Raw genomic sequence first — 112035 nt, forward strand, 5'->3', positions numbered from 1 at the left:
CTTGTTGATCGATGACATTCAATTCTTCGCCCGCAAGGAACGTTCCCAGGAAGAGTTTTTCCACACGTTCAACGCCTTGCTCGAAGGTGGTCAGCAGGTCATCTTGACCAGCGACCGTTATCCGAAAGAGATCGAAGGCCTGGAAGAGCGCTTGAAGTCGCGCTTTGGCTGGGGTCTGACCGTTGCAGTAGAACCGCCGGAACTGGAAACCCGCGTCGCGATTCTGATGAAGAAGGCCGACCAGGCGAAAGTCGATCTGCCCCACGACGCCGCGTTCTTCATCGCCCAGCGTATTCGTTCCAACGTGCGTGAACTGGAAGGCGCGCTCAAGCGTGTCATCGCTCACTCGCACTTCATGGGCCGCGATATCACCATTGAGCTGATTCGTGAATCGCTGAAAGACCTGTTGGCCTTGCAAGACAAACTGGTCAGTGTGGATAACATCCAACGCACAGTGGCCGAGTACTACAAGATCAAGATTTCCGACCTGCTGTCCAAGCGCCGTTCGCGCTCGGTAGCACGTCCACGTCAGGTGGCGATGGCGCTCTCCAAGGAGTTGACCAACCATAGCCTGCCGGAAATTGGTGATGTGTTTGGCGGTCGCGACCACACCACGGTCTTGCATGCGTGCCGCAAGATCAACGAACTTAAGGAATCCGACGCGGATATTCGCGAGGACTACAAGAACCTGCTGCGTACACTGACAACTTGATGAACACCAGCGCAGCTTATTAAGGCAAGGGACTAGACCATGCATTTCACCATTCAACGCGAAGCCCTGTTGAAACCCCTGCAACTGGTCGCAGGCGTCGTCGAGCGCCGACAGACCTTGCCGGTGCTCTCCAACGTATTGCTGGTTGTCGAAGGCCAGCAACTGTCGTTGACCGGTACCGACCTGGAAGTCGAACTGGTTGGTCGCGTTCAGCTGGAAGAACCCGCCGAACCCGGCGAGATCACCGTGCCAGCGCGCAAGCTGATGGATATCTGCAAGAGCCTGCCTAACGACGCGCTGATCGACATCAAGGTCGATGAGCAGAAGTTGGTAGTCAAGGCCGGCCGCAGCCGTTTCACCCTGTCCACCCTGCCGGCGAACGATTTCCCAACCGTGGAAGAAGGTCCTGGTTCGCTGACTTGCAGCCTGGGGCAAAGCAAGCTGCGCCGTCTGATCGAGCGCACCAGCTTCGCCATGGCCCAACAGGACGTGCGTTACTACCTCAACGGCATGCTGCTGGAGGTCTCGGAAGGCATCATCCGCGCTGTGGCCACTGACGGTCACCGTCTGGCCATGTGCTCTATGAAGGCCGATATTGGTCAGCCGGATCGCCATCAGGTGATCGTGCCGCGTAAGGGTATCCTTGAGCTGGCGCGTCTGCTGACTGAGCCGGATGGCAATGTCAGCATCGTGCTGGGCCAGCACCACATCCGCGCAACCACCGGTGAGTTCACCTTCACTTCCAAACTGGTTGACGGCAAGTTCCCGGATTACGAGCGTGTGCTGCCTAAAGGCGGCGACAAGCTGGTGATCGGCGATCGCCAGGCCCTGCGTGAAGCGTTCAGCCGTACGGCGATTCTGTCCAACGAGAAATACCGGGGTATTCGTCTGCAACTGGCCAACGGTCAGCTGAAGATCCAGGCCAACAACCCGGAGCAGGAAGAGGCGGAAGAAGAAGTAGGCGTCGACTACAACGGTGGTTCGTTGGAAATCGGTTTCAACGTCAGCTACCTGCTGGACGTGCTGGGCGTGATGACTACCGAACAGGTTCGCCTGATTCTGTCCGACTCCAACAGCAGCGCACTGGTGCAAGAATCCGACAACGACGACTCGGCTTACGTTGTTATGCCGATGCGCCTGTAATCATGTTCAGCAGAAGCTAGATGTCCCTCAGTCGCGTCTCGGTCACCGCGGTGCGCAATTTGCACCCGGTGACCCTCTCCCCCTCTCCCCGCATCAATATTCTCCATGGCGCCAACGGCAGTGGCAAAACCAGCGTTCTGGAAGCCATTCACTTGCTGGGGCTTGCCCGTTCCTTTCGCAGTGCGCGCCTGTTGCCGGTGATTCAGTACGAGCAGTTGGCGTGTACCGTATTTGGCCAGGTCGAATTGGCGGAAGGCGGTCACAGCAGCCTGGGGATATCCCGTGATCGTCAGGGGGAATTTCAGATCCGCATTGATGGGCAAAATGCTCGCAGTGCGGCGCAACTGGCGGAAATACTGCCCCTACAATTGATCAACCCCGACAGCTTCCGGTTACTGGAAGGTGCACCAAAAATCCGCAGGCAGTTCCTCGACTGGGGAGTGTTCCACGTGGAACCGCGCTTCATGGCCACTTGGCAGCGCCTGCAGAAGGCCTTGCGGCAGCGGAACTCGTGGCTGCGGCATGGTACACTTGACGCCGCTTCGCAAGCGGCCTGGGACCGGGAACTGTGCCTGGCCAGCGCTGAAATAGATGAATACCGCCGCGCCTATATCAAAGCCTTGAAACCAGTCTTTGAACAAACCTTGAGTGAGTTGCTAGAGCTCGAAGGTTTAACGCTGAGCTATTACCGTGGTTGGGACAAAGAGCGGGAACTGAGTGCAGTGCTTGCCACCTCTCTACAGCGGGATCAGCAAATTGGTCACACCCAGGCCGGACCACAACGGGCTGATTTGCGCCTTAGATTAGGTGCACATAACGCCGCAGATATTTTGTCTCGCGGTCAGCAGAAGTTGGTGGTCTGTGCGCTGCGTATTGCCCAAGGGCATCTGGTCAGCCAGGCTCGGCGAGGCCAGTGCATTTATCTGGTGGATGACTTGCCGTCCGAACTGGACGAGCAGCACCGCCGTGCGCTATGCCGCTTGTTGGAAGACTTACGCTGCCAGGTGTTTATCACCTGTGTAGACCATGAATTATTGAGGGAAGGCTGGCAGACGGAAACGCCAGTTGCTTTGTTCCACGTGGAACAAGGCCGTATCACCCAGACCCACGACCATCGGGAGTAAGGCATGAGCGAAGAACATACGTACGACTCGACCAGCATTAAAGTGCTTAAAGGTTTGGATGCCGTACGCAAACGTCCCGGTATGTACATCGGTGACACCGATGATGGCAGCGGTCTGCACCACATGGTGTTCGAGGTGGTCGACAACTCGATCGACGAAGCTTTGGCCGGTCACTGCGACGACATCAGCATCATCATCCACCCGGACGAATCCATCACCGTGCGCGACAACGGTCGCGGCATTCCGGTAGATGTGCATAAAGAAGAAGGCGTTTCGGCAGCAGAGGTCATCATGACCGTGCTCCACGCCGGCGGTAAGTTCGATGACAACTCCTACAAAGTATCTGGCGGTTTGCACGGTGTAGGTGTTTCCGTGGTGAACGCCCTCTCCGAACTGCTGGTGCTGACCGTGCGTCGTAGCGGCAAGATCTGGGAACAGACCTACGTTCACGGCGTTCCGCAGGAGCCGATGAAAATCGTTGGCGAAAGCGAAACCACCGGTACCCAGATCCACTTCCGTCCTTCTGACCTAACCTTCAAGAACATCCACTTCAGCTGGGACATCCTGGCCAAGCGGATTCGTGAATTGTCCTTCCTCAACTCCGGTGTCGGCATCGTCCTCAAGGACGAGCGCAGCGGCAAGGAAGAGCTGTTCAAGTACGAAGGTGGTTTGCGTGCGTTCGTTGAATACCTGAACACCAACAAGACTCCGGTCAACGAAGTGTTCCACTTCAACGTACAGCGTGAAGACGGCATCGGCGTGGAAATCGCTCTGCAGTGGAACGACAGCTTCAACGAGAACCTGTTGTGCTTCACCAACAACATTCCACAGCGCGATGGCGGTACTCACCTAGTGGGTTTCCGTTCCGCACTGACGCGTAACCTGAACACCTATATCGAAGCGGAAGGTCTGGCGAAGAAACATAAAGTCGCCACCACCGGCGACGATGCCCGTGAAGGCCTGACTGCGATTATCTCGGTCAAGGTTCCTGATCCTAAGTTCAGCTCGCAGACCAAAGACAAGCTGGTGTCCTCAGAAGTGAAGACGGCAGTGGAACAGGAAATGGGCAAGTACTTCTCCGACTTCCTGTTGGAAAATCCGAACGAAGCCAGGCTGGTTGTCGGCAAGATGATTGACGCGGCGCGGGCTCGTGAAGCGGCGCGTAAAGCCCGTGAAATGACCCGTCGTAAAGGCGCGTTGGATATTGCTGGCCTGCCGGGCAAACTGGCGGACTGCCAAGAGAAGGACCCTGCCCTCTCCGAACTGTACCTGGTGGAAGGTGACTCTGCTGGCGGCTCTGCCAAGCAAGGTCGTAACCGTCGCACCCAGGCCATCCTGCCGTTGAAGGGCAAGATCCTTAACGTCGAGAAAGCCCGCTTCGACAAGATGATTTCCTCTCAGGAAGTCGGCACCTTGATCACCGCTCTGGGCTGTGGCATTGGCCGCGATGAGTACAACATCGCGAAGTTGCGTTATCACAACATCATCATCATGACCGATGCTGACGTCGACGGTTCGCACATCCGTACCCTGCTACTGACCTTCTTCTTCCGTCAGTTGCCGGAGCTGATCGAGCGTGGCTACATCTATATCGCCCAGCCGCCGTTGTACAAAGTGAAAAAAGGCAAGCAAGAGCAATACATCAAAGATGACGACGCCATGGAAGAGTACATGACGCAGTCGGCCCTGGAAGATGCCAGCTTGCACTTGAACGACGAAGCTCCGGGAATCTCCGGGCCGGCGCTGGAGCGCCTGGTAAACGACTTCCGCATGGTGATGAAGACCCTCAAGCGTTTGTCGCGCCTGTACCCTCAGGAGCTTACCGAGCACTTCATCTATCTGCCAGCAGTCAGCCTCGAACAGTTGGGCGATCATGCAGCAATGCAGGAGTGGTTGGCTCAGTACGAAGTCCGTCTGCGCACCGTGGAAAAATCCGGCCTGGTTTACAAAGCCAGTCTGCGTGAAGACCGTGAGCGTAACGTATGGCTGCCAGAGGTCGAACTGATCTCCCATGGTCTGTCGAACTACGTCACCTTCAACCGCGACTTCTTCGGCAGCAATGACTACAAGACGGTTGTCACACTCGGCGCGCAACTGAGCACCTTGCTGGACGACGGCGCTTATATTCAGCGTGGCGAACGCAAGAAAGCGGTCAAGGAGTTCAAGGAAGCCCTGGACTGGTTGATGGCGGAAAGTACCAAGCGTCACACCATTCAGCGTTATAAAGGTTTGGGCGAAATGAACCCGGATCAGCTCTGGGAAACCACCATGGACCCTAGCCAGCGCCGGATGCTACGCGTGACCATCGAAGATGCCATTGGCGCGGACCAGATTTTCAACACCCTGATGGGTGATGCGGTTGAACCACGTCGTGACTTCATCGAGAGCAATGCCTTGGCGGTGTCTAACCTGGACTTCTAATCAGGCTGCGAAGCAAAACAAAAAAAGGCCAACGCTTAGCGTTGGCCTTTTTTATTGAGCAAAGAATCGAAAATTTTCTAAATGCTCCACGTGGAACATCTGAGAAGGTGCCTTCTTCTTAAGCGCTAGCGGCTGCCACACTCTCCAGCCGATAGCCATATCCGTAGATAGTCAGCAACTGCCATCCCCGATCAGCCGTCAATCCCAGCTTGTTACGCAGCCGATAGATATGAGTATCAAGCGGCCGTGAAGACACCATTTCCTCATGGGTCCAAAACCGCTCATAGAGGTATTCACGAGACAGTGGCCGCGCCAGGTTAGCGAAAAGGCAGCGTGCCAGTCGGTATTCACGCTCGGTCAAGTTGATAGGATTCCCGCCCCGTGTGACCGTCAACTCTGCGTCATCAAACGTCAGGTCATTGAAGGTTAATACTTCGCTTGCTGCGGATTTCTGTAAACCGTGGCGCCGCAGGACCGCTGTGACCCGTGCCTTGAGTTCATTGGGACGAAAGGGTTTGCTGACGTAATCATCCGCTCCGCTGTTCAACGCTTGGACGATGTCGCTTTCGGCATCGCGGCTGGTGAGCATGATGGCTGGCGGTGGTGCGTCCAGGTGTTCGCGGGTCCAGCGCAGGATCGCCAGGCCGCTGAGATCAGGCAGCTGCCAATCGAGCACCAGCAAGTCAAAGGTTTCTCGGCGCAGTTGGCGTAGCAAGTCTTCACCGCGCTCGAAGCAATGCAGCGTCCATGGCTGCTCCGAAGCGCTTGGGATTTGTCGCAGTGTCTGTTCCACCCGCCGTAATTCGGCAGGTTCGTCATCCAGTATAGCGACACGCATGGGAGGGTCCTTTCTTCTTGAAGAGTACTGCAGAGGCGTCGGCTCGATTTCATGAGGGGCACTACTGCGCAGATGCCGACCATTGAATCTGAACAATTATGGCCAAATTCTCTGATCCCTGGATCTCTCGGTACGCTGATATCAAATAGCCGTTAGGCCGTTGAATATCGCGAGTACCCAGCTGGAAAGATACCGGCTCAAGACCTTCAGGAAAAGGATCAATGGCAATCAGGTTTTATGCTATGTCGGGACGAGAGGTCGTCATGCAGAAGGTCAGTGTGTGGGGAACGATGTTGATGATGGCCACCGCGGCAAGCCTCGGCCCGGAAACGGTTGATGCCTGCAATCCGGTACAACCCATTCCATTCGATGAGTTGCACATGCCCAGTGAGTCAGGTGACTCTCTGGGATACGCAGGGTTGCGTAACGTAGAGGCGCCCCCGCAGTTTCAACAAGCCAGCGTACGTCTGCAAAACCAACGGTGGATATTCTAAATCTGAACAAATGTTGCAAATCCCCCTATGCGCCGTCGCTGTAGGTAAATTCTCTATTGCTGTGTGACAAAAGCAGGCGTGCGGGATGCACCTGCGACACTTGGACGTGTCAACCGCAGTGCATGGTTCGCCGTGAACTGTCGTCGCAGGGATATGAGGGACAGTATCTCTTCGATGTACACCCCGGATCGACACTGTTGATCTGGTCGACACATGGACGTGTCATCCTCTTCAATGGATCACCGGCCAGCCGACGATCACTTCCAATGCGCCAGACATTACGGCTATCGAGTGCGATGCGTCATCGGGTATCGTAGGCAGCATTCAAGGCCCCTGCCGCCGCAAGACGCTTTCTAAACGTGCTTTCTGATGAACCATTAGAATTAGAATCTTGATGAGCACCATGACCTTCTTTCCCTGCCGATATCGTTCTGCCCTCTTCTCGTTGTTGGGCTCAGGCCTGATTTTTACGCTCTGTGTCAGCAGCCTGTCTGTCATGGCGCGGCCCGCCCCTGTCCGTGCGCCGTACATCGATGACAATCATTTATGTCGGGCACAGCCCTTGCCTGCGGTTGTCCAGCACCTTACAGGCGAAGCCTGGAAGCTGGATGCCAAAGGGCGGTCGAGCGTGCTGGAGGAAGGCATGCTGATTGATGAGCAGGAAAGCGTGAAAACCTCCCCATCGGCGTTTGTGAGTCTGCTGCTGGGGGATGGTTCGCGAGTCGTGTTGCCATCCAGCTCTCAAGTTCGATTGCACCTGGTGCAAGAGCAGGCAATTCCCCAGGTGTTCCTGGAGCAGGGTCAGGTTGAGGCGTATGTGCTCAAGCGCGCCAGCGACTATGATCGTTTTCAGATCGTGACTCCGGTGGGTGTGCTTGGGGTGCGTGGCACCCACTTTCGCGTGCGTAACGATGACGAGCAATCAGTTGTCGAGGTGCTCAATGGTCAAGTGGCGGTTAATCGCACAGAACCGCCGACGGCCGGGCGAACAGCGAAAAAGCAGCTGCCGGTAGGTCCTGTGGAAGGCGAAGTGAAGGTTGGTGCCCGCCAAGGTGTACTGCTCAAAAAACAGGGCGAGCTCAAGACTGTAGAGTTGCTGGATGCGCCCAGGCTGATCGGCCAGGACGGCCAGAAGGGCAATGCGCCGGTCTGGACCCTGTACCTGCGCCCGCAACCGGGTGCCCAGCGTTATCGTGCCCAAGTGGCCACTGATAAAGCGTTTATGAACATAAAGCAGGAAAACTTTTCCAGCGAGCCGCACTTGAGCTTCACTGGATTGAAAGCATCGTTTTATCACGTTCGCGTATCTGCTTTTGATGAACAGGGACTGGAGGGGGAAGCCGGGGTCTATGACATTTTCTATTACCCGCCCGCTACCCGTGTGCAGTAGCGTTGTGGCGACCGGCCGGTGAGGTTTTGGCGCAGGGCTGAAAAGCGCCAGCCGACTCAAGCTCAGCGGCTGTTTTACGGCCTGGTACGGGAGTGGTTGTGTATCAGCCTGCTGCTGCTGCCAATGACAGCATTCCTGTCTCTGAGCCCTGGCCTTGCGCTCAATAATCTGTTGTATGACAGCCTGCGCCGCTTGGCTCCCTTACCGGTTGATCCGCGTATTCTGCTAGTGACCATCGATGACCTCAGCCTCAAGCAACTGGGTCAGTGGCCTTGGTCACGCCGCCTGCATGCCGACCTGATTGATCAGATGAGCGCCGCTAAACCTGCCGGTATTTTGTTCGATGTGATTTTCAGCGAAGCGGCCCGTGATCCCGCCAGCGATCAACGGCTGGGCCAGGCGCTCTGCAATGCCGGCAATGTGTTGCTGCCGCTGATCCGCGAAGGCACGCCGCGCTACGGTCAACCGGTGGCGCAAATCCTGCCCGTACTGCCCCTTCGCGATTGCGCCAGAGGCGTCGGCCATATCAATGTTGAAGCGGACAGCGACGGCATTGTCCGCAGCCTTTATCTGCGTGAAGGCCCGCCGGGACGAATGACACCTCAATTGGCATGGCTGGCGCTCGAACTGACCGGGCGGCAGGCGGTAATGCCCGGGTTGTCTGCCCCGTCAGACAGGGCCGATTGGCAGCGGGAAAATGCCATTCGGATTCCTTACATCGACACCGACGATGGCTTTCCCAGTGTGCCCTACGTCAGCGTCTTGCGCGGTGAAGTCCCGCCTGAGTTGTTGCGTGATCGCCTGATTCTGGTGGGTGCCACCGCCCCAGGCATGGGGGATCGATACGTCACGCCATTGTCGGCCAGCGTGGGTACCACATCAGGTGTCGAGATCCAGGCCAATATCCTTAATGGCCTGTTGCAAGGGCGCAGCATCACCGTCTTGCCCGTTTGGCTGGCTACGTTGATGGGCACCTCGATGGTTGCGCTGCTATTGGGCCTGCTGCTGTTTCGCCCGCGTTATGCATTGTGGTTGACCCTGGGGTGCATGAGCGCCGCGCTCCTTGGTTCCTGGGGGCTGTTGCGCCTTGGTGGCTGGTGGTCGCCGGGGGCATGCCTGATCGGTTTGCTGCTTGGCTACCTGATCTGGAATTGGCGTCGCCTGAGCGTAATCCTGGCCTATTTCGGCTGGGAGCTGGCACGCCTGGACAGCGAGCCCAACGTGCTGCCGGAACGTCGTCGTGCGCCCGCTAGTAACGGCGATGTGTTGCAGGGGCGGATCTTCGCTCTGGAGCAAGCTGTCAGCCGTACTCGCGACACCCGGCGTTTTATGGCCGATGGCCTGGAGTGTTTGCCGGTGGCCACGCTGATCACAGACCCGAGGGGCGGGATCCTGCTGGCCAACCGCATCGCCCGTGATGTGTTTGGTAGTGAACTGGTTACCGAGAACCTGCTGGAACAGCTCGCCGCGCTGGGCTATCCGCCTTTACTGGATGGCACTCGCCCGCCCCTGTCTGCCCTGGAAATTCTCGAATTTCGTGACACACAGCAACGCAGCCTGCGCCTGGACCTTGCCCCGCTTCTGCCGGCGGATGGTGATGTGGCCCTGGGCTGGCTGCTGAGCCTGACAGACTTGAGCATTGAGCGTGATGCCCAGCTGCAGCGGGAAACCCTGTTGCGCTTCCTGTCTCACGACCTGCGGGCGCCTCATTCGGCGATTCTTGCGTTGCTGGATGTCCAACGCCATGAGTCCCCAGAGGTAGCGCCTGTATTTGTGCAGATAGAACAACAAGTGCGCCGCGCCTTGAACCTGACCGAGTCGTTTGTCCAACTGGCCAAAGCCGAATCCGACGGCTATCAGTTCCAGTCCAGTCTGTTCGCCATGCTGGTGCTCGATGCGTTTGACCAGGTTGCGCTACTGGCCCAGTTGAAAGGCATCCAGTTGGTTCATGACCTGGATGAGGCCGGTGAGGAAATGGTTTGGGCTGATCAATCGCTGCTGACTCGCGCCTTGTTCAATCTGTTGGAGAACGCGATTAAATACAGCCCGTCCGGTACGACCGTCACCTTGAGCCTCGAAAGCACAGGAGAATGCTTGGAGTGCCACATCAAGGATCAGGGCCCAGGCATCGCGGCTGAGAATTTACCTGATCTGTTCAGCCAATACCGACGCTTCGCCTCTGCTCAGGGCAGCGAAGGATTGGGGCTGGGCCTGACCATGGTCAAGGCGGTGGTGGATCGTCATGCTGGCCGTATCGGGTGTGAGAGCGTCGTGGGCGAAGGTACTGTGTTCAGGCTGCAACTGCCTCTCTGGAAAGACTAAATAGCAGGCTTTTTACCTGTGCATAAAAAACCGGCCTTAAGGGCCGGTTTTTTACTGCTGAAAAAACTTATGCACTATTTCAGTTGTTTTATGAGCTTGAGAAATATGTAGGTAAATCATCGACCTACAATCAAAAAACTACAATTTTTCAACAAACCGTACACAGCTTATCCACAGAAACTCAAATCACCGTCTGATCTTCTGCAACCGGTAAAGGCGGCAGCGAACCCATGGCTCTTTGTTGTGCTTCATTCCAGGCCGCAGCACGGTCATTGAGCGCGGCAATGGCACGCGGGCCGCTGCCATCGGCGTACATCGGTTCGCCGATCACCACGGTAATGGTGCCCGCGAATTTAGCCCAACCCGTCTTCGGCCAGAACTTGCCGGCATTGTGGGCAATCGGCAGGACCGGCAGGTCAGCGTTGACCGCCAACGCCGTACCACCGCGTGAAAATTTGCCGACCGTACCGAACGGCACGCGAGTGCCTTCGGGGAAGATCAGTACCCAAACCCCGTCCTTGAGCAGCTCGTTACCCTTCTTCGCCACGTGTTTGAGCGCTGCCTTGGGGTTGTCGCGGTCGATGGCGATCGGCCGCAGCATAGCCATGGCCCAGCCAAAGAATGGCACGTACAACAGTTCACGCTTGAGCACTTGGCTCAATGGCGAAAAATACGCCGACAGAAAGAAGGTTTCCCAGGTGCTTTGGTGGTTCGACAGAATCACGCAGGGTGTGTCCGGGACATTTTCGGCGCCCTTGATCTCGAAACGAATGTCCAGGAACACCTTGGTCAGCCACAACGCGCAGCGGCACCAAAAAACATTAATGAAACGATAGCGCGCCTTGAATGGCAAAAAAGGCGCGATAAAAAAGCTCAGGGTGCACCAGAGCAAGGAACTGGTGCCCAGCAGCAGGTAAAAGAAGAAGGTTCTGATGGCCTGCAAGATCGACATGGCGGCATTTACCGTTGCGGGCCGAGGCCCGCCTGTTAAAAGCGCGCTCCCGAACAGTCCTTGATCAGGAAGTCAGAAGTGCTGCTAGTTGTTGATAAGTTCTGTGGCAACCGCCGCCAGATCGTCAAAAATCAAGGTGCCTACCGGCAGGTTTTTACCCTGGGTCTTTTCGCCTTTTCCGGTTTTTACCAAAACTGGTTGTGAGTCGACGGCTTTGGCCGCCTCCAAGTCACCGAGACTGTCCCCGACGAACCATAGGCCCGTCAACGGCACATTGTAATATTCTGCAATGGTTTTCAGCATGCCCGGTTTTGGCTTGCGACAAGCGCAGCCCTCATCCGGCCCGTGTGGGCAGTAAACCACCAGCCCCACTTCACCGCCCTGCTCAGCTACCAATGTGCGCAAACGCACGTGCATGGCATCGAGGGTGGCAACATCGTAGTAGCCACGGGCGATGCCGGACTGGTTGGTAGCGATTGCCACCGTCCAGCCCGCCTTGCTCAACTGCGCGATGGCCTCGATCGAGCCGGGCAATGGAATCCACTCCTCCACCGACTTGATGTAAGCGTCGGAGTCGTAGTTGATCACCCCGTCACGATCGAGAATCAGCAGTTTCAACATGATCAGCCCAGTACGGAAATGTCAGCGATATTGATAAACAACCCACGCAGACGCGCCAGCATGGCGTAGCGGTTTTTCCGCACGCCCGCATCTTCGGCATTGATCATCACCGCTTCGAAGAACGCATCGACCGGCTCACGCAAGGTGGCCAGGCGCGCCAATGCTTCGGCGTAGTTGCGTTCAGCGATCAGCGGCTTCACCGCGTTTTCCGCCTTGGCGATGGCTGAGTTCAGCGAGAACTCCTTGGCATCGGCGAACAGGCCCGGGTCAACCTCAGCATTGCCGAGGTTGTCGGCCTTGCTCAGCAGGTTCGACACGCGCTTGTTCACGGCGGCCAGTGCATCGGCTTCCGGCAACTTGCGGAAGGCCTGTACGGCTTGCACACGCTGATCGAAGTCCAGCGCCGAACCCGGTTGCAGGGCACGTACCGACAGGTACACCGAAACGTCCACACCTTCGTCTTCGTAACGAGCACGCAAACGATCGAAGACGAACTCCAGCACTTGCTCGGCCAGGCCGGCTTGCTTGACCTTGGCGCCGAACTGGCCGACGGCAAACACCACGGCCTGGGTCAGGTCGAGGTCGAGCTTCTTGTCGATCAGAATCCGCAGCACGCCCAGAGCCGCACGGCGCAGGGCGTACGGGTCTTTGCTGCCGGTAGGCAACATGCCGATGCCAAAGATACCCACCAGGGTATCCAGCTTGTCGGCGATGGCCACGGCCGCACCGGTCAGGGTGGTCGGCAGTTCAGCACCGGCACCGCGCGGCATGTACTGCTCGTTCAGGGCCAGGGCGACATCTTGCGGCTCGCCGTCATTGAGGGCGTAGTAGTAACCGGCAACACCTTGCATCTCCGGGAACTCGCCGACCATTTCGGTGGCCAGGTCGCACTTGGACAGCAGGCCGGCTCGGGCGGCGAGAGTGGCGTCGCCGCCAACGCGCGGGGCGATGTAGGCCGCCAGCTTGGAAACCCGCACAGCCTTGTCGTAGACGCTGCCCAGTTTTTCCTGAAACACCACGTTTTGCAGGCGCAGGTTGAAGTCTTCCAGCTTCTGCTTCTTGTCTTGTTTGAAGAAGAACTCGGCATCGGTCAGGCGCGGGCGAACGACTTTCTCGTTACCTTCGATGATCTGCTGCGGGTCCTTGCTCTCGATGTTGGCCACGGTAATGAAACGCGGCAGCAACTTGCCGTCGACGTCCAGCAGGCAGAAATACTTCTGGTTGTCCTGCATGGTGGTGATCAGCGCTTCTTGCGGCACGTCGAGGAAACGTTCTTCGAACGAGCACACCAGCGGCACTGGCCACTCAACCAGGGCGGTCACTTCGTCCAGCAGGCTTGGCGGCACAATGGCAGTGCCTTCCTGCAAACGGGCCAGCTCTTCAGTGCGCTTGCTGATCAGCTCGCGGCGCTCATTGGCATCCGCCAGCACATAGGCCGCGCGAAGGTCATTGAGGTAGTTGGCCGGCGCGGTGATGCGCACGCTTTGCGGGTGATGGAAGCGGTGACCACGCGAATCTCGGCCGGCCTTCTGGGCGAGGATGGTGCAATCGACGACCTGGTCACCGAGCAGCATTACCAGCCATTGGGTCGGACGCACGAACTCTTCCTTGCGGGCACCCCAGCGCATGCGCTTGGGAATCGGCAGGTCGTTCAGGGAGTCTTCAACGATGGTCGGCAAGAGGCTTGCGGTCGGCTTGCCCTTGATGACCTGGCTGAAGCGCAGTTTCGGACCGCTCTGGTCGATTTCGCTCAGCTCGACGCCGCACTTCTTGGCAAAACCCAAGGCTGCTTGCGTCGGGTTGCCTTCAGCATCGAAGGCGGCCTGGCGTGGCGGGCCGTCGAGGTTGATGCTGCGATCAGGTTGCTGAGTGGCCAAAGCGGTGATCAGGACGGCCAGGCGGCGTGGTGCGGCGTAGACCTTCTTGGCTTCATAACCCAGGCCAGCGGCTTGCAGGCCCTTGTCGATACCGGCCAGGAACGCGTCGGCCAGGGTATTGAGTGCCTTGGGCGGCAGCTCTTCGGTGCCCAGTTCAACCAGGAAATCTTGAGCACTCATTGTGCAGCCTCCAGCTTAGCCAACACTTCATCACGCAGGTCTGGGTGCGCCATCGGGAAGCCGAGCTTGGCGCGAGCCAGCAGGTAGGCTTGGGCGACGGAACGCGCCAGGGCGCGTACACGCAGAATGTATTGCTGGCGCGCGGTAACCGAGATGGCTCGGCGGGCATCCAGCAGGTTGAAGGTGTGGGATGCCTTCAAGACCATCTCATAGCTTGGCAACGGCAGCGGCTGATCCAGTTCGATCAGGCGCTTGGCTTCGCTTTCGTAGAAGTCGAACAGCTCGAACAGTTTCTCGACGTTGGCGTGTTCGAAGTTGTAGGTCGACTGCTCCACTTCGTTCTGGTGGAACACATCGCCATAAGTGACCTTGCCGAAAGGACCGTCAGCCCAGACCAGGTCGTAGACCGAATCCACGCCCTGCAGGTACATGGCCAGGCGCTCAAGACCGTAAGTGATCTCGCCGGTCACCGGGTAGCACTCGATGCCGCCCGCTTGCTGGAAGTAGGTGAACTGGGTGACTTCCATGCCGTTGAGCCAGACTTCCCAGCCCAAACCCCAGGCGCCCAGGGTCGGCGATTCCCAGTTGTCTTCGACGAAACGAATGTCGTGGACCAGCGGGTCCAGGCCGACATGTTTCAATGAGCCCAGGTACAACTCCTGGAAATTGTCCGGGTTAGGCTTCAAGACCACCTGGAACTGATAGTAGTGCTGCAGGCGGTTTGGGTTTTCGCCGTAGCGGCCGTCAGTCGGGCGACGACTGGGCTGCACGTAAGCGGCGTTCCAGGTTTCCGGGCCGATGGCCCGCAGGAAGGTAGCGGTGTGGAAAGTGCCGGCGCCTACTTCCATATCATAGGGCTGAAGTACCACACAACCTTGCTCGGCCCAGTATTGCTGGAGGGCGAGGATCAAGTCTTGGAAGGTACGCACGGCTGGCGTAGGCTGGCTCACGAAATTCACCTGTTACTTGGGCTGCGATTTAAAGAGCGGGAGTATACCCGATTCGGCCGCGCCACCATCCCCTGGAGCCTTATGCCACGCTGCTTTTGGTGTTCTGAAGATCCGCTGTACATGGCTTATCACGATCAGGAGTGGGGAACGCCGCTACGCGATGCGCAGGGTTTGTTCGAGTTGCTTTTACTCGAAGGGTTCCAGGCGGGCCTGTCCTGGATCACCGTTTTACGCAAACGCGAGCACTATCGAAAGGTGTTGTTCGCTTTTGATGTACAGCGGGTGGCGCAGATGAGCGATGCAGAAATCGAAGCATTGATGCTTGATCCGGGGATTATCCGCAATCGTCTGAAACTCAATGCCGCCCGGCGCAATGCTGTTGCCTGGCTGGCTTTGGAGGACCCGGTAGGGTTTCTCTGGTCGTTTGTCGGCGGTGTGCCGAGCATCAATCATTTCAAGGATCGCAGCGAAGTGCCGGCCGTCACGCCCATCGCAGAAGCCATGAGTAAAGGCCTGAAAAAAGCCGGCTTCACGTTCGTCGGGCCGACCATCTGTTACGCGTTTATGCAGGCCTCGGGTATGGTCATGGACCACACCCTGGACTGTGATCGTTACGCTACCCTCGCCAACGGCGGTTAGAATGGTCGCTTTGCGCACTGCACAACATCAGGAGTGACCTGTGGAAAAGATTAAAGGCGCCTTGCTGGTAGGCGCTCTGAGGGTGTTTGCCTTGCTGCCTTGGCGCGCTGTGCAAACCGTGGGGACGGCCATTGGCTGGATCATGTGGAAAACCCCCAATCGCTCCCGTGACACGGTGCGGATCAACCTGTCCAAATGCTTCCCGGACATGGACCCGGCCGAGCGAGAGCGCCTGGTGGGGCAAAGCCTGATGGACATCGGCAAGTCCCTGACCGAAAGCGCTTGTGCCTGGATCTGGCCGGCCCAGCGCTCCATCGACCTGGTGCGCGAAGTCGAAGGCCTGGAAGTGCTGCACGAAGCGTTGGCTTCCGGCAAAGGCGTGGTGGGCATCACCAGCCACCTGGGCAACTGGGAAGTGTTGAACCACTTCTATTGCAACCAGTGCAAGCCGATCATTTTCTACCGTCCGCCCAAGCTCAAGGCGGTGGATGACTTGCTGCGCAAACAGCGGGTGCAGTTGGGCAACCGGGTGGCGGCGTCCACCAAGGAAGGCATCCTCAGCGTCATCAAGGAAGTGCGCAAAGGTGGCCAGGTGGGTATTCCTGCCGACCCGGAGCCGGCAGAGTCTGCCGGGATCTTCGTGCCGTTCTTCGCCACTCAGGCGCTGACCAGCAAGTTTGTGCCGAACATGCTGGCGGGCGGTAAAGCCGTTGGCGTGTTCCTGCATGCGCTACGGCTGCCGGACGGTTCAGGGTACAAAGTGATTCTCGAAGCGGCGCCAGACGACATGTACAGCACCGACACCGCAACTTCCTGCGCAGCGATGAGCAAGGTGGTGGAGCGGTATGTGAGGGCGTATCCGAGCCAGTACATGTGGAGCATGAAACGCTTCAAGAAACGCCCGCCGGGTGAGGCGCGGTGGTACTGATGTACGGCTGACTCAAGGTTGGCACAAAACAATGTGGGAGCGGGCTTGCTCGCGAAAGCGCAGTGTCAGTCACTGAATGTGTACCTGATACACCGTCTTCGCGAGCAAGCCCGCTCCCACATTGGGTTCCGCTTAAGCCTGGCGATCGAGTTTCTTCAGAAACACAGTCATCTCTTTCTCTGCCTGTTTGTCGCCATGGGCCTGCGCGGCTGCAATCCCCTGCTCCCAGGCCAGTCGCGCAGCTGCGCGATCATCCAGTCCCAACTGCGCCTTACCCAACAGCTTCCACGCCGCCGAATACTTTGGATCAAACGCCACGCACTGCTGTAAATGCTCGGCCGCCTTGGCATTGTCTTTCAGGTCCAGATAACCCTTGCCCAACCCAAAGCGCAGCAGCGAGTTATCCACACCCTTGGCGAGCATTTTTTCCAGGGATTCGAGCATATCGGTCACTCCGGTTGATCAGAAAAAGCTCAGTCCCACGTGGAACAGCTTCTCCACATCGCGGATATGTTTTTTATCCACAAGGAACAGAATCACGTGGTCGCCGGTAGCGATCACCGTGTCGTCGTGAGCGATGATCACCTCTTCATCACGGATGATCGCGCCGATGGTGGTCCCAGGCGGCAAGCCAATGTCGCGGATCGCCTTACCGATCACCTTGCTCGACTTCGAGTCGCCGTGGGCAATCGCCTCGATGGCTTCCGCTGCGCCCCGGCGCAACGAGTGAACGCTGACGATATCGCCGCGCCGCACGTGGGCCAACAAGGTGCCGATGGTTGCCAGTTGCGGGCTGATGGCAATGTCGATATCGCCGCCCTGGATCAGATCGACATAGGCCGGGTTGTTGATGATGGTCATCACCTTCTTCGCCCCCAGCCGTTTAGCCAGCAAGGACGACATGATGTTTGCTTCATCATCGTTGGTCAGGGCCAGGAAGAGGTCGGCGTCGGCGATGTTTTCTTCCAGCAGCAGGTCGCGGTCCGATGCACTGCCTTGCAGTACCACGGTGCTGTCGAGGGTGTCGGACAAGTACCGGCAGCGCGCCGGGTTCGTCTCGATGATCTTCACCTGGTAGCGGCTTTCGATGGCCTCGGCCAAACGTTCGCCGATCTGCCCGCCACCGGCGATGACGATGCGTTTGTAGCTCTCATCAAGCCGGCGCATTTCGCTCATTACCGCGCGAATATTTGCCTTGGCGGCGATGAAGAACACTTCGTCGTCAGCCTCGATCACCGTGTCGCCCTGGGGCAGAATCGGCCGGTCGCGCCGGAAAATTGCCGCCACCCGCGTCTCGACATTTGGCATGTGCTCGCGCAGCTGGCGCAGTTGCTGACCCACCAGCGGCCCGCCGTAGTAGGCCTTGACCGCCACCAGCTGCGCCTTGCCTTCGGCAAAGTCGATCACTTGCAGGGCGCCGGGATGTTCGATCAGGCGCTTGATGTAATGGGTGACCACCTGTTCCGGGCTGATCAGTACGTCTACCGGAATCGCGTCGTTGTCGAACAGGCCGGCGCGGGTCAGGTAGGCCGCTTCCCGCACCCGGGCGATTTTGGTCGGGGTGTGGAACAGGGTGTGGGCGACCTGGCAGGCGACCATATTGGTTTCGTCGCTGTTGGTCACGGCCACCAGCATGTCGGCGTCGTCGGCGCCGGCCTGGCGTAGCACCGTCGGGAACGAGGCGCGGCCCTGCACGGTGCGGATATCGAGGCGGTCGCCCAGATCACGCAGGCGCTCGCCGTCGGTGTCGACCACGGTAATGTCGTTGGCTTCACTGGCCAAATGCTCGGCCAGCGTGCCGCCGACCTGCCCTGCGCCGAGGATGATGATTTTCATCCGGTCACTCCTTTAAAACTATTTCAGCCGCGTGCGGCGGCAATCTTGATCAGTTTGGCGTAGTAGAAGCCGTCGTGGCCGCCCTCTTGGGCCAGCAGCTGTCGGCCATGAGGCTGCTTGATCCCAGCCTGGATGTCGAGGTCCAACTCCCGCGCGCCGCTGGTGCGAGCGAGGAAGGCTTCGATCACTTCGGTGTTCTCGGTGGGCAGGGTGGAGCAGGTGGCGTAGAGCAAGATGCCGCCCACTTCCAGGGTCGGCCACAGGGCATCGAGCAACTCACCTTGCAATACGGCCAGGGCGGCGATGTCTTCGGGCTGGCGGGTCAGCTTGATATCCGGGTGGCGGCGAATCACCCCGGTGGCCGAACACGGTGCATCCAGCAGGATGCGCTGGAACGGCTTGCCGTCCCACCAAGTGGCGGTGTCGCGGCCGTCGGCGGCGATCAGTTCGGCGCTCAGGCCAAGGCGCGCAAGGTTTTCCCGCACCCGTACCAGGCGCTTGGCTTCCAGGTCCACCGCCACTACGCCGGCCAGGCCAGGCTCGACTTCCATGATGTGGCAAGTCTTGCCGCCCGGTGCGCAGCAGGCGTCCAGAACCCGTTGACCAGGCGCCAGGTCCAGGAGGCCTGCGGCCAGTTGTGCGGCTTCGTCTTGCACGCTGATCCAGCCCTCGGCGAAGCCTGGCAGATTACGCACATCGCCAGGTTCAGTAAGGACGATACCGTCCTGGCTGTAGACGCAGGCGGTGGCGGCAATGCCTGCCTCGCTCAGTAATGCAAGGTAAGCGTCGCGGCTTTTATGGCGCCGATTGACCCGCAAAATCATCGGAGGATGAGCATTGTTGGCGGCGCAGATGGCCTCCCATTGCTCAGGCCAGAAGGCTTTCAGGGATTTTTGCAGCCAGCGCGGGTGGGCGGTGCGCACCACCGGGTCATGTTCCAGCTCGGCCAGCAGCGCTTCGCTTTCCCGTTGGGCGCGGCGCAGCACGGCGTTGAGCAGGGCCTTGGCCCAGGTTTTTTTCAGTTTGTCGGCGCAACCGACGGTTTCACCGATGGCGGCGTGGGGTGGCACTCGGGTGTAAAGCAGTTGATAGAGGCCAACCAGCAGCAGTGCCTCGACATCGGCATCCGCAGCCTTGAACGGCTTTTGCAGCAACTTGGCCGCTAACGCCGACAATCGCGGCTGCCAGCGAGCGGTACCGAAGGCCAGGTCCTGGGTGAAGCCGCGATCACGGTCTTCGACTTTATCCAGCTGAATCGGCAACGAACTGTTGAGGGAAGCCTTGCCGTTGAGCACGGCGGCCAGGGCCTTGGCGGCGGCCAGACGCGGGTTCATTGGGCGTCCACCGCAAGGCCCAGGACGATGCCGGCTGCAAATTTCTCACGACGGCTGTTGAACAAATCGCTGAAGTTCAGCGCCTTGCCACCGGGCAATTGCAGACGGGTCAGACACAGCGCCTGCTCGCCGCAGGCCACCAGCAGGCCGTCCTTGCTGGCGCCAATGATTTCGCCCGGCGTGCCCTTGCCTTCGGCCAGGGTAGAGGCGAGGACTTTCAAGGCTTCGCCATTGAGGGTGCTGTGGCAAACCGGCCATGGGTTGAAGGCGCGAACCAGGCGCTCCAACTCCACTGCCGGGAGGCTCCAGTCGATGCGGGCTTCGTCCTTGTTCAGTTTGTGGGCGTAGGTGGCGAGGCTGTCGTCCTGCACTTGGCCCTCCAACATGCCCGCTGCCAAACCGGCGATGGCCTGGACGACGGCCGCAGGGCCCATCTCGGCCAGGCGGTCGTGGAGGCTGCCACCGGTGTCTTCATTGCTGATCGGCGTGGTGACTTTCAGCAGCATCGGCCCAGTGTCCAGGCCCGCTTCCATGCGCATCACGGTCACGCCGCTCTCGGCATCACCGGCTTGCACCGCGCGCTGGATGGGCGCCGCTCCACGCCAGCGCGGCAGCAGCGAAGCATGGCTGTTGATGCAACCCAAGCGAGGGATATCCAGCACCACTTGCGGCAGGATCAAACCGTAGGCCACCACCACCAGCAAATCCGGTTTCAGTGCCGCCAATTCGGCCTGGGCGTCGGCGTTACGCAGGGTTGGCGGTTGCAGCACGACGATGTTGTTCTCAAGTGCCAGTTGCTTGACCGGGCTGGGCATCAGTTTTTGCCCGCGACCGGCCGGGCGATCCGGTTGGGTGTACACCGCCACGATCTCATAGGGGCTGGCGAGCAGGGCCTTGAGGTGTTCGGCGGCGAATTCGGGGGTGCCGGCAAAAACGATGCGCAGTGGCTCGGTCATGGGAAACATCTCACAAAAGAAAAAGGCTTGCCGCAGCAAGCCTTTGAAAGAGGGGAATCAAGCTTGCTGGCGATGCTTCTTTTCCAGCTTCTTCTTGATCCGGTCGCGTTTAAGCGTGGACAGGTAATCGACGAACAGTTTGCCGTTGAGGTGATCGCACTCATGCTGGATACACACCGCCAGCAGGCCTTCGGCAATCAGCTCGAACGGCTTGCCGTTAGGGTCCAGGGCCTTGATCTTGACGCGCTGCGGACGATCGACGTTCTCGTAGAAGTCAGGCACCGACAGGCAGCCTTCCTGGTACTGGCCCATTTCGTCGGTCAGGGTTTCGAACTCTGGGTTGATAAACACCATCGGTTCGCTGCGATCTTCGGACAGGTCCATAACCACGACGCGCAGGTGCACGTTGACCTGGGTCGCGGCGAGGCCGATGCCCGGAGCTTCATACATTGTTTCAAACATGTCATCGACCAACTGACGAACTTCGTCGTCCACTACGGCCACCGGTTTGGCGATAGTGCGCAGGCGCGAGTCCGGGAATTCGAGGATGTTCAAAATAGCCATAAGCGTAATTGCTGCACATGTGAGGTAAAGGCAAGTCGGCACCGGGATGGACCCAGGTTGCCGGTGTAAACGCTGCAAAGCCGCGAAGGCCCTAGCGTTTCACGCGAACGTACATAATAAAGGAGATTCACCCCATGAGGAAATCGCTACTCGTCTTGCTGGTGTGGGCACAGGCCGTCACGGCCAATATACAGGCCCCGTCCATCGGTAATTACCCACAACACCCTCAACCGCTGGGCAGCGAGACGCTGAAAGCTATCCAGCGTTTTTTACTGCATGACCGCATCCTCGATACGTCGCAGGACCTGGACAGCGCGCCTTACATTGTCGGGGCGCAGGCCGGGCGTGTGCTGGGCGCCAACGGCGAACGCATTTATGCCCGGGGCGCCCTGGACCCTGCGCAGCCCAGCTATGGCATCTTCCGCCAGGGCAAGGTCTTTACCGATCCCGACAGCCAGGAGCTGCTGGGGATCAACGCTGACGATATCGGCACTGCCCGCGTGGTGATGGTGGGTGATGTCACCACCCTGGCTGTGCAACGGGTCACCCAGGAGGTACGACCGGGGGATCGTCTGCTCAGCACTCAACTACCCGAAGTTATGTCTAATTTGCTGGCTTACGCGCCTACTCACGCCATTGCAGGACAAATTATCGATGTTCCCCGTGGCGTCACGCAGATTGGGGTGTTTGATACGGTCATTCTGAACAAGGGGCGTCGCGACGGTCTGGCGCAAGGTCATTTGCTGGCCGTGACGAAAACCGGAGAAACCGTCCGTGACAGGGTTACAGGCACACCGGTGAAAATTCCCGACGAGCGCGTCGGGACTCTTCTGGTGTTTCGCACCTATGAAAAGCTCAGTTACGGCTTGGTCCTCAGCGCGTCGCGCTCACTGGCTGTGATGGACCGATTTCAGAGTCCTGGCGCGGTGCAATAATTAGTCTGCTAAATAAGTTACCAACAGAGTTATCCACAGCTTGTTCATGATCAAGGATGATCAAATGTTACCGACGAATAACCGCGAAATTTCACCGGCAGAACTGGAAGCTCGACTACGCTTGCACAGGCTGCCGGAACTGGGCCCCAGGGGTTTTCGAAAACTCATCGAGGCGTTTGGTTCGGCATCAAAAGCCATCAGTGCACCGGCCAGTGCCTGGCGCTCCCTGGGCCTCAAGGCGGCTAGCGCCGATGCTCGGCGCAGCGAGGAAGTGCGTGACGGCGCCAGCGCGGCATTGACCTGGCTAGAGCGTCCGGCCCAGCATTTGCTGATGTGGGACCACCCCGACTACCCGGCGCTGCTCGCAGAATTGGATGACGCACCACCGCTATTATTCGTCGCCGGCGACCCGGGCATTCTGGAAAAGCCACAGCTGGCGATGGTCGGCAGCCGCCGTGCCTCCAGGCCAGGAATGGACACCGCCGCCGCGTTTTCCCGCAGCCTGGCGAGTGCCGGTTTTGTCATTACCAGTGGCCTTGCCCTGGGCATCGACGGCGCCGCTCACCAGGCGGCTTTGGATGTTGGGGGGCATACAATCGGCGTGCTGGGCACCGGGCTGGAAAATTTTTATCCACAGCGCCACCGACGCTTGGCCGAGGCGATGATTGCCCAAGGCAGTGCCGTGGTTTCCGAATTTCCGTTGGACGCTCCGCCCCAGGCCGGTAACTTTCCACGGCGCAACCGGATTATCAGTGGCCTGTCCCTTGGTGTGCTGGTGGTGGAGGCCGGGATGGCCAGCGGTTCGCTGATCACCGCACGGTTGGCGGCGGAGCAAGGGCGCGAAGTGTATGCGATTCCCGGTTCTATCCATCATCCGGGGGCCAAGGGCTGCCATCAGTTGATTCGTGATGGTGCAACACTGGTGGAAACCGTCGAACATATCCTTGAAGGCCTGCGCGGCTGGCAAGCACTGTCACGCCCGGCGCCGATCCCAGTTGCTCACCCGCTGGTGGCGCTGCTGCACGCCGCGCCCCACACCAGCGAAGCCTTGGCGATTGCCAGCGGCCTGGCCTTGTCCCGGGTGCTGGCAACCCTTACGGAACTGGAGCTGGAAGGCCGGGTGATCTGCGAAAGCGGTCGCTGGCTTGCGCGCAGTTAGGTTTTGTAACGAAGATCGGTAAACTGCGCAGAGCTTTAGTCCGGAGAGTGAGCAATGGTCAACAGGTGGCGTGTGCAAGAAGCCGCACGAGAAATTCGCGCAGGCGCGGTGATTGCCTATCCAACCGAGGCGGTGTGGGGCCTGGGCTGCGACCCATGGAACGAGGAGGCTGTGGATCGTTTGCTGGCGATCAAGGGCCGGTCTGTGGATAAGGGCCTGATCCTGATTGCCGACAATATCCGGCAGTTCGATTTTCTCTTCGAGGACTTCCCGGACCTGTGGATAGACCGCATGGCCAGCACCTGGCCGGGGCCCAATACCTGGTTGGTGCCTCATCAGGACTTGTTGCCCGAGTGGATTACCGGTGTGCATGACACGGTGGCGTTGCGGGTTAGCGATCATCCGCTGGTGCGGGATTTGTGTTCGCTGGTGGGGCCGTTGATCTCCACCTCGGCCAACCCTCAGGGCCGCCCGGCGGCGCGCACGCGGATTCGCGTGGAGCAGTATTTCCGTGGGCAGGTGGATGTGGTGTTGGGCGGTAACTTGGGAGGGCGCAAGAATCCGAGCCTGATCCGCGACCTGGCGAGTGGTGAGGTGGTGCGGCCTTCGTAAGACCGAGTCGGCCATCGCGGGTAAGCCCGCGCTGGCCGCAATGAGGCCCTCATAGGCCCCAGAGACCTAAATCCTTACGGCAACAAAATCGTCGACCCCGTAGTACGCCGCGCCGATAACTCCGTCTGGGCCTTCGCCGCTTCGGCCAGCGAATAGCGCTGGTTGATATCAATGCGCACCTTGCCGCTCTTGATCATCGAAAACAGATCATCGGCCATGGCCTGCAAATCCTTGGGATTGCTGGCGTAGGTCGCCAGGGTCGGCCGGGTTACGTACAGCGAGCCCTTGGCTGCGAGAATCCCCAGGTTGACCCCGTCTACCGCGCCCGATGCATTGCCGAAACTCACCACCAAACCCCGTGGCGCCACACTGTCCAGGGACGTCAGCCAGGTGTCTTTGCCGACACCGTCGTACACCACTGGGCATTTCTTGCCGTCGGTTAACTCCAGCACGCGCTGTGCGACGTTTTCCTTGCTGTAGTCGATGGTTTCCCAGGCACCGAGGGATTTGGCCAGGGCGGCTTTTTCCGGCGAACTGACGGTTCCGATCAGCTTCACGCCCAGGGCTTTGGCCCATTGGCAGGCCAGGGAGCCGACGCCACCAGCAGCGGCGTGGAACAGAATGGTTTCGCCACCTTTCAAGTCATAGGTCTGGCGCAGCAGGTACTGCACGGTCAGGCCCTTGAGCATGGCGCCGGCGGCCTGTTCGAAGCTGATGTCGTCCGGCAGATGAATAAGGTTGGCGGCAGGCAGCACGTGCAATTCGCTATAGGCGCCCAACGGACCGCTGCCATAGGCCACACGATCGCCGACCTTGAACTGAGTGACTTCGCTGCCGACCGCATCGACCACCCCGGCGCCTTCCGCGCCCAGGCCCGATGGCAAGGCTGGTGGCACATAGAGGCCGCTGCGCAAATACGTGTCGATAAAGTTCAGGCCAATGGCCTTGTTGCTCACACGAACTTGCAGCGGGCCGGGTTCTGCCGGGGTGTAGTCGACATACTCAAGTACTTCGGGGCCGCCATGGGCACTGAACTGGATACGTTTGGCCATCTGCACTGTCCTCTAGTCGGTTTCGCGAAGGCCTATCGGACTCCTAAGCTTGAACTTCGTCAACTGTGGCTGTTCCCGGTGGGGTGGTATCCTGTGTGCCCATTTGCCGCCGACGCCCCACGGCTTCGAGTAGCTTTGCCCGATTCAAGGTGATGCCATGACTACCCGCACCGAGGCTGTTAAAGCCTACCTGCTCGACCTGCAAGACCGCATTTGCAGCGCCCTGGAAACCTTCGAGGCCGACACTCGCTTTATCGAAGACACCTGGACCCGGCCTGCCGGTGGCGGCGGTCGCACGCGAGTGATCGAGAACGGTTCGGTGATCGAAAAAGGCGGCGTAAACTTTTCCCACGTATTTGGCGCCAACCTCCCACCGTCCGCCAGCGCCCATCGCCCGGAACTGGCCGGTCGTGGATTTGAAGCCCTGGGCGTGTCCCTGGTGATCCATCCTCACAACCCTCATGTGCCGACGTCCCACGCCAATGTGCGGTTTTTTATCGCCGAAAAAGAAGGTGAAGACGCCGTGTGGTGGTTCGGTGGCGGCTTCGACCTGACGCCTTACTACGGCAACGAAGAAGATTGCATCCACTGGCACCGGGTTGCTGAACAGGCCTGTGCGCCATTCGGGCCGCACGTGTATTCGCGCTACAAGGCCTGGTGCGACAGCTATTTCCACATCAAGCACCGCAACGAACCCCGAGGCATCGGTGGTTTGTTCTTCGATGATTTGAACGAGTGGGACTTCGACACCAGCTTCGCCTTCATGCGCGCCATCGGCGATGCCTACATCGACGCTTACCTGCCCATCGTCCAGCGTCGCCAGGCCCTGGCCTATACCGAGCAGCAGCGTGAATTCCAGGAGTTTCGCCGCGGGCGCTACGTTGAATTCAATCTGGTGTATGACCGTGGCACCCTGTTTGGCCTGCAATCAGGCGGGCGTACCGAGTCGATCCTGATGTCCCTGCCGCCGCAAGTGCGCTGGAGCTATGACTGGAAAGCCGCGCCGGGCAGCATCGAGGCGCGTTTGACCGATTACTTCCTGCAAGACCGCGATTGGTTGGGCATTGCTGCGCCCAAGGCAGCGATCTGATGGATCGCTACGTTGTGTTTGGTAACCCCATCGGCCACAGCAAGTCGCCGCTGATCCATCGTCTGTTTGCCCAACAGACCGGCGAGCAACTGGACTACAGCACCTTGCTGGCGCCGCTGGACGACTTTACCGGCAGCGCCAAGGCATTTTTTCTTGAGGGCCGTGGCGCCAACGTCACTGTGCCGTTCAAGGAACAAGCCTATCGCCTGGCCAACACCCTGACCGAACGTGCCCAGCGTGCCGGAGCGGTGAATACCCTGAGCAAGTTGGCCGATGGCAGCCTGCTGGGAGACAACACCGATGGCGCCGGGCTGGTGCGAGACCTGACAGTCAATGCCGGGTTCAGCCTGCAAGGCAAACGCATACTGCTGCTTGGCGCGGGCGGAGCGGTGCGCGGAGCGCTGGAGCCATTGTTGGCGCAGCAGCCAGCGTCGCTGATCATCGCCAACCGCACTGTGGAAAAGGCCGAATTGCTGGCTGGACTGTTCGACGACCTTGGTCCGGTTTCCGCGAGTGGTTTTGACTGGTTGCGCGAATCCGTGGACCTGATCATCAACGCCACGTCCGCCAGTCTGTCAGGGGATGTGCCGCCGATTGCCAGCAGCTTGATCGACCCTGGCAAGACTTTTTGCTACGACATGATGTACGCCAAGGAACCTACCGCGTTCTGCCGCTGGGCCAGTGAAAACGGCGCAGCGGTAGCGATGGATGGTTTAGGCATGCTGGTGGAACAGGCGGCGGAAGCCTTCTTGCTGTGGCGCGGCGTGCGGCCGGATTCGGCACCGGTGCTGGCTGAGTTGCGCCGGCAGTTGGCCCTTTTGTAGGAACTAGGCGTCCCCTCGCTCCTACAGTGGGCGGTATTCAATCTTCAAAGTTGATGGGGCACTTATCCGCCCCTTCCAGCTTTTTCAATTCTTCCACCACCTGCGGCCTGGCCCGGCGCAACGTCAGGCTACGCCCCAAATCCCTCAATCGCCGTGCTTCCTGGTGCAGCATTTCCACCCCGGAATAGTCGATAAAGTTGATCTGCTGCGCCTCGATCACCACCCGTTCGCCGTGCAAGCGTTGCAGTCGAACCTGCAGGTAATGGCTAGCGCCAAAAAAGATCGACCCGCCGACCCGCAGTACATCGTCGTCACCGTCACGCCACTGTTGCACCCGTGGCTGCGAAGTCCGCTTGAGGTAGAAAAACAGCGACGCCAGCACCCCGGCGTAGATCGCCGTTTGCAACTCCAGCAACAGCGTGGCAACGCACGTCAGGCTCATCACCAAAAACTCGGCACGACTGACCCGGAACAACGCACGAATGCCCCGATGATCCACCAGCCCCCAGGAAATCAGCAGGATGCTGGCGGCCATGCTCGGGATCGGGATATGCGCGATAAGCGCCGCGCCGAACATGGCGAACAGCGCCACCCACAGCGCCGAAAATACTCCCGCCAGCGGTGAGCGTGCGCCCGCCTCGTAACTAAGCCCCGACCGGGTGAAGGAACCGGCCGACAAATAGCCTGAGAAAAATCCTCCCGCGATGTTCGACAGTCCCTGGGCGCGTACTTCCTGATTGGCATCGAGCAATTGCTGCGAACGGGCCGACAACGAGCGGGCAATCGACAGGCTCGTCACCAGCCCCAGCATGCCCACCGCCACGGCACTGGGCAGCAGGCGCAGGATCGTGTCCAGATCCAGTGGCAACGGGCTAAACGGCGGCAGTTGGCCAATAAACGAACTGACCCGCGCGACATGACCGAACAGCGCCGGCCACAGCCACGCCACCAGCGTGCCCAGTGCCAAGGTGATCAACAGCGTCGGCCAACGCGGCAGCAGGTATTTGAGCAGTACGCCCACCACTAGGGTGCCCAACCCCAAGAGCAGCGACGAATGATCCCAGTCCCCGGCGTGGTTGATCAGCGACAGCAGGCTGTTCATTGCGGTGGCTTGGCTCGGCAGGTCCAGGCCCAGCAGGTTGGGCAACTGGCCGAGGGCGATTACCACTGCGGCGCCCAGGGTGAAACCGAGCACCACCGAATGGGAAACGAAATTGACGAGGGCGCCAAAGCGCAACATGCCGAGCAACCACTGGAACACGCCAGCCAGAAACGTCAGCAGCAGAATCAGGGTGATGTAGTCCTGGGAACCGGGCACGGCCAGCGGGCTGACACTGGCATACAGCACGATGGAAATCGCTGCTGTCGGGCCGCAGATCAAATGCCAGGATGAGCCCCAGAGGCAGGCGATCAGCACCGGAATGATCGCGGCGTAAAGCCCGTATTCCGGTGGGAGGCCGGCGATCAGCGCGTAGGCAATGGATTGCGGCAATGCCAGAACCGCGCCACTCAAGCCGACGATAGCGTCCCGCCCGACGCTGGCGCGGGTTTGGCGGGGGAGCCAGCTCAGGAAGGGAAAGAGTTTATGGCGGTTGGGCCAAGGCATGGCGGGCTCGGGTTAAAAGGTTTGGGTCAGGGTATCAGTTGGCTATGCGTAGCAGCAGTCGAGCCCAGGCGAGGCTGCGTTTGCGGTGTATCTGACACACCGTAGACGCAGCCTGGGTCGTTAGAGCTTGGCTTTAATGGCGGCCAGCGCGTCCTGGCCATCCAAGGTCTTGACCCCTTCCAGCCACTTATCCAAAACCGCCGGATTGGCCTTGATCCACGCCTTCGCCGCATCAGCATTACTGACTTTGTTGTTCACCACCTCAGCCATGATGCTGTTCTCCATCTCTTGGGTAAAACTCAGGTTGGTCAACAGCTTGCCGACGTTGGGGCAGGCCTGCGCATACCCCTTGCGGGTCAGCGTATAGACGCTGCCCGTATCGCCAAAGTACTTTTCGCCGCCCTTGAGGTAATGCATTTTCAACTGCACATTCATCGGGTGCGGGGTCCAGCCGAGGAAGGTAACGAAGCGCTGTTTTTTTACCGCCCGAGATACTTCGGCAAGCATCGCCTGTTCGCTGGATTCGATCAGTTTCCACTGGCCGAGGTTGAAGTCATCCTTCTTGATGATCTCTTGCAGCGAAATGTTCGCTGGCGCACCCGAACCGATGCCGTAGATTTTCTTGTCGAACTTTTCTGAAAATTTATTCAAATCGGCAAAATCATGCACCCCGGCGTCCCACACATAATCCGGCACGGCGAGGGTGAACTCGGTGCCGGCGAGGTTCTTCGCCAGTTGCACCACATCGCCATTGGCGACGAACTTGTCATAGAAACCCTGCTGCGCCGGCATCCAGTTACCCAGGAACATATCCACCTGGCCGTCCTTGAGCCCGCCAAAGGTGATCGGCACCGCCAGGGTATCGACCTTGGCCTTGTAGCCCATGCCGGTCAGCAAAAAACCGGTAATGGCATTGGTGGCCGCAATATCGCTCCAGCCCGGATCGGCCATCTTCACTGTCTCGCAACTTTGCTCGGCATACGCGCTGGCACTGCTCAACGCCAGTAGCCCGACGCCCAATGCTTTTGATAACCGGAGTGTGGATAACTTTTGCATGGCTTCCCCTATGTTTTATTGGTTTTGGCAGGGTTGTGGATAACGTGCCTTGCGCTCCAGATCGTCCAGGTCGATGTGGTTGCGCATGTATTGCTGACTGGCGTCCACCAGTGGCTGGTGATCCCAGCTCTTCAGCTTGCCCTGTGCCAGCGCCTCGCTCACCAGGCGGCGACGGCGTTGACTGGCGAGCACCTGCTGGTGGATCGCCGGGATATCCCATTTAGCCCGTGCTTCGGCCAGGAAAGCGTCGAACAGCGGCCGATGCACTGGTGAGTGGCTGAGTTCTTCCTGTTCGCGCGGGTCGTTGTGCACATCGAACAATAGGCAGGGATCGTCTTCGCTGTAGATGAATTTGTAGGCACCACGGCGGATCATCATCAATGGGCTGATGGTGCCTTCGGCCATATATTCGCCGAACACTTCGTCATGCCCGCCCTGCCCTAGCAAGTGCGAGACCAGTGAGCGACCGTCCAGTGGCAGACGTGCGTCAAGCTCGCCGCCAGCCAGTTCCACCAGGGTCGGCAACAGGTCGGCGGTCGATACCGCCGCACTCACACGGCCAGCCTTGAATTGCCCCGGCGCACTGACCAGCAGTGGCACCCGGGCGGCCATTTCAAACCAGTGCATTTTGTACCAGAGCCCACGCTCGCCGAGCATATCGCCGTGGTCGCCGGAGAAGATGATGATGGTGTCGTCGGCAAGGCCGGTGTCTTCCAGAGTTTGCAGCAGCTTGCCGACGTTGCTGTCGATGTAGCTGCAGGCGCCGAAGTAAGCTCGGCGCGCATCGCGGATCTTGTCCACCGGCAGTGGCTTGTCCCACAGGTCGTAAACCTTGAGCAGACGCTGGGAGTGAGGGTCGAGATCGCCCTGGGGTGGCGTTGTGGGCAACGCAATGTCGTTGTCGTCGTACAGGTCCCAGAACGGCTTGGGAATGGTGTACGGGTCGTGCGGGTGCGTCATGGAAACAGTGAGGCAGAACGGCTGGTCGCCATCCTCGCGGATATGGTCGAACAGATACTGCTGGGCCTTGAACACCACCTCTTCATCGAAATCCAGCTGATTGGTGCGCACGCAAGGCCCGGCTTGCAGTACCGAGGCCATATTGTGGTACCAGGTCGGCCGCACGTCTGGCTCATCCCAGTTCACCGCCCAGCCATAGTCGGCCGGGTAGATGTCGCTGGTCAGGCGTTCTTCATAGCCGTGCAGTTGGTCGGGGCCGCAAAAATGCATCTTGCCGGACAGGGCCGTGCGGTAGCCGAGGCGGCGCAGGTAGTGGGCATAAGTCGGCACGTCAGCTGGGAAATCCGCCGCGTTGTCGTAGGCGCCGATCTTGCTCGGCAGTTGGCCGCTGACCAAGGTAAAACGCGACGGCGCGCAGAGCGGGCTATTGCAGTAAGCAGCGTCAAACACCACGCCCTGTGCGGCGAGGCGGCTCAGATTCGGCAATTTGATAGGCGAAGAACCGTAGAACGGAAGCAGCGGTGCGGCCATTTGATCAGCCATGATGAAAAGAATGTTCTTGCGCTTCATGGTTTCGCGGCATTCCATAGTCGATGTTTATGCGAATGAGCATGCAGGCCATGGAAAACGTGGTAAAGCCCATGTAAAGCAATGTCTAGGATAAGCACCGCTTATGTATGAATCCCTTGGTAGCCTGTCGCTGGACCTGCTGCGTGCCTTTGAAGCGGCGGCGCGCCAACGCAGCTTTACGGCAGCGGCGATGGAGCTGGGCACCACCCAGCCGGCCATCAGCCAGCAGATCAAGCGCCTGGAAGAACAACTGGCGGTTCGCTTGTTTGATCGCATCTACCGGGGTATCGAACTCACCGATGCTGGCGCTCTGCTGTTCGAGCAAGTGCAGGCGGGCTTGCAGAATATCAACCAGGGCCTGAGTGCCATCGCCCAGCAGGACCAGCACGAAGTACTGCAAGTGGCGACGGACTTTGCCTTCGCTGCCTACTGGCTGATGCCGCGCCTGCACCGTTTCCATGAAGCCAACCCGCAAGTGGATGTCAGCCTGGTCACCAGCGAACGCAATCACGCCACCTTGCGTAGCGATATCGATGTGGCCGTGCTGTTTGGCGACGGTCGCTTCAAGCAAGGCGATAGCCTGTGGCTGTTCAATGAACAAGTGTTTCCGGTGTGCAGCCCGCAGCTGCTCAAGGACCGCGCCTTACCGCTGCCCGCCCAAAGCCTGCTGGAATTCCCATTGCTGCACCTGCGCCAGGAAAACAACAGCCAGTGGTTTGACTGGAGTGGCGTGTTCCGCGAGTTGGGCATCACCACCGCGCCGACACCGGGGCAATTGCGTTTTGATAATTACACCCTGCTGATTCAGGCGGCAATTGCCGGCCAGGGCGTGGCCATCGGTTGGCGACACCTTGTGGATAACTTGCTGGAGCAGAAGTGGTTGTGTCGGCCGATTGGCAACACGGTGATTTCGCGTTTTGGTTATTACGTGGTGCTGCCCCAGCGCAAACGCCGTGGCCAGTTGATCGAGCGTTTCGTCGACTGGCTAATGGCGGAACAGGCCAGCAGTGCGCAATCGCTGACCGGTCTGGCCCTGCCGTCCATTGCGGTCTAGGATCTGCCGATCATTGAGTTCGGAATTCGTCATGCAACGTATCAAGGGCTACCACGCCCACATTTATTTCGACGCCAGTACCCTCTCACAGGCGCGCAAGCTCTGTGAGGAAGCGGCGCAATTGTTTCCGCTGCGCATGGGCCGCGTGCATGAGCACCCGGTGGGCCCGCACCCGGACTGGAGCTGCCAGCTGGCATTCGATCCGGAATATATTGGCGTAGTCCTGCCATGGCTGGCGCTTAATCGCAAAGGCTTGGTGGTGTTCTTGCACCCCGAGACCGGCGATGACTTGAAAGACCACACCGAGTACGCGATCTGGATGGGCGCGATGCGTACTTTGGATCTGTCTATTTTTTAACCACCTTCTTGTCACGTGAATCCCCTTTTTGCTCGCGGTAAAAGCGCAAAGAGTTGTAGGACTTCGCTTGTCGCCTCCCAATATATGGGACTGTTATTTATATATTGAGATTTTGCCGCCCCTAGGTTTATATTCGCTCATCTGCTTTTTCAGCACCCACACACTTCAGGTGAAGCGATGCCGGCGCAATTGATCGCGCTCGATTGGGGAACAAGCTCCCTTCGTGCTTACAAACTCGGCCCAGGGGGCCTGGTCCTCGAACGACGCGCCCTGGCGTCGGGGATCATGCATTTGCCCAGCGAGCCTCGGGTCATCGCCGGCATTCGCTGTACCGATGGTTTCGAGCTGGCATTTGATGCGGCCTGCGGCGACTGGCTCGATGCCCAGCCCGGTCTTCCCGTCATTGCTTGCGGCATGGTCGGCAGCGCCCAGGGCTGGAGCGAAGCGGCCTACCGCGACACACCCGCCGATGTCGCCACCCTTGGCCAGGCACTGCAGGTGGTGCGCAGCCTGCGGGGTGTCGATGTGCATATCGTGCCTGGTGTGATTCAGCGCTCGAGTTTGCCCAATGTCATGCGCGGCGAAGAAACCCAGGTGCTTGGCGTGCTGCAAAGCCTGTCCGCCGGCCTCGACAGCCAACTGTTGATCGGCCTGCCCGGCAGTCATTCCAAATGGGTCGAGGTGGCGGGTGGCTGTATTACCCACTTTGACACCTTCATGACTGGCGAACTGTTCGCCGTGCTCAGCGAGCACAGCATCCTGGGCCGCACCCAACAACCGTCAAAACACTTCCAGACGGCCGCCTTTGATCGAGGCGTACAGGTGGCGTTGTCGGCCGCCGGCCAGATGGGCTTGCTGTCGACCTTGTTCAGCGCCCGTACCCTAGGGTTGACCGGTGAACTGGCGCCGGACGAGCAACCGGACTATCTGTCCGGGCTGCTGATCGGCCACGAATTGTCCGGGCTACGCGTTCGGTGGCCGGACATCGTTCTGGTGGGCAACTCTCAACTGTGCGCCCGCTATCAGCGTGCCCTCGAACTCTGCGGCTTCCCCCGCGTGACGCTGGCACAGGAGGCCACCGAGCGTGGCCTTTGGCAGTTGGCAGTCGCCGCAGGGCTGCTGCCTGCATCCGTTCAACCTGTACTGGAGGCCTGACATGCTCAAGCAAGCACTGACACACAACGGTTTGATCGCGATCCTGCGGGGCCTGCGCCCGGATGAGGCAGCAGCTATCGGTCAGGTGCTGTACCAGGCCGGTTTTCGGGTCATTGAAGTGCCGCTTAACTCGCCAGATCCCTACACCAGCATCCGCACCCTGCGCGACACCCTGCCGGCCGACTGCCTGATCGGCGCCGGTACGGTGCTGACCCCTGAGCAGGTGGAGCAGGTCAAGGCCGCTGGCGGCCAGGTGATCGTCATGCCCCACAGCGATGCGAAGGTACTGCGCGCAGCGAAAGCCGCGGGCCTTTATCTGTCGCCCGGCGTCGCCACGCCGACCGAGGCCTTTGCGGCGTTGGCCGAAGGCGCGGATGTGTTGAAGCTGTTCCCTGCCGAGCAAATGGGCCCGGCGGTGATCAAGGCCTGGCTTGCAGTATTGCCGGCGGGCACGGTGTTGTTGCCCGTGGGTGGGATCACGCCGGACAACATGCAGGTGTTTGTCGAGGCCGGGGTCAAAGGCTTTGGCCTGGGCTCGGGGTTGTTCAAACCGGGTATGACCGTCGATCAGGTAGCGAGCCGCGCCCAGGCTTATGTCGCCGCCTGGAACGCCTTGAACTGAATGTGTTTGGCGCCCCGGCGCTGCATCTGACAAGAGAGATAAAAAGATGAAAATCACCAAACTGACCACCTTCATCGTGCCGCCGCGCTGGTGCTTCCTCAAGGTTGAAACCGACCAGGGCGTGACCGGTTGGGGCGAGCCCGTGGTTGAAGGCCGCGCCCATACCGTAGCGGCCGCCGTCGAAGAACTTTCCGACTACTTGATCGGCAAAGACCCACGCAACATCGAAGATATCTGGACCGTACTCTATCGCGGTGGCTTCTACCGTGGTGGCGCGATCCACATGAGCGCTCTGGCCGGCATCGACCAAGCGTTGTGGGACATCAAGGGCAAGGCGTTGGGCGTGTCGGTCAGCGACCTGCTGGGCGGCCAGGTGCGTGACAAGATCCGCGTGTATTCGTGGATTGGCGGCGACCGTCCGGCGGACACAGCCCGCGCTGCCAAAGAGGCCGTCGCCCGTGGTTTCACCGCAGTGAAAATGAACGGCACCGAAGAGCTGCAGTTTCTCGACAGTTTCGAAAAAGTCGACCTGGCCCTGGCCAATGTCGCTGCCGTGCGCGATGCGGTGGGGCCGAACGTTGGCATCGGTGTCGACTTCCATGGTCGAGTGCACAAGCCCATGGCCAAGGTGCTGATGAAGGAGCTGGACCCCTACAAACTGATGTTTATCGAAGAGCCGGTGCTTAGCGAAAACTACGAAGCGCTCAAAGAGTTGGCGCCGCTGACCAGTACCCCGATTGCCTTGGGCGAGCGGCTGTTCTCGCGCTGGGATTTCAAGCGGGTGCTCAGCGAAGGCTACGTCGACATCATCCAGCCGGATGCTTCCCACGCTGGCGGCATCACCGAAACCCGCAAGATCGCCAACATGGCCGAAGCCTACGACGTGGCCCTGGCGCTGCACTGCCCGCTGGGTCCGATTGCCCTGGCGGCGTGCCTGCAATTGGATGCGGTTTGCTACAACGCGTTTATCCAGGAGCAAAGCCTGGGCATCCACTACAACGAGAGCAACGACCTGCTCGATTACGTCCGTGATCCGGGCGTCTTCGACTACGACCAGGGCTTTGTGAAAATTCCTAATGGGCCAGGCCTGGGCATTGAGATCAACGAGGAATATGTGATCGAGCGTGCGGCCATTGGGCACCGCTGGCGCAACCCGATCTGGCGTCATGCCGATGGCAGCTTTGCGGAGTGGTAAGCACACCATTCAGTTGCTGAAAAAGTGCGGTCAATGTGGGAGCAGGCAAGCCAGCTCCCACATTCAATCCGGTTTATTCAGTAAGTCCGGCATCAGCCCTCAATAACCATAAGAAGAGGCACCCCATGCAACCTGAATCCTTCACCGGGAAGGCTTCTTTAGTCACGCCTACCCGCAAGCGCTATTTCATCATGGTCCTGCTGTTTATCACCGTGGTGATCAACTACCTGGACCGTAGCAACCTGTCGATTGCTGCCCCGGCCCTGACCTCTGAACTGGGCATCGACCCGGTACATGTCGGGTTGATCTTCTCGGCATTCGGCTGGACCTACGCCGCCATGCAAATTCCTGGCGGCTGGCTGGTGGACCGAGTGCCGCCACGCATTCTGTACACCGTCGCCTTGCTGCTGTGGTCCATTGCTACCGTGATGCTCGGTTTTGCCGCCAGTTTCATCGCCCTGTTTGTGCTGCGCATGGCCGTCGGCGCCCTGGAAGCGCCGGCCTACCCTATCAACAGCCGCGTGGTCACCACCTGGTTTCCCGAGCGCGAACGGGCCACTGCTATCGGCTTCTACACCTCCGGGCAGTTTGTCGGCCTGGCGTTCCTGACGCCGGTGCTGGCGTGGTTGCAGCATCACTATGGCTGGCACATGGTGTTTATCAGCACCGGTGTCGTTGGCATTCTGTGGGCGGTGATCTGGTACGCGGTATACCGCGAGCCTCGGGATTTCAAAGGGGTCAACGCTGCCGAGATCGAGCTGATCCGCGAGGGCGGCGGGCTGGTGGATATCCAGGAGCAAACCGCCAAACGCAAGGCACCTTTCAGTTGGGTCGACCTGGGTATCGTGCTGAGTAAGCGCAAGCTTTGGGGGATTTACCTGGGGCAGTTCTGCCTGAACTCGACCCTGTGGTTCTTCCTGACTTGGTTCCCGACCTATCTGGTGAAGTATCGCGGCATGGACTTCATCAAGTCTGGCTTGCTGGCCTCGCTGCCGTTCCTGGCGGCATTTGTCGGCGTGCTGTGCTCCGGGCTGTTTTCCGACTGGCTGATTCGCCGTGGCGCATCGGTGGGTTTTGCTCGCAAGTTGCCGATCATTGGTGGGCTGCTGATCTCCACGGCGATCATCGGCGCCAACTTTGTTGATTCGACGGCATGGGTTATCGCCTTCCTGGCCGTGGCGTTCTTCGGTAATGGCCTGGCTTCGATCACTTGGTCGCTGGTGTCGACCCTGGCGCCAGCACGGTTGCTGGGGCTGACGGGGGGTGTGTTCAACTTCATCGGTAACCTGTCGGCGATCACCACGCCTATCGTCATCGGCTTTTTGGCCAGCGGCGATTCGTTTGCTCCGGCGATTACCTACATCGCGGTGTTGGCGTTGCTTGGGGCGTTGTCCTACATCCTGCTGGTGGGCAAGGTCGAGCGGATTGAGCTGTAGTGGTGGTTGGGTATTTCTCATTGCGCAAACAACAAAAAGGGATTTCGAACGAGGTTCGAAATCCCTTGGTCTTGCTGTTTAGGCCGTAATTGTGCGGCTTGATTCCTGTGTCTCAGGAACTTTACCTACAGCTTACGAGACGCTTACTTGCGCGCGTTACGTACACCTTCTGACAGCGCCGCGCACAGGGTCAACACGCCATCAATCGCTTGTTGGTCGTTGCTGGCGTTGGCGATGTGATCGATCAGCGCCGAACCCACTACCACACCGTCCGCCAGGCGGGCGATGGCGGCGGCTTGATCCGGGGTACGGATGCCAAAACCGATACTGATGGGCAGGTCGGTATGGCGACGCAGGCGAGTGACCGCTTCTTCGACGTGTTCCAGGGTGGCGGCACCGGCACCGGTTACCCCGGCGACCGACACGTAGTACACAAACCCCGAGCTTCCGTTAAGTACCGTTGGCAGGCGCACATCGTCGGTGGTCGGCGTGGTCAAGCGGATAAAGTCGATACCGGCGGCCTGGGCGGGGTCGCACAGCTCGCTGTTATGTTCCGGTGGCAGGTCGACCACGATCAGCCCGTCGACACCGGCTTCCTTGGCGTCGCTAATAAAGCTCGGTACGCCGTACATGTGGATCGGGTTGAAGTAGCCCATCAATACCAGCGGCGTATCGCTGTTGCCCTCGCGGAACTCGCGGACCATCTGCAGGGTTTTTGTCAGGTTCTGCTTGGCCGTCAGCGCACGGATGTTGGCCAGTTGGATGGCTGGGCCGTCGGCCATCGGGTCGGTGAAGGGCATGCCCAGCTCGATCACGTCGGCGCCGGCACCCGGCAAGCCCTTGAGGATTGCCAGAGAGGTGTCATAACCCGGGTCGCCGGCGGTGACGAAGGTCACCAGGGCGGCGCGGTTTTGTTCCTTGAGTTGGGCAAAACGCGTTTGCAGGCGGCTCATCAGTGTTTCTCCTGCTGGGAGTGCTCTTGTTGAGAATGTTCCATGTGGTGCATCACGGTTTGCATGTCTTTGTCGCCACGGCCGGACAGGTTGACCACCATCAGGTGATCCTTGGGCAGGGTCGGTGCGCGCTTGAACACTTCGGCCAGGGCGTGGGCACTTTCCAGTGCAGGAATAATCCCTTCCAGGCGGCAGCATTTGTGAAAGGCGTCGAGGGCTTCGTTGTCGGTGACCGAGGTGTACTGGACACGGCCGATGTCATGCAACCAGGCGTGTTCAGGACCAATACCAGGGTAATCAAGACCGGCAGAAATCGAGTGGGCGTCGATGATCTGGCCGTCGTCGTCCTGTAGCAGGAAGGTGCGGTTGCCGTGCAGTACGCCTGGTACGCCGCCGTTGAGGCTGGCCGCGTGCTTGCCGGTTTCGATGCCGTAACCGGCGGCTTCGACGCCGATGATTTCGACGCTGGTGTCATCGAGGAACGGGTGGAACAGGCCCATGGCGTTTGAGCCGCCGCCGATGCACGCTACCAGGCTGTCGGGCAGACGGCCTTCCTGGGCTTGCAGCTGAGTACGGGTTTCCTTGCCGATCACGGACTGGAAATCGCGGACCATTGCCGGGTATGGATGTGGGCCCGCTACGGTGCCGATCAGGTAGAAGGTGCTGTCGACGTTGGTTACCCAGTCACGCAGGGCCTCGTTCATCGCGTCTTTGAGGGTGCCGGTGCCGGCGACCACCGGGATCACTTCGGCGCCCAACAACTTCATGCGAAACACGTTGGCCTGCTGGCGCTCGATGTCGGTGGTGCCCATGTAGATCACGCATTGCAGGCCAAACCGTGCGGCGACGGTGGCAGTGGCCACACCGTGCATGCCGGCGCCAGTCTCGGCGATGATGCGTTTTTTACCCATGCGCCGCGCCAGCAAGATCTGGCCGATGCAGTTGTTGATCTTGTGGGCGCCGGTGTGGTTCAGCTCTTCGCGCTTGAGGTAAATCTTGGCGCCGCCGCAGAATTCGGTCAGGCGTTCGGCGAAGTACAGCGGGCTTGGGCGTCCGACGTAGTCGCGCTGAAAGTAGGTCAGTTCTTCGTTGAAGGCCGGGTCGATCTTCGCGGCTTCGTATTCGCGGGCCAGGTCGAGGATCAACGGCATCAAGGTTTCCGCCACGTAGCGGCCGCCGAACGAGCCAAACAGGCCATTGGCGTCAGGGCCGTTGCGTAGATCGGTCTGGGACTGAGTCATGGGGCGCTCCAGGAAGAATTCGTGTGAGAGGCAATGACGGTCACTCTACCCCTGACGCTAGGCTGTGAAAACCGATAAGATCGCCACAACATGTCAGGAAAACTCACAGGTATCATGAGCCGAGACCTTCCCCCGCTGAACGCCTTGCGCGCGTTCGAAGCCACCGCCCGGCTCAACAGCGTCAGCCAGGCCGCCGAGCAATTGCACGTTACCCATGGCGCGGTCAGCCGACAGTTAAAGGTGCTGGAAGAACACTTGGGCGTGAGTCTTTTCATCAAGGACGGGCGCGGCATCAAACTCACAGATGCCGGCATCAGGCTGCGGGATGCCAGCTTTGAGGCGTTCGAGCGGTTAAGGGATACCTGCGCAGAACTCACACAAAGCAGCGCCGATGCACCGTTTGTCCTCGGTTGTTCAGGCAGTTTGCTGGCGCGTTGGTTTATTCCACGTCTGGGCCGTTTGAACGCTGAGTTGCCGGACTTGCGACTGCACCTGTCGGCGGGCGAAGGCGATCTCGACCCACGGCGCCCCGGGCTGGACGCCCTGCTGGTGTTTGCCGAGCCACCGTGGCCGGCGGATATGCAGGTTTATGAATTGACCAGCGAACGCATCGGCCCGGTCATGAGCCCGCGTTTTGCTCACTACGAGCGTTTGCGTCAGGCGCCTGCCGAGGCATTGCGTAACGAAACTTTGTTGCACACCACTTCCCGTCCTCAAGCCTGGCCCAGTTGGGCGCAACGTCACGGGATTGAGCCTGGCGCATTGAAGTACGGGCAAGGTTTCGAGCATTTGTATTATTTGCTGGAAGCGGCCGTGGCAGGTCTTGGGGTGGCGATTGCGCCCGAACCGCTGGTTGCAGAGGATCTGCGGGCGGGGCGCCTGGTTGCGCCGTGGGGCTTCAGTGAAACCCCGGCGCAACTGGCGTTGTGGCTACCCAAGCGCGCCGCAGACGGGCGCGCCCGGCAACTGGCGCAGTGGCTCAAGGCTGAGCTGGCGCGCCAGGACGTTTAGTCGCCGCGTTTGCACAGCAAGTAGGCTGCCAGCAGACCCAGCGCGCCAACGGCGACGCCAGCGGTAGTCCATGGGTGCTCTTGTGCGTAGTCCCGCGTTGCAACACCGGTTTCACGGGTTTTGACTTTGACTTCTTCGTAGGCATCGCTGATCAGGTGGCGAGAATGTCTCAGGGCGTTCTCGGCATTGCTTTTAAGGGCCTTCAGGGTTTTTAGCGACTCATCCGATGCATCGTCCTTGAGGCTTTCAAGGGATTTGAGCAGGCTCGAAATCTCGGCTTCCATGCTTTCCAATGACGCTTTGCGTAAAGAGGTGTTGGCCATGTGGGCTCTCCTGGAGTGATTGAGTGGCGTGTGTTGATTCCGACTGCGGGGGTTTCAGAAAGTGCAGTAAATCTGAACTTTCGAGTGGGGATAGTCGCCAGAAGCAGTACGAGAATTCACTGCTAGGCTTCATTTACGCCCCTTAGGAGAAGCACCATGACTGATCATCACACTTACAAGAAAGTCGAATTGGTGGGCTCGTCGCCAACCAGCATCGAGGACGCCATCAACAATGCCTTGGCCGAGGCCAGCAAGAGCATCAAGCATCTGGAGTGGTTTGAAGTGAGCGAAACCCGTGGGCACATCAAGGATGGCAAGGCTGCGCACTTCCAGGTCACGCTCAAGGTGGGTTTTCGTATTGCCAACAGTTGATCGAACCAGTTGAACTTGCGCGCTGGCCGATTGCCATAAACTTCGTTACAACCTTTTAGATGCGCCGGCTCGACGAGGGCCGGCGTACTTTTTTCGATCAGCGCAAGGAATGTGACGGATGAAGAACTTTTTGTTGGCGGTAGGTTTGTTGAGCATCGCGGGTACAGCCCTGGCGGCGGGCAAGCCTTGTGAAGAACTGAAAAACGAAATTGACGCGAAGATCCAAGGTAATGGCGCTTCGGGGTATACCCTTGAAGTGGTGGACAAAGGTGCAGCGGCTAATGGCGAGGTCGTCGGCAGCTGTGAAGGTGGCACCAAGGAAATCGTCTACAACCGCGGGTGATTCCGTGTGCTTGCAGACATAAAAACCGACGCAAGTGCGTCGGTTTTTTTACGCCTGGGGGTTTAGCCCTTCATGACCTGCGCCAGCAGTTCGTAGGAATGAATCCGGTCGGCGTGCTCGTATAGGTCGCAGGTAAAGATCAGCTCATCAGCACCGGTCTGCTCCACCAGCACTTGCAGCTTGGCGCGGATCTTTTCCGGGCTGCCAACCATGGCCAGGCCGAGGAAACTGCCGACGGCGTCTTTTTCATGGGGCAGCCACAGGCCGTCCATGGTTTTAACCGGCGGGCGCTGCACCAGGCTTTGCCCACGCATCAGCGCGAGGATTCGCTGGTACACCGAGGTTGCCAGGTAGTCGGCTTGCTCATCGGTGTCGGCGGCCACCAGCGGAATGCCGAGCATCACGTAGGGCTTGTCCAGCACCGCCGAAGGCTTGAAGTGGTTGCGGTAGACGCGAATCGCCTCATGCATCAGGCGCGGTGCGAAATGTGAGGCAAAGGCGTAAGGCAAACCGCGCTCGCCTGCCAGCTGTGCGCTGAACAAGCTGGAACCCAGCAACCAAACAGGCACGTTGGTACCGGTGCCGGGTACGGCGATCACCCGTTGGTCGGGCGTGCGTGGGCCGAGATACGCCATCAACTCGGCGACATCGCTGGGGAAGTCGTCGGCACTGCCCGAGCGTTCGCGGCGCAGGGCGCGGGCGGTCATCTGGTCGGAACCGGGGGCGCGGCCCAGGCCCAGGTCGATCCGGCCGGGGTACAGGCTTTCCAGGGTGCCGAACTGCTCGGCGATCACCAATGGCGCGTGGTTGGGTAGCATCACGCCGCCAGAGCCGACGCGAATGGTCGAAGTGCCGCCGGCCAGGTAGCCCAGCAACACCGAGGTCGCCGAGCTGGCGATGCCATCCATATTGTGGTGTTCGGCCACCCAGAAGCGGTGGTAGCCGAGTTTTTCCACGTGCTGGGCCAGGTCCAGGGAGTTGCGCAATGATTGCGCCGGGCTGCCGTTGGCGCGCACGGGTACCAGGTCGAGGGTCGAAAACTTCACGTCAGACAGGGAGGTCATAAGCCTGCTTCTCCAGTTGGGGGGCGCAGGCTTTTTTGGACGAGCCAAAACCTGCTGCTTCAGATGCGTGTTCTATGCAATGAGGGCATATACCCGAGATTCAATAGCTGACGTAAATTTGCCTACCCGATAAATGGCTTTGTCCGACAGGGTGAACTTTGCCAGAGCTTCTATCCTCAGAACCCTAAGCAACCGAAAACCACAGGCACGAGGAGACTGCTATGAGCATCAAAAAGAAAGCATCGGCGCATTGGGAAGGTGATCTGAAAACCGGCATTGGCTCCATCTCCACCGAAACCGGGGTCCTGCGCGAAGCACCCTACGGCTTCAAGGCCCGTTTTGAGGGTGGCAAAGGCACCAACCCTGAAGAACTGATCGGCGCGGCCCATGCCGGTTGTTTCTCCATGGCTTTTTCCATGATCCTCGGCGACGCCGGGCTCAAGGCCGACAGCATCGACACCCAGGCCGAAGTGACCCTGGACCAAGTGGACGGTGGGTTTGCGATCACGGCGGTACACCTGATCCTCAAGGCGAAGATTCCGGGCGCCAGCCAGGCGCAGTTCGATGAGCTGAGCAAAAAGGCCAAGGAAGGGTGCCCAGTGTCCAAGGTGCTGAATGCCACGATCACCCTGGATGGCACCCTCGTAAGCTGATCAACTCCCCCGACCCTGGGAGCGACCTCCCAGGGTCTTTTGTCTGCGTTAAATCAGAACTCGCGTTTCATAACTGTGGTCGAATACTCGACTGCAGCTTTGGCGCACACCCGTGCGCAATGCATTTAGGGAGCTTCACTCATGAAACGTTTTGCCCTGGCGATTATTTGCGGTGTGCTGGCCACTTCGGCGCTGGCAGCCCCGAAAGACTGTGAAGAGCTCAGGAAAGAGATTGAAGTCAAGATCCAGGCCAATGCGGTTCCGTCCTACACCCTGGAGATCGTGACCAAGGAAGAAGCCGACAAGCACGACATCGCCATGGTCGTCGGCAGCTGTGAGAACGGTACCAAGGCCATCATCTACCAAAAAAACAACGACTGATCAGGGAATGCAGTTGACGCTGCGTTCTTCGGCCAGCAATTGCCGTGCGGCGTTGTACAGCCGAATATTGGGGGTGAAGGCCAACGAGCGCCCTTCCAGGCGATAGCGTTGGCCCGCCTCGAAATGGTCGTACTGCAAGGTGATGAAGCAGGTTCGGTCTTGAGGTTGGCTCAGTCCTCCACCCAGGCCGCCACCGGAATACACCTCGAAATCAAAGCGCACCATCAACTCGTGGCTGCCGGGTGGTACCTGGAAGTAGCGCCCGTCGTTCAGGGACTTACCGTCCAAGCGTTGGGCCATTACCAGTTTGGCACCCGGAGTCGGGGTAGCGAAGTCGACCCAGGCTTGCTGCGGGTTAACAGGAGGGATGGGGGTCGAGGCGCAGGCGCTGAGTAAAATCGCGGCGATGGGTAACAAAAGCTGACGCATGGCGGGTACTCGACTGTAGAAAGGAGTCCAGCATACCGCTGATCAACTTCGCTGGCAGCCAGCGGGCTGTGCCTGGGCAATGACTCTGTGATTACGGTCATACAGTTTGGCCCAGGGCCTGAAACCGGTGCTCCCAGCCTGTATCTGGTAACGCTCTGCAGCGCTGAAATCCTTGAATGTCAGGTTGAGTTGGCAATCTCGCCATAACGGCTGGGCGTCCGGGCCGATATTAGTGGTGTCTACGGCGAACTGATAGCGAACAGTCAGTTGGTGGCGACCAGGCGGCACTTCAAAAAAGCGTTTATCTACCGCCGCCTTGTCGTCGACTTCCAGCGCATGCAGCGCCGTGTTGTGACCACTATCGAGGTCAATCCAGGCCTGGGCCGGGTCGGGCTCGGGCAATCCGGCGCAGCCTGTCAGGATCAGCAGGCCCCCCGTAAGCATGAACATGCGCATGGCGAAACTCCGTACAAGCGAGATAGTCTGGCGGGCAGACTCTGCGAGGAAGGGCGGTAATGGTTGGACGTTGGTGTTCACGTCATGGGGTACTTGATCGTCATTTCCGGCTTTTGTTTCCGGGGCTGATATTTTTGTTGCTCAACGGTTGTTCAAGCGTCGGCTATTACACCCAATTGGCCAGTGGCCAATGGCAACTGCTTCGGGCCCGTGAGGCGGTGGCTGAGGTGATCGCCGACCCTTCCCGGCCCCAGGTGTTGCGCGAACACCTGGTCCAGTCGCAAAAAGCCCGCACCTTTGCCAGCCAGCAGCTGCACCTGCCGGACAACCAAAGCTATCGCCTGTACGCCGATATCGGTCGGCCTTACGTGGTCTGGAATGTCTTCGCCACGTCGCAATTTTCCCTGTCACCGCAGAACCATTGTTTCCCGATTGCCGGCTGCGTGGCCTATCGCGGCTACTACAGCCAGGGCGCTGCGCGGGGTGAAGCAGCGTTGTTGCAGCAGCAAGGCATGGACGTGTCGATTGGCGGCGTCGAGGCCTATTCCACCTTGGGCTGGTTCAATGACCCGATCATGAGTTCGATGATGGGCTGGGGCGATGAGCGCCTGGCCACGCTGATTTTTCATGAATTGGCCCATCAGCGGTTTTATGTGAAGGACGACACCGAATTCAACGAGTCGTTTGCCACCTTTGTCGAGCAGGAGGGCACTCGCCAATGGCGTGCGGCCCGTGATTTGCCGCCGACCAGCAGCGCTGCGCTGAAGCAGCGTGATCAGTTTATCCAACTGATTCTCGACACTCGCAAGCGCCTGGAACGTGTATATGCGCAGCCGTTGGCTGCGGACACGATGCGTCAGGCCAAAGCTGCCGAATTTGAGCGGTTGCGCAGTGATTACCGGCAGGTGCGCGACAGCCAATGGCAGGGCGACAAGCGCTATGACGCCTGGATCAATGCGCCGATGAACAACGCCCGGTTATTGCCGTTTGGCTTGTATGACCAATGGGTGCCGGCGTTTGCAGCGTTGTTCCGGCAGACGGGTGGGGATTGGCTGAAGTTCTACGGGGCGGTGGAGACGTTGGGTGGGTTGCCGATGGATGAGCGCAAGGCGGCGCTGAGGGCACTGGAAGGTCCGTAGTTGTCGAGCACCAGCGAGGCTACGTCGGCCGCACCGCAGCTCTCAAACCTGGGGGCCGAGGTGCTCCCGCCGCAGCCTCGCTGGGGCTCGACAGCTTGCTACGAGATTACTTCAAGAGCGAGGCAAAAACGCCTGATGCATCTCAGCCAAGGTTTCAAAATGCCAGGCCGGCGCCTCGGCACTCAGCTCCTCATGACTGCCAAACCCATAACCCACCGCCGCCGCATCCAGTCCATTACTGCGGGCGCCGATCAGGTCGTGCTTGCGGTCGCCAATCATCAGGGTGCTGGCCGGGTCCAGGCCTTCTTCGGCCATCAGGTGGGCGATCAGCTCGACCTTGTTGGTGCGCGAGCCGTCCAACTCGCTGCCGTAGATCACCTTGAAGTGTTTGGCGAAATCAAAGTGCCGGGCGATCTCGCGGGCAAACACCCAGGGCTTGGAGGTGGCGACATATAGCTGCCGGCCTTGGCCATTAAGGTCCTCAAGCAGCGGCATGACCCCGTCGAACACGCGGTTCTCATACAGCCCGGTGACCTTGAATCGCTCGCGGTAAAAATTCACGGCCTCCCACGCCTTGGCCTCATCGAAGCTGTAGAACTGCATGAAGGCCTGGAGCAGCGGTGGGCCGATAAAATGTTCCAGCTTGGTCAGGTCAGGCTCATCGATCCCCAGTTTGGCGAGGGCGTATTGGATCGAGCGGGTGATCCCTTCCCGAGGGTCGGTGAGGGTGCCGTCCAGGTCGAACAAAACAGTTTTGTAGTGCATGGGTGTCCTTAACATTCGTTGAAACCTTCGGCCAGATGCAGGTCCTTGAGCTTCACGTAGTTCGCGGCGCTGTAGGTGAAAAACGCCCGCTCCTTGTCAGTCAGCGGACGGATTTGCTTTACCGGGCTGCCGACATACAAAAAGCCGCTCTCAAGCTTTTTCCCTGGTGGCACCAGGCTGCCGGCACCAATGATTACCTCGTCTTCCACCACCGCCCCGTCCATCACGATGCTACCCATGCCGATCAGAATCCGGCTACCCACCGTGCAGCCATGGAGCATGACCTTGTGGGCAATGGTCACATCGTCGCCGATAAGCAGTGGGAAACCGTCAGGATTGAAGGGCCCGGCATGGGTAATGTGCAGCACGCAGCCGTCTTGCACGCTGGTGCGCGCCCCGATGCGGATGCGGTGCATGTCGCCGCGAATGACCGTTAGTGGCCAGACCGAGCTGTCGGCGCCAATTTCGACATCGCCGATCACCACCGCCGATGCATCGACAAAAGCCCCGGCGGCCAAGGCCGGCGTGTGATTCTGGTAGGTGCGAAGGGTCACGATAGGCTCTCTCTCTTCTGCTGATAGCTGCGGTGGGCGTTGATTGTAATTAAGATGGCCCCATCTTTGTTCTTACATGTTTCTTCAGCCAAGGTGCCAACCGTGAGCGCGAACAACCCTCTTCTGCAGTCCTACGACCTGCCGCCGTTCTCGGCGATCCGTGCCGAGCACGTGCAACCGGCCATCGAACAGATCCTGGCCGACAACCGTGTCGCCATCGAAGGCATCCTGCAAAGCCAGGGCAAAAATCCGACCTGGGCCGGCCTGATCCTGGCCATGGACGAACTCAATGACCGCCTGGGCGCCGCCTGGAGCCCGGTCAGCCACCTCAATGCCGTGTGCAACAGCGCCGAGTTGCGGGAAGCCTACGAGGCTTGCCTGCCGGCGTTGAGCGCTTATTCCACCGAGATGGGCCAGAACCGTGAGTTGTTCCAGGCTTTCGAAGCCTTGGCCAACAGCCCGCAAGCGGCTGGTTTCGATGTGGCGCAAAAAACCATTCTTGAGCACTCGCTGCGCGACTTCCGCCTGTCGGGTATCGACTTGCCGCCAGAGCAGCAAAAACGCTACGCCGAAGTGCAGAGCAAGCTGTCGGAGCTGGGCAGCCGCTTCTCCAACCAGTTGTTGGACGCTACCCAGGCCTGGACCAAGCACGTCACCGATGAAGCCACCCTCGCCGGCCTGACCGATTCTGCCAAGGCGCAGATGGCTGCCGCCGCCCAGGCCAAGGGCCAGGACGGCTGGCTGATCACCCTGGAATTCCCCAGCTACTACGCGGTGATGACCTACGCCCACGACCGCGCCCTGCGCGAGGAAATCTACGCCGCCTACTGCACCCGTGCATCAGACCAAGGCCCGAATGCCGGTCAGAACGATAACGGCCCGGTGATGGAACAAATCCTCGACCTGCGTCAGGAGCTTGCTCAACTGCTGGGTTTCGCCTCGTTCTCCGAACTCAGCCTGGCCACCAAAATGGCTGAGTCCAGCGATCAGGTACTGAGCTTCCTGCGCGACCTGGCCAAGCGCAGCAAGCCGTTTGCTACCCAGGACCTGCAACAGCTCAAGGCCTACGCCGCCGAACAAGGCTGCCCGGACCTGCAAAGCTGGGACAGCGGTTTCTACGGTGAAAAGCTGCGTGAACAGCGTTACAGCGTGGCCCAGGAAGCCCTGCGCGCCTACTTCCCTATCGACAAGGTCCTTGGCGGCCTGTTCGCCATTGTCCAGCGTCTGTATGGCATTGAGATCGCCGAGCAGAAAGGCTTCGACACCTGGCACCCGGATGTTCGCCTGTTCGAAATCAAGGAAAACGGTCAGCACGTCGGCCGCTTCTTCTTCGACCTGTATGCCCGCGCCAATAAGCGTGGCGGTGCCTGGATGGATGGCGCCCGTGATCGCCGCCGCACTATTGATGGCGTGCTGCAGAGCCCGGTGGCCAACCTGGTGTGTAACTTCACCCCGGCCGACAGCGGCAAGCCTGCGCTGCTGACCCATGATGAAGTGACGACGCTGTTCCACGAGTTTGGCCACGGCCTGCATCACCTGCTGACCCGCGTCGAACATGCTGGCGTGTCCGGTATTAACGGCGTGGCCTGGGATGCGGTAGAACTGCCGAGCCAGTTCATGGAGAACTGGTGCTGGGAGCCAGAAGGTTTGGCGCTGATTTCCGGTCACTACGAAACCGGTGAGCCGCTGCCTCAGGACCTGCTGGAAAAAATGCTCGCGGCGAAGAATTTCCAGTCCGGCCTGATGATGGTGCGCCAACTGGAGTTCTCCCTGTTCGACTTCGAACTGCACGCCACCCACGGTGATGGCCGCAGTGTGTTGCAAGTGCTCGAAGGCGTGCGCGACGAAGTCTCGGTGATGCGCCCGCCCGCCTACAACCGCTTCCCTAACAGCTTTGCTCACATCTTTGCTGGCGGTTACGCGGCGGGTTATTACAGCTACAAGTGGGCAGAAGTACTGTCCGCCGATGCCTTCTCCAAGTTTGAAGAAGACGGCGTGCTCAATGCCGAGACTGGCCGGGCATTTCGCGAAGCGATCCTGGCTCGTGGCGGTTCACAGGCGCCGATGGTGCTGTTCGTCGACTTCCGCGGACGTGCGCCCTCGATTGACGCACTCTTGCGCCACAGCGGCCTGAGTGAGGGCGCGGCAGCATGAGTGACGGACCTGTGAAAACCAAAAAACGCTTTATCGCCGGGGCGGTCTGCCCGGCGTGCAGCGAGCCAGACAAGTTGATGATGTGGAGCGAAGACGACGTACCGCACCGCGAGTGCGTGGCCTGCGGTTACTCCGACACGCTCAATGAACAAGGCCTGTCGGTGCCCAAGGAATTGGGTACGCGGGTGAACACATCGGCGTTGAAAGTGCCGGATGCCAAGGTGCAAGCGGTGCAGTTTTTCCCCAATCCGAAACTGAAAAAACACTGATCCTCCAAGGAGCGAGCGAGCTCGCTCCTGCAAGGGGAATTACGAACCCGTCCCCCCCGTATTAATCCAACTCTTCATCGAGCACAGCGCAAACGCGCTGGTGCTGCAATCACCATTGGCCAGCGCTGTACGCAGTTTGTCGACATCGGCCTGCATCATGTAGCGAACGCCGTCCTTGAAGCCTGTGCTGCTGCCAAACCCTCCTTGGGTCATTTCGCTCAGTGCCTCCTCCTTGCTCCAGCCTTGCACCACTACCCGATACATCGCGGCCATCAAACCGGTGCGGTCCGAGCCGTGCTTGCAGTGGATCAATACCGGGCCGCTGGCCTCGGCGGCCCGTATGGCGCGCAGGGTAGCCAATACGTCGGCATCGTCGACATGATTGGTGCGATAAGGCAATTGCACCTGGTTGATGTCGGACTTTTTCAGCCAGTCGGCGTCGGACTCGGGCAGGAAGTTGATCACGGTGCCGATCTTGAGCGTTTCCAATAGGGCTATAGCACCGCTGTCGGGCAGCGCGCTGCGGTAGAGCGTGGGCGACATTTGATAGAAGTTGTAGCGCGTTTCCAGCGGTTGCGCCCATTCCGGTGGCCGGGTCGGCGATGTGTCCGCGGCTTGGGCGTGGGCGATCACCAGCGATGCCATGAAGGACAGGCAGAGTGCAGAGAGGTGGCTGATTTTCAACATGCGAATGGCGACCGGGGAGGAGTTGGCTGATGCGCACAGCTTTGCAGCAGTGGGGTCAAAAGGCTGTGAGGGCACTGTCAAAGATTTGTAAATCGCTGCTTCTTGATTTGGGCTCTCGATATTTCGCTGCTGAATCGGTTCGCCTTAATGCTTAGCCTGCTATCATTTGTAACTATTGATTGCCGCTGCGTTCTATCCCCTTGGGTCCTTTGGATCCCCATTTGCTGCCAAAACGACAAGTCGCTCCTTAGAAGCGGCTGACAAACCCGTGACCACATGATGAGGTGCCACCATGTCTGATCAAGATCGAGACAACCCCCGGCGTGAGTTTTTGCGCAAATCCTTGACCTTGATCCCGGTGGTCACTGTTGCCAGCACGGGCCTGGGCGGTTCGGTGCTGATGGCTACGTCCGAGCCTGCTCAAGCCAGTCCGGCCAAGGCCTCTGTCAGTAGCAAGGCTTACGAGCCGAGCTATTTCACTGCCGAAGAATGGGCCTTTATCAATGCCGCTGTCGCTCGCTTGATCCCGGCTGATGCACAAGGCCCTGGTGCGCTGGAAGCCGGTGCGCCGGAATACATCGACCGCCAGATGAACACCCCATACGCCAGCGGCGCCCTGTGGTTTATGCAAGGTCCGTTCAACGCCGACGCGCCGCCGGAGATGGGTTGGCAGAGCAAATTGGTGCCCAAGGAAATCTATCGGCTAGGCATTGCTGCCACGGATGCGTGGTCGAAAGCGTTCAACGGTAAAGCTTTTGCTGCGCAAGACAGCGCTACCCAGGACGATATGCTCAAGCGCCTGGAAGCCGGCGGCGGTGAATCCGCTGTGCATTTTGACGCCGTGCCGTCGAAGATTTTCTTCAACTTGTTGCTGCAAAACACCAAGGAAGGGTTCTTCTGCGACCCGATCCACGGTGGCAACAAAGGCATGGTCGGCTGGACCATGATCGGCTTCCCCGGCGCCCGCGCCGATTTTATGGATTGGGTTGAACGCAACGAGCAATACCCCTTCCCGGCTGTTTCCATCCGTGGCGAGAGGGCATAAGCGTGGCGACCATCATGAAGAAAGTGGATGCGGTCATCGTCGGCTTCGGCTGGACCGGCGCGATCATGGCCAAGGAACTGACTGAAGCGGGCTTGCACGTTGTTGCGCTTGAGCGTGGGCCGATGCAGGACACCTACCCGGACGGCAACTACCCGCAAGTTATTGACGAACTGACCTACAGCGTTCGCAAAAAACTCTTCCAGGATATCTCCAAGGAGACGGTGACTATTCGCCATAGCGTGAATGACGTCGCCTTGCCTAATCGTCAGTTGGGCGCCTTCCTGCCGGGTAATGGTGTCGGCGGTGCGGGGTTGCACTGGTCGGGCGTGCACTTTCGTGTCGACCCCATCGAGTTGCGCATGCGCAGCCACTACGAAGAGCGCTACGGGAAAAGCTTCATTCCCAAGGACATGACCATCCAGGATTTCGGCGTCAGCTATGAAGAGCTGGAACCGTTCTTTGACTACGCCGAGAAAGTCTTTGGCACCTCTGGCCAGGCCTGGACGGTGCAAGGTCAGTTGGTGGGCGAAGGCCGTGGCGGCAACCCCTATGCGCCAGACCGTTCGAACCATTTCCCCCTGGAGTCGCAGAAAAATACCTACTCCGCGCAGCTGTTCCAGCAAGCGGCCAATGCCGTGGGCTACAAACCCTACAACCTGCCATCAGCCAATACCTCTGGGCCCTACACCAACCCCTATGGCGCGCAGATGGGCCCGTGCAACTTCTGCGGCTTCTGCAGTGGCTACGTTTGCTACATGTACTCCAAGGCCTCGCCGAACGTGAACATCCTGCCGGCCCTCAAGCAGGTGCCGAACTTTGAACTGCGGCCCAACTCCCACGTGTTGAAGGTCAATCTCGACAGCACCAAGAGCAAAGCCACCGGTGTGACCTACATCGACGCCCAAGGCCGGGAAATCGAGCAACCAGCGGACTTGGTGATCCTCGGCGCGTTCCAGTTCCACAATGTGCGCTTGATGCTGCTCTCGGGTATCGGCAAGCCCTACGACCCGATTTCCGGGGAAGGCGTGGTGGGCAAGAACTTCGCCTACCAGAACATGGCCACCATCAAGGCCTTCTTCGATAAAGACGTGCACACCAACAACTTTATCGGCGCCGGCGGCAACGGCGTGGCGGTGGATGATTTCAACGCCGACAACTTCGACCACGGGCCTCACGGCTTTGTCGGTGGTTCGCCGATGTGGGTCAATCAGGCCGGGAGCCGACCGATTGCCGGCACCTCCAACCCACCCGGCACCCCGGCTTGGGGCAGTGCCTGGAAACGGGCTACCGCCGATTACTACACCCACCAGGTGTCGATGGACGCCCACGGCGCCCATCAATCCTACCGAGGCAACTACCTCGATCTGGACCCGGTTTACCGCGATGCCTACGGCCTGCCTCTGCTGCGTATGACCTTCGACTGGCAGGAAAACGACATCAAGATGAACCGCTTCATGGTCGAGAAAATGGGCAAGATCGCCGAGGCGATGAACCCCAAGGCCATCGCGTTGCTGGGTAAAAAGGTGGGTGATCACTTCAACACTGCGTCCTACCAGACCACCCACCTCAACGGTGGCGCAATCATGGGCACCGACCCGAAAACCAGTGCCTTGAACCGTTACCTGCAGTGTTGGGATGTGCACAACGTGTTCGTCCCTGGCGCGTCTGCGTTCCCACAAGGCTTGGGTTACAACCCTACGGGCCTGGTAGCGGCGCTGACCTACTGGTCGGCACGGGCGATTCGCGAGCAGTACCTGAAAAACCCCGGCCCGCTGGTTCAGGCATAAGGAGCGATGACCATGAAAGCATTCGTTATCGCCTCCCTGGCCTTGTTCAGCAGTTGCTCGGTAAGCGCCGCCCAGGATGATTTGATCAAACAGGGCGAATACCTGGCCCGCGCCGGTGACTGCGTGGCCTGCCATACCGCCCAGGGCGGAAAACCCTTCGCCGGTGGCCTGCCGATGGAAACCCCCATTGGCATCATCTATTCCACCAACATCACCCCGGACAAGGCTGGCCTGGGCGACTACAGCTTTGAAGACTTCGACAAGGCCGTGCGCCACGGCATCGCCAAAAGCGGTAGTACTCTTTACCCGGCGATGCCCTACCCATCTTATTCACGGGTCAGCGAAACCGACATGCAGGCGTTGTATGCCTACTTCATGAAGGGTGTTGAACCGGTCGCCCAAGAGAACAAGGACAGCGACATTCCCTGGCCGCTCAGCATGCGTTGGCCGCTGGCAGCCTGGCGCTGGATGTTTGCGCCCGATGCTTTGGATTACCAGGCGCAGGCCGGGGCAGATCCAGTGATCAGCCGAGGCGCCTATCTGGTGGAAGGCCTCGGCCATTGCGGCGCGTGCCATACGCCACGCGCCCTGACCATGCAGGAAAAAGCCCTGAGTGCTTCTGAAGGGGCTGAGTTTTTGTCCGGCAGTGCGCCGCTGGAAGGCTGGATTGCCAAGAGCCTGCGGGGCGATCACAAGGACGGTCTGGGCAGTTGGAGCGAGGATCAACTGGTGCAGTTTCTCAAGACCGGTCGCAGTGACCGCAGTGCAGTATTTGGCGGCATGAGCGATGTTGTCGTCCATAGCATGCAATACATGTCAGAAGACGACCTGACCGCGATCGCCCGTTACCTCAAGAGCCTGCCGGCTGTTGATCCAAAAGATCAACCTCATCAGTACGACAAACAGGTCGCCGAGGCTTTGTTGAAAGGTGACGACAGCCAGCGCGGAGCGTCGGTCTACATCGACAACTGCGCGGCGTGCCACCGTACCGACGGTCATGGCTATACGCGGGTATTCCCGGCGCTGGCGGGCAACCCGGTCGTGCAGACGGCGGATGCCACCTCGTTGATCAACATCGTATTGAATGGCGGCACCTTGCCGGCCACTCATGCGGCGCCGTCGACCTTCACCATGCCGGCTTTTGCCTGGCGCTTGTCGGATGAGGAAGTGGCGGATGTGGTTAGTTTCATTCGCGGTAGCTGGGGGAATAAAGGTGCACCGGTGAAGGCCGGCGAAGTGGCGGACTTGCGCAAGAGCGACATGCAGACCACCTCGGGTGACGACCTTGGCCAGGTGACGCAAAAACACTGATTGGTGCTTGCCGCTCAACGGCACTGGTCAGATACCTTGCGCCTCTGTACTGTATAAAAAAACAGTATATAGGCGCTTTCATGTTCACTCCTCTGCCGCCACGCGGGCGGGGCACCGCCACTAACCTGCACAATCGTTTCGCACCCACCGTCAGCGTGGCCGAGGATGACGGCTGGTACCAGGAAGTGCCACCGACCCAGGGCACCGAAGTCCGTATCGAGATGGCGAAAACCATCATCACCCGCAACAACTCCCCAGACTTGCCGTTCGACCGCTCCATCAACCCCTACCGAGGCTGCGAGCATGGTTGTATCTACTGCTATGCGCGGCCCAGCCACGCCTATTGGGACATGTCCCCTGGGCTGGATTTTGAAACCAAATTGATTGCCAAGACCAACGCCGCCGACGTGCTGGAGCAGCAACTGTCGAAACCGGGCTATACCTGCGCGCCGATCAACCTGGGGTCCAATACCGACCCGTACCAGCCTATCGAACGCGAGTACAAGATCACCCGGCAAACGCTGCAAGTGCTGCTGCGCTATCGCCATCCGGTGACGATCATCACCAAGGGCTCGCTGATTCTGCGGGACCTCGACCTGCTCACCGAGTTGGCGCAACAACGGTTGGTGGCAGTGATGATCAGCCTCACCAGCCTGGACGACGAACTCAAGCGCATTCTGGAACCGCGCACGGCGGCGCCCAAGGCGCGGTTGCGGGCCATTCGGGTGATGCGTGAGGCGGGAATTCCGGTGGGGGTACTGTGTTCGCCGATGATCCCGATGATCAACGACAGCGAACTGGAAAGCCTGCTGGCCGAAGCCCATGCGGCTGGCGCACAGAGCGCGGCCTACATGATGTTGCGCCTGCCCCTGGAGGTGGCGCCGTTGTTTGAGGAATGGCTGGCGGCCCATTATCCGCAGCGGGCAGCCCATGTGATGAGTCTGGTGCGTCAGGTACGGGGCGGTGAGGTCTACGACAGTCGCTTCGGCGTGCGCATGCGCGGTGAAGGGCCATTTGCGGATCTATTGGCGCAGCGGTTTGCCAAGGCGATCAAACGACTTGGGCTCAATCGTCGGGAAGGGTTTAATCTGGACTGCACAGCGTTTTGTCCGCCCGGCAGGCAAATGGCATTGTTGTAGACTCATGCAGGTACGCGGACTATTTACGGTTGAGTAGTCGCGCTTTGACATCACTGAGGCCCGCGAGATAGAGCGGTTGATTCAGTTTGAGTTAAGTTTCGGTAGTTAACGTGTTCATCGAGTGACTAATGAGTCGGCGCCTCTGGTTTTGCAGCTTTCCAACTATTGCACTGGTTGCGCGCCGAACAGAACTGGAAAGCTCCCCTGCTCCAACCAAGAGGATGAATCATGAGTGACAAGGATAAACAGCCGTTGGCTGCGTCGGCTTCAGCCCCTCACGAGGCGGAGTCCGCCGATGCAGCGCTGCAACACATTGTTGAAGGTTTTTTGCATTTTCATCACGAGATCTTTCCGCAGCAGGAAGAACTCTTCAAGAAGCTCGCCACGGCCCAGAGCCCTAGGGCGATGTTTATTGCCTGCGCCGATTCGCGCATCGTTCCGGAACTGATCACCCAAAGTGCCCCTGGCGATTTGTTTGTGACCCGTAACGTCGGCAACGTCGTGCCGCCTTATGGGCAGATGAACGGCGGTGTTTCCACCGCCATCGAATACGCGGTACTGGCTTTGGGCGTGCAGCACATTATCATTTGTGGCCATTCCGATTGCGGCGCCATGCGTGCGGTGCTCAACCCGCTGAGCCTGGAAAAAATGCCCACGGTCGCAGCCTGGCTGCGTCATGCCGAGGTTGCCAAGACCATGGTCCAGGACAACTGTCATTGCACCAGCGAAGTCGAAAGCATGCATGTGCTGACTGAAGAAAACGTGATCGCCCAGTTGCAGCATTTGCGCACTCACCCGTCCGTGGCCTCACGCATTGCCAACGGTCAGTTGTTTATCCATGGCTGGGTCTACAACATCGAAACCAGCGAAATCAAAGCCTACGATGCGGAAAAAGGGGCGTTCCTGCCGTTGAACGGTACCCAACCGATCCCTTCGGCGACGCCTAAAGCGCGCTTCTAAAACATTCCCAATGTCGGGTAACGCGATGGCTGCCGTTGAAGCAGCCAGGCCTTTCCATGCCCGGCGAATGCCTCGGGAGAGTCATCATGCGTGCTGCTCAATTAAAAGCTGTACTGCCACGGGAGCTGTTGGCCTCCGTGGTTGTGTTTTTGGTCGCCCTGCCCTTGTGCATGGGGATTGCCATTGCGTCGGGGATGCCACCGGCCAAAGGTCTGATCACCGGTATTATCGGTGGTTTGGTGGTGGGTTGGATGGCTGGCTCGCCACTGCAAGTCAGCGGCCCGGCGGCGGGCCTGGCGGTGCTGGTATTCGAAGTGGTGCGCCAGCATGGCATGGTCATGCTCGGGCCGATCCTGCTGTTGGCGGGCTTTCTGCAACTGGTGGCCGGGCGTTTGCGCCTGGGTTGCTGGTTCCGTGTTACCGCGCCAGCGGTGGTGTACGGGATGCTGGCGGGGATTGGGGTGTTGATCGTGCTGTCGCAGGTCCATGTGATGCTCGACGGCGTACCGAAACCCTCTGGGCTGGATAATCTCGCCGGCTTCCCGGCAGCGTTGATCCAGGCTATCCCGACGCTGGGCGGCGGGTTGGGCTGGCAGGCCGGTCTGCTCGGATTATCGACGATCCTGGTGATGTGGCTATGGGACAAGTTTCGTCCGCAAAAGCTGCGCTTCGTGCCAGGCGCCTTGCTCGGTGTGGGATTGGCGACGGTGACCAGCCTGGTGCTGGCATTACAGGTAAAGCGGGTGGAAGTGCCGGAAAACCTGGCGGACGCCATTGACTGGCTGCGCCCCAGCGACCTGCTGAACCTGGCCGATCCCAATCTGTTGATCGCAGCCTTCGCGGTGGCCTTTATCGCCAGCGCTGAAACCCTTCTGTCGGCTGCCGCTGTCGACCGTATGCACAATGGCCAGCGTTCCGACTTCGACAAGGAACTATCGGCCCAAGGTGTGGGCAACATGCTCTGTGGCTTGGTCGGTGCGTTGCCGATGACCGGCGTGATCGTGCGCAGCTCGGCCAACGTCCAGGCCGGTGCCACTACGCGCTTGTCGGCGATGTTCCATGGCCTGTGGCTGCTGGCGTTCGTCTTGCTGCTGTCCAGTGTGCTGCAAAGCATTCCGGTGGCGAGCCTGGCGGGTGTGTTGGTGTACACCGGTATCAAGTTGGTGGACATCAAGGCTTTCCGTGGCCTGGCCCGTTACGGTCGGATGCCGATGTTCACTTATGCGGCCACTGCGCTGGTGATCGTTTTCACTGACTTGTTGACCGGCGTACTGGTGGGCTTCGGGCTGACCCTGGCCAAACTGGCGTGGAAGGCTTCACGGCTGAAAATCAGCCTGATCGATCTGCCCAAGGACGGCGAAATGGAGTTGCGACTGACCGGTGCGGCAACCTTTCTCAAGGTGCCAGCGTTGACCCAGGTGTTGTCGACGGTGCCGGCGGGAACCACCGTGCATGTACCGCTCAATAACTTGAGTTACGTGGACCACTCCTGCCTTGAGTTGCTGGAAGAATGGGGGCGGGCCAATGCGGCCAAGGGTTCGACGCTGGTGATCGAGGCGCGAGGGTTGAAGCGGCGGCTGGAAGGCCGGGTGCGGACGACTACCGGAATCGGTTCTGCCGCAGTCTAAAAGTGGCGAGGGGGACAAGCCCCCTCGCCACAAACGCTGGCGTTATACAGGGATTCAGGCCGGCTGATCCAGATCTAACCCAACACCCAACTGCCGCGACAGGCACGGCCAGCGCTTCCAGGCTGCCTCAGTGTCCGGGCTCTTGAGCTTGTCGCGGTAGGCTTCGACAGACTCCAGGGCAAAGCTGTCTTCATTGAGCATCTCATCCACCGCGTGGTGCACTGCCTCGTCCAGTTGATTGGCGAAGGTCTCACCGATCAATTGATGAGCAATCACATTGGCCACCGTGGTATCCAGCGGAATCAACGGCTGGCCAAAATGCTTGATGTACAGGTCATTGACCTCTTCCACCAGGCGATGGGCCAGGTAGGCCTCGTCCAGCAAACTATCCAGGCCTTCATGGCCGGCCAGGATCGCTGGCGGCTGGAGAAAGAAATGCTCGGCGATTTTCAGCACCGGTTTGATCTGGCTTTCGATACCGGCTTCACGGGCCACATCGTTGGCGGCATCCAGCAAGTCCGGTACCTGGTCGATGTAGGCGGCAACAAAGCGGGTCATCACGCCCTTGGCGTCGACGTCAGGCAGAGAAATCGCCGGGTGCAGGTGCGGTAACTGAACTTCCAATTGACGGGTCAACTGGCCAGTGCTGGATTCATGTTGATGGGCACGGGAAATCTGCTCGCGCAATGCGGCGGTGTTCATGAAAGCTCCAGGAAAATAGGCGTAGGAAAAGGGAAAACACAAGGTAACTCGTTTATACGAGCCCCTCAGACGCATTTGTCATAATTATTTCATGGTTATGCACCGACGTTATATCGAATTGCCATCGTTCGTCGGATAACCCACGCCGTCAGCTATTTTGCCGGCCCCGTTCGTCCATTTCCGTTCATTTGCTCGATCACATTGCGGGGTGGCGGTCGCTGTCTATACTCGGTTTTGTACGCAATTAGCTGATGACGCCCGACTGCATGAGCAGGCAAGGCTTGGCGGTGTGTTTGCAATATGGAAGCCGCTCCCTTGGCCGCAGGTGCAAACCGGCGGGATAACAAGAACGATAAGGGGAACCCGCATGACGCGACATCCACACGTTTGGATGGGCCTACTCTTGTGGTCAGTATTCAGCCAGGCGCAAGCCGCCTGGACAGTGAATATGACACCAGGGGCCACAGAGGTAAGTAACGCGGTGTTCGATCTGCACATGACCATTTTCTGGATATGTGTGGTGATCGGCATTGTGGTGTTTGGCGCGATGTTCTGGTCGATGATCGTCCATCGTCGCTCAACCGGGCAGGTGGCGGCCAAGTTCCACGAGAGTACGACGGTGGAGATCCTCTGGACCGTGGTGCCCTTGCTGATTCTCGTGGCCATGGCCATTCCGGCGACCAAGACCCTGATCAACATCTACGACAGCAGTGAATCGGATATCGATATCCAGGTCACCGGCTACCAGTGGAAGTGGCATTACAAATACCTGGGTCAGGACGTCGAATTCTTCAGCAACCTGGCCACTCCCGCCGAGCAGATCCATAACCAGGCCGTCAAGGGCGAGCATTACCTACTGGAAGTTGACCAGCCGCTGGTGATTCCCGTGGGCGCCAAAGTGCGCTTTCTGGTGACTGCCGCCGATGTAATCCATTCCTGGTGGGTGCCGGCCTTTGCGGTCAAGCGCGACGCCATCCCTGGTTTCGTCAACGAGGCCTGGACCCGGGTCGAGAAGCCCGGCATCTATCGTGGCCAGTGCGCCGAGTTGTGTGGCAAGGACCATGGCTTCATGCCGATCGTAGTCGAGGTCAAGTCCAAGGCCGACTACGACACCTGGCTCGGTGAGCGCAAGGAAGAGGCTGCCAAGCTCAAGGAACTGACCTCCAAGGAGTGGACCCTCGAAGAGCTCGTGGCCCGTGGCGACAAGGTCTACCACACCACCTGTGTGGCCTGTCACCAGGCCGAAGGCCAGGGCTTGCCACCAATGTTCCCGGCCCTCAAGGGTTCGAAAATCGCCATGGGACCGAAGGAAGCTCACCTGGGTATCGTCTATCACGGCAAGCCAGGTACTGCGATGGCAGCCTTCGGCAAGCAGCTTTCGGAAGTCGATATCGCCGCCGTCGTGACCTACGAACGCAATGCCTGGGGCAACAACAAAGGCGACATGGTCACCCCCAAAGACGTGCTGGCCATCAAACAGGCGGAAAGCAAATGACTTCCTTCATTGCATCTTTCCTGAACCGGTCTGCTGACCGTCCCGCCCACTCGTTTGCAGGAGAAAGGCCATGAGCACTGTGATCGATGACCACGGCCATGCCGGTGACCACGCTCATGGGCCCGCCAAAGGCTTGATGCGTTGGGTGCTGACCACCAACCATAAAGACATCGGGACCATGTACCTGTGGTTCAGCTTCGCCATGTTCCTGCTGGGCGGCTCGTTCGCCATGGTGATCCGTGCTGAGCTATTCCAGCCGGGCTTGCAGATCGTCGAGCCGGCGTTTTTCAACCAGATGACCACCATGCACGGCCTGATCATGGTCTTCGGTGCGGTGATGCCGGCGTTCGTGGGCCTGGCCAACTGGATGATCCCGTTGATGATCGGCGCGCCGGACATGGCTCTGCCGCGTATGAATAACTTCAGTTTCTGGCTGTTACCGGCGGCGTTCCTGCTGCTGGTGTCCACGCTGTTCTCTCCGGGCGGAGGGCCGAACTTCGGCTGGACCTTCTACGCCCCACTCTCCACCACCTATGCGCCCGAAAGCGTGACCTTCTTCATCTTTGCCATCCACCTGATGGGCATCAGTTCGATCATGGGCGCGATCAACGTGGTCGCCACTATCCTCAACCTGCGCGCCCCCGGCATGACCCTGATGAAAATGCCGTTATTCGTCTGGACCTGGCTGATCACCGCCTTCCTGCTGATCGCGGTGATGCCGGTGTTGGCGGGTTGCGTGACCATGATGCTGATGGACATCCACTTTGGCACCAGCTTCTTCAGCGCTGCTGGTGGCGGTGACCCGGTCTTGTTCCAGCATGTGTTCTGGTTCTTCGGCCATCCCGAGGTGTACATCATGATCCTGCCGGCCTTCGGCGCCGTCAGCTCGATCATCCCAACCTTCTCGCGCAAGCCGTTGTTCGGCTACACCTCGATGGTCTACGCCACGGCGAGCATCGCCTTCCTGTCGTTTATCGTTTGGGCGCACCACATGTTCGTGGTGGGCATTCCGCTGGTGGGCGAGTTGTTCTTCATGTACGCGACACTGCTGATTGCGGTGCCTACTGGGGTCAAGGTGTTCAACTGGGTCAGCACCATGTGGCAAGGCTCGCTGACTTTCGAGACGCCGATGTTGTTTGCCGTGGCTTTCGTGATCCTGTTCACCATCGGCGGCTTCTCTGGGCTGATGCTGGCCATCGCCCCGGCGGACTTCCAGTACCACGACACCTACTTCGTGGTGGCGCACTTCCATTACGTATTGGTGCCAGGGGCTATCTTCGGGATCTTCGCCTCGGCCTACTACTGGCTGCCGAAATGGACCGGCCACATGTACGACGAAACCCTGGGGAAACTGCACTTTTGGCTGTCGTTCGTGGGGATGAACATGGCGTTCTTTCCGATGCACTTCGTCGGGCTGGCCGGCATGCCGCGCCGGGTGCCGGATTACAACCTGCAGTTCGCTGACTTCAATATGGTGTCTTCCATCGGCGCCTTCACCTTTGGCGCAACGCAGATCTTCTTCCTGTTCATCGTCATCAAGTGCATTCGCGGCGGCAAGCCTGCGCCGGCCAAACCATGGGATGGAGCTGAGGGGCTGGAGTGGAGCGTGCCTTCACCAGCGCCGTATCACACCTTCACCACGCCGCCGGAGGTCAAGTGAACACCGTGATGGGTGCAGGGGGTGGTCATGTCTGACTCCATACCCCTCAATCGGCTGGTCACGCGTCTGCTGATCCTGGTGCTGGCGATGTTCGCCTTTGGCTTTGCCCTGGTGCCGATCTACGACGTGATGTGCAAGGCGTTCGGCATCAACGGCAAGACCGCGGGGCAGTACGAGGGCTCGCAGGTTGTCGACCCGTCGCGCCAGGTGCGGGTGCAGTTTCTCTCCACCAATGCCATCGACATGGTCTGGGAGTTTCATTCCAAGGCCGACGAAATCGTGGTCAACCCCGGCGCGGTCAACGAGATGATTTTTGTCGCCTTCAACCCCAGCGACAAGCCGATGACTGCGCAGGCGATCCCGAGCATTTCCCCGGCCGAAGCGGCGATGTACTTCCACAAGACCGAGTGTTTTTGCTTCACCCAGCAAGTGCTGCAGCCAGGCGAGCGCATCGAGATGCCGGTGCGTTTCATTGTCGATCGCGACATGCCCAAGGATGTGAAGCATTTGACCCTGGCGTACACGCTGTTCGATATCACCGCGCGCCAACCGCCCGTGGCTGTCCATACCGGCGGCTAGGCGTGCCTGCGGGCTCGATTAGGAGAACGAATACATGTCAACTCATGATACGTACTACGTACCAGCGCAAAGCAAATGGCCGATAATTGCCACGATTGGCATGCTGGTCACAGTGTACGGCCTGGGCGTGTGGTTCAACGACCTCAAGGCGGCACGTCCGGAATCCCATGGCCCGCTGATCTTTTTCGTCGGTGGCCTGTTACTGGCCTACATGATGTTTGGCTGGTTTGGTGCGGTGATCAAGGAAAGCCGTGCCGGGTTGTACAGCGCGCAGATGGACCGTTCCTTTCGCTGGGGCATGACCTGGTTCATTTTTTCCGAGGTGATGTTTTTTATCGCCTTCTTCGGTGCGCTGTTTTACGTGCGCCACATGTCTGGCCCATGGTTGGGGGGGGAGGGCTCCAAGGGTGTGGCGCACATGCTCTGGCCAAACTTCGAGTTCGCCTGGCCGCTGCTCAATAACCCCGACCCGAAACTCTTCCCTGCACCCGAAGGCACCATCAGCCCGTGGGGCCTGCCGCTGGTCAATACCATCCTGCTGGTCAGCTCCAGCGTGACCATCACCATCGCCCACCATGCCCTGCGCAAGGGTCATCGTGGCGCGTTGAAAATCTGGCTGGCGATCACCGTGCTGCTGGGGCTGGCATTCCTCGGGTTTCAGGCCGAGGAATACATCCACGCCTACAAGGAGTTGGGCCTGACGTTGGGTTCCGGCGTGTACGGTGCGACCTTCTTCATGCTGACGGGTTTTCACGGCGCCCACGTGACCATCGGCACCATCATTCTGTTTGTGATGCTGATGCGCGTTCTGCGGGGGCATTTCAATGCTGAGCACCAGTTCGGCTTCGAGGCGGCCAGCTGGTATTGGCACTTTGTAGACGTGGTGTGGATTGGGTTGTTTTTCTTCGTTTACGTGCTCTGAGGCGCCTTACCACGGCGCGTGGGACACCAACTGGCCGCTGTAGAAGCCCCAGGTAATCAGCAACACGGTGATCACGGCCAGCACGACACGTACGGTCAAGGCAGTGACGAGGCGGTTGGAGTTTCCCTCGTCCTTGACCAAAAAGAACAAGCCACTGAACAGGCTCACAACGGTAGCGATCAGCATCAGGGCAATAGCTGCTTTGAGCATGGTCTGGCTCCAGGACTCTTTATTTGGAGGGGCGGGCAATGAGATTCAGTATAGCCAGCGCAGTGTCGACCTTTGCGGCAACGCCATGAAACGTTTTCGCCCCGGGATTGCGCCGACGCTGGTGGTGTTTGTGCTGCTGCCTCTGATGGTGTGGCTCGGCTTCTGGCAATTGTCCCGTGGGCAGGAAAAACAGGTACTGCTGGAAAACTACGCCGAGCGCCGTGCTGGCGAGCCGATGAGCAGTGATCAATTGAGCGCCAGTGCTGATCCGGCCTTTCGCCGTGTACATCTGCGCGGACAGTTCGACGCCGCCCACAGCGTGCTGCTGGATAACCGCATGCGCGACGGCAAGGTCGGCGTCGAGTTGCTGCAACCCTTTCATGACCAGGCGAGCGGTCTTTGGCTGCTGCTCAATCGCGGCTGGCTGCCTTGGCCGGATCGCCGCACGCCGCCAGCCTTCACCACGCCCGAACAACCGTTGAATGTCGATGCCTGGGTCTATGTCGCTCCTGGCGCGACCTTCCAGCTGCACGCGGACCCGGCGGGTGCGCAATGGCCGCGACTGCTGACAGCGCTGCATCCCGACACGCTGTGGGCGGAGTTGGGGCGTAGCGGGTTTGCCTATGAATTGCGGGCTGAAGCGGGTCCTGCGACCTACGAAACCCACTGGCCTGTTGTCGCCATGGGGCCGGAAAAACACCTGGGATATGCCGTGCAGTGGTTCGCCATGGCGGTGGCGCTGTTCGGTCTTTACCTCTACCTCGGATGGCACAACGCAAGGGAGAAGCACCATGGGAGCGGCCATGAATCCACTCAACATGTCTGACGCGTCGCAGTTGCCCGGTCGTAGCAAGGGGCGCTGGCAACTGATCCTGATCGTGCTGATGGTGATCGGCCCGATGGTGCTGGCCACCTTCATGTACAAACTGCAGTTCTGGGTACCGGAAAACCGCAGCTATCACGGCGAACTGATCGGCAATGGCCAGACCCGCGCCGACATCGGTGTGCAGGCAAACGAGGAGCGCTGGCAGTTGCTGGTCACCGCGCCTGCGGCTTGCGCTACCGATTGCCAGCAACTGGTGTACCTGGCGCGCCAACTGCAAATCGGCCTGGGTCGCGATGCCTCCCGCGCCAGTCATGCCTTGGCCGTCGCGCAACCGGTGAGTACCGAGTACGAGGCAAAGCTCAAGGTTGAGTACCCACAATTGCAGCGCTACCCCCTGGACCTGCCGACCTTCAACAAGGACGCCGCGGCCCAGGGCAACGGTGACGCCCAACTGTGGATCGTTGATCCCCACGGCAACCTGGTGTTGCGCTATGACGCTCGGGTCAAGGGCAAGGATTTACTGAACGACCTGCGCCTGTTGTTGAAACTGTCGAATATCGGATAAGGGCATCGTCATGGCCAAACCTGGATTTCGCCTCGCGTTGTTTGCCACCTTGCTCGCACTGATTGTGGTGCTGCTGGGTGCCTATACCCGGCTGACCCATGCTGGCCTCGGTTGCCCGGATTGGCCGGGCTGCTACGGCTTTATCAGCGTGCCGAACAGCGAAGCCCAACTGGCCCATGCCGAGCTGCATTTCCCGGACGCTCCAGTGGAGGCCGACAAGGGCTGGAACGAGATGCTCCACCGCTACTTTGCCGGCACGCTGGGGTTGTTGATCGCCCTGCTGGCCGCACGCGCCTGGACCCATCGGCGTCATCCGGGGCAGCCATTGAAGTTGCCGTTGTTTCTGCTGGCGGTGGTGATCGCCCAGGCGGCGTTTGGTATGTGGACGGTGACCCTCAAGCTTTGGCCGCAAGTGGTCACCGGGCACCTGTTGGGCGGATTTGCGACGTTGAGCCTGCTGTTTTTGCTGACCTTGCGATTGTCTGGTGTGTTGCCGGCGCTGATTGTGCCTAGGCGCCTGCAATATTGGGCCACCGCCGGGTTGGTGCTGGTGGTCGGTCAGATTGCCTTGGGCGGTTGGGTCAGCTCCAACTATGCGGCGGTGGCTTGTATCGACCTGCCCACCTGTCATGGGGAGTGGTGGCCGGCCGCTGATTTCGCCAATGGCTTTCACCTGACCCAGCACATCGGCCCCAATTACCTGGGCGGGCAACTGGACAGCGATGCGCGCACCGCGATTCACCTGACTCACCGGATTGGCGCCGTGATAGTCACGGTCGTGTTGCTGGGCCTGGCCTGGCAGCTCAGGGCGGTCGGCATGACGCGCTTGGCCGGTCTGCTGCTGGTGGCGTTGACGGCACAGATCAGCCTTGGCCTGAGCAACGTCTATTTCCACTTGCCGCTGCCGGTGGCAGTCGCTCATAACGCCGGCGGCGCAGCTTTATTACTGACGCTGGTATTGGTCAATTATCACGCACGAACCAGTCTGGTTCGGGTCAGGCATCAACTGCCGTGGGGCTGGCGCTTCAGCCCGCGTCGACAGGTTTCGGGCCTCATAACTATTAAAGGAGAGATGCCATGGCGACCTTGATCGGCGAGCGCCACAGTCAGGCGATCTGGCGTGATTACCTGGAGCTGACCAAGCCTAAGGTGGTGGTGCTAATGCTCATCACCTCGCTGGTGGGCATGTTCCTCGCCACTCGCGCCGGCGTGCCGTGGACGGTACTGATCTTTGGCAATCTGGGGATCGCCCTGTGTGCCGGCGGCGCGGCCGCGGTCAATCATGTGGTGGACCGGCGCATTGATGCGGTGATGGCGCGTACTCACAAGCGTCCGCTGGCCGAAGGTCGGGTATCACCGGCCGCTGCCCTGACCTTCGCCATGGCACTGGCGGTGGGAGGGCTTGCGCTGCTGCTGGCATTTACCAATCCGCTGGCGGCCTGGCTGACTTTGGCCTCGCTGCTGGGTTATGCGGTGATCTACACCGGCTTTCTCAAGCGGGCGACGCCGCAGAATATCGTCATCGGCGGCCTTGCTGGCGCCGCGCCGCCGCTGTTGGGTTGGGTGGCGGTCACCGGCCACGTCAGCGCCGAACCGTTGCTGCTGGTGCTGATCATCTTCGCCTGGACTCCGCCGCACTTCTGGGCCCTGGCGATTCATCGCAAGGAGGAGTACGCCAAGGCCGATATCCCGATGCTGCCGGTGACTCACGGCGAGCACTACACCAAGGTGCATATCCTGCTGTACACCTTCGCGTTGCTGGCGGTCAGCCTGATGCCCTATGTCATCCACATGAGTGGGTTGCTGTACCTGGGATGTGCACTGGTTCTGGGCGGTCGCTTTCTGCAATGGGCCTGGGTGCTGTACCGTGGCAGTCGGCCGCACGCGGCGATCAACACCTTCAAGTACTCTATCTGGTACCTGTTTTTACTGTTTATCGCCCTGCTCGTAGACCACTACTTATTGTTGAACCTATGACTCGAACTCAAAAAACTGTCTTTATCCTGGTGGCCCTGGTGGCGTTGATCTTGGGCCTGACCGTTAACAAAGTACTGTCTGGCAAGGGCCAGGGTGATCCGACGGCGTTGATCGACGCAGGGATTATCCTGTTGCCGCAAAGTCGTCAATTGCCGCCCGTGACCATGACCAACCAGGACGGCCAGCCGGTGGTGATCAACGAGTTGAAGGACAAGTGGAGCCTGCTGTTCTTCGGCTACACCTTCTGCCCTGACATCTGCCCCACCACCCTCGCCCAGTTGCGGCAGATCAAGAGTGAGCTGCCCAAGGATGTGGTGGATAAGCTGCAGATCGTCTTGGTCAGCATCGATCCCCACCGCGACACTCCGGCGCAGCTCAAGCAGTACCTGGGTTACTTCGACCCGCAGTTCCTGGGTCTGACGGGCGCCAGTGTGGACGATGTGCAGAAGGTGTCTAACGCCGTGAGCATCCCGTTTATTCCTGCTGATACCAGCAAGCCCAACTACACCGTCGACCACAGTGGCAACCTGGCGCTGATCGGCCCGGATGGTACTCAGCGTGGCTTTATACGGGCGCCGCTGAACAACCAGAAGCTGGTGGCGCAGTTGCCAGGGTTGTTGCAGCGTAAATAAACAAAACCCCATCCGACGTAAGTAGGATGGGGTTTTTGTTGTTTCAGCTTCGGATCAGAACGCTGGCAATACCGCGCCTTTGTACTTCTCAAGAATGAACGCTTTCACTTCTGGACTGTGCAGGGCCGCGACCAGCTTCTTCATGGCGTCCGAGTCCTTGTCGTCCGGGCGGGCTACCAGGATGTTGACGTAAGGCGAGTCGCTGCCTTCGATCACCAGGGCGTCCTTGGACGGGTCCAGCTTGGCTTCCAGGGCGTAGTTGGTGTTGATCAGCGCCAGGTCGACCTGGGTCAGCACGCGCGGGATGGTGGCGGCTTCCAGTTCGCGGAACTTCAGTCCTTTCGAATTTTCGGTGATGTCCTTGATGGTCGACAGGATGTTGGTCGAGTCCTTCAATTTGATCAGGCCGGCCTTCTCCAGCAGCAACAGCGCACGGCCGCCGTTGGTGGCGTCGTTGGGGATCACCACACTGGCGCCGTCTGGCAGCTCGGCCAGGGTCTTGTATTTGCTGGAGTAGACGCCCAATGGCTCCAGGTGCACACCGGCAACGCTCACCAGGTTTGTGCCCTTGGCCTTGTTGAACTCATTCAGGTATGGCTGGTGCTGGAAGAAGTTGGCGTCCAGGCGTTTTTCGGCCACTTGCACGTTCGGTTGAACGTAGTCGGTGAAGACTTTGACCTTCAGATCAACGCCTTCCTTGGCCAGTGCTGGCTTGATGAATTCGAGGATTTCGGCGTGAGGCACAGGCGTCGCGGCGACTGTCAGGGTCTCGGCGGCGTGGGCGGAAAACGCGGCAACGGCGGCAAAAGCAACCAGTAGTTTTTTCATCCAGCAAGCTCCTTGTTCGGACATTGGCCAACTTTTGGCCGGGAATGGCCGTTATTTTCGAGAAAAGTGCGTCACCAGCTTGTCGCCGATGGTTTGTAGAATTTGCACCAGCACGATCAGCATCACCACGGTGACAACCATTACGTCGTCCTGAAAGCGCTGATAACCATAGCGGATTGCCAGGTCGCCCAGGCCGCCGGCACCCACCACGCCCGCCATGGCGGTATAACCCACCAACGCGATGGCTGTGACGGTGATGGCCGCGATGATGCCGGGACGCGCCTCGGGTAGCAGGGCGTTCATGATGATCTGCCGGGTAGTCGCGCCCATGGCCTGCGTCGCCTCAATGATGCCGCGATCCACTTCGCGCAGGGCGGTTTCCACCAGCCGGGCGAAGAACGTCGACGCGCCGACCACCAGCGGTGGAATCGCGCCGGCCACGCCCAGGGAGGTGCCCGTAAGGAAGACGGTGGTGGGAATCATCACAATCAACAGGATGATAAATGGCAGGGAGCGTATCGCGTTAACCACGAAGGCCAGTACCGAGTAGGTAGTTTTCTGCTCCAGCAATTGCCGTGGGCTGCACAGGAACAGCAAAATGCCCAGCGGCAGGCCTACCAGCACGGTGAAGAGCAGGGAGGTACTGAGCATGAGCATGGTGTCGCCGGTGGCGACCCAGATGTCCGTCCAGTCAACCTGGTCGAAGTAATGCAGTAAATCGTCCATTAACGCAGGATCTCCATGTGGACATCGGCCGCGGTGAAGCGGGTGAACGCTGCATCCATGTCGCCGCCGGTGATGGCCAGGGTCAGTTGCCCGTAGGGAGTGTCTTTGATGTGGTCTATACGGCCGGCGAGGATGCTGTAGTCCACGCCCGTTTCGCGAGCGACAGTACCGAGCAGCGGCGCGTAGGTTGCTTCGCCCTGGAACGTCAGGCGCACGATGCGGCCAGGAACGTGGGCGAAGTCATCACGCTGCTCACCTTCGTCGATCTGTTCGGACTCTTGCACGAAGCGTTTGGTGGTCGGGTGCTTGGGGTGCAGGAATACGTCAGCCACGGTGCCTTGCTCGACGATGACGCCGGCGTCCATCACAGCCACCTGATCGCAAACCCGACGGATCACGTCCATTTCATGGGTGATCAGCACGATGGTCAGCTTCAACTCGCGGTTGATCTCGGCCAGCAGTTGCAGGACTGAGGCGGTGGTCTGCGGGTCGAGGGCGCTGGTGGCCTCATCGCACAGCAGGATTTTCGGCTTGGTGGCCAGGGCGCGGGCGATGCCGACGCGCTGCTTCTGGCCGCCTGACAACTGGGCCGGGTACTTCTTGGCGTGGTCCGACAGGCCGACACGCTCCAGCAATTCAGCAACACGCTGGTTGATCTCGCGGCGCGACAATTCGCCCGCCAGGATCAGTGGCAACGCCACGTTGTCGGCGACAGTCTTGGAGGCCAGCAGGTTGAAGTGCTGGAAGATCATTCCGACCTGCTGCCGGAAACGGCGCAAACCGTTGGCATCCAAGGCGGTGACTTCTTCGTCATCTACCTTGATCTGGCCACCACTTGGCTCTTCCAGGCGATTGATCAGGCGCAGCAGCGTGCTTTTTCCCGCGCCAGAGTGGCCAATCAGGCCGAACACCTGGCCATTCTCGACCCGCAGGCTGGTGGGGTGCAGCGCGGGGATATCCTTACCGGCGACCCGGTAGGTTTTGTGGACGTTATGAAACTCGATCACGTAGCGAACCTTGTGGGGCGCATTAAAAAGGGATCAGCGGTTAGCCGGGCGCGCATTTTAGCCTGTCCGTATAGAGGCTCTTAGCATTTATTTCGCATCCGACCAGCGATTTGGCAATAACACGATCAAAGGTCATAAAAAAGGAACGGTCCAAAACAGTTTCAGTCACTACTTAAGCAACTCGAAATACCCAGGTGCCGTGCCTGGGGTTTTGCTCAAAAAGAGCCGGGGATTGCTCTGGCCTACGCAAACGAGGAGTTTTTGTCTGATGAGCACTAAAAAACCAGTGACCCCGCCCAAGAGCGAACTGGCGGGTACCGACACCCTGGACCGTGGCAACACCAATGAGAAGCTGCGCAGCCTGGAAAAATTCCGCTCCGACGCAACAGGCCAGGCGCTGCGTACCAATCAAGGCGTAAAAGTCTCCGACAACCAGAACAGCTTGAAGGTCGGCCCCCGAGGCCCTTCGCTGCTGGAAGACTTCATCATGCGTGAAAAAATCACGCACTTTGACCATGAGCGCATCCCGGAGCGCATTGTTCATGCCCGTGGCACCGGTGCTCATGGTTATTTTCAGACCTATGAAAACCATTCGGCGCTGACCAAGGCTGGTTTTCTGCGGGACCCTGGCCATAAAACCCCGGTCTTCACCCGCTTTTCCACTGTGCAGGGCCCTCGGGGCTCTGGTGATACCGTGCGCGACGTGCGCGGTTTTGCGGTGAAGTTCTTTACCGACGAAGGCAACTTCGATCTGGTGGGCAACAATATGCCGGTGTTTTTTATTCAGGACGCGATCAAGTTTCCCGACTTCGTCCATGCGGTAAAGCCTGAGCCGCATAACGAGATGCCTACCGGCGGTTCGGCCCACGATACCTTTTGGGACTTTGTTTCGCTGCAGCCGGAATCGGCCCATATGGTGATTTGGGCGATGTCTGACCGGGCGATTCCCAAAAACCTGCGAAGCATGCAAGGTTTTGGCGTTCACACCTTTCGTTTGATCAACGCTGAAGGTAAGTCCAACTTCGTAAAATTCCACTGGCGGCCGACCGTTGGCACCTGCTCGCTGGTGTGGGATGAGGCGCAAAAGCTTGCAGGTAAAGATGCCGACTACCATCGTCGTGACCTGTGGGAATCCATCGAAGGCGGCGACTACCCGGAATGGGAGTTGGGCGTGCAGATCATTGCCGAGGAAGACGAGCACACGTTCGACTTCGACATTCTCGACCCAACCAAGTTGATTCCTGAAGAGCTGGTGCCGATCACGCCGCTGGGCAAGATGGTGCTTAACCGCAACCCGGACAATTTCTTTGCCGAAGTCGAGCAAGTGGCGTTCTGTCCTGGGCATATCGTGCCGGGCATCGACTTCTCCAACGATCCGCTGCTGCAAGGCCGGCTATTTTCCTATACCGACACGCAGATCAGCCGACTGGGCGGGCCGAACTTTCATGAGCTGCCGATCAATCGCCCGGTATCGCCGTTCCATAACGGCCAGCGCGATGCCATGCACCGCACCACCATCGACAAGGGACGCGCCTCCTACGAGCCTAACTCGATTGATGGCGGGTGGCCGAAGGAAACCCCGCCGGCTGCGCAAGACGGCGGGTTTGAAACCTATCCAGAGCGCGTCGATGCCCACAAGATCCGCGAGCGCAGTGAATCGTTTAGCGATCACTTCTCCCAGGCTCGGTTGTTTTTCCGCAGCATGAGCAAACCCGAGCAGGAGCACATCATCGCCGCCTACAGCTTTGAGTTGGGCAAGGTTGCGCGCGAGTTTATCCGCGCCCGTCAGGTCAACGAGATCCTGGCCAATATTGACCTGGAACTGGCCAAGCGTGTTGCGCAGAACCTCGGCTTGCCAGTGCCGAAAAAAGGCACGCTGCCTGAGCGCAAGACGGCTCCAGAGCGTTCGCCGGCGTTGAGCCAGGCCAACTTGCTTTCGGGTGATATCAAGACCCGCAAAGTGGCGATTCTGGCGGCCAACGGAGTTGATGGCGCAGCAATTGATGCGTTGAAGAAGGCGCTGATGGCGCTAGGTGCGCACGCCAAGCTACTGGGGCCGACGTCGGCACCGGTGACCACCGCCGATGGCAAGAGCCTGCCGGTGGATGCGTCGAGGGAAGGCTCGCCGTCTGTGGCGTTCGATGCCGTGTTTGTACCGGGCGGAGCGAAGTCGGTGCAGGCGTTGAGCGGCGATGGCGTGGCTCTGCACTACCTGCTGGAGGCGTACAAGCATTTGAAGGCGATTGCGTTGGCCGGCGAGGCGAAGCAATTGTTGGATGTGTTGAAGCTGGAGGCGGATGCGGGGTTGATTGTCGGCGGGGATGCCAAGGCGTTTAAGGCGTTTTTTGCGGCGATTGCCCAGCATCGGGTTTGGGATCGGGAGCCTAAGGCCAAGGCTATTCCGGCCTAAACTGCGATTAAAACTGTAGGAGCGAGCAAGCTCGCTCCTACAGTGATTGGCGTCAGTCCGGCTTGCGCGGAATCAGCACAACCTGAGCAGGGATATTTTTCAGAATTTGCCGGTGAATCTTCAGGTCATACCCCGAGTCAATCCGTTTCACCCGTTTGGTCAGCAAGGTGGCCAGCCACGGGTAATCCTCGGTGCGCGGCGCCTGGATGCTGACATCGCACTGGTAATTCACCACATCGGTGGCAATCGCATCCAGTTGATGGCGCAATTTCTCAATGTCGGTGAGGTTCAGCGCCACGGTAGTGCTTTCAGCGGCCGGGTCGATGACCTTGGCCGGTGGCTTGGCTTCGGCAGCCTTCAGCGCGGCTTCGGCTTTATCCAGCTCCGCTTTACGGGCGTGGGCGATGGCGCTGTTGACGCCACCGGTCAGCGCCGGTGCCTTGGGCATTAACGCCCGGGCACGGCTCAGGGCCGTGGCTGCGGCGTTGACATCACCTTTTTGCAGGACGATCTGGCTGCGCTGCAAGTAGGCTTCTGCCAATTGACGCTGATAGGGTTCCAGCGTCGGATCGTTAGGCGATTGGGCCTGCAACGTGGCGAGTTGGTCTTCGGCGGTAGCCAATTCGCTGCTGGCGAGGTTTTGTTCCAGTTGTGCGATGGCCGTAGCCCGCGCATCCGGAACCTGGGGGGCGACGGGCGGTGTGTTTTGGCAGGCGCCCAGCAGCAGGGAAAATGCGGCAAGGAGCAGATAACGGGAGGTGAACGGCTTCATTCCTGCGACTCTCTAATTGCGCAAAAAGCGAGCAAGTCTACACCCCTCGACGGGGCAGGACAAAACTCAGCAGAAACAGCGCGGCTGCCGTGACCACAATCGATGGCCCGGCCGGTGTGTCCTTGAACCAGGACAGCGCCAGGCCACCACACACGGCAATCATCCCCAGCACGCTGGCGCCGACCGCCATTTGCTCCGGAGAGCGGGCATGGCGTTGGGCAGCTGCCGCGGGAATGATCAGCAGCGAGGTGATCAACAATACGCCGACAATCTTCATCGCGACAGCAATCACCACGGCGATCAGCAACATCAGGGTCATGCGTAGCGCTGCGACGGGCAATCCTTCGACGGTGGCCAGCTCTTCATGGACAGTGATCGCCAGCAATGGGCGCCACAGGGTCACCAGCAAAATAAGCACCGCGGCGCTGCCGCCGAGGATCCAGGCCAGGTCGGTAGGGCTGATCGCCAGCAGGTCGCCGAACAGATAGGCCATCAGGTCGATCCGTACTTCATGCATGAAGCTTAGTACTACCAGACCCAACGACAGGGTGCTCGGTGCAAGAATCCCCAAAAGCGTGTCGGACGCCAGTGGCTGGCGCTTTTGCAAGGTCACCAGCAGCACCGCCAGCAGCAGGCAGCCGACGGTCACGGCGATGGAGGGGCTGACGTCCAGCAAAAAGCCCATGGCCACGCCCAGCAGAGCGGCGTGGGACAAGGTATCGCCAAAATAGGCCATGCGTCGCCAGACCACAAACGAGCCCAGGGGGCCCGCCACCAGTGCCAGAGCCAAGCCTGCCAGCAGGGCGTAGAGCAGAAAATCAGCCATGCTTGCAGCTATCTCCGTGAACGTGGGTGTGGGGTGCCGGGGTTTCGTCGACCACTGCGCCATTCAGGTCATGGGCGTGATCGTGGCGATGGTGGTAGATGGCGAGGCTCTGGGCGTTCTTGCCGAACAGCTCGACAAAGGCCGGGTCGCCGCTGACTTGTTCCGGGTGGCCGGAGCAGCAAACGTGACGATTGAGGCACACCACTTGGTCAGTAGTGCTCATGACCAGATGCAAATCGTGGGAAACCATCAGCACGCCGCAGCCATGGCGGTCTCGCAGACGGGTGATCAGGCTGTACAGCTCGGCCTGGCCGGCGACGTCGACGCCCTGCACAGGCTCATCGAGTACCAGCAATTGGGGTTCGCGCAACAGGGCGCGGGCCAGCAGCACGCGTTGCATTTCACCGCCGGAGATACTTTGCACCGGGCTGTCGATCACTTGTTCGGCGCCGACTTCCTTCAGGGCAGACTGGACGCGGGCGCGGTCCACGCCAGGCACCAAACGCAGGAACCGCAATACCGATAGCGGCAAGGTCGGGTCGACATGCAGCTTTTGCGGCATATAGCCCACACGCAGCTTCGGTTTGCGCCAGACGCTGCCACGGTCGGGCTTGAGCAAGCCGAGTACGGCGCGCACCAGGGTGGTCTTGCCGGCACCGTTGGGGCCGATCAGCGTAACGATCTGGCCTGGCTCGACGCTCAAGTGAATGTTGTCCAGCACGTTTTGCCCGGCGAACGTGACCCCGACCTGCTCCAGGCGGATTAGCGCAGTGCTCATCAAACCCCCTGGCAACCCGAGCAGATGCCGACCACTTCGACGGTTTGCCCTTCGACGTTGAAGCCGACATCACTGGCGCTTTTGATGATGGCGTCACTGATGATTTTTTGCTCAAGCTCGATGGCGGCGTGGCATTCGCGGCAGATCAGGAACTGGCCCTGGTGGGCGTGTTCCGGGTGATTGCAGCCGACAAAGGCGTTCAGTGAGGAGATGCGATGCACCAGGCCGTTTTCCAACAGGAAATCCAGCGCCCGGTAGACCGTCGGCGGTGCGGCACGGCGGCCGTCCTGTTCGCTGAGTACCCCAAGAATGTCGTAGGCACCCAGCGGCTTGTGGCTTTGCCAGACCAGTTCCAGCACCCGGCGCCGCAAGGCGGTCAGGCGCAGGCCTTGACGCGCGCACAGGGCGTCGGCCTCTGACAGCGCGCTGTGGACGCAGTGAGAGTGGTCATGGGGACGGCTGGCAAGCGGTGTTTTGGGCATGAGCGGCGACAGATATTTGTGAGAGACGTTATTATGTTACCTGTTCCTACGCCTTTGAGTGGTCATCGTGTCCCGACTTTTTCCCATTTTTGTCGTTTTCGTCACCAGTTTATTCATTACTGGCACCGCTCAGGCCGAGGTTCGGGTGCTTACCAGTATCAAACCCCTGCAACTGATTGCGGCCGCTGTGCAGGACGGTGTGGCGGTCCCAGAGGTGTTGCTGCCACCGGGAGCATCGCCTCATAACTACGCGCTGCGTCCTTCCGACGTACGGCGTGTGCAATCGGTGGATCTGATTTATTGGATCGGTCCGGACCTGGAAGGCTTTCTGCCGCGAGTCCTGAAAGGTCGCAGCTTGCCGACCGTGGCCATTCAGGACCTCCCAGGGCTTAAACTGCGGCACTTCGCCGACGATGGCCACTCCCACGCCGAAGATGGCGACGATCATGATCACGATCATCGCCCTGGCAGCCTTGATGCCCATTTGTGGCTGTCACCGATCAATGCCCGGGTGATCGCAACGCGCATGGCGGCGGACCTCAGCGCTGCCGATCCGGCCAATGCCGAACGTTATCAGAGCAACCTGCAAGTCTTTGACGGCCGTCTGGATGCCTTGGATGTGCGTTTGAAGGCGCGCTTGTCTGGCGTTGCCGGCAAGCCGTACTTCGTGTTCCATGAAGCGTTTGACTACTTTGAAGATGCTTACGGCCTCAAGCACACCGGCGTGTTCAGCGTGGCCGCTGAAGTGCAGCCAGGCGCACAGCATGTCGCGGCGATGCGTACCCGCTTGCAGGAAGTTGGCAAGACGTGTGTGTTCAGCGAGCCACCATTGCGTCCGCGCCTGGCGCAAACGTTGGTGGCCGGTTTGCCGGTGAAGCTGGCAGAGCTGGATGCATTGGGTGGGTACACGCCGGCTACCGCTCAGGGTTATGAGCAGGTGCTGGAGAAATTGGGGAATGCTCTGGCGGGGTGCCTGGAGTCGTTGTAGGGGCCAGGCGGGCCCCTGCAAAATCGGTTTGTTACAGGGCGAACGGCAGCGGTGTATTGACCTGCTGGCGTTGCGCCAGGTGCTGCTGAAGCTCTCGCGGGTCATGAATCAGCACGTCCTGGCCGGCAAACGTCTTGGCAGCGATCAGGCGTGACAGCCAGAAGCGTACGCAAGCCACTCGCAACATCGTTGGCCACAACTCGGCTTCCTTGGCGGTAAACGGCCGCAAGCCTGCATAGGCTCCCAGCATCGCCCGTGCCCGTTGGCCATCAATCACGCCATCGGCATCCGAGCACCAGTCATTCAGGGCAATTGCCACGTCGTACAGCATCGGCCCCGAGCAGGCGTTGTAAAAGTCGATCAGACCGGTCAGGTGCGTACCTTCGAACATCGCGTTGTCGCGAAACAGGTCGGCGTGGATATTGGCCTGCGGCAGCGCCAGGATCTGCGCTTTGCGCTGCTGGATTTCGTCCAGTGCGTCCTGCAGCAGGCGGCGTTGTTCCTCATCGAGGTGCGAGATCAGCTGTGCACCTTCGTCGAGCATCCAGTCCAGCCCGCGATCAGTCTTGCGCTCCAGCACCTTGGCCTGGGTTGCTTGGTGCAGATGACCCAGCAGTTCACCCACTTGCGCGCAGTGCTGGGCGTTGGCGTCCTTGATGTGCTTGCCTGCCAGGCGCGGTTGCAGAAGTGCCGGTTTGCCGGCCAACTCCCGCAAGGCCACGCCGTCGGTGGTGCGCAGGGCATAAGGCACCGGAAGGCCGGCCTTGTGGAGCACGTCCAGCAGTTCGATGAAAAACGGCATTTCCTGGACGGGACCGCGTTCAACCAGGGTCAGGACAAACTCGCCCTTTTCCAGGCTGATGAAGAAGTTGGTGTTTTCGCTACCAGCGGCAATCCCCTGGAAGTCAAGCAGGCGGCCGAGCCCGTAAGGGGCCAGAAAGGTTTCCAGCTCGGGCCGAGCCAGGGGGGTGAACACAGACATGGTTAAAACTGCCAGTACGGGCGCCGCAGTGCGCAGCGCCGATTAAAGTTAAGAAATCATTTCCATTCGAAGATCTTCCATGACGGGATCAGCATATCCGGCTGGTCCGAGCGGATGAAGTTCGCATCGGTTCCGTCCGCGCGCACCAGAAAATAGGGTGGGGCACCCTTGACGGTGACCTTGATCGCATACAGGAAACCGTTTTGGCGGTACTCCCGAATCTCCCTGTCGCCTTCGGTGCGGATGGTAACGTCCGGGTCTCCCGAGGGGGCGGTGTCGGCCGCGATGGCAGCCATCGGAGCGATTGTAATCAAGCCGGTCAACAACAGGCGATTCAGTGTGCGCATGATAACCTTGTCCCTTTGTTGTCATTGGTCCGGCTATTCTAGCGCCTGACCCGCCGAAAAGGTTGATCCTGCTCATGAGCCAAGCCCCCCTCGTCCTGGTGGACGGTTCTTCTTACCTGTACCGCGCCTTCCATGCGCTGCCACCGCTGACCACCTCCAAAGGCCTGCCGACCGGTGCGGTCAAGGGCGTGTTGAACATGCTCAAAAGCCTGCGCAAGCAGTACCCGGATAGCCCGTTCGCGGTAGTGTTTGACGCCAAGGGCGGGACATTTCGCGATGACATGTATGCCGAATACAAGGCCAATCGCCCGAGCATGCCCGACGACATGCGCGTGCAGATCGAGCCGCTGCATGCCAGCGTGATCGCCCTGGGTTTTCCCCTGCTGTGTGTCGAAGGGGTAGAAGCGGACGATGTGATCGGCACTCTGGCCCGCAGTAGCGCGGCCGCCGACCGGCCAGTGGTGATCTCCACCGGTGACAAGGACATGGCGCAACTGGTCGACGGGCACATTACCTTGGTCAATACCATGACTGGTAGTGCCATGGACGTTGAGGGCGTGAAGGAGAAATTCGGTGTCGCTCCCGAGCAGATCATCGACTATCTGGCGCTGATGGGCGACTCGTCCGACAACATTCCAGGCGTCCCGGGTATTGGCCCCAAGACGGCTTCCGGTTTGCTGGTGGGGGTCAACGGTGGCTTGAAGGAACTCTACGAGCAGCTCGATATTGTCCCGACACTGCCGATTCGTGGTGCCAAGACCTTGCCCGCCAAGCTTGAAGAGCATAAGGAGATGGCGTTCCTGTCCTACCAGTTGGCGACGATCAAGGTCGATGTGCCGCTGGATGTTGGCCTGGAAGACTTGCACCTGATCGAGCCGGATCGCGAGAAGCTGCTTGAGTTGTACACCTTGCTGGAATTCAAGAGCTGGTACGAAGATGTTCAGCGCGATGCCAAGCGTGCCGGTCAGGACGTAGTGGCACCAGTAGCTGACACAGTCGTTGTCGATACTGAGATCAAGTACGAAACCATCCTTGACCAGGCGCGTTTCGACGTCTGGCTGAAGAAGCTCGGCAGCGCCAAGTTGTTCGCCTTCGACACCGAAACCACGGGTATTGATGCGCAGCAGGCGCAACTGGTAGGCCTGTCTTTTGCAGTCGAGGCCTATGAAGCGGCCTACATCCCGTTGACCCACTCCTACATGGGCGTGCCTGATCAGCTGGATCGCGACACCGTGCTGCGCGCCTTGAAGCCCATTCTGGAAGACCCGGCCAAGCTCAAGGTCGGCCAGCACGCCAAGTTCGACATGAATATTCTGGCCAACTGCGCCATTGGCGGCGATCAGAGTTGCGGTATCACGGTGCAGGGCATTGCCTACGACACTATGTTGGAGTCCTACGTTCTCGACTCCACCGCGACCCGCCACGATATGGACAGCCTGGCCCTGAAATACCTGGGCCACAGCACTGTCAGTTTCCAGGACATTGCTGGCAAGGGGGCCAAACAGTTGACCTTTGACCAGATTTCCCTGGAGCAGGCCGGCCCCTACGCTGCCGAAGATGCCGATGTGACCTTGCGCCTGCATCAGACCCTGCATGCGCAACTGGCGGCGATCCCGAGTCTGGCAAGCGTGTTGTCGGACATCGAAATGCCGTTGGTGCCGGTGCTGGCGCGTATCGAGCGCCAGGGCGCGCTGGTGGATGCCAAGTTGCTGGGTGTTCAAAGTGTCGAGCTGGGCGAGAAAATGGTCGCCCTGGAGCGCGAAGCCTTTGAAATCGCCGGTGAGGAATTCAACCTCGGCTCACCTAAACAGCTGGGAGCGATTCTGTACGAGAAGCTCGGCTATCCGGTTCTCAGCAAGACCGCCAAGGGCCAGGCTTCCACCGCTGAAGCGGTGCTCGCCGAGTTGGCAGACCAGGATTTCCTGCTGCCCAAAGTGCTGATGCAATACCGCTCCATGAGTAAGCTGAAAAGCACCTACACCGACCGCCTTCCGGAGCAGATCAACCCGCGCACCGGGCGAATTCACACCTCTTATCATCAAGCGGTGGCGGCTACCGGACGCTTGTCTTCCAGCGATCCGAATTTGCAGAATATTCCCATCCGCACTGCCGAGGGCCGACGGATTCGTCAAGCCTTCGTCGCGCCCAAGGGCTACAAGCTACTGGCGGCGGACTACTCGCAAATCGAGCTGCGGATCATGGCTCACCTGGCCAAGGACGAAGGGCTGCTGCACGCCTTCCGCAATGACCTAGACGTGCACAAGGCGACAGCGGCGGAAGTGTTTGGCGTGGAGCTGGACGCTGTTACCACTGATCAGCGTCGTAGTGCCAAGGCGATCAACTTCGGGCTTATCTATGGCATGAGCGCCTTTGGCCTGGCCAAGCAGATCGGCGTCGACCGCAAGCAATCGCAGGCTTATATCGACCGCTACTTCGCCCGTTACCCTGGTGTGCTGGCGTACATGGAGCGCACCCGCGCCCAGGCGGCCGAACAGGGTTATGTGGAAACCATTTTCGGTCGTCGCCTGTACTTGCCGGAAATCAACGCAAAAAACGCGGCCTTGCGCAAAGGCGCCGAGCGCACGGCGATTAACGCGCCAATGCAGGGCACGGCCGCTGACATCATCAAGAAAGCCATGGTGGCGGTGGATAACTGGCTGGCTGAGTCTGGCTTGGACGCCAAAGTCATCCTGCAAGTGCACGATGAACTGGTGCTGGAGGTTCGCGAGGATCAGGTGGACAAGGTTCGCGAGGAAATTCGCTTGCACATGAGCAGCGCAGCGAAGCTGGATGTGCCGTTGTTGGTTGAAGTCGGGGTGGGCAATAACTGGGACGAGGCGCACTGATCAGTCGCCACGAAGGGCGTTTGCTGCGGCGCGCTGTCGCGCAAACGCGCCCTTTTGAGCTTTTTAGATCGGAAACAGCCGAAGGTTATTTCCAATAGTTTCCCGGAGCGCCGGAACTTAACCGATGAAAAGTCACTCAGAGTTACTGAATGGGTGGTGAAGCCCTTCAATGCTCCTATGTTGTGTTAAGTGTTGGCAGATATCTGGATCCCGCCCTAGCGGTCCGGAACTTGGACCCCGAACTTCCCCTCCCCATGCGAAGTCCGGGGTTTTTTTTGCCTGTAGCTTTTACTCGGCAGCAGCTTCCGAACCCTTGTCCGCCAGTTCCATCCAGCCTGCCAGCACGGTGTAGGCATCTTCCAGGCCCAGGCGTTTCGGCGCCGAGAATAGCTGGATCGTCACCGCATCACCCCAGCCTTTACGAATGTCCGCCTGCACTTTGAGCAGGGTGTTTTTTGCTGCGCCATAGGTCAGCTTGTCGGCCTTGGTCAGCAGAATGTGCATCGGCATGCCGCTGGCGACTGCCCAATCGAGCATCAGCAGGTCGAAATCGGTCATTGGATGACGGATGTCCATCATCAGAATCAGCCCCTTCAAACTCTCCCGACCACCCAGATAGGCTTCCAGGTGACGCTGCCAGTGCAGCTTCAGCGGGATAGGTACTTTCGCGTAACCGTAGCCCGGCAGGTCGACCAGACGCCGATCATCGTCTAGCTTGAAGAAGTTGAGCAGCTGTGTGCGCCCAGGGGTTTTCGAGGTGCGAGCCAGGCTGGCATGGGTCAAGGTGTTCAGAGCGCTGGATTTGCCGGCATTGGAACGGCCCGCGAAGGCGACTTCAAAGCCTTCGTCGTCGGGGCATTGGTCGACTTTGGCGGCGCTGAGCATGAAGGTGGACTGTTGGCACAGGCCGAGGATGGGGTTCTTGAGTTGCATGAGATTTCCGATGTGGGCGGTGCCGGGAATGGGTGCGGCAAGCGGTGTCGTTTCCGTTTCAGTAGCGCCAGTATATAATGCCGCAGATTTTGTGTGTGCTTTGTCCCAGCGAAGGATGAAGTTCGCGGGAGCGAAAGACCTATATTGCGCATTAGAACGCAAAACGCTCTCAAACCCTGTAAAGGTCGTCGTATGACGAAATGGCTGCTAGCTGCCGGTGTCTTGATGCCGCTTTACAGCGCTCAGGCTACACAGGATCCGGAAGCCATGTACAACCGCGCTTGCGTAGCCTGTCATGCCGGACAGTTGCCGACCGCCCCCAAACGGGGTGATCAGGCCGCTTGGGCGCCGAGACTGGCGCAAGGCATGGATACGCTGGTGCAGCACGTGACCCAGGGTTTCAAGGCGATGCCGCCGCGTGGTTTGTGCATGGACTGCAGTACCGAGGATTACCAGGCCATCATCCGTTGGATGAGCGAGTAAACCCGGTCCATAACTCTTTAACCCTTAGCCGTAGTTGGATTAGCTGATGAACAAACTGATCGTGAGTCTGCTGTTGACCTTGGGCATCACCGGTGTTGCCCATGCTGCAGGCGACGCCACTGCTGGCAAGGCGAAAGCCGCCGTATGTGGTGCTTGCCATGGACCGGATGGCAACAGCCCGGCGCCCAATTTTCCGAAGCTCGCAGGCCAGGGTGAAAAATACCTGACCAAGCAAATGCACGACATCAAGGACGGCAAGCGTACTGTCCTGGAAATGACCGGCTTGCTGACTAATCTCAGTGATCAGGATCTGGCGGATATCGCGGCTTATTACGCCAGTCAGGCAGGCAGTGTGGGTGCGGCCGATCCAAAACTTGTAAAACGCGGTGAGGCCTTGTTCCGTGGTGGTGATCTGGCAAAAGGCCTGCCAGCCTGCACCGGCTGCCATTCGCCGGACGGTTCCGGCAACGCTGCAGCAGGCTTCCCGCATCTGGGTGGGCAGCATGCTACGTACATTGCCAAGCAGTTGACCGATTTCCGCAAGGAAGACGGCGGCCGTGCCAACGATGGTGATGCTCAAACCATGCGCACTATCGCCCGTAAGCTGAGCGACGAAGACATCGCTGCGGTATCGAGCTACATCCAAGGCCTGCACAAGTAAGGCCGGGATGACCAAACGTTGCGGGGCTATACATCTCTTGCAACGTTAACGCTCGATTAATCTATCGATGCGAGCATAAAAAGGGTGGCTTAGGCCGCCCTTTTTTGTGGCTGCTACCGTTACACTAACGAACTCATGCCCGTGTAGACCTGTCTGAATAAAGGTCGCGCGAGGCGACTTTATTTGTCCAGGAGTAAAGCATGCGTAATCTGATCCTCAGCGCCGCTCTCGTCACTGCCAGCCTCTTCGGCATGACCGCGCAAGCCGCCGATGTGCCGCTTGAAGCGGGTAAAACCTATATTGAGTTAAGCAACCCAGTACCGGTTTCCGTGCCAGGTAAGATCGAAGTGGTGGAGCTGTTCTGGTATGGCTGCCCGCATTGCTACTCGTTTGAGCCGATCATCAATCCGTGGGTCGAAAAGCTGCCATCGGACGTGAACTTCGTACGTATTCCAGCCATGTTCGGTGGCGCATGGGATGCCCATGGCCAGTTGTTCCTGACCCTGGAAGCCATGGGTGTCGAGCATAAGGTCCACAACGCGGTGTTCGAGGCCATCCAGAAAGATCGCAAGCCACTGACCAAGGTTGACGATATGGCTAACTTTGTTGCCACCCAGGGTGTCGACAAGGACAAGTTTATTGCGACCTTTAACTCCTTTGCCATCAAGGGTCAGATCGCCAAAGCCAAGGAGCTTGCGCAAAAGTACGGCGTGCAAGGCGTTCCAACCATGATTGTCAACGGCAAATACCGCTTTGACCTGGGCACTTCCGGTGGTCCGGAGCAGACCCTGAATATTGCCGACCAACTGATCGGCAAAGAGCGCGCAGCCAAGTAAGGGGCTCGCCATGCGGCGTTGGGGTACCGAACGCGTCGTAGGCCTGCATGATCCGCAGGTCAACGAACACCATCTGGAATCCACGGGCCTGCCGGCAGACAGCCGGCTGCGCCTGCTCAGCTTCAATATCCAGGTGGGGATCAGTACCGAGAAATATCGGCATTACCTGACCCGTGGCTGGCAGCACTTGCTGCCCCACAACGGGCGGGCCGGCAATCTGCAAAAGATTGGCGATCTATTGGGTGACTTCGACCTGGTAGCCCTGCAGGAGGCCGACGGCGGCAGCCTGCGCTCCGGCTATGTCAATCAGGTCGAGCACCTGGCCCAGTTGGGCGCCTTTCCCTACTGGTATCAACAACTCAATCGCAACCTCGGAAAACTCGGCCAGCACAGTAATGGTGTGCTCAGCCGTTTGAAACCGTGGGCGATCGAGGATCACCCGTTGCCAGGCCCCAAGGGGCGCGGTGCGATTCTCGTGCGTTTCGGCGAAGGGCCGGAGGCGCTGGTGGTGGTGATGATGCACCTGGCGCTAGGGGCTCGAGCCCGGACCATGCAATTGGCCTACATCCGTGAGCTGATTGGCGACTACAAACATCAGGTGCTGATGGGTGACATGAATACCCATGCCAGTGACCTGCTACAGAATTCCCCGTTGCGCGACCTTGGGTTGCTGGCTCCGCAAGTTGAAGCCACGTTCCCCAGTTGGCGCCCGCAACGTTGCCTTGATCACATCCTGCTGAGCCCGACCCTGACACTCGAAAGCGTACAGGTATTGGCGCAGCCCATCTCCGATCACCTGCCGGTCGCGGTAGAAATTCGTCTGCCGGGTTCGCTCACGGCTGATGCATTGCCCGCGTTGAGCCCTGGCCCTCGCGGACCCCTTGCATGAGCGACGACGCCCAGCGCTGGAAAGAAAAGTACCTGTTAAACATCGAGCAACAAGAAAAGCTCGAACGCCGTTGGGCCGCTCGTCTCGACCTGTTGCGTCGTGGCCTGGTGCGCAGCACGTTGGCGGCCGAGGGAACTGATCGGGCGGTTGACCAGTGCATGAAGGAGATGCGTGACGTCGTTCGCACCGACGACATGGACGCAGCATTGGCTGCTTTGTTGCCGCGCCTGGAAAAAGCCGTGCTGGATTCCGAGCAGCGCCGCGAAACCCGTGTTGATCAGATCGGTACGGCATTGACGGCGTTGGTGACCCAGTTGCAGGCGTTGCCCTTGCCCCGCGAAGTGAGCCGCCCGCTGAAGAGCTTCGCCAAGCAGTTGGACAGTCGCGTTGGCCAGGCTCGGGAGATTCCGCTGCTGCTCAGTGAGCTGAGTGGCCTTCAAGGCCAAGCCTTGAATAATCTGGAGGTGGATGGCGAACCCGATCGCCCTGGGCTGTTGCAACGCCTGTTTGGCGCGAAAGAGGCCGCAGGAGAGGCGCCGCAGGTGGCAACGGTGGCTTTGCCGCGGCCTCTTGCTGCCCAGCCACAGCCTGCCGCCGAGGTAAGCCGCCCGCCCAAGCCGGCCCTGGCGCCTGAACCTGCAACGCCAACACCTGAACTGACACAGGCGTTGCGGGCCTTTGCCCCGCTACCGCTGGCAGTTGCGACGCCTGTGGTCGTTGAGTCGGAGCCTGATGCTGCGCGTGTATCGATGATAGACACGGTCAAGGTCGCCAGCGATGCGCCGCAAACTCCCCGACTCATTGCCGCCGTGCCCCAGGCACCGCTCATCGATGTGCCGGTGCACGGCGCCGAAGTTTCAGAACAGCAGCAACCTGTCGATGTGGCGCCTGATCTGCCATCGGAGAGTGCCCTCGCCGCCATGGCGCCACCGCTGCAGGCCCAGGCCAGCGTGCCGGAACTGACGGTGATCGGTAGCCTGTCCTTGCCGCCGGTAATGGCTGAAGAGCCGATCGAGATAGACCCTGAAGGGCCGCAGCCAGAGGTGATTTACGCCCTGCCGGACTCCCCTGAGCCTTCCTACAGCTCAGTGGCCAAGCACATTGAAGATACCCTGCTGGGCCTGCTGGAAGACCTGGCCTTGCCTGAACGTTACCGTCCCCAGGCCGAAGCCATGCGCGAGCGCCTCGCCCATGGACTGAATTGGTACGAATTGCTGCCGATCCTCGATGATTTGGCCGTATTGATGCTGGCTATCACCGACAGCGGTCAGCACGAGTTCGAGACCTACCTCAAGCAGCTTAACGAGCGTCTTGAAGCGTTTCAGGGCAACCTGCAGGCCGCCAGTGACGGGCACGCCGACAGCCGCACGGCGGCACGGGAACTGGATACGCAAATTCGCGAGCAGGTAGATGGCCTGCAAAGCAGCGTCCAGGAAGCTGCTGACCTGGACAGCCTCAAGCATGTGCTGGAAAGCCACCTTGAAGGGTTGCTGGGCACCATGGACCAGCACCAGCAGCAGCGTGACCAGCGCGAGCACGAAGTCGCCGCGCGATTGCAGGGTTTGGCAGAACGAGTCGCCAACATGGAGCAGGAGGCCTTGGGTTATCGTGAGCACCTTGAGGTGCAGCGCCAGAAAGCCTTGATCGATCCGCTTACCGGATTGCCCAACCGCGCTGCCTGGAGCGAACGTCTGGAATATGAAGTCAACGCTTGGCATCAGTGCGGCAATAGTCTGTCACTGGCGATGCTGGACCTGGATCACTTCAAACGCATCAATGACAGCTACGGCCACCTGGCCGGCGACAAGGTGCTGAAAATCATTGCCAACGTGCTGAGCAAGCGCTTGAGGCCAACTGACTTTATCGCGCGTTTTGGCGGTGAGGAGTTTGTCCTGTTGATGCCTGATTCAACCGTGGTCGAGGCGTTGGCGTTGGGTGAAACTCTGCGTGCTGCCATCGAAGCCTGCCCGTTTCACTTCAAGGGCGAGCGAGTGACAATCACGCTGTCTATCGGCATGGCGCAGTTTCAGTCTGGAGAGCGCAGTGACTTGGCGCTCAAGCGTGCCGACGAGGCGCTATACCGGGCCAAGGCCGCAGGGCGCAATCAGGTGCAGATGGCCTGAAAAATGTTCCATTTTGTATAAAAGCTGGCTTTTGGCTTCTTGGCGGCAAGCGGTACGTTACACTGTTGCATTATCGTCTTTAGTGTACTGTCTGCTGCCATGAAATTTCTGTGTTCTGCCTTTCTGTTTTTGATGCTCGCCGGCTGCGCGAGCGGTCCTCGCCTGGATACCAGCCATCCTTCGGCGAATTACGACAACCGTGTGCAGTTCGTCATCGTGCACTATACGTCGACTTCCTTGGAGCGTTCGCTGGCGCTATTGACTCATGGCCAGGTCAGCAGCCATTACCTGATTGGCGACGATGCGTCTGCCACCATTTATAAGTTGGTGGATGAGAGTCAGCGTGCCTGGCACGCCGGAGAAAGCGAATGGCTGGGCCGCACTTGGCTCAACTCCAGCTCCATCGGAATCGAGATCGTCAATCAGGGTTATCGCGATACGCCGACGGGCCGTGTCTGGTATCCCTATTCCGAGGCGCAGGTCCAGTCGTTGGTGATTTTGCTCAAGGACATCAGCAAGCGGAACAAGATTGACCCGCGCTACATCATTGGCCATAGCGATATCGCGCCACTGCGCAAACTGGATCCTGGCCCGTTGTTCCCCTGGAAGCGCCTGGCCGATGAAGGGCTTGGGATTTGGCCGGACGCCCAGGTAGTCGCGGGCTTTCAGGCGCAGTATGCCAACGAGCTGCCGAGTATTACCTGGTTTCAGGAGGAGTTGGCGCGACTGGGCTACGCGACGCCGCAAACGGGCGAGCTGGATGTGGCGACGCGGCACGTGCTGGCGGCGTTCCAGATGCATTTCCGAGCGTCGCTGTTTGACGGGACACCGGACGCCGAAAGCGCGGCGATTTTGCAGGCGTTGAACGGGCGTCAGCTGCACGCCTCAAGCTTGAGCCCTGCCGTTCAAGCTTATAGCGGCAACGCCATGTAAAATTGCGTCCCCTGCCCTGGCCGCGAGTACACCCCCATGCGGCCGCCGTGCAGTTGCACGATCTCCTTGCACAGCGCCAGGCCAAGGCCGGCGCCGCCTTTCTTGCGTCCCACCTGGACAAAGGGTTCGAAGATTCGCCCCTGCTGCCCATAGGCGATGCCTTCGCCATTGTCTTCGACGCTGACAATCACCCGCTCGCCATGGCGGCGTGCCTGCAAGCGGATTTGTCCGCCTTCGGCGGTGTGCCGCAAGGCATTGCCCAGAAGGTTGTCGAGCACTCGTTCCAACTGCGCTTGATCGGCGTGCAACCTGGGGAGTTGGGATTGCTCTTCGACTAGTAACTCAATGTTTTGCACATTGGCCTGCTCGGTAAACCGGGCGCGGGCATGTTCAAGCAGATCGGTGATGTCGCAGGGCGCCAGGGTGAGTTTTTGCAGGCCATTCTGGTAGCGGGAGAAGTTCAGCAAGTCGTTGATCAACTGCATCAGACGCTGCATTTCTTCATTCACCGTGCTCAGCAGGTCGGCTTCGCGAGACTCGGGAGGGAACTTCGCCCGCTCCTGGAACAGCCCGAACGCCATGTGCATGCCGGTGACCGGTGTGCGCAACTCATGGGAGGCGCGCAACACGAATTCGCTGCGCACCCGCTCGAAGGCCCGTTGCTCGGTTACGTCATGCAGCACCATCACCGCTCCCAGAATATGCCCCTGGGTATGGCTGACGGGCGTCAGGCTGTAGGTCAGCAGACGCAGTTCACCTTCAACCTCTACTTCCAAGTCTTCAGGCGCCCGTTCCAGGTTGCCGCCGCGAAGTACCAAGTGCAGTTGTTCATCCAGTTCCGGACGCCCGAGAGCTTCGCCAAGGCCCTGCCCCAAGCGGTCTGTGTCCCAACCCAGCTGGCGCTGTGCCACTGGGTTAAGGTGCTCCAGGCGCCCCTGGCGGTCAATCATCAATAAACCGTCGTCGATGCTGTCGAGAACCGCCTGCAGGCGTTGCTGACCGGCGAGCAGTTCATCGATGTTGGTTGCCTGATGCTGGCGCAAGGCTTCGGCCATGATGCCGAAACGCCGGGTCAGCAGGTTCATCTCTGCCGCCGAGGAGATGGGCAGCGTTACCTCGAAATTGCCTTGGCCTATCTTGTCGGCGGCTTTGGCTAACGCCTCGATAGGGCCGCCAAAACGTTGGGCGATGCCGTGGGCGGTGATGAAACCGATGATCAGCACGGCCAGCCCTACCAGCCCCAGTAGGCCAGCAATCAATAGCGCCCGTTCCCTTGACTGTTGTTCAGTATCGTTGATGTTTTCCAGGGCTTTCTTGTGTTCACTGATCAGGCCGTTGCGCAACACGTTGAAGCTTGCGGTGAGCTTGTCGTTGTTACGCAGCAATGGCGACGTGTTTTCACTTTCGTCGAGGGCTTGCAGGAAGTTCAGATAATCGGTTTTAGCCTGGGTAAAGCTGTTGTTCTTGGCATCCTTGCGCTCGTGTTCGATGCCTTGCTCCAGCAGGGTGAAATACTGCTGCTTGGACGCTTGCAGTGTGGCCTGGTCCGGCCGCTCGTTGAGCATGATCATTAACTGGTCACCCAGGGTCTGGCGCAGCTTTAGCCCCAGGTCCAGGGTAATGAAGTTGCTACGGATCAGTGATTCCTGGGTCTTGGCCATTTGCATGACACTCACCAGACCCAGCAGCAACCCGAGCAGGGCAACGGTGATCAGCGCTGAAATACTCAAGAACAACCGAGTGCGCAGTTTCATCGCAAGCTTCATAGGGTACAGCTCACAGGTTGTATTGTTTGCGTTTGCGGTACAGCGTCGACGCATCAATGCCGAGGGTTCTGGCCGCCTGGTCAAGGGTGTCGCTGGTGGCTAGCACTGCGCCGATGTGGGCTTTCTCCAGTTCATCCAGGCTCAGTGCTGCGCCGATGCGCGGTGAGTTGTTGGTCGGTTGTTCGGCCATCCCCAAGTGGCTGATCTCAACTTTTTCCTGGGGACAGATGATGCTGGCGCGTTCGACCACGTTGCGCAGTTCGCGGATATTGCCTGGCCAACGGTAGTTGAGCAGCGCCTCACGTGCTTCATCGCTGAAAGCCCGTGCCGGCCTTGCGTATTCCTTGACGAAACGCGCGAGGAAACGATCGGCGAGCGTGAGGATATCTTCACTGCGTTCGCGCAGGGGCGGCAGATGCAACGTGATGACGTTCAGGCGATACAACAAGTCTTCACGGAAACGACCGTCGCGAACCATGTCTTCCAGGTTCAGGTTGGTAGCGGCCAGGATCCGCACGTCGGCGCGACGGGTCACCGGATCACCGACCCGCTCATACTCCTTGTCCTGGATGAAACGCAGTAATTTTGGTTGCAACGTTAGTGGAAAGTCGCCGATCTCGTCGAGAAACAGCGTGCCGCCATCGGCCTGGTTCACACGGCCCAAGGTACTTTCGCTGGCCCCTGTAAACGCGCCACGGCTGTGACCGAATAATTCGCTTTCCATCAACTCGGCCGTCAGCGACGGGCAGTTGATGGTGACGCAGGATTTCTTCGCCCGTTTGCTCCAGCCGTGGATCGCTCGGGCCAGTTCACCTTTACCGGTGCCGGATTCGCCGAGGATCAGGATGTTGGCGTCGGTACCGGCCACCTGACGAGCAGTCTCCAGCACCACCATCATCGCCGGGCTATGGGAGTCGAGGCCGTCCTTGGGCTGGCGCACTTCGCCTTCCAGGGCCTCCAGGCGTGCCGAGAGTTGGCGCACTTCCAGTTGTTTAGCCGTGGCCAGGCGCAGTTGATCGGGGCTGCAGGGTTTGACGAGGTAATCGGCAGCCCCGGCTTGAATGGCGTCCACTGCGGTGTCGACAGCAGAATGGGCGGTGACGATGACCACGCGCATCCACGGCGCCTGGATACGCATTTGCGCCAGCACATCGAGGCCGTTGTCTTCACCCAGGCGCAGGTCCAGGAAGCACAGGTCGAAAACTTGACGCTGCAGCAAGGCATCGGCCTGGGCCGCGCTGTTGGCGGTAGCTACGGTGTAGCCTTCATCTTCCAGGCAGTAACGGAAGGTGCGAAGGATCGCGGACTCGTCATCCACTAAAAGAATGCGGCCTTGAAGTTCCTTGGCTGATTCCATCTGTCCTGCGCTCCTTTAAGAATGAGTGATCTTGTTTAGTCCCAGAATAATCGGGCAAGTTGCATGGTTTATTCTGATTGATTAAAAGCATTGCCGTGCAGCTATCTGCACCCTTTCCTACAGAGACGCCCGTTGATGGCGTTTTCAGTCTTTTTAGCCACTTCGGCAGCCAAATGTTCGTTTCCGACCCGCTGATCCGACCACTGACCATCGTGCATTTCGCACGACGCAGGTAGGGGTATCGTGCAGGATGCTGGTGAGATGAAATCTGTACTGTTATTAACTATTTGATTTTATTGATTATTTTCCAATAAAAAAACTGGCATGCACCCTGCACTATTTCTCACATAACCGTCATAAATGAATAATCAGAATGCGGGAGAGATTCAGGATGACTCGCCAACGCCTCACCCAATTGCGCGTATCGCCACTGCGCTTGCAGCAGGGCCTGTTTGCAAGCCTGGCCTTGATGGTCACCTTGATCGGTGGGCAGCAATTGCAGCGTTGGGAGCCGGGTCAGCAGCAAGTCCGGCATTTCGAGCGCCCGACGACGACACAGACCCATTTCCGCTCCGTCGGCAGCAGTACCGCCGACGTGACAGTCCCGCAGTTGATGGCGGTTGAACAGGACATTGCCCTGAGCGATCAACCTCATCAAGAACGCTGGGTGTTCTAGGCATGACCCCGTGGCTCGATTGGGGCAACGGGGAAGTTTCACAGCAGTCACTCATATAGAAGAGTAAGGAGAGTTACCATGTTGAGCTGGGCAATCACATTCCTGATCATTGCCATTGTGGCTGCAGTCCTGGGCTTCGGTGGTATCGCGGGCACCGCCACGGGTATCGCCAAGATTCTCTTTGTGGTCTTCCTGGTGATGTTCATCGTTTCCTTCTTCTTTGGCCGTCGCGGCCGAGGCTGAACATGTTCAATTCGTCCCTTAACGCCATTGCTGCTGCCCTGTTGTTGGGCGGCAGTGGCCTGGTCATGGCGGCCAATGATGGTCAGTCCAGGGCCAACGAACTGCTGAGCGCGGACCCGCAGTACCGCGAAACCTGGCAGGGCGTGGTCAAGAAGGAAGAGCGCTTGCCAGATTGGGTAATTAACCTCTCGGGCACCTCTGAACAAATGAATGCCGTTACCGAAGATGGCGACCAGTACCTTGTAGGACCGCTCTGTGAAACCGCAGAGACGTGCCTGAATAAGCGCCTGATCGTTGCTTTCAGTTTGGACAAGGAAGATGCCTACGCGATGTTAGTGGAAGTCCCGGCCGGCCTGCCGGCGGACAAGTCGCCGACCCGGCACGCCGATTACCGCTTCCTCGGCAAGCCGGACGAAGGCATGCAGAAGTTGTTGATGGAACAGCTCAAGAAAGACCCTAACTGGTACTAGGCCTGTTTGGCGGATCTAACGCCCATAGAAAGAAGCCAAACGCTTCTTTCTGTTTGCACTCCTGCCGGACAGTGGTGCATGACCAAGGGGCTGGATTGCTCTGATCAAGGGCCGGGTCAGGAGAAAAGCTGCGCCGCAAGTTCGCAAGCCGTGATGGCTTGACGAACTTGCGGTGGGCTTGTTGCGGTCACATCCCTCTTATGCCGCGTATAGCGGAAATTTTCCTTTTTTCCCTCTCTTACCGTTTCGCGGTGTTTCCACACGACCATCTATCGAGAAAGTTCGCTGGCAGCAAGACGACTTTTTCAATGGTATCCGTAGGAATCTTCAAGAGTTTTTACGCACGGGTACAAATCCCCCTAAAACCCTGAGCGACGCTAAAATGGCCGGTTCACGGTATGTACGTGTGCCGAAATGTCGCATTTAATTTGACCATACGGACAGATTTCCTCCTATAAACTCATGCCGATTCGGCATAGGGTAGTCGTTTACGGCATTAGACGTCGCCCCCTGGCATCGGAATAGTTGCGCCTTTTTTCGCCTGCCAGTGAGCCATATCGGCCATCTAGCGGTGACCTTCTACGGAGGCTGATGCACACACTTTTTCGCTTCCGGGCGTTCCAGCTGGCGCATCTGCCTGAGTCCACTTGACGTAAGGGTAATAACATGAAGAAGGCAAAGCTAAGCCTCGCCTGGCAGATCCTCATCGGTCTGGTACTAGGGATTGCAATCGGTGCGTTGCTCAACCATTTCAGTGCCGAAAAGGCCTGGTGGATCAGCAACGTGTTGCAACCAGCCGGCGATATCTTTATTCGCCTGATCAAGATGATCGTGATTCCGATTGTGATTTCGTCGCTGATTGTCGGAATCGCGGGTGTTGGGGACGCGAAGAAATTAGGTCGGATCGGTGTGAAAACCATCCTTTATTTCGAAGTGGTCACCACCATTGCGATCGTCGTCGGTCTGTTGCTGGCCAACCTGTTCCATCCGGGTGCCGGCATCGACATGAGTACCCTGGGTACCGTCGATATTTCCAAGTACCAGGCGACAGCCGCCGAGGTTCAGCATGAGCATGCGTTTGTCCAGACCATCCTCAACCTGATCCCCTCGAACATCTTTGCCGCTGTGGCCCGTGGCGACATGCTGCCGATCATATTCTTCTCGGTGTTGTTCGGCCTTGGCTTGTCGAGCCTCAAGCCTGAGCTGCGCGAGCCGCTGGTGACGATGTTCCAGGGCGTGTCCGAGAGCATGTTCAAAGTCACCCACATGATCATGAAGTACGCCCCTATCGGTGTATTCGCCCTGATCGCTGTGACTGTTGCCAACTTCGGCTTCGCATCCTTGTTACCGCTGGCCAAGTTGGTGATCCTGGTTTACGTCGCCATCCTGTTCTTTGCCTTTGTAATATTGGGCCTGATCGCTCGCATGTTCGGTTTCTCGGTGATCAAGCTGATGCGCATCTTCAAGGATGAGCTGGTGCTGGCTTACTCCACCGCCAGTTCCGAAACCGTATTGCCGCGCGTGATCGAGAAGATGGAAGCCTACGGCGCACCGAAGGCCATTTGCAGCTTCGTGGTGCCCACCGGCTACTCGTTCAACCTCGACGGTTCGACCCTGTACCAGAGCATCGCGGCGATCTTTATCGCCCAGCTGTATGGCATCGACCTGTCGGTTGGCCAGCAACTGATGCTGGTGCTGACCCTGATGGTGACTTCCAAAGGCATCGCCGGCGTTCCTGGTGTTTCCTTCGTGGTGCTGCTGGCGACCCTGGGCAGTGTCGGTATTCCGCTGGAAGGCCTGGCGTTCATCGCCGGTGTCGACCGGATCATGGACATGGCCCGTACCGCACTGAACGTGATCGGCAACGCCCTGGCCGTACTGGTCATCGCTCGCTGGGAAGGCATGTACGACGATGCCAAGGGCGAGCGCTACTGGAATTCCCTGCCGCACTGGCGCACCAAGCAAGTGCTGCCGGCTGGCGAGGCCACCCAAGGCTGATAATGCCTGCGTCAACGTGACCTGAACAAACCCCGGGAAATCCGGGGTTTGTCGTTTCTGCCAGCCCCGCTATCATTCGCCACATCTTCCGGGGGATTTAACTGATGCTCAATGGCCTGTGGCTTGGCTTCTTTATCGTTGCAATGGTTTCAGCACTGGCGCAGTGGCTGATTGGCGGTAACGCCGGGATCTTCGCGGCGATGGTCGAAAGCATTTTCGCCATGGCCAAGTTGTCAGTGGAAGTGATGGTGCTCCTGTTCGGCACCCTGACCCTGTGGCTGGGTTTCCTGCGCATCGCCGAGAAGGCCGGGATCGTCGAATGGTTGGCCAAGGCCCTCGGTCCGCTATTCCTGCGGCTGATGCCAGAAGTGCCTGCTGGTCACCCTGCCATCGGCTTGATCACCCTGAACTTTGCCGCCAACGGCCTGGGTCTCGATAACGCGGCCACGCCCATCGGCCTGAAAGCCATGAAGTCGCTGCAAGAACTCAACCCCATCCCCAACACTGCCAGTAACGCGCAGATCCTGTTCCTGGTGCTCAACGCGTCCTCCCTGACCCTGCTGCCGGTGACTATCTTTATGTACCGCGCGCAGCAAGGCGCGCCTGATCCGACGTTGGTATTCCTGCCGATCCTGCTGGCCACCAGTGCTTCGACCCTGGTGGGGCTGTTGTCGGTGGCTGTCATGCAGCGCCTGCGCTTGTGGGACCCGGTGGTACTGGCCTATCTGATTCCGGGCGCCCTGATACTGGGCGGCTTCATGGCGTTGCTGGCGACCTTGTCGGCCACGGCGTTGGCCGGTTTGTCATCGATTCTCGGCAACCTGACGTTGTTCGGCCTGATCATGTTGTTTCTGCTGATCGGCGCCCTGCGCAAGGTTAAGGTCTATGAAGCGTTTGTCGAAGGCGCCAAAGAGGGCTTCGACGTCGCCAAAAATTTGCTGCCGTACCTGGTGGCGATGCTCTGTGCAGTGGGCGTATTGCGGGCCTCCGGGGCGCTGGATTTTGGCCTGGAGGGCATTCGTCATCTAGTGGCCTGGACCGGGATGGATACCCGCTTTGTCGACGCGTTGCCGACGGCGATGGTCAAGCCGTTCTCCGGCAGCGCGGCGCGGGCGATGCTGATTGAAACCATGCAGACCCAAGGTGTCGATAGCTTCCCGGCACTGGTGGCGGCGACGGTTCAGGGCAGTACCGAGACCACCTTTTATGTGTTGGCGGTGTACTTTGGCTCGGTGGGCATCCAGCGGGCGCGGCATGCGGTGGGGTGTGCGTTGTTGGCGGAGTTGGCCGGTGTCATAGCGGCGATTTCGGTGTGCTACTGGTTTTTTGGCTAATCGCTGTTCCTGTAGGAGCGAGCTCCTACAGAGAAAGGGCTATCTTTTCGCGGCTGTATTGCCCTGCCCCACCACCCAATCCACCACCTGCTTGTTCAACACATCCCCTGCCTGGCCAAACCCCGCCACCACAGCCGGAACCTTGGTGTCACTGACCGGCTGGCGTACTTCAAAGCGCCGGCTGGCAATGATCCGCTGATCACTACCGCGCACCAGCCGTGCATCCAGGCGAATCACCACTTCAACGGCGCTGCCGCGATATTCGCTTTGAAACGCCTGCAACTGCCCGCCCAGCTCAAAGTCCGCCTGCAGGTTGGTGTCATCGGTACTGAGCAACGTCACCCGTCCATCCCGCTGGAAACCATCCAGCAGCCGATTACGCAACAGCACCGGTGCCGGATCGCTCCAGCGTGAGTTCGCATAGCTGCTGATCAGGTCACCCTGAGGCACCACGGCGATGCGCGGGCTGTCGAGGAACTCGCTGGTCTGTGGCTTTGCCAGGCGCAACGACCAGGCTACAGCGCTGGCTTGAGAAGTGGCCTGGGCCGAAGGCAGCCGATAAACGTCGGACGGATCGGCCTTGGGCAAGATCGAACAGGCGCTGACTAATGCCAGAGCGACGGGGACGATAACGCGGTAAGCACGCTTCATGGCGTGAACTCCTTGTTCTTGTCGCTGCCCAGCAGATACCCGCTGGGGTTGGCTTCCAGACGGCGGGAAATGGCCCGCAATGAACCGAGGGTGTCGCGCAGTTCGCGCACGGCCGGGGCCAGTTCATTGAGGCCTTGCATACCGCTGTTCAGGGAATCCTTGTTGTCGGTCAGCAGGCTGTTGATGGTCGCGGTGCTCTGTTCAAGCGAGTGCATGGCCTGTTCGGCACTGCCAAACATCTGCTTGCCCTGGTCATTGAGCAGGCCATTGGCGTTACGCATAAGCGCGGTGGTTTGCTCCAGGGTGGCGCCGGCCTGCTTGCTGACCTGCATCAGCTGCTGCATGACCTGCTTGATATCTCCGCGCTGATCGGCGATGGCGCCGGTGGTCTGCTCCAGGTGTTCCAGGGTGCTGCTGAGGCGGTCGACGTTATCCGGGGAGAACATGCGGTTGGCGTTGTGCAGCAGCAGGTTGATGCTGGTCATCAAGTCGTTGCTGTTGTTCAGCAGGCGGGCGATAGGCGATGGTGAAGCGGTGATTTGCGGCAGCTCGCCATTCTTGCCCTTGAGTCCGGGGCTTTGCGGCGTGCCGCCACTGAGCTGGATGATCGAGGTGCCGGTGATGCCGGTCAGGGCCAGCTTGGCTTGGGTGTCTTCCTTGATCGGTGTCTGGCTGGCCAGGCGGATGCGTGCCAATACCCGGCGCGGGTCCTTGGGGTCCAGGCGCAGACTGGTGACATCGCCGACCTTGATCCCGCTGTACTGCACCGAGCTGCCCTGGGACAGGCCGCTGACCGCCTCGTTGAAGATCACTTCGTAATCCTGAAAGGCGCTGTCAACGCTGGATTTGGCCAGCCACAGGCCGAACAGCATGGCGCCGACCACCACGATCACGCTGAACAGGCCGATCATCACATGATGGGCTCGGGTTTCCATGTCATACCTCGTTGAACTGTTGAGCGGCATCCAATGCCGCGCGGCCTCGTGGGCCATGAAAATATTCGTGAATCCAGGCATCGTCCGTTTCCGAGACGATGTCGATGGCATCGGCCACCAGTACTTTTTTCTGCGCCAGCACCGCCACCCGGTCGGTGATGGTGTACAGCGTGTCGAGGTCATGGGTGACCAGGAACACACTCAGGCCCAACGCATCGCGCAGGGTCAGGATCAATTGATCGAAGGCGGCCGCACCAATCGGGTCAAGGCCGGCGGTTGGTTCATCGAGAAACAGGATGTCCGGGTCCAGCGCCAGGGCGCGTGCCAGGGCGGCGCGTTTGATCATGCCGCCGGAGAGCGAGGCTGGGTATTTGTCGGCAGCCGACAGTGGCAACCCGGCCAGGGCCAGTTTCACTGCAGCAAGGTGTTCAGCGTCGGGACGACTGAGGCCCGCGTGTTCGATCAACGGCAAGGCGACGTTTTCCGTCACCGTCAGCGAAGAAAACAGCGCGCCCTTCTGGAACAGTACGCCGAAGCGCCGTTCCACCATCGACCGTTCATGTTCCGACAGGCTCGGCAGGTCCTGGCCGAATACCCGCACCGCGCCCTCACTGGGTTGGCGCAGGCCAATGATGCTGCGCAACAGCACCGACTTGCCGCTGCCGGAGCCGCCGACCACGGCAAGGATCTCGCCTTTGTACAAATCCAGGTCGAGATTTTCGTGCACGCTCTGCTTGCCGAAGCGATTGCACAGGCCACGCACTTCGATCACCGCCTCGGCGGGCGCACGGGGTAAACGACTCACCAGCCCATCTCCATGAAGAACAAGGCGGCCACCGCATCCAGCACGATCACCACAAAAATCGACTGCACCACGCTGGAGGTGGTGTGGGCGCCGACGGACTCGGCGCTGCCGCTGACCTTGAAGCCCTCCAGGCAACCAATGGCGGCGATCAGGAAGGCGAAAATCGGTGCCTTCACCATGCCCACCAAAAAGTGCTGCACGCCGATGTCCGACTGCAGCAGCGAGAGGAACATCGCCGGCGAGATGCCCAGTGATACGGCACACACCACGCCACCGCCGATAATCCCCGAGATCATCGCCAGGAATGTCAGCATCGGCAGCGCCACCAGCAACGCCAGCACCCGGGGTAGAACTAACAACTCCATCGGGTCCAGGCCCAGGGTGCGGATGGCGTCGATTTCTTCGTTGGCCTTCATCGAGCCGATTTGCGCGGTGAAGGCACTGGCGGTACGGCCGGCCATCAGGATTGCGGTGAGGAGTACTCCGAATTCGCGCAGGAACGAAAAGGCCACCAGATCCACGGTGAAAATACTCGCGCCGAAGCTGGCCAGCACCGTGGCACCGAGAAACGCCACCACTGCGCCCACCAGAAAGGTCAGCAAGGCGACGATGGGTGCGGCGTCGAGGCCGGTTTGTTCGATATGGGCGACCATCGGGGTCAGCCGCCAGCGCTTGGGGCGGAACACGCCGCGGGCAAAGGTTTCGAGGATCAGGCCGATAAAACCCAGCAACTTCATGCCGTCTTGCCAGACGGTGTCCACCGCGCTGCCTATGCGTGCCAGCAGTTGAATGCCGGCGCTCTCTTCCGGTTCTTTGACCGGCACACAGAAGTCGTTCAGGGAGCGATAGACTGTTTTGAGCAGAGCCCGGTCGGCGGTGGACAGGCTGCAATCGGAATGTTCGGCGGATTGCTCAATGCGCTCGGGGCCGAGCAACTCGACCAGCAGTGAGGCGCCGGCGGTATCCAGGGCGCCCAGGCCGTTAAGGTCGATGTGGGTACCGGCGTCGTATTGGCCGTCGAGCTTTTGCGAAAGCTTTTTCAGGGAGGTGTAGTGGGCCAGCGTCCAGTCCCCTGTAACCCTGAGTTGTGGTGGGGTGGTGGACGTGTCCAGGTGAGCGGCTCCAGCCGTTGTGCTACTGGTCATAAGCTCCGAGCTTGTTTGGCAACTACACAGTTCCTACGTAATAGCACGATCCTGCCTACTTTGGCGCGTTCGCCGTCGCGGCGTCCTGACTGGCGTCAGTTACGTTGAAGCGCAACACGCCGATCACCTGCCCGTCTTCGGTCAGCACCCGCACCTGCCAGTGCCCCACCGCGTCCGGCGGGAAATTTTGTTTGTGGGTCCAGGCTCGGTAGCCTTCCTTGCGCCCGCCGTGAATATCCAGGGCAATACGGTCGACCTCTTTGCCGTTGAATTTCCAGACATGGTAGATCCGCTCATCCAGCCCGCGCGGCGCGTTGATCGCGGTATAGGCATACAGCCCGCTGCTGCGCAGTTGGCTGGAGCTGACTTCCTTGAGGTCATCGCCGGGGGTGCGGTCTTGCAACTGGGTGCTGATGGCGACTTCGCTCATCCACAACGTGGCTGGCGGTACCCAACTGCGCAGGAACCAGCCGGCGGCGCCAATGGCGGCGGTTACCCCCAGCAACATGACCCAGCCCCGCACACTGCGTAGCGGCAGGCTGACTGCCAGGCTCGGAATCGACAGTGCCATTGCCACCCCGAGTGCCAGCTTGTAACTCTCGGCGGTGGTCAGGTGCAGGATGATCGGCAGCGCGGTCAGCAGGGCGGCGAACAGGGTTAAGGTGTGCAGCGCCAAGAACAGCGAGCGCTTGGGTGCCAGCCACTTGTAGTACAGCGGGTCGGTGATCGAGACCAGCGCCGCCGCGCCCAGCAGGCCGGTGAAGACCGATTGGCCGCTGTTCCAGGTGGTGGTGACAAAAAAGAACGGCAGGACGAAGAACAGGCTTTCCTGGTGGATCATCTGCGTGGCGTAGCGCAGCAGCGGTTCGGGGATTTCCCGCTTGAAAACTTTGCTGAACAACTGGGTGAAGCTGTTTTCCAGCATCAGCCATAACCAGCTCACGAGCATGATGATGGCGATCCAGCTGGCCATACCTTGCTGACGATCCACCAGGATGAAGCTGCTCACTCCCGAGATAAAACCGCCGAGTGCAATCACACCTGGGTAGCGCTTCATCAGTTCAATGACGCGCTGTATGTAATGGGTCAGGTTAGGCATTCGGCAGTTCACAGTCTTTGTCGGGGAAAATCCCAGACAGAATAACGCCTTAGCTGTTTCATTGGGGTGTCATTGCGCAATCGCTTTGCGATAACGCCGCAGACCCAGCAACACAATCGCGATCAGCCCCAGAACGCCTGCGCCGACCCAGTTGAGAGCGTCGTAGCTAAGCAGTGGTTTTTCGATGCGCCAGTAGCCGGTCTGGTTAAGGACCTGGCGCATGGCCTGGTTGGTCTGCTCCAGGCTGACCGCCTTGATGCGCTTGACCGGGTCACTGAAGCGCCCGTCGATGTAGTCGCCCGAGGCGCTCCAGTAATAGTCGGCCAGCGCGCTGTTGCCCTGCACGGCCCAGGCCTGGCGGGCGATGGCAGCCTGTTTCAGGCGAGCGAAGGTGGTCGGGTCGAGGCCGTCCTTGAGCAGTGTGATCTTGAGGGTTTCCAGCACCTGCTCGGCTTCGGGCAGGTTGTCGCGTTCAAGGTCGGCGTTGAGGCTCAGGAAGCCAACGCCGCCGAGCACCTCCCGCTCGCTCCACGGGCCGTAGGACAAACCGTGCTTGAGCCGCAGTTGGCGATACAGCGCCCAGTCCATGTAGTCCTTGAGCAGGTCGTAGGTTTCGTCGTGTTGATCGTCCTGCACCGGTTCCGGGAACAGCCAGTGCAGCTTGGCGCCATCGCCGACCCAGCCGTGGATCAGATCGCGGTGAGTGGCTGCGGCGTGCTGAATCTGCAGCAGGGGCCGATGTTCGCTGGGGTCTACCGGGTCGAGCTGTCCGTAGGTGCGTTCCAGGTAGGCCGGCAGCAACTTGTCCAGGTCGCCGACGATGATCAGGGTCATGTTGTTGGGTGCGTACCAATCCTTTCGTACCTTCTCCAGTTGGTCGCGGGTCAAGTCGTGGACTTCTGCCCGTTCGGCGCACTTGATGCCTAACTCTACCGCCAGTTGATTGCTGGCGTTGTGGCCCAGGTCCTGGCGATCCAGTAGGCGTTGCAAGTGGGAGTAATGGCCGCCATCTTCGCGCTCGACCACTTGCTTGGCGGCAGTGATGGCGGTGTCGTTCAGCTCGGTTCGGGTCAGGATCGCCAGCAACAGGTCCAGCACCTTGCGCTGGTTGTGCGCCGGTGCCTCGATGACGAAGGTGGTGTCGGCGTTGCTGGTGAAGGCGTTCCATTCGCCGCCCAGGGCTTGCATCTGCTCTTCCAGAGCCCCTTCGCCGCCGCCGTCGATACCGCTGAACAGCAGGTGCTCCAGCAGATGCGGCAGCTCCTTGTCTTGGCAACTGAAGTCGTCCAGACCAACGCCGACCACCAAACGAATGGCCACGTGCCCACGCGCGGTGCCCGGCTTGAGCAGCAATTGCAGGCCGTTGGGTAACATATAGCCTTCTACCTGCAAGCGATCAAAGGCAAAGGTATGTGCCGAGCCCATGAGCAGGCAGGCGAATAACAGGCGACGCATAACAAGCTTCCTGGCGTGAGGTCCGTTTTAACTGACTTCACGCACCGCCGTACGTTCAGGGCGAATGGGTGATGTCGGCGATATTGTCCGTCGCCAGTGCGCCGGTTTCGGAGGTTTCCAGAACCACATAGGCGCTGCTGCAGAACAACGAGTTCAGGCGCTTCATGTCGGCAATCAACTCCAGATGCAGGGAACTGGTCTCGATGCTCTGTACGATCTTTCGTTGCAGGCGGCTGACGTGGGCGTGGGCCAGGCGCCGTTCCTGGGCGCGGAAGCGGCGTTTTTCACGCAGTAATTGCCGGGCGCTTTCCGGGTCGGCACTGAGAAACACCGAAAGGCCCAGGCGCAGGTTGGCGATTAATTGGCTGTGCAGGCCGGCCAGTTCTTCCAGGCCAACTTCGGAAAACGAGCGGCGCTGGGAGGTTTTTTGCTGCTGGACCTTGCGCAGCATGCGCTCGATCAAGTCGCCGGCCAGTTTCAGATTGATCGCAAGTTCAATGATCTCGGCCCAGCGGCGGCTGTCCTGTTCGCTGAGGTCTTCGCGAGGCATCTGCGCCAGGTAGAGCTTGATGGCGCTGTAGAGGGCTTCGACATCGTCGCTGATGCTGCGCATTTCCTGGGTGATTGCGGTTTGATTGCCCCGCAGCACTTCCAGCATTGAGGTCAGCATATTGTCGATCAAGTCCCCCAGGCGCAGGGTTTCCCGCGCGGCATTGGCCAGCGCCAGACTTGGGGTGGCCAGTGCCGTCAGGTCGAGGTGACGGGGTTTGGCCAGGCCGTTGACCTCCGGCCGCTCCGGCAGCAGCCAGGCACACAAACGCGCCATCGGGCCGATAGTGGGCAACAGGATCAGGCAACGGGTGACGTTGTAGAGCAGGTGAAAGGTGATGACCATGCCTTGGGTGCTGTAGTCCAGGGTGTCCATCCACTGCACCAGCGGATCGAGGACCGGAATAATCAGCAGCAAGCCGATCAGCTTGTACAGCAAGCTGCCCAGCGCGACCTGGCGCCCGGCGGCGTTCTGCATGCTGGTGCTGAGAAAGGCCAGCACGCCGGAGCCGATGTTGGCGCCGATTACCAAACCTATGGCCACGTGCAGGCCGATCACGCCGGCGCCGGCCAGTGTGGCGGTCAGCAGCACGGCAGCCAGGCTGGAGTAGGAAATCATCGCGAACAATGCGCCTATCAGGGCATCGAGCAGAATGTCGCCGGTCAGCGAGGCGAACAGCACCTTGACGCCCTGGGCATGGGTAATGGGCCCTGCGGCTTCGACGATCAATTGCAGCGCGAGGATGATCAGGCCCAGGCCGATGCCGACGCGGCCCATTTGTCCGATTCGCGTTTGTTTGCGGGACAGGAAGAAAATCACGCCAAGAAAAATCAGCAGCGGCGATAGCCAGGACAGGTCGAGGGTCAGCACCCGGGCCATTAATGCGGTACCAACGTCGGCGCCGAGCATGGTCGCCAGGGCGGGCGTCAGGCCCATCAGGCCCTGGCCGACAAATGAGGTCACCAGCATCGCCGTGGCGTTGCTGCTTTGCACCATGGCGGTGACCAGTATCCCGGCGATGAATGCCAGCCAGCGCTTGGACATGTTCTGCCCGATAACCTGGCGCAAGTTGGAGCCGTAGACCCGCAGGATGCCGGTACGGACGATGTGCGTGCCCCAGATCAGCAGGGTCACCGCGGAAAGCAGATTGAGCAGGGTCAGCATGCTCGGCCCCCTGTGTTGGTCGTGCTCCAAAGGAGCAAATGGTTGGTGCCGCGTATTGTTCTACGTTGTGTACTTAAGCTGTAGTTGGCGAATGGGCTGCGCGCCAGCATCGCATAGCTAAAGAAGGGATTGAAACAAAACTGTCATGAAATCAGCTTTTTGCAGCTGAAAAAAAGAGGCCCGAAAGCCTCTTTCCTGTAGGAGCGAGGACGCCTAGATTTTGGTCTGCGCAAGTTTATTGACCCGGAATATCCTTGCGTAGTTTCACAGGGCCCTGCTGTTTTTTCTTTTTCGCGATGGCGGTGCGCATCTTGATGTTCACCGCTTCCACAGCCAGCGAGAACGCCATGGCGAAGTAGACGTAGCCTTTTGGCATGTGAACGTCGAAGGCTTCGGCGATTAATACGGTACCCACTACCAGCAGGAAGGACAGCGCCAGCATCTTCAGCGACGGGTGTTTGTCGATGAAGTCGCTGATGGTGCCAACGGCCAGCATCATCACCAGTGCGGCGACGATGATCGCCGCCACCATCACTGGAACGTGGGAAACCATACCCACGGCGGTAATGACCGAGTCCAGCGAGAAGACGATGTCGATGATCGCAATCTGGATGATGGTGTAGATGAACTTGCCACCCTTGCCTGTTGGCTCGTGGTGGGTTTCGTCTTCACCTTCCAGCGCGTGATACATCTCTTGGGAGCTTTTCCACAGCAGGAACAGGCCACCGAAGAACAGGATCAGGTCGCGACCGGAAATGTCGTGGCCGGCCACCGTGAGCAAGTCACCTGTAAGGCGCATGACCCAAGTGATCGATAGCAGCAACAGGATGCGCGTGATCATGGCCAGGGCCAGGCCGAAGATCCGGGTGCGCGCCTGCATATGCTTGGGCATGCGGCTGACCAGGATCGAAATCATGATGATGTTATCGATGCCCAGGACGATCTCAAGAGCTGTCAGGGTGAAGAAGGCAATCCAGATTTCCGGATTGCTCAGCCATTCCATGTGTATTCCTTTGAGCGAGTGCTGGACCGCACCAACCCTCAGCTCAGGTCGGCGCAGTGAGTTGTACGATTATAGAGTGCTGAACAGCGGAAAAATCCCCATCAGCAACGCGGCAACCATTATGCACAGGCACACCAGCACTGCCCACTTGAGGGTGAAACGCTGGTGATCGCCAAATTCGATACCGGCCAGGGCCACCAGCAGGTAAGTCGACGGCACCAGCGGGCTGAGCAAGTGTACCGGCTGGCCAACGATCGAGGCGCGGGCCATTTCTACGGCGGTGATGCCGTAGTGGCTGGCGGCTTCGGCCAGTACCGGCAGTACGCCGTAGTAAAACGCATCGTTGGACATGAAGAAAGTGAACGGCATGCTCACCAGTGCGGTGATTACGGCAAGGTAAGGGCCAAGGGCATCGGGAATGACCGCCAGCAGGCTCTTGGACATGGCATCGACCATGCCGGTGCCCGACAGGATGCCGGTGAAGATACCGGCGGCGAAGATCAACCCGACCACCGCCAGGACGCTACCGGCGTGGGCGGCGACGCGGTCTTTCTGTTGTTGCAGGCACGGGTAGTTGACGATCATCGCGATACTGAAGGCCACCATGAACAGCACGGGCAGCGGTAACAGGCCGGCGATCAGTGTGCACATCAGGACCAGGGTCAGGGCGCCGTTGAACCAGATCAGCTTCGGGCGGCGGGCGTCGGGGTATTGCGAGACGCTGATTTCGCTGTGGTCGATTTCATCGCCTAGCAGGTGTAATTCGCCGAGACGGGCACGTTCGCGTTTACCGTACATGTAGGCAATCACCAGGATAGCCACCACGCCTGCGAGCATCGCCGGAATCATCGGTACGAAAATGTCCGATGGGTCCACATGCAGTGCGCTGGCAGCACGAGCGGTCGGGCCGCCCCATGGTGTCATATTCATCACGCCGCCAGCGAGGATGATCAGGCCGGCCATGATCCGCGGGCTCATACCGATGCGCTTGTACAGCGGCAGCATGGCGGCCACGCAAATCATGTAGGTAGTGGCGCCGTCACCGTCCAGGGACACCACCAGCGCCAGCACTGCAGTACCGACCGAGACTTTCAGCGGGTCGCCCTTGACCAGTTTGAGGATCTTGCGCACGGCCGGGTCGAACAGGCCAGAGTCGATCATCAGGGCAAAATAGAGGATGGCGAACATCAGCATCACGCCGGTTGGCGCCAGCTTGGTGATGCCTTCGAGCATCATCGGGCCGATTTTCGGCGCAAAGCCGCCGAACAGCGCGAACAGGATGGGTACGATGATTAGGGCGATCAGCGCGGACAGGCGCTTGGTCATGATCAGGAACATGAACGTGATGACCATGGCAAAGCCAAGGAAAGTCAGCATAGGAATACTCCAGGCGTAGCGCGGCTAGGGAATGGCGAACCGAGGGTTGGTCAGCGCAGAACGAAAAGCGCGAGGCGTACGGGAGGAGTCGGGGCAAACAGGCGGGTACGAGCAGGCATCAGAATCACCATTGTTGTTGTTAATTGGGCCGTTGGGCGTCGGAACGCTCAGGCAGGCCTGCCGGTCTATTGCCGGAAGTGGGGGCGATCCTAATCGCGCAAGCTTTCAGCCAGCTTTCGCTGGAAAAACAGGCGACGGGGAGTAATCTGCTGGCATAGAGCAGCCAGGGGCTTGGGAGATGAGCGATTTGCATGCAGGCGGCTGCCATTGCGGCAGGGTGCGTTATCAGTTCAGCGGGCCGCTGGTAGATATCGCTCATTGCCACTGTTCGATTTGCCGCAGGGTTAGCGGTGGGTTGGTGACCACCTGGATCACCCTGCCCCGTGCAGCGTTGGCCTGGGTGACAGGGCTGCCTGCACAGTACGACTCTTCTGAGAGTTGTATGCGGTATTTCTGTTCTCACTGTGGGGCGCAGTTGGCGCTGGTGACGCGGCTGAGCTCGGAAAATATTGATGTGACCATCGCGACCCTGGATCATCCGGAAGATGCACCAGCGGATCGGCATATCTGGGTGACGAGCCGGTTGCCGTGGGTGCATCTGGATGAGCAGTTACCGCAGGAGGATGAAGAGCAGCTCTAAGGCAACTCCAATCCACCGGCGGCCTTGTGCAAGGCCCGCAGGTGTTCGCCGACCTGCTTGAGATTGGCCTCGCACTCGGCAATCTCTGCCGCCCTTGAAGGCTCCAGCAGCGCTCTCACCTCCTTGTCCAGTTCGCCGTTCAGCGATTGCAGCTGCTTTTGGCGCAGGCTGCTCTCAGACTCCAGGCGCCTGGACTCCACTGGCTGGGGCAATCCATAGCCGCTACTGCCCAGCAGCTCTGCCGGGCGACTAAGAAAGCCGCTGTTGGCGAGGATCTGCTGCAAGGTGGCGTTGGCTTTGTCCATGCCGCCGTTCTTCAGCTCGCGAGCGCCCAGGTAGCGTTGTTTGACTTCATCTTGGGCCAGCATCAGCTGTCGCCGGAAGCTCGCCTGCTCCAACAGTAGCAGCGCGGCGCTGGTGCGTAGGTCGGCCTGGGCGAACCATGGGCGGCGTTCCTTGGCACTCAGTGCCAGCCAGTCTTCGACTTGGGTTTGTTTGATCGGCAGGTGCTTCTTCAGCACCTCGAACATCGCCTGGTAGCGCTCGCGGAAAGAGTCGAAGTGATAGCCCAGGCGCAGGGCCTCTTTGGGATCGTCCAGCACGCTGGTATCGGCCAAGCCCCGGCCCTTGAGCACTTCCAGCAGGCCGTTGGGGGTGATGTTGTCCAGGCCGGTCAATTGCGGGTTGGCGCTGCCACTGCGTAACAGTTTCAGGCTTTCCACCGCGCAGTTGTTGGAGATGAAGTAGTAATTGCCGTCGTAGCTCCAGTGCATCTCGGCGGCATGCTCGACAGTGTCGTTGATCTCTTGTCGCGTCAGGATCAGCGGCACAGAAGCCAACCCGCGCAATTCGGTCTTGGTGTATTCATCGATGACCTGGGCCAGTGGCAGCACGAATAGTCGCGACGGGTACTTGCCCACCAGGCCATCCCAGCTCGACAGCTGTACGTCACCAACGAAGGCGCGGTAGGACAACACCAGGTGCTGATCCAGATCCAGTCGGCAATCCGGACCCCGGGGCCGGCCCGGTGCGCAGATCACCAGGCGCAGCATGCTGTGGCCCCAGCGGCTGACGAGGTTCTGGTTGGCTTCGGCCAGCAGGTAATCGATGGCGTAGACCCGTTCTGGGTCAACCTGGCCCAGTGGGGTCTTGGCGAAATCGTTGCCGGCGTTGAGGAAGGCGAAGGTCTTGGCGCAGTTGTCCTTGGCTGGCGGCGCCCAACCAAAGTGCTCCTTGTAATAGCGGTACAGCGAGGGACGGCGGCAGGCGTAGCTCGGGTCGAGGAGGAAATACTCCATGTTGACCGCGACGTACTCCTTGGGATTGGTGATTTCGTAGATGTCAGGGCTGCGGGCGATCTGCCGGTTGTGCTGTTCGCGCTCGCCACGCCGGCCGACGTATTGCGGCCAACCAGCCAGGTCCAGCAGGCGCGGGTCGTCGCTGAGGGTGAAGCGGCGGTCATTTTGCCCGCGGCATTGATCGGGTAGGCCAATCAGGCCGGTGATGCTGTTTTGGCGGCTGCAGCGCTGGATCAGCGCGCGGTCAGCGTTGGGCCACAGGCGGGCGCGGTCGTAGATGTGGGTCAATTCATGCAGCACGGTGGCGAGCATTTCCCGGCGTACGGTGCCGTGGGGGCGATTGGTTTTTTTAGTGGCCGCCGTGCCGTCGGTAAGGCTGGCCAGAAGGTTGCGGTTGAGGTCCAGCTCGGACACCAGGGATGCCTGGCCGTAGGCGTTGCCGGGCATGTCATTGGTCCAGCCGACGTCTATGCGCCGGTCCAACTGCTCAATGAAGCGCGGTGGCAAGGACTGCATGGCTTCATCGAGTAATGCCTGGCTGGCCTGCTGTTCGGCCGGGCTCAAACCGTCGGTCTTGAGCCGCAGTTGCAGGCTAGCTTGGGCGGCGTTGCCACACAGCAGTACAGTTGCGGCCAATAGCCAGGCGGCAAGGCGCCTCACAGTGCGAGGATGGCTTCGGCGAGTACCTGGTCACTAGCGTCACGGGCTTCTGGCACGCGGGTACGCAGGGTGTTGAAGGCTGCTTCCAGTTGGGCGCCGCGAATGTTGCCATCGCTGGCGACGAAACTGGCGGCATCATCGTGGGCTTCGCGCACAATTTTTGAATCTCGGATTGAGGTGGTGGTGTCCGAGGTGAAATCAATGGTACGGCCAGAGGCCCGGACGATGATGTTACTGGTGGCCACCAGGGTTTGTGCCTGGGCAACATCGGCCAACAACAGCAGGCCGAGGGCGGCGGCGATCAGCGGGCTACGCATGGAATAACTCCGTAAGACAAAGATGATTATTGGACGAGAATTGCCTGAGCCAGTTCAAGGTCGCTGGACTTAAGTTTTGGCTGGGTACGACGTAGATAATCCAACGCTGATTCCAGCTGGGCTCCCCGCCATTGGCCGTCAGTGGCAATGAAAGCAGCAGCGTCATCCTGGGCGGCCAGTATCAATTTATTGTCGAACGGGGCGGAGGTCACTTTGCTGGTGGCATAAGCGCTGACTACGATGCTTTGGGTGGACAGGTCAAAGGCCAGGGCCGAACCGGACCAGCAGCAAGCAAGCAATGCAGGGACAATCAACAAGCGGTATGAAAAAGCCATGGGACTCGACAACTGAAAACGAGTGCCAAGGCTAGCGCAATGCCCGGGCGAGAGCCAGCGCCGAGGTCTCAGGGAACGGCTGGCGTTCCCTTCGTCCCGGTTTGCGGTCAGATCGCCAGGATGGCTTGGGCCAATTGCGCGTCGGTCGCTGTATTGAGTTGTGGCGCTTGCTGGCGGATCTGCGCCAGGGCGCTTTCCAGTTTCACGCCACGAATGGCGCCTTCGCTGGCAACAAAGCTGGCCGCGTCGTCGCGGGCGGCGCGTACGACCTTGTTGTCACGCAGTGAGGACGTGGCATCGGAGGTGGCGTCGGAAGTAGCTTTTAGCGCGCCGACGATCGAATCGGTGGTCACGATCAGGCTGGTAGCGTTTGCGTTAGCGGCCAGGACCAGCAGGGCTGCAGCGCTCAGCAGACGAAGACGGGACATGGGGTGACTCCTGTGAATGAACTAAGAAGGTGGCGCAGAGCCGCCGCTGTAAGCGGGGCGTTGTTGCCGTTGGGCATCAGACGCGCGTTCTACAGAGCTCGCCACGTGGTAGCAAGATATTAGCTGCCACTTATCTGTTCGGATAGCCTGCCCCGGCGGTAGGCGTGATTACTCGCTCCAGAAGGGCTTGGACAGTTCGGCCATTCGGTCGCCATGGCTGATACCTGCATCTGACAATTCTCGTGGGTTGAGCTCGGCCAACTGGCGCCGCGTGCGGGCGCGCCGTGCCCATTGGGTCACTGTGTAGGCGGTGCGGTGCAGAAGGCGTTTAAAAAGATTACATCGTGCAAAGGTGGCGAGGGTATTTGGCAAGGGGTTCATGGCGAGCGCCTTTCTTGGTGTTCTGGAGCACCATGCTGGGCTTGTTGCGATTACCGGTACAGATACACCAATAATAAATTGTACTGTTTAATTGTTTTGTTTTTTTAACTGTACTGCTCTTTTGACAGGCCTTCTGTGTGTCGTCTGAAATCGAGGTTCCAAAAACAACAAAACCCGCCTCCAGTCACCCGGGGCGGGTCTTGCTATAACAATTCGGGATGCTGGCGGTGGACCCAGTGGGTTCGGGCCAGCGGGCGCTACATTAGCGCCAGAACGGCTTGCTCAGCTCTTCGTAGCGTTGAGCTTCGCTGATCCCGGCATCAGCCAGCAGACGCGAATCCAGGCGAGCCAATTGATGGCGGCTGGAGATGCGGCGCTGCCACAACATCAGGTTGGCGATAACGCGCAAAGGCAAGGAAGCCTGGGTATTTACAGCTTTGTCTTCGAAGAACAGTTCGGAACTGAGTGTACGTTCCATGGTGACATCCTTCCGCTTGTGGCGGGATTAGGTAGTGGTTTAACTGATGCCAATGATCCTCCTCCGGCGCAAGACACTCTAGATACAGTTCATCTGTATTGTGAGGGGCCAGTTAACTGTTTATAGCGGCTGTACTGTACAAAAATGAGGAAACTGTACCTGTAGGCACTTAAATGGTGCGTTATAGGTGTTTATGAGGGTGATTGTAGGATTTTTTGGTAGGAAATGACCGGTACAGCAGTACAGTTTTTTGCGGAATCTACGCTGGCAATCCAAGGCTGATGAAACTGTATTTGCATCAGCCCGGATCTGTATCAATTACGCGTTCAGCATATGCCCGGTTTCTTCCAGGTTGATGTGCCAGCTCAGTGCTTCGCGCAGGATGTGCGGGGTATGCCCACCCAGGGTGCAGGCTGTAGTGAAGTAGGTGTTCAGCGCGTCGCGGTAGGCTGGATGTACACAGTTATTGATGATCACCCGTGCCCGTTCCCGTGGAGCCAGGCCCCGCAGATCTGCCAGGCCCACTTCGGTCACAAGGATGTCGACATCATGTTCGGTATGGTCGACGTGACTCACCATGGGCACCACGCTGGAAATCGCCCCGCCTTTGGCAATCGACTTGGTGACGAAGATCGCCAAGTGCGCATTGCGGGCGAAATCGCCTGAGCCGCCAATACCGTTCATCATCCGTGTGCCGCAGATATGGGTGGAGTTGACGTTGCCGTAGATGTCGAACTCCAGCGCGGTATTGATGCCGATGATGCCCAGGCGCCGCACTACTTCCGGGTGGTTGGAAATTTCCTGTGGACGTAGCACCAGTTTGTCCTTGTAGCGCTCCAGGTTACCGAACACATCAGCGTTCCGACGTTCCGACAAGGTGATTGAGCTGCCCGAGGCAAAGCTCAGCTTGCCTGCGTCGATCAGGTCGAAGGTCGAGTCCTGAAGCACTTCCGAATACATGGTCAGGTCTTCAAACGGCGAGTCGATCAAGCCGCACATCACCGCGTTGGCAATGTTGCCGATACCCGCTTGCAGCGGGCCGAGCTTGTTGGTCATACGGCCGGCATCCACTTCCTCTTTGAGGAAGTGGATCAGGTGATTGGCGATCGATTGAGTATCGCTGTCGGGCGCCGCCACGGTGGACACTGAGTCTGCCTGGTTGGTGATGACGATGGCGACAATCTTTTCCGGCGGAATCGGGATTGCGGTGCTGCCAATACGGTCGTCTACCTTCACCAGTGGGATCGGTGTGCGGGTCGGGCGATAGGACGGTATGTAGATGTCGTGCAGGCCTTCCAGGTTTGGGTTGTGCGCCATGTTGATCTCGATGATCACGTGCTTGGCGAAAATCGCAAAGCTGGCCGAGTTGCCGACCGAGGTTGTCGGCACGATGTGCCCTTGCTCGGTGATGGCGACGGCTTCGATGATGGCAATGTCTGGCAGCTTGAGTTGCTTGTTGCGCAGCAGCTCGACGGTTTCCGACAGGTGCTGGTCGATGAACATCACTTCGCCGGCATTGATGGCCTTGCGCAGGGTGCTGTCGACCTGGAACGGCATGCGGCGTGACAGTACCCCGGCTTCGGTCAGCTGTTTGTCCAGGTCGTTGCCCAGGCTCGCGCCGGTCATCAGGGTGATTTTCAGCGGCGAGGTCTTGGCGCGCTCGGCCAGGGCGTGGGGCACGGCCTTGGCTTCACCGGCGCGGGTGAAGCCGCTCATGCCGACGGTCATGCCGTCCTGGATCAGGGCGGCGGCATCGGCAGCGCTCATGACCTTGTTCAACAGCGAAGGCAAGCGGATACGATCACGGTACATGGATTGTTATCTCGGGCAACGGAGGCAAGGTGGGCAGTCTAGTGATTTCAAAAAGTTTCGTCCCGCTACCATGGTCGAATGCAGGGCAGCGATTTAGAGCCTTTGGTCGGGTTTTCCTCGATAATAAAAAAACCCCAGCCTACTAAAGGCCGGGGTTTTGGGTATTGCGCTGGAGCAGTGTTTATTCGACGGCCTTGACCATGTCTTCGATGACTTTCTTGGCGTCGCCGAAGACCATCATGGTTTTGTCCAGGTAGAACAGTTCGTTGTCCAGGCCGGCATAGCCGCTGGCCATCGAACGCTTGTTGACGATGATGGTCTTGGCCTTGAACGCTTCGAGAATCGGCATGCCGGCAATCGGCGATTTCGGATCGTTCTTGGCGGCCGGGTTGACCACATCGTTGGCGCCAAGCACTAGCACCACGTCGGCCTGGCCGAACTCGGAGTTGATGTCTTCCATCTCGAACACCTGGTCGTAAGGCACTTCCGCCTCGGCCAGCAGTACGTTCATGTGGCCAGGCATACGACCGGCGACCGGGTGGATCGCGTAC

Annotated in this window: 112 protein-coding genes (2 of these 112 cut by a window edge); 58 read left to right on the forward strand and 54 right to left on the reverse strand. The window is 59.4% G+C overall.

The window, feature by feature from the left end; all coding sequences use genetic code 11:
* The 4 genes in view from dnaA to gyrB are tightly spaced (at most 39 nt apart) and all read left to right on the forward strand, a layout consistent with a single transcriptional unit that may run on beyond the window.
* Positions 1-712: the end of a chromosomal replication initiator protein DnaA gene (gene dnaA, locus ACZRJ6_RS08870; RefSeq protein WP_463967513.1), read on the forward strand. 809 nt of this gene lie to the left of the window's left edge; the window shows 712 of its 1521 coding nt (coding positions 810-1521); its start codon lies beyond the left edge, outside the window; the stop codon is at positions 710-712.
* 39 nt (positions 713-751) lie between these two features.
* Positions 752-1855: a DNA polymerase III subunit beta gene (gene dnaN, locus ACZRJ6_RS08875; protein ID WP_149412823.1), complete on the forward strand. Its 1104-nt coding sequence runs from the start codon at positions 752-754 to the stop codon at positions 1853-1855.
* A gap of 20 nt (positions 1856-1875) precedes the next feature.
* On the forward strand, positions 1876-2979 hold the full coding sequence (gene recF / locus ACZRJ6_RS08880) for a DNA replication/repair protein RecF (protein ID WP_133100632.1): 1104 nt from the start codon (positions 1876-1878) through the stop codon (positions 2977-2979).
* A 3-nt stretch (positions 2980-2982) separates the two neighbouring features.
* Positions 2983-5400, forward strand: a complete 2418-nt coding sequence (gene gyrB, locus ACZRJ6_RS08885) for a DNA topoisomerase (ATP-hydrolyzing) subunit B (RefSeq protein WP_463967512.1) — start codon at positions 2983-2985, stop codon at positions 5398-5400.
* Between the two features lie 118 nt (positions 5401-5518).
* On the opposite strand, the gene ACZRJ6_RS08890 is transcribed toward gyrB, so the two are convergent.
* Entirely contained in the window at positions 5519-6238 is a 720-nt protein-coding gene (locus tag ACZRJ6_RS08890) for a response regulator transcription factor (RefSeq protein ID WP_463967511.1), read from the reverse strand.
* 263 nt (positions 6239-6501) lie between these two features.
* On the opposite strand from ACZRJ6_RS08890, the gene ACZRJ6_RS08895 reads away from it, so the two are divergent.
* From ACZRJ6_RS08895 to ACZRJ6_RS08905, 3 genes are all read left to right on the forward strand, one after another.
* Complete coding sequence (locus ACZRJ6_RS08895; protein ID WP_463967510.1) at positions 6502-6732, forward strand: hypothetical protein; 231 nt, start codon at positions 6502-6504, stop codon at positions 6730-6732.
* Positions 6733-7135: 403 nt separating this feature from the next.
* Complete coding sequence (locus ACZRJ6_RS08900; protein ID WP_463967920.1) at positions 7136-8122, forward strand: FecR family protein; 987 nt, start codon at positions 7136-7138, stop codon at positions 8120-8122.
* 18 nt (positions 8123-8140) lie between these two features.
* Complete coding sequence (locus ACZRJ6_RS08905; RefSeq protein WP_463967509.1) at positions 8141-10444, forward strand: CHASE2 domain-containing protein; 2304 nt, start codon at positions 8141-8143, stop codon at positions 10442-10444.
* A gap of 181 nt (positions 10445-10625) precedes the next feature.
* Here ACZRJ6_RS08905 and ACZRJ6_RS08910 read toward each other — a convergent pair whose 3' ends face one another.
* The 4 genes from ACZRJ6_RS08910 to glyQ form a co-directional block, all read right to left on the reverse strand.
* Positions 10626-11396: a lysophospholipid acyltransferase family protein gene (locus tag ACZRJ6_RS08910; protein ID WP_463967508.1), complete on the reverse strand. Its 771-nt coding sequence runs from the start codon at positions 11394-11396 to the stop codon at positions 10626-10628.
* An 84-nt stretch (positions 11397-11480) separates the two neighbouring features.
* Complete coding sequence (gene gmhB / locus ACZRJ6_RS08915) at positions 11481-12020, reverse strand: D-glycero-beta-D-manno-heptose 1,7-bisphosphate 7-phosphatase (protein ID WP_463967919.1); 540 nt, start codon at positions 12018-12020, stop codon at positions 11481-11483.
* Positions 12020-14074 (reverse strand): glycine--tRNA ligase subunit beta, encoded by a 2055-nt coding sequence (gene glyS, locus ACZRJ6_RS08920; protein ID WP_463967507.1) that lies wholly within the window; start codon positions 14072-14074, stop codon positions 12020-12022. Before glyS ends, gmhB begins: the two co-directional genes overlap by 1 nt.
* Positions 14071-15024, reverse strand: coding sequence for a glycine--tRNA ligase subunit alpha (gene glyQ, locus ACZRJ6_RS08925; protein WP_133100625.1), 954 nt, complete (start codon positions 15022-15024; stop codon positions 14071-14073). Before glyQ ends, glyS begins: the two co-directional genes overlap by 4 nt.
* An 81-nt stretch (positions 15025-15105) precedes the next feature.
* Here glyQ and ACZRJ6_RS08930 point away from each other — a divergent pair, with 81 nt between their 5' ends.
* Both ACZRJ6_RS08930 and ACZRJ6_RS08935 read left to right on the forward strand, forming a co-directional pair.
* A complete protein-coding gene (locus ACZRJ6_RS08930) occupies positions 15106-15663 on the forward strand; it encodes a DNA-3-methyladenine glycosylase I (protein ID WP_463967506.1) in 558 nt (185 codons plus the stop codon).
* Positions 15664-15703: 40 nt separating this feature from the next.
* A complete protein-coding gene (locus tag ACZRJ6_RS08935) occupies positions 15704-16591 on the forward strand; it encodes a lysophospholipid acyltransferase (RefSeq protein WP_463967505.1) in 888 nt (295 codons plus the stop codon).
* A gap of 132 nt (positions 16592-16723) precedes the next feature.
* Here ACZRJ6_RS08935 and ACZRJ6_RS08940 read toward each other — a convergent pair whose 3' ends face one another.
* From ACZRJ6_RS08940 to def, 5 genes are read right to left on the reverse strand one after another with little or no spacing between them, the layout of a single operon-like run.
* A complete protein-coding gene (locus ACZRJ6_RS08940) occupies positions 16724-17035 on the reverse strand; it encodes a hypothetical protein (RefSeq protein WP_463967504.1) in 312 nt (103 codons plus the stop codon).
* An 18-nt stretch (positions 17036-17053) separates the two neighbouring features.
* Positions 17054-18427, reverse strand: coding sequence for a Trk system potassium transporter TrkA (trkA, locus tag ACZRJ6_RS08945; protein ID WP_463967503.1), 1374 nt, complete (start codon positions 18425-18427; stop codon positions 17054-17056).
* Positions 18428-18450: 23 nt separating this feature from the next.
* On the reverse strand, positions 18451-19761 hold the full coding sequence (gene rsmB / locus ACZRJ6_RS08950; RefSeq protein WP_463967502.1) for a 16S rRNA (cytosine(967)-C(5))-methyltransferase RsmB: 1311 nt from the start codon (positions 19759-19761) through the stop codon (positions 18451-18453).
* On the reverse strand, positions 19758-20717 hold the full coding sequence (gene fmt, locus ACZRJ6_RS08955; RefSeq protein ID WP_463967501.1) for a methionyl-tRNA formyltransferase: 960 nt from the start codon (positions 20715-20717) through the stop codon (positions 19758-19760). The genes rsmB and fmt overlap by 4 nt, the downstream gene beginning before the upstream one ends.
* Before the next feature lie 57 nt (positions 20718-20774).
* On the reverse strand, positions 20775-21281 hold the full coding sequence (def, locus tag ACZRJ6_RS08960) for a peptide deformylase (RefSeq protein WP_149412811.1): 507 nt from the start codon (positions 21279-21281) through the stop codon (positions 20775-20777).
* A 134-nt stretch (positions 21282-21415) separates the two neighbouring features.
* Here def and ACZRJ6_RS08965 point away from each other — a divergent pair, with 134 nt between their 5' ends.
* From ACZRJ6_RS08965 to tsaC, 3 genes are all read left to right on the forward strand, one after another.
* Positions 21416-22216, forward strand: coding sequence for a peptidoglycan-binding protein (locus ACZRJ6_RS08965; RefSeq protein WP_463967500.1), 801 nt, complete (start codon positions 21416-21418; stop codon positions 22214-22216).
* 64 nt (positions 22217-22280) lie between these two features.
* A complete protein-coding gene (gene dprA / locus ACZRJ6_RS08970) occupies positions 22281-23375 on the forward strand; it encodes a DNA-processing protein DprA (RefSeq protein WP_463967499.1) in 1095 nt (364 codons plus the stop codon).
* Between the two features lie 54 nt (positions 23376-23429).
* A complete protein-coding gene (tsaC, locus tag ACZRJ6_RS08975) occupies positions 23430-23987 on the forward strand; it encodes an L-threonylcarbamoyladenylate synthase type 1 TsaC (protein WP_463967498.1) in 558 nt (185 codons plus the stop codon).
* A 74-nt stretch (positions 23988-24061) separates the two neighbouring features.
* Here the strand turns inward: tsaC and ACZRJ6_RS08980 are convergent, their stop codons facing one another.
* Entirely contained in the window at positions 24062-25039 is a 978-nt protein-coding gene (locus tag ACZRJ6_RS08980; RefSeq protein ID WP_463967497.1) for an NADPH:quinone reductase, read from the reverse strand.
* 157 nt (positions 25040-25196) lie between these two features.
* Here ACZRJ6_RS08980 and hemF point away from each other — a divergent pair, with 157 nt between their 5' ends.
* Together hemF and aroE are read left to right on the forward strand one after the other, a co-directional pair.
* A complete protein-coding gene (gene hemF / locus ACZRJ6_RS08985; protein WP_463967496.1) occupies positions 25197-26129 on the forward strand; it encodes an oxygen-dependent coproporphyrinogen oxidase in 933 nt (310 codons plus the stop codon).
* Complete coding sequence (aroE, locus tag ACZRJ6_RS08990; RefSeq protein WP_463967495.1) at positions 26129-26953, forward strand: shikimate dehydrogenase; 825 nt, start codon at positions 26129-26131, stop codon at positions 26951-26953. Before hemF ends, aroE begins: the two co-directional genes overlap by 1 nt.
* A gap of 37 nt (positions 26954-26990) precedes the next feature.
* Here aroE and ACZRJ6_RS08995 read toward each other — a convergent pair whose 3' ends face one another.
* The 3 genes from ACZRJ6_RS08995 to betC form a co-directional block, all read right to left on the reverse strand.
* Positions 26991-28559 (reverse strand): SulP family inorganic anion transporter, encoded by a 1569-nt coding sequence (locus ACZRJ6_RS08995; RefSeq protein WP_463967494.1) that lies wholly within the window; start codon positions 28557-28559, stop codon positions 26991-26993.
* Between the two features lie 120 nt (positions 28560-28679).
* Positions 28680-29615: a choline ABC transporter substrate-binding protein gene (gene choX, locus ACZRJ6_RS09000; RefSeq protein WP_463967493.1), complete on the reverse strand. Its 936-nt coding sequence runs from the start codon at positions 29613-29615 to the stop codon at positions 28680-28682.
* A gap of 15 nt (positions 29616-29630) precedes the next feature.
* Entirely contained in the window at positions 29631-31145 is a 1515-nt protein-coding gene (gene betC / locus ACZRJ6_RS09005; RefSeq protein ID WP_463967492.1) for a choline-sulfatase, read from the reverse strand.
* Positions 31146-31248: 103 nt separating this feature from the next.
* Between betC and ACZRJ6_RS09010 the strand changes: the two genes are divergently transcribed.
* From ACZRJ6_RS09010 to ACZRJ6_RS09035, 6 genes are all read left to right on the forward strand, one after another.
* A complete protein-coding gene (locus tag ACZRJ6_RS09010; protein ID WP_463967491.1) occupies positions 31249-32199 on the forward strand; it encodes a choline sulfate utilization transcriptional regulator in 951 nt (316 codons plus the stop codon).
* Positions 32200-32230: 31 nt separating this feature from the next.
* Positions 32231-32557 carry a DOPA 4,5-dioxygenase family protein gene (locus ACZRJ6_RS09015; RefSeq protein WP_463967490.1) on the forward strand — a complete coding sequence of 109 codons (327 nt, stop codon included), beginning with the start codon at positions 32231-32233 and terminating at the stop codon, positions 32555-32557.
* A 177-nt stretch (positions 32558-32734) separates the two neighbouring features.
* On the forward strand, positions 32735-33712 hold the full coding sequence (locus ACZRJ6_RS09020; protein ID WP_463967489.1) for a 2-dehydro-3-deoxygalactonokinase: 978 nt from the start codon (positions 32735-32737) through the stop codon (positions 33710-33712).
* 1 nt (position 33713) lies between these two features.
* Complete coding sequence (locus tag ACZRJ6_RS09025) at positions 33714-34334, forward strand: 2-dehydro-3-deoxy-6-phosphogalactonate aldolase (RefSeq protein ID WP_133100605.1); 621 nt, start codon at positions 33714-33716, stop codon at positions 34332-34334.
* A gap of 46 nt (positions 34335-34380) precedes the next feature.
* Positions 34381-35529: a galactonate dehydratase gene (dgoD, locus tag ACZRJ6_RS09030; RefSeq protein WP_149412796.1), complete on the forward strand. Its 1149-nt coding sequence runs from the start codon at positions 34381-34383 to the stop codon at positions 35527-35529.
* Positions 35530-35654: 125 nt separating this feature from the next.
* Entirely contained in the window at positions 35655-36965 is a 1311-nt protein-coding gene (locus ACZRJ6_RS09035; RefSeq protein ID WP_463967488.1) for an MFS transporter, read from the forward strand.
* Positions 36966-37108: 143 nt separating this feature from the next.
* Here the strand turns inward: ACZRJ6_RS09035 and trpA are convergent, their stop codons facing one another.
* Entirely contained in the window at positions 37109-37918 is an 810-nt protein-coding gene (gene trpA / locus ACZRJ6_RS09040; protein WP_463967487.1) for a tryptophan synthase subunit alpha, read from the reverse strand.
* Positions 37918-39159, reverse strand: a complete 1242-nt coding sequence (trpB, locus tag ACZRJ6_RS09045) for a tryptophan synthase subunit beta (protein ID WP_463967486.1) — start codon at positions 39157-39159, stop codon at positions 37918-37920. The genes trpA and trpB overlap by 1 nt, the downstream gene beginning before the upstream one ends.
* 114 nt (positions 39160-39273) lie before the next feature.
* Between trpB and ACZRJ6_RS09050 the strand changes: the two genes are divergently transcribed.
* The gene (locus ACZRJ6_RS09050; RefSeq protein ID WP_463967485.1) at positions 39274-40170 is read left to right on the forward strand and encodes a LysR family transcriptional regulator; all 897 of its coding nucleotides are present in this window, start codon (positions 39274-39276) and stop codon (positions 40168-40170) included.
* Here ACZRJ6_RS09050 and ACZRJ6_RS09055 read toward each other — a convergent pair.
* Positions 40167-40493 (reverse strand): ElaB/YgaM/YqjD family protein, encoded by a 327-nt coding sequence (locus ACZRJ6_RS09055; RefSeq protein ID WP_149412792.1) that lies wholly within the window; start codon positions 40491-40493, stop codon positions 40167-40169. The two genes, ACZRJ6_RS09050 and ACZRJ6_RS09055, sit on opposite strands and share 4 nt — an antisense overlap.
* A 156-nt stretch (positions 40494-40649) precedes the next feature.
* On the opposite strand from ACZRJ6_RS09055, the gene ACZRJ6_RS09060 reads away from it, so the two are divergent.
* Positions 40650-40865: a dodecin gene (locus tag ACZRJ6_RS09060; protein WP_133100598.1), complete on the forward strand. Its 216-nt coding sequence runs from the start codon at positions 40650-40652 to the stop codon at positions 40863-40865.
* Between the two features lie 118 nt (positions 40866-40983).
* Complete coding sequence (locus ACZRJ6_RS09065; RefSeq protein ID WP_133100597.1) at positions 40984-41208, forward strand: DUF1161 domain-containing protein; 225 nt, start codon at positions 40984-40986, stop codon at positions 41206-41208.
* A 62-nt stretch (positions 41209-41270) separates the two neighbouring features.
* Here ACZRJ6_RS09065 and ACZRJ6_RS09070 read toward each other — a convergent pair whose 3' ends face one another.
* Positions 41271-42272, reverse strand: coding sequence for an LLM class flavin-dependent oxidoreductase (locus ACZRJ6_RS09070; protein ID WP_463967484.1), 1002 nt, complete (start codon positions 42270-42272; stop codon positions 41271-41273).
* A gap of 221 nt (positions 42273-42493) precedes the next feature.
* On the opposite strand from ACZRJ6_RS09070, the gene ACZRJ6_RS09075 reads away from it, so the two are divergent.
* Both ACZRJ6_RS09075 and ACZRJ6_RS09080 read left to right on the forward strand, forming a co-directional pair.
* Positions 42494-42925: an OsmC family peroxiredoxin gene (locus ACZRJ6_RS09075; RefSeq protein WP_133100595.1), complete on the forward strand. Its 432-nt coding sequence runs from the start codon at positions 42494-42496 to the stop codon at positions 42923-42925.
* A gap of 141 nt (positions 42926-43066) precedes the next feature.
* Positions 43067-43306: a DUF1161 domain-containing protein gene (locus ACZRJ6_RS09080; RefSeq protein WP_463967483.1), complete on the forward strand. Its 240-nt coding sequence runs from the start codon at positions 43067-43069 to the stop codon at positions 43304-43306.
* On the opposite strand, the gene ACZRJ6_RS09085 is transcribed toward ACZRJ6_RS09080, so the two are convergent.
* On the reverse strand, positions 43307-43735 hold the full coding sequence (locus ACZRJ6_RS09085; protein ID WP_463967482.1) for a PA0061/PA0062 family lipoprotein: 429 nt from the start codon (positions 43733-43735) through the stop codon (positions 43307-43309).
* A gap of 42 nt (positions 43736-43777) precedes the next feature.
* Complete coding sequence (locus tag ACZRJ6_RS09090) at positions 43778-44191, reverse strand: PA0061/PA0062 family lipoprotein (RefSeq protein WP_463967481.1); 414 nt, start codon at positions 44189-44191, stop codon at positions 43778-43780.
* Between the two features lie 59 nt (positions 44192-44250).
* Here ACZRJ6_RS09090 and ACZRJ6_RS09095 point away from each other — a divergent pair, with 59 nt between their 5' ends.
* The gene (locus tag ACZRJ6_RS09095) at positions 44251-45330 is read left to right on the forward strand and encodes an aminopeptidase (RefSeq protein ID WP_463967480.1); all 1080 of its coding nucleotides are present in this window, start codon (positions 44251-44253) and stop codon (positions 45328-45330) included.
* Positions 45331-45441: 111 nt separating this feature from the next.
* Here the strand turns inward: ACZRJ6_RS09095 and ACZRJ6_RS09100 are convergent, their stop codons facing one another.
* Together ACZRJ6_RS09100 and ACZRJ6_RS09105 are read right to left on the reverse strand one after the other, a co-directional pair.
* Positions 45442-46095, reverse strand: a complete 654-nt coding sequence (locus ACZRJ6_RS09100; RefSeq protein ID WP_463967479.1) for an HAD family hydrolase — start codon at positions 46093-46095, stop codon at positions 45442-45444.
* 8 nt (positions 46096-46103) lie between these two features.
* Complete coding sequence (locus tag ACZRJ6_RS09105) at positions 46104-46649, reverse strand: gamma carbonic anhydrase family protein (protein WP_463967478.1); 546 nt, start codon at positions 46647-46649, stop codon at positions 46104-46106.
* A 54-nt stretch (positions 46650-46703) separates the two neighbouring features.
* Here ACZRJ6_RS09105 and prlC point away from each other — a divergent pair, with 54 nt between their 5' ends.
* Complete coding sequence (gene prlC, locus ACZRJ6_RS09110; protein ID WP_463993533.1) at positions 46704-48803, forward strand: oligopeptidase A; 2100 nt, start codon at positions 46704-46706, stop codon at positions 48801-48803.
* Positions 48800-49072 (forward strand): YheV family putative zinc ribbon protein, encoded by a 273-nt coding sequence (locus tag ACZRJ6_RS09115; RefSeq protein WP_133100587.1) that lies wholly within the window; start codon positions 48800-48802, stop codon positions 49070-49072. Before prlC ends, ACZRJ6_RS09115 begins: the two co-directional genes overlap by 4 nt.
* Before the next feature lie 39 nt (positions 49073-49111).
* Here the strand turns inward: ACZRJ6_RS09115 and ACZRJ6_RS09120 are convergent, their stop codons facing one another.
* Complete coding sequence (locus tag ACZRJ6_RS09120) at positions 49112-49759, reverse strand: dual specificity protein phosphatase family protein (RefSeq protein ID WP_463967476.1); 648 nt, start codon at positions 49757-49759, stop codon at positions 49112-49114.
* A 292-nt stretch (positions 49760-50051) separates the two neighbouring features.
* Between ACZRJ6_RS09120 and ACZRJ6_RS09125 the strand changes: the two genes are divergently transcribed.
* The 6 genes from ACZRJ6_RS09125 (at position 50052) to ACZRJ6_RS09150 (ending at position 57629) form a co-directional block, all read left to right on the forward strand.
* Positions 50052-50804, forward strand: a complete 753-nt coding sequence (locus ACZRJ6_RS09125) for a gluconate 2-dehydrogenase subunit 3 family protein (RefSeq protein WP_463967475.1) — start codon at positions 50052-50054, stop codon at positions 50802-50804.
* A gap of 2 nt (positions 50805-50806) precedes the next feature.
* Positions 50807-52591, forward strand: a complete 1785-nt coding sequence (locus ACZRJ6_RS09130) for a GMC family oxidoreductase (RefSeq protein ID WP_149412780.1) — start codon at positions 50807-50809, stop codon at positions 52589-52591.
* A gap of 12 nt (positions 52592-52603) precedes the next feature.
* Entirely contained in the window at positions 52604-53902 is a 1299-nt protein-coding gene (locus tag ACZRJ6_RS09135) for a c-type cytochrome (protein WP_463967474.1), read from the forward strand.
* 80 nt (positions 53903-53982) lie between these two features.
* Positions 53983-55041: a PA0069 family radical SAM protein gene (locus tag ACZRJ6_RS09140; RefSeq protein WP_133100585.1), complete on the forward strand. Its 1059-nt coding sequence runs from the start codon at positions 53983-53985 to the stop codon at positions 55039-55041.
* A gap of 228 nt (positions 55042-55269) precedes the next feature.
* Positions 55270-56001: a carbonic anhydrase gene (locus ACZRJ6_RS09145; protein ID WP_350615011.1), complete on the forward strand. Its 732-nt coding sequence runs from the start codon at positions 55270-55272 to the stop codon at positions 55999-56001.
* Positions 56002-56087: 86 nt separating this feature from the next.
* Positions 56088-57629 (forward strand): SulP family inorganic anion transporter, encoded by a 1542-nt coding sequence (locus ACZRJ6_RS09150; protein ID WP_350615009.1) that lies wholly within the window; start codon positions 56088-56090, stop codon positions 57627-57629.
* 54 nt (positions 57630-57683) lie between these two features.
* On the opposite strand, the gene ACZRJ6_RS09155 is transcribed toward ACZRJ6_RS09150, so the two are convergent.
* On the reverse strand, positions 57684-58331 hold the full coding sequence (locus ACZRJ6_RS09155; RefSeq protein ID WP_463967473.1) for a hypothetical protein: 648 nt from the start codon (positions 58329-58331) through the stop codon (positions 57684-57686).
* 367 nt (positions 58332-58698) lie between these two features.
* Between ACZRJ6_RS09155 and coxB the strand changes: the two genes are divergently transcribed.
* The 4 genes from coxB to ACZRJ6_RS09175 all read left to right on the forward strand — a co-directional run bounded on the left by coxB (position 58699) and on the right by ACZRJ6_RS09175 (position 62987).
* Positions 58699-59826, forward strand: a complete 1128-nt coding sequence (coxB, locus tag ACZRJ6_RS09160; protein ID WP_463967472.1) for a cytochrome c oxidase subunit II — start codon at positions 58699-58701, stop codon at positions 59824-59826.
* 70 nt (positions 59827-59896) lie between these two features.
* Entirely contained in the window at positions 59897-61486 is a 1590-nt protein-coding gene (gene ctaD, locus ACZRJ6_RS09165) for a cytochrome c oxidase subunit I (protein WP_463967471.1), read from the forward strand.
* A gap of 27 nt (positions 61487-61513) precedes the next feature.
* Positions 61514-62065, forward strand: coding sequence for a cytochrome c oxidase assembly protein (locus ACZRJ6_RS09170; protein ID WP_463967470.1), 552 nt, complete (start codon positions 61514-61516; stop codon positions 62063-62065).
* A 34-nt stretch (positions 62066-62099) separates the two neighbouring features.
* Complete coding sequence (locus tag ACZRJ6_RS09175; RefSeq protein ID WP_463967469.1) at positions 62100-62987, forward strand: cytochrome c oxidase subunit 3; 888 nt, start codon at positions 62100-62102, stop codon at positions 62985-62987.
* Between the two features lie 6 nt (positions 62988-62993).
* Here the strand turns inward: ACZRJ6_RS09175 and ACZRJ6_RS09180 are convergent, their stop codons facing one another.
* Positions 62994-63197 carry a twin transmembrane helix small protein gene (locus tag ACZRJ6_RS09180; RefSeq protein ID WP_463967468.1) on the reverse strand — a complete coding sequence of 68 codons (204 nt, stop codon included), beginning with the start codon at positions 63195-63197 and terminating at the stop codon, positions 62994-62996.
* Positions 63198-63282: 85 nt separating this feature from the next.
* Between ACZRJ6_RS09180 and ACZRJ6_RS09185 the strand changes: the two genes are divergently transcribed.
* The 5 genes from ACZRJ6_RS09185 to ACZRJ6_RS09205 are packed head-to-tail and all read left to right on the forward strand — an operon-like array spanning position 63283 to position 67197.
* Complete coding sequence (locus ACZRJ6_RS09185; RefSeq protein ID WP_463967467.1) at positions 63283-64023, forward strand: SURF1 family protein; 741 nt, start codon at positions 63283-63285, stop codon at positions 64021-64023.
* Positions 63989-64588 carry a hypothetical protein gene (locus tag ACZRJ6_RS09190; protein WP_463967466.1) on the forward strand — a complete coding sequence of 200 codons (600 nt, stop codon included), beginning with the start codon at positions 63989-63991 and terminating at the stop codon, positions 64586-64588. The genes ACZRJ6_RS09185 and ACZRJ6_RS09190 overlap by 35 nt, the downstream gene beginning before the upstream one ends.
* A 10-nt stretch (positions 64589-64598) precedes the next feature.
* Positions 64599-65678, forward strand: a complete 1080-nt coding sequence (locus ACZRJ6_RS09195) for a COX15/CtaA family protein (RefSeq protein ID WP_463967465.1) — start codon at positions 64599-64601, stop codon at positions 65676-65678.
* Positions 65666-66565, forward strand: coding sequence for a heme o synthase (gene cyoE / locus ACZRJ6_RS09200; RefSeq protein WP_133100573.1), 900 nt, complete (start codon positions 65666-65668; stop codon positions 66563-66565). The genes ACZRJ6_RS09195 and cyoE overlap by 13 nt, the downstream gene beginning before the upstream one ends.
* Positions 66562-67197, forward strand: coding sequence for an SCO family protein (locus tag ACZRJ6_RS09205; protein ID WP_463967464.1), 636 nt, complete (start codon positions 66562-66564; stop codon positions 67195-67197). Before cyoE ends, ACZRJ6_RS09205 begins: the two co-directional genes overlap by 4 nt.
* Positions 67198-67251: 54 nt before the next feature.
* Here ACZRJ6_RS09205 and ACZRJ6_RS09210 read toward each other — a convergent pair whose 3' ends face one another.
* The 3 genes from ACZRJ6_RS09210 to ACZRJ6_RS09220 are packed head-to-tail and all read right to left on the reverse strand — an operon-like array spanning position 67252 to position 69758.
* On the reverse strand, positions 67252-68025 hold the full coding sequence (locus tag ACZRJ6_RS09210; protein ID WP_463967463.1) for a MetQ/NlpA family ABC transporter substrate-binding protein: 774 nt from the start codon (positions 68023-68025) through the stop codon (positions 67252-67254).
* A 51-nt stretch (positions 68026-68076) separates the two neighbouring features.
* Entirely contained in the window at positions 68077-68751 is a 675-nt protein-coding gene (locus ACZRJ6_RS09215; protein WP_149412765.1) for a methionine ABC transporter permease, read from the reverse strand.
* Positions 68751-69758 (reverse strand): methionine ABC transporter ATP-binding protein, encoded by a 1008-nt coding sequence (locus ACZRJ6_RS09220; RefSeq protein WP_463967462.1) that lies wholly within the window; start codon positions 69756-69758, stop codon positions 68751-68753. Before ACZRJ6_RS09220 ends, ACZRJ6_RS09215 begins: the two co-directional genes overlap by 1 nt.
* 268 nt (positions 69759-70026) lie before the next feature.
* Between ACZRJ6_RS09220 and katE the strand changes: the two genes are divergently transcribed.
* The gene (katE, locus tag ACZRJ6_RS09225; protein ID WP_463967461.1) at positions 70027-72168 is read left to right on the forward strand and encodes a catalase HPII; all 2142 of its coding nucleotides are present in this window, start codon (positions 70027-70029) and stop codon (positions 72166-72168) included.
* 52 nt (positions 72169-72220) lie between these two features.
* On the opposite strand, the gene ACZRJ6_RS09230 is transcribed toward katE, so the two are convergent.
* The 4 genes from ACZRJ6_RS09230 to zur are packed head-to-tail and all read right to left on the reverse strand — an operon-like array spanning position 72221 to position 75026.
* Positions 72221-72940: a PA5502 family lipoprotein gene (locus ACZRJ6_RS09230; protein ID WP_463967460.1), complete on the reverse strand. Its 720-nt coding sequence runs from the start codon at positions 72938-72940 to the stop codon at positions 72221-72223.
* 37 nt (positions 72941-72977) lie between these two features.
* Positions 72978-73766, reverse strand: coding sequence for a zinc ABC transporter permease subunit ZnuB (znuB, locus tag ACZRJ6_RS09235; RefSeq protein WP_463967459.1), 789 nt, complete (start codon positions 73764-73766; stop codon positions 72978-72980).
* Complete coding sequence (gene znuC / locus ACZRJ6_RS09240; protein WP_133100565.1) at positions 73759-74544, reverse strand: zinc ABC transporter ATP-binding protein ZnuC; 786 nt, start codon at positions 74542-74544, stop codon at positions 73759-73761. Before znuC ends, znuB begins: the two co-directional genes overlap by 8 nt.
* The gene (zur, locus tag ACZRJ6_RS09245) at positions 74544-75026 is read right to left on the reverse strand and encodes a zinc uptake transcriptional repressor Zur (RefSeq protein WP_463967458.1); all 483 of its coding nucleotides are present in this window, start codon (positions 75024-75026) and stop codon (positions 74544-74546) included. The genes znuC and zur overlap by 1 nt, the downstream gene beginning before the upstream one ends.
* A 58-nt stretch (positions 75027-75084) precedes the next feature.
* On the opposite strand from zur, the gene ACZRJ6_RS09250 reads away from it, so the two are divergent.
* The gene (locus ACZRJ6_RS09250; protein WP_463967457.1) at positions 75085-76014 is read left to right on the forward strand and encodes a zinc ABC transporter substrate-binding protein; all 930 of its coding nucleotides are present in this window, start codon (positions 75085-75087) and stop codon (positions 76012-76014) included.
* Positions 76015-76045: 31 nt separating this feature from the next.
* Here the strand turns inward: ACZRJ6_RS09250 and ACZRJ6_RS09255 are convergent, their stop codons facing one another.
* Positions 76046-76996, reverse strand: a complete 951-nt coding sequence (locus ACZRJ6_RS09255; RefSeq protein ID WP_463967456.1) for a homoserine kinase — start codon at positions 76994-76996, stop codon at positions 76046-76048.
* Between the two features lie 56 nt (positions 76997-77052).
* Positions 77053-77343: a DUF2782 domain-containing protein gene (locus ACZRJ6_RS09260; protein ID WP_133100561.1), complete on the reverse strand. Its 291-nt coding sequence runs from the start codon at positions 77341-77343 to the stop codon at positions 77053-77055.
* Between the two features lie 74 nt (positions 77344-77417).
* On the opposite strand from ACZRJ6_RS09260, the gene polA reads away from it, so the two are divergent.
* Positions 77418-80189, forward strand: coding sequence for a DNA polymerase I (gene polA, locus ACZRJ6_RS09265; protein ID WP_463967455.1), 2772 nt, complete (start codon positions 77418-77420; stop codon positions 80187-80189).
* A 288-nt stretch (positions 80190-80477) separates the two neighbouring features.
* On the opposite strand, the gene yihA is transcribed toward polA, so the two are convergent.
* Positions 80478-81122 carry a ribosome biogenesis GTP-binding protein YihA/YsxC gene (gene yihA / locus ACZRJ6_RS09270; RefSeq protein ID WP_133100559.1) on the reverse strand — a complete coding sequence of 215 codons (645 nt, stop codon included), beginning with the start codon at positions 81120-81122 and terminating at the stop codon, positions 80478-80480.
* Between the two features lie 192 nt (positions 81123-81314).
* Here yihA and ACZRJ6_RS09275 point away from each other — a divergent pair, with 192 nt between their 5' ends.
* The 6 genes from ACZRJ6_RS09275 (at position 81315) to ACZRJ6_RS09300 (ending at position 87047) form a co-directional block, all read left to right on the forward strand.
* On the forward strand, positions 81315-81605 hold the full coding sequence (locus tag ACZRJ6_RS09275) for a c-type cytochrome (protein ID WP_463967454.1): 291 nt from the start codon (positions 81315-81317) through the stop codon (positions 81603-81605).
* Between the two features lie 46 nt (positions 81606-81651).
* On the forward strand, positions 81652-82266 hold the full coding sequence (locus ACZRJ6_RS09280; RefSeq protein WP_463967453.1) for a c-type cytochrome: 615 nt from the start codon (positions 81652-81654) through the stop codon (positions 82264-82266).
* Positions 82267-82466: 200 nt separating this feature from the next.
* Positions 82467-83102 carry a thiol:disulfide interchange protein DsbA/DsbL gene (locus ACZRJ6_RS09285; protein WP_463967452.1) on the forward strand — a complete coding sequence of 212 codons (636 nt, stop codon included), beginning with the start codon at positions 82467-82469 and terminating at the stop codon, positions 83100-83102.
* A 10-nt stretch (positions 83103-83112) separates the two neighbouring features.
* Positions 83113-83991 (forward strand): endonuclease/exonuclease/phosphatase family protein, encoded by an 879-nt coding sequence (locus ACZRJ6_RS09290; protein ID WP_149412751.1) that lies wholly within the window; start codon positions 83113-83115, stop codon positions 83989-83991.
* The gene (locus ACZRJ6_RS09295; protein WP_463967451.1) at positions 83988-86114 is read left to right on the forward strand and encodes a GGDEF domain-containing protein; all 2127 of its coding nucleotides are present in this window, start codon (positions 83988-83990) and stop codon (positions 86112-86114) included. Before ACZRJ6_RS09290 ends, ACZRJ6_RS09295 begins: the two co-directional genes overlap by 4 nt.
* Positions 86115-86213: 99 nt before the next feature.
* On the forward strand, positions 86214-87047 hold the full coding sequence (locus ACZRJ6_RS09300) for an N-acetylmuramoyl-L-alanine amidase (RefSeq protein WP_463967450.1): 834 nt from the start codon (positions 86214-86216) through the stop codon (positions 87045-87047).
* Here the strand turns inward: ACZRJ6_RS09300 and ACZRJ6_RS09305 are convergent.
* Both ACZRJ6_RS09305 and algB read right to left on the reverse strand, forming a co-directional pair.
* On the reverse strand, positions 87026-88813 hold the full coding sequence (locus ACZRJ6_RS09305) for a KinB sensor domain-containing domain (RefSeq protein ID WP_463967449.1): 1788 nt from the start codon (positions 88811-88813) through the stop codon (positions 87026-87028). The genes ACZRJ6_RS09300 and ACZRJ6_RS09305 overlap by 22 nt on opposite strands.
* Before the next feature lie 10 nt (positions 88814-88823).
* Positions 88824-90170, reverse strand: a complete 1347-nt coding sequence (gene algB, locus ACZRJ6_RS09310) for a sigma-54-dependent response regulator transcription factor AlgB (protein ID WP_463967448.1) — start codon at positions 90168-90170, stop codon at positions 88824-88826.
* 391 nt (positions 90171-90561) lie between these two features.
* Here algB and ACZRJ6_RS09315 point away from each other — a divergent pair, with 391 nt between their 5' ends.
* From ACZRJ6_RS09315 to ACZRJ6_RS09335, 5 genes are all read left to right on the forward strand, one after another.
* Positions 90562-90846: a hypothetical protein gene (locus ACZRJ6_RS09315; protein ID WP_463967447.1), complete on the forward strand. Its 285-nt coding sequence runs from the start codon at positions 90562-90564 to the stop codon at positions 90844-90846.
* Positions 90847-90924: 78 nt separating this feature from the next.
* Complete coding sequence (locus ACZRJ6_RS09320) at positions 90925-91089, forward strand: DUF1328 domain-containing protein (RefSeq protein ID WP_084378456.1); 165 nt, start codon at positions 90925-90927, stop codon at positions 91087-91089.
* Positions 91090-91091: 2 nt separating this feature from the next.
* Positions 91092-91559 carry an inhibitor of vertebrate lysozyme family protein gene (locus tag ACZRJ6_RS09325; RefSeq protein ID WP_463967446.1) on the forward strand — a complete coding sequence of 156 codons (468 nt, stop codon included), beginning with the start codon at positions 91092-91094 and terminating at the stop codon, positions 91557-91559.
* Between the two features lie 666 nt (positions 91560-92225).
* On the forward strand, positions 92226-93557 hold the full coding sequence (gltP, locus tag ACZRJ6_RS09330; protein ID WP_463967445.1) for a glutamate/aspartate:proton symporter GltP: 1332 nt from the start codon (positions 92226-92228) through the stop codon (positions 93555-93557).
* Between the two features lie 104 nt (positions 93558-93661).
* Positions 93662-94891, forward strand: a complete 1230-nt coding sequence (locus ACZRJ6_RS09335; RefSeq protein WP_463967444.1) for a nucleoside recognition domain-containing protein — start codon at positions 93662-93664, stop codon at positions 94889-94891.
* A 39-nt stretch (positions 94892-94930) separates the two neighbouring features.
* Here the strand turns inward: ACZRJ6_RS09335 and ACZRJ6_RS09340 are convergent, their stop codons facing one another.
* The 9 genes from ACZRJ6_RS09340 to ACZRJ6_RS09380 all read right to left on the reverse strand — a co-directional run bounded on the left by ACZRJ6_RS09340 (position 94931) and on the right by ACZRJ6_RS09380 (position 105075).
* Entirely contained in the window at positions 94931-95542 is a 612-nt protein-coding gene (locus tag ACZRJ6_RS09340; protein ID WP_463967443.1) for an ABC-type transport auxiliary lipoprotein family protein, read from the reverse strand.
* Positions 95539-96477, reverse strand: a complete 939-nt coding sequence (locus ACZRJ6_RS09345) for an MlaD family protein (RefSeq protein WP_463967442.1) — start codon at positions 96475-96477, stop codon at positions 95539-95541. Before ACZRJ6_RS09345 ends, ACZRJ6_RS09340 begins: the two co-directional genes overlap by 4 nt.
* A gap of 1 nt (position 96478) precedes the next feature.
* Complete coding sequence (locus ACZRJ6_RS09350) at positions 96479-97282, reverse strand: ABC transporter ATP-binding protein (protein WP_463967441.1); 804 nt, start codon at positions 97280-97282, stop codon at positions 96479-96481.
* The gene (locus ACZRJ6_RS09355) at positions 97279-98427 is read right to left on the reverse strand and encodes an ABC transporter permease (RefSeq protein WP_463967440.1); all 1149 of its coding nucleotides are present in this window, start codon (positions 98425-98427) and stop codon (positions 97279-97281) included. Before ACZRJ6_RS09355 ends, ACZRJ6_RS09350 begins: the two co-directional genes overlap by 4 nt.
* A gap of 55 nt (positions 98428-98482) precedes the next feature.
* Positions 98483-99526 (reverse strand): DUF5924 family protein, encoded by a 1044-nt coding sequence (locus ACZRJ6_RS09360; protein WP_463967439.1) that lies wholly within the window; start codon positions 99524-99526, stop codon positions 98483-98485.
* 69 nt (positions 99527-99595) lie between these two features.
* Entirely contained in the window at positions 99596-100981 is a 1386-nt protein-coding gene (locus ACZRJ6_RS09365) for a M16 family metallopeptidase (RefSeq protein WP_463967438.1), read from the reverse strand.
* 55 nt (positions 100982-101036) lie between these two features.
* Positions 101037-102695, reverse strand: coding sequence for a Na/Pi cotransporter family protein (locus ACZRJ6_RS09370; protein ID WP_463967437.1), 1659 nt, complete (start codon positions 102693-102695; stop codon positions 101037-101039).
* A 235-nt stretch (positions 102696-102930) separates the two neighbouring features.
* A complete protein-coding gene (locus tag ACZRJ6_RS09375) occupies positions 102931-103698 on the reverse strand; it encodes a TerC family protein (protein WP_463967436.1) in 768 nt (255 codons plus the stop codon).
* 69 nt (positions 103699-103767) lie between these two features.
* Entirely contained in the window at positions 103768-105075 is a 1308-nt protein-coding gene (locus ACZRJ6_RS09380) for a CitMHS family transporter (RefSeq protein ID WP_463967435.1), read from the reverse strand.
* A gap of 298 nt (positions 105076-105373) precedes the next feature.
* On the opposite strand from ACZRJ6_RS09380, the gene ACZRJ6_RS09385 reads away from it, so the two are divergent.
* Positions 105374-105775 (forward strand): GFA family protein, encoded by a 402-nt coding sequence (locus tag ACZRJ6_RS09385; protein WP_463967434.1) that lies wholly within the window; start codon positions 105374-105376, stop codon positions 105773-105775.
* On the opposite strand, the gene ACZRJ6_RS09390 is transcribed toward ACZRJ6_RS09385, so the two are convergent.
* From ACZRJ6_RS09390 to ACZRJ6_RS09425, 8 genes are all read right to left on the reverse strand, one after another.
* A complete protein-coding gene (locus ACZRJ6_RS09390; protein ID WP_463967433.1) occupies positions 105772-107733 on the reverse strand; it encodes a DUF7844 domain-containing protein in 1962 nt (653 codons plus the stop codon). The two genes, ACZRJ6_RS09385 and ACZRJ6_RS09390, sit on opposite strands and share 4 nt — an antisense overlap.
* The gene (locus tag ACZRJ6_RS09395; protein ID WP_463967432.1) at positions 107730-108050 is read right to left on the reverse strand and encodes a DUF2388 domain-containing protein; all 321 of its coding nucleotides are present in this window, start codon (positions 108048-108050) and stop codon (positions 107730-107732) included. The genes ACZRJ6_RS09390 and ACZRJ6_RS09395 overlap by 4 nt, the downstream gene beginning before the upstream one ends.
* 26 nt (positions 108051-108076) lie before the next feature.
* Positions 108077-108385, reverse strand: coding sequence for a DUF2388 domain-containing protein (locus tag ACZRJ6_RS09400; RefSeq protein WP_463967431.1), 309 nt, complete (start codon positions 108383-108385; stop codon positions 108077-108079).
* A gap of 107 nt (positions 108386-108492) precedes the next feature.
* Entirely contained in the window at positions 108493-108813 is a 321-nt protein-coding gene (locus ACZRJ6_RS09405; RefSeq protein WP_463967430.1) for a DUF2388 domain-containing protein, read from the reverse strand.
* Positions 108814-108981: 168 nt separating this feature from the next.
* The gene (locus ACZRJ6_RS09410) at positions 108982-109194 is read right to left on the reverse strand and encodes a DUF1127 domain-containing protein (protein ID WP_463967429.1); all 213 of its coding nucleotides are present in this window, start codon (positions 109192-109194) and stop codon (positions 108982-108984) included.
* Positions 109195-109456: 262 nt separating this feature from the next.
* On the reverse strand, positions 109457-109672 hold the full coding sequence (locus ACZRJ6_RS09415; protein WP_007911656.1) for a DUF1127 domain-containing protein: 216 nt from the start codon (positions 109670-109672) through the stop codon (positions 109457-109459).
* Positions 109673-109990: 318 nt separating this feature from the next.
* Positions 109991-111484: an acetyl-CoA hydrolase/transferase family protein gene (locus ACZRJ6_RS09420; protein ID WP_463967428.1), complete on the reverse strand. Its 1494-nt coding sequence runs from the start codon at positions 111482-111484 to the stop codon at positions 109991-109993.
* Between the two features lie 181 nt (positions 111485-111665).
* On the reverse strand, positions 111666-112035 hold the end of the coding sequence (locus tag ACZRJ6_RS09425; protein WP_463967427.1) for an NAD(P)(+) transhydrogenase (Re/Si-specific) subunit beta. It continues 1067 nt past the right edge of the window; 370 of the gene's 1437 nt are visible here — the last part of the coding sequence; its start codon lies off the right edge, out of view; it ends in the stop codon at positions 111666-111668.

The sequence above is a fragment of the Pseudomonas sp. C321 genome, from assembly GCF_055407105.1.

Coding starts and splice junctions, on each gene's coding strand:
- dnaN (WP_149412823.1), top strand. CDS start 752: ATGCATTTCACCATTCAACGCGAAGCCCTGTTGAAACCCCTGCAACTG.
- recF (WP_133100632.1), top strand. CDS start 1,876: ATGTCCCTCAGTCGCGTCTCGGTCACCGCGGTGCGCAATTTGCACCCG.
- gyrB (WP_463967512.1), top strand. CDS start 2,983: ATGAGCGAAGAACATACGTACGACTCGACCAGCATTAAAGTGCTTAAA.
- ACZRJ6_RS08890 (WP_463967511.1), bottom strand. CDS start 6,238: ATGCGTGTCGCTATACTGGATGACGAACCTGCCGAATTACGGCGGGTG.
- ACZRJ6_RS08895 (WP_463967510.1), top strand. CDS start 6,502: ATGCAGAAGGTCAGTGTGTGGGGAACGATGTTGATGATGGCCACCGCG.
- ACZRJ6_RS08900 (WP_463967920.1), top strand. CDS start 7,136: ATGACCTTCTTTCCCTGCCGATATCGTTCTGCCCTCTTCTCGTTGTTG.
- ACZRJ6_RS08910 (WP_463967508.1), bottom strand. CDS start 11,396: ATGTCGATCTTGCAGGCCATCAGAACCTTCTTCTTTTACCTGCTGCTG.
- glyS (WP_463967507.1), bottom strand. CDS start 14,074: ATGAGTGCTCAAGATTTCCTGGTTGAACTGGGCACCGAAGAGCTGCCG.
- ACZRJ6_RS08930 (WP_463967506.1), top strand. CDS start 15,106: ATGCCACGCTGCTTTTGGTGTTCTGAAGATCCGCTGTACATGGCTTAT.
- ACZRJ6_RS08940 (WP_463967504.1), bottom strand. CDS start 17,035: ATGCTCGAATCCCTGGAAAAAATGCTCGCCAAGGGTGTGGATAACTCG.
- trkA (WP_463967503.1), bottom strand. CDS start 18,427: ATGAAAATCATCATCCTCGGCGCAGGGCAGGTCGGCGGCACGCTGGCC.
- rsmB (WP_463967502.1), bottom strand. CDS start 19,761: ATGAACCCGCGTCTGGCCGCCGCCAAGGCCCTGGCCGCCGTGCTCAAC.
- fmt (WP_463967501.1), bottom strand. CDS start 20,717: ATGACCGAGCCACTGCGCATCGTTTTTGCCGGCACCCCCGAATTCGCC.
- def (WP_149412811.1), bottom strand. CDS start 21,281: ATGGCTATTTTGAACATCCTCGAATTCCCGGACTCGCGCCTGCGCACT.
- ACZRJ6_RS08965 (WP_463967500.1), top strand. CDS start 21,416: ATGAGGAAATCGCTACTCGTCTTGCTGGTGTGGGCACAGGCCGTCACG.
- dprA (WP_463967499.1), top strand. CDS start 22,281: ATGTTACCGACGAATAACCGCGAAATTTCACCGGCAGAACTGGAAGCT.
- tsaC (WP_463967498.1), top strand. CDS start 23,430: ATGGTCAACAGGTGGCGTGTGCAAGAAGCCGCACGAGAAATTCGCGCA.
- ACZRJ6_RS08980 (WP_463967497.1), bottom strand. CDS start 25,039: ATGGCCAAACGTATCCAGTTCAGTGCCCATGGCGGCCCCGAAGTACTT.
- hemF (WP_463967496.1), top strand. CDS start 25,197: ATGACTACCCGCACCGAGGCTGTTAAAGCCTACCTGCTCGACCTGCAA.
- aroE (WP_463967495.1), top strand. CDS start 26,129: ATGGATCGCTACGTTGTGTTTGGTAACCCCATCGGCCACAGCAAGTCG.
- ACZRJ6_RS08995 (WP_463967494.1), bottom strand. CDS start 28,559: ATGCCTTGGCCCAACCGCCATAAACTCTTTCCCTTCCTGAGCTGGCTC.
- choX (WP_463967493.1), bottom strand. CDS start 29,615: ATGCAAAAGTTATCCACACTCCGGTTATCAAAAGCATTGGGCGTCGGG.
- betC (WP_463967492.1), bottom strand. CDS start 31,145: ATGAAGCGCAAGAACATTCTTTTCATCATGGCTGATCAAATGGCCGCA.
- ACZRJ6_RS09010 (WP_463967491.1), top strand. CDS start 31,249: ATGTATGAATCCCTTGGTAGCCTGTCGCTGGACCTGCTGCGTGCCTTT.
- ACZRJ6_RS09015 (WP_463967490.1), top strand. CDS start 32,231: ATGCAACGTATCAAGGGCTACCACGCCCACATTTATTTCGACGCCAGT.
- ACZRJ6_RS09020 (WP_463967489.1), top strand. CDS start 32,735: ATGCCGGCGCAATTGATCGCGCTCGATTGGGGAACAAGCTCCCTTCGT.
- ACZRJ6_RS09025 (WP_133100605.1), top strand. CDS start 33,714: ATGCTCAAGCAAGCACTGACACACAACGGTTTGATCGCGATCCTGCGG.
- dgoD (WP_149412796.1), top strand. CDS start 34,381: ATGAAAATCACCAAACTGACCACCTTCATCGTGCCGCCGCGCTGGTGC.
- ACZRJ6_RS09035 (WP_463967488.1), top strand. CDS start 35,655: ATGCAACCTGAATCCTTCACCGGGAAGGCTTCTTTAGTCACGCCTACC.
- trpA (WP_463967487.1), bottom strand. CDS start 37,918: ATGAGCCGCCTGCAAACGCGTTTTGCCCAACTCAAGGAACAAAACCGC.
- trpB (WP_463967486.1), bottom strand. CDS start 39,159: ATGACTCAGTCCCAGACCGATCTACGCAACGGCCCTGACGCCAATGGC.
- ACZRJ6_RS09050 (WP_463967485.1), top strand. CDS start 39,274: ATGAGCCGAGACCTTCCCCCGCTGAACGCCTTGCGCGCGTTCGAAGCC.
- ACZRJ6_RS09055 (WP_149412792.1), bottom strand. CDS start 40,493: ATGGCCAACACCTCTTTACGCAAAGCGTCATTGGAAAGCATGGAAGCC.
- ACZRJ6_RS09060 (WP_133100598.1), top strand. CDS start 40,650: ATGACTGATCATCACACTTACAAGAAAGTCGAATTGGTGGGCTCGTCG.
- ACZRJ6_RS09065 (WP_133100597.1), top strand. CDS start 40,984: ATGAAGAACTTTTTGTTGGCGGTAGGTTTGTTGAGCATCGCGGGTACA.
- ACZRJ6_RS09070 (WP_463967484.1), bottom strand. CDS start 42,272: ATGACCTCCCTGTCTGACGTGAAGTTTTCGACCCTCGACCTGGTACCC.
- ACZRJ6_RS09075 (WP_133100595.1), top strand. CDS start 42,494: ATGAGCATCAAAAAGAAAGCATCGGCGCATTGGGAAGGTGATCTGAAA.
- ACZRJ6_RS09080 (WP_463967483.1), top strand. CDS start 43,067: ATGAAACGTTTTGCCCTGGCGATTATTTGCGGTGTGCTGGCCACTTCG.
- ACZRJ6_RS09085 (WP_463967482.1), bottom strand. CDS start 43,735: ATGCGTCAGCTTTTGTTACCCATCGCCGCGATTTTACTCAGCGCCTGC.
- ACZRJ6_RS09090 (WP_463967481.1), bottom strand. CDS start 44,191: ATGCGCATGTTCATGCTTACGGGGGGCCTGCTGATCCTGACAGGCTGC.
- ACZRJ6_RS09095 (WP_463967480.1), top strand. CDS start 44,251: ATGGTTGGACGTTGGTGTTCACGTCATGGGGTACTTGATCGTCATTTC.
- ACZRJ6_RS09100 (WP_463967479.1), bottom strand. CDS start 46,095: ATGCACTACAAAACTGTTTTGTTCGACCTGGACGGCACCCTCACCGAC.
- prlC (WP_463993533.1), top strand. CDS start 46,704: ATGGCCCCATCTTTGTTCTTACATGTTTCTTCAGCCAAGGTGCCAACC.
- ACZRJ6_RS09115 (WP_133100587.1), top strand. CDS start 48,800: ATGAGTGACGGACCTGTGAAAACCAAAAAACGCTTTATCGCCGGGGCG.
- ACZRJ6_RS09120 (WP_463967476.1), bottom strand. CDS start 49,759: ATGTTGAAAATCAGCCACCTCTCTGCACTCTGCCTGTCCTTCATGGCA.
- ACZRJ6_RS09125 (WP_463967475.1), top strand. CDS start 50,052: ATGTCTGATCAAGATCGAGACAACCCCCGGCGTGAGTTTTTGCGCAAA.
- ACZRJ6_RS09135 (WP_463967474.1), top strand. CDS start 52,604: ATGAAAGCATTCGTTATCGCCTCCCTGGCCTTGTTCAGCAGTTGCTCG.
- ACZRJ6_RS09140 (WP_133100585.1), top strand. CDS start 53,983: ATGTTCACTCCTCTGCCGCCACGCGGGCGGGGCACCGCCACTAACCTG.
- ACZRJ6_RS09145 (WP_350615011.1), top strand. CDS start 55,270: ATGAGTGACAAGGATAAACAGCCGTTGGCTGCGTCGGCTTCAGCCCCT.
- ACZRJ6_RS09150 (WP_350615009.1), top strand. CDS start 56,088: ATGCGTGCTGCTCAATTAAAAGCTGTACTGCCACGGGAGCTGTTGGCC.
- ACZRJ6_RS09155 (WP_463967473.1), bottom strand. CDS start 58,331: ATGAACACCGCCGCATTGCGCGAGCAGATTTCCCGTGCCCATCAACAT.
- coxB (WP_463967472.1), top strand. CDS start 58,699: ATGACGCGACATCCACACGTTTGGATGGGCCTACTCTTGTGGTCAGTA.
- ctaD (WP_463967471.1), top strand. CDS start 59,897: ATGAGCACTGTGATCGATGACCACGGCCATGCCGGTGACCACGCTCAT.
- ACZRJ6_RS09170 (WP_463967470.1), top strand. CDS start 61,514: ATGTCTGACTCCATACCCCTCAATCGGCTGGTCACGCGTCTGCTGATC.
- ACZRJ6_RS09175 (WP_463967469.1), top strand. CDS start 62,100: ATGTCAACTCATGATACGTACTACGTACCAGCGCAAAGCAAATGGCCG.
- ACZRJ6_RS09180 (WP_463967468.1), bottom strand. CDS start 63,197: ATGCTCAAAGCAGCTATTGCCCTGATGCTGATCGCTACCGTTGTGAGC.
- ACZRJ6_RS09185 (WP_463967467.1), top strand. CDS start 63,283: ATGAAACGTTTTCGCCCCGGGATTGCGCCGACGCTGGTGGTGTTTGTG.
- ACZRJ6_RS09190 (WP_463967466.1), top strand. CDS start 63,989: ATGGGAGCGGCCATGAATCCACTCAACATGTCTGACGCGTCGCAGTTG.
- ACZRJ6_RS09195 (WP_463967465.1), top strand. CDS start 64,599: ATGGCCAAACCTGGATTTCGCCTCGCGTTGTTTGCCACCTTGCTCGCA.
- cyoE (WP_133100573.1), top strand. CDS start 65,666: ATGGCGACCTTGATCGGCGAGCGCCACAGTCAGGCGATCTGGCGTGAT.
- ACZRJ6_RS09205 (WP_463967464.1), top strand. CDS start 66,562: ATGACTCGAACTCAAAAAACTGTCTTTATCCTGGTGGCCCTGGTGGCG.
- ACZRJ6_RS09210 (WP_463967463.1), bottom strand. CDS start 68,025: ATGAAAAAACTACTGGTTGCTTTTGCCGCCGTTGCCGCGTTTTCCGCC.
- ACZRJ6_RS09215 (WP_149412765.1), bottom strand. CDS start 68,751: ATGGACGATTTACTGCATTACTTCGACCAGGTTGACTGGACGGACATC.
- katE (WP_463967461.1), top strand. CDS start 70,027: ATGAGCACTAAAAAACCAGTGACCCCGCCCAAGAGCGAACTGGCGGGT.
- ACZRJ6_RS09230 (WP_463967460.1), bottom strand. CDS start 72,940: ATGAAGCCGTTCACCTCCCGTTATCTGCTCCTTGCCGCATTTTCCCTG.
- znuB (WP_463967459.1), bottom strand. CDS start 73,766: ATGGCTGATTTTCTGCTCTACGCCCTGCTGGCAGGCTTGGCTCTGGCA.
- znuC (WP_133100565.1), bottom strand. CDS start 74,544: ATGAGCACTGCGCTAATCCGCCTGGAGCAGGTCGGGGTCACGTTCGCC.
- zur (WP_463967458.1), bottom strand. CDS start 75,026: ATGCCCAAAACACCGCTTGCCAGCCGTCCCCATGACCACTCTCACTGC.
- ACZRJ6_RS09255 (WP_463967456.1), bottom strand. CDS start 76,996: ATGTCTGTGTTCACCCCCCTGGCTCGGCCCGAGCTGGAAACCTTTCTG.
- ACZRJ6_RS09260 (WP_133100561.1), bottom strand. CDS start 77,343: ATGCGCACACTGAATCGCCTGTTGTTGACCGGCTTGATTACAATCGCT.
- polA (WP_463967455.1), top strand. CDS start 77,418: ATGAGCCAAGCCCCCCTCGTCCTGGTGGACGGTTCTTCTTACCTGTAC.
- yihA (WP_133100559.1), bottom strand. CDS start 81,122: ATGCAACTCAAGAACCCCATCCTCGGCCTGTGCCAACAGTCCACCTTC.
- ACZRJ6_RS09275 (WP_463967454.1), top strand. CDS start 81,315: ATGACGAAATGGCTGCTAGCTGCCGGTGTCTTGATGCCGCTTTACAGC.
- ACZRJ6_RS09280 (WP_463967453.1), top strand. CDS start 81,652: ATGAACAAACTGATCGTGAGTCTGCTGTTGACCTTGGGCATCACCGGT.
- ACZRJ6_RS09285 (WP_463967452.1), top strand. CDS start 82,467: ATGCGTAATCTGATCCTCAGCGCCGCTCTCGTCACTGCCAGCCTCTTC.
- ACZRJ6_RS09290 (WP_149412751.1), top strand. CDS start 83,113: ATGCGGCGTTGGGGTACCGAACGCGTCGTAGGCCTGCATGATCCGCAG.
- ACZRJ6_RS09295 (WP_463967451.1), top strand. CDS start 83,988: ATGAGCGACGACGCCCAGCGCTGGAAAGAAAAGTACCTGTTAAACATC.
- ACZRJ6_RS09300 (WP_463967450.1), top strand. CDS start 86,214: ATGAAATTTCTGTGTTCTGCCTTTCTGTTTTTGATGCTCGCCGGCTGC.
- ACZRJ6_RS09305 (WP_463967449.1), bottom strand. CDS start 88,813: ATGAAGCTTGCGATGAAACTGCGCACTCGGTTGTTCTTGAGTATTTCA.
- algB (WP_463967448.1), bottom strand. CDS start 90,170: ATGGAATCAGCCAAGGAACTTCAAGGCCGCATTCTTTTAGTGGATGAC.
- ACZRJ6_RS09315 (WP_463967447.1), top strand. CDS start 90,562: ATGACTCGCCAACGCCTCACCCAATTGCGCGTATCGCCACTGCGCTTG.
- ACZRJ6_RS09320 (WP_084378456.1), top strand. CDS start 90,925: ATGTTGAGCTGGGCAATCACATTCCTGATCATTGCCATTGTGGCTGCA.
- ACZRJ6_RS09325 (WP_463967446.1), top strand. CDS start 91,092: ATGTTCAATTCGTCCCTTAACGCCATTGCTGCTGCCCTGTTGTTGGGC.
- gltP (WP_463967445.1), top strand. CDS start 92,226: ATGAAGAAGGCAAAGCTAAGCCTCGCCTGGCAGATCCTCATCGGTCTG.
- ACZRJ6_RS09335 (WP_463967444.1), top strand. CDS start 93,662: ATGCTCAATGGCCTGTGGCTTGGCTTCTTTATCGTTGCAATGGTTTCA.
- ACZRJ6_RS09340 (WP_463967443.1), bottom strand. CDS start 95,542: ATGAAGCGTGCTTACCGCGTTATCGTCCCCGTCGCTCTGGCATTAGTC.
- ACZRJ6_RS09345 (WP_463967442.1), bottom strand. CDS start 96,477: ATGGAAACCCGAGCCCATCATGTGATGATCGGCCTGTTCAGCGTGATC.
- ACZRJ6_RS09355 (WP_463967440.1), bottom strand. CDS start 98,427: ATGACCAGTAGCACAACGGCTGGAGCCGCTCACCTGGACACGTCCACC.
- ACZRJ6_RS09360 (WP_463967439.1), bottom strand. CDS start 99,526: ATGCCTAACCTGACCCATTACATACAGCGCGTCATTGAACTGATGAAG.
- ACZRJ6_RS09365 (WP_463967438.1), bottom strand. CDS start 100,981: ATGCGTCGCCTGTTATTCGCCTGCCTGCTCATGGGCTCGGCACATACC.
- ACZRJ6_RS09370 (WP_463967437.1), bottom strand. CDS start 102,695: ATGCTGACCCTGCTCAATCTGCTTTCCGCGGTGACCCTGCTGATCTGG.
- ACZRJ6_RS09375 (WP_463967436.1), bottom strand. CDS start 103,698: ATGGAATGGCTGAGCAATCCGGAAATCTGGATTGCCTTCTTCACCCTG.
- ACZRJ6_RS09380 (WP_463967435.1), bottom strand. CDS start 105,075: ATGCTGACTTTCCTTGGCTTTGCCATGGTCATCACGTTCATGTTCCTG.
- ACZRJ6_RS09385 (WP_463967434.1), top strand. CDS start 105,374: ATGAGCGATTTGCATGCAGGCGGCTGCCATTGCGGCAGGGTGCGTTAT.
- ACZRJ6_RS09395 (WP_463967432.1), bottom strand. CDS start 108,050: ATGCGTAGCCCGCTGATCGCCGCCGCCCTCGGCCTGCTGTTGTTGGCC.
- ACZRJ6_RS09400 (WP_463967431.1), bottom strand. CDS start 108,385: ATGGCTTTTTCATACCGCTTGTTGATTGTCCCTGCATTGCTTGCTTGC.
- ACZRJ6_RS09405 (WP_463967430.1), bottom strand. CDS start 108,813: ATGTCCCGTCTTCGTCTGCTGAGCGCTGCAGCCCTGCTGGTCCTGGCC.
- ACZRJ6_RS09410 (WP_463967429.1), bottom strand. CDS start 109,194: ATGAACCCCTTGCCAAATACCCTCGCCACCTTTGCACGATGTAATCTT.
- ACZRJ6_RS09415 (WP_007911656.1), bottom strand. CDS start 109,672: ATGGAACGTACACTCAGTTCCGAACTGTTCTTCGAAGACAAAGCTGTA.
- ACZRJ6_RS09420 (WP_463967428.1), bottom strand. CDS start 111,484: ATGTACCGTGATCGTATCCGCTTGCCTTCGCTGTTGAACAAGGTCATG.